Source organism: Streptomyces sp. NPDC048275 (assembly GCF_040652275.1).
GTDB lineage: Bacteria > Actinomycetota > Actinomycetes > Streptomycetales > Streptomycetaceae > Streptomyces.
In genome coordinates this window covers 1-94,757 of the sequence record NZ_JBEZLR010000031.1, presented here as the reverse complement: position 1 = coordinate 94,757, position 94,757 = coordinate 1, and the positions used below count along the sequence as shown (strand labels likewise).

Sequence of the window (94,757 nt, the reverse complement as noted above, 5' to 3'; positions counted from 1 at the left end):
CGTGGTGGGCATCGGACCGTCCAGGCCCGACCGGACACCCGACGGCGTGAGGAAACCCGCCCCCACCCGCCCGGACCACGCACACGATGCGCGCCACCGGACCGAGGAGCGAAAGCGGGGGACCAGCGTGCCCAACACCGTTCGGGGCACACGGCTGAGCAGGAGCCCTGGCAACAGGACACACTCCCACTCAGTCTTTAGGAACGGTAGTCATTCCCCGTTGCCCCTTCCCCCCGAGCTCTCCCCAGAGCTCGCTATGAAGTTGATGTGGTCAACATATGATGCTTCTGTGGTCAGTTGGACCGTAAGTGACAGATGGGTTTTCAGGGAAGGTTAATAATTCGGGCACTATGACCATTAGTCGGGCGAACGCTGGTCCGTCAGGAAGGTGACGTGTGCCATACCGACACACGGTGTAAACCCGAAGCGTAAAGAACCCGCCATTCTCGCCCGTTCCTGTCGCACCCTTACGCGCCCTCCGGTACTCACTACGCATTCAGCGGCGCCCTTTACGCATTCATACGCATTCATGGGTCCCCCTCCACCCACCCACAGCAAAGTCCCAGGTTCAGCACAGCTGGCGCCCACCCCCGTCGCGCAGGATCCACCCGTGACATCTGCCACCGACCCACACCCCCACGCCCCCGTGGTCCCCGACTCGCCCACTCCCACGCCGCCCGGACCGCCCGGGCCACCGGAGAAGGCGCCGCGATGGCCACTCCCCGCCCTGATCGCGATCATGCTGCTGGCCGCCGTGCTGTACTCCTGGAACCTCTCCTCGTCCGGTCTGAACAGCTTCTACAGCGCCGCGGTACTGAGCGGCACGCAGAGCTGGAAGGCCTGGTTCTTCGGGTCGCTGGACGCGGGCAACTTCATGACCGTCGACAAGCCACCCTTCGTCCTGATGGTGATGGGCCTGTCCTGCCGCGTCTTCGGCTACGGCACCTGGCAGATGATGGCGTCGCTGATCGCGTCCGCGCTGGGCACCATCTGGATCCTGCACTCCTCCGTGAAGCGGGTATTCGGACACGCGGCGGCCACCGTGGCCGCGCTGGTCCTCGCACTGACCCCGATCACGGTGGCCATCAATCGTGACAACAACCCCGACACGCTGCTCGTCTTCCTGATGGTGGCGGGCGCGGCGCTGGCGCTGCGCGCGACGCGGGACGGCAGGCTGCTGCCGCTCATCGGCTCGGCGGTGTGCTTCGGGCTCGCGTTCAACACGAAGATGCTGCAGGGCTACATCGCACTGCCCGCCGTCTTCGCCGTGTACCTGTACGCGTCCCGGCTCGGCCTCGTGAAGCGGATCGTGAACCTGCTGATCGCGGGCGTGGCCCTGGCGGTCGCCAGCTTCTGGTGGCCGGCGGCCGTGTCGCTGGTGCCCGCCTCCGAGCGGCCGTACATCGGCGGCTCGACGGACGGCACCGCCTGGAACCTGATCATGGGCTACAACGGCCTCGGCCGCGTCTTCGGCGGCGAGGGCAACGGCGGAGGCGGCGGGGGTGGCGGCGGAGGCTTCTCCGGGACCGCGGGCCTCGGCCGGATGTTCAACGACACGCTGGGTGGCCAGATCTCGTGGCTGCTGCCGTTCGCGGGCATCGCGCTGGTCGGCGGCCTGGTGCTGTGCGGGCGCGCGCCCCGCACGGACCTGACGCGCGCCGCGCTGGTGCTGTGGGGCGGCTGGACCGCGCTCCACTTTCTCACCTTCAGCATGGCCGAAGGCACGATGCACCCGTACTACACGACCGCCCTCGCGCCCGGCATCGCGGCGCTGTGCGGAGGCGGCGGCGTCATGCTGCTGCGTGCCTTCCGCGCCGACAAGCGGTGGGTGTGGGTGCTGCCCGTCGCCCTGGGCGTCACCGGCATCTGGTCGATCGTGCTGCTGCGCCGAGCCTCCGGCTGGAACACCTGGCTGTGGCCGACGATCGCGGTGGTCATGGCGCTGGCGATCGCGGGCCTGATCGTCTTCCGCTCCGGCCGACGTATCCAGTTGCTCGCCGCTTCCGTGGCCGCCGCGATCGTGGCGGCCCTGGCGGGCCCGACCGCGTACGCCGCCTCGGTGCCCGCGGGCTCGGGCGGCGGCATGGGCGGCACCAACCCGACGGCCGGTCCCACGACCGGCGGCGGCATGGGCTTCGGCGGTGGCGGCGGTGGCCGCACGGGCGGCTTCCCCGGTGGCAATGCCGGGGGCGGGATGCCCGGTGGCCAGCAGCAGGGCGGCCAGACCGGCCAGGACGGCCAGATGGGTACGCCGCCGGGTGGTGCCCCGAGCGGTGCCCCGAGCGGTGGGATGCCCGGCGGACAGCAGGGCGGAACCCAGCAGGAGGGCGCTCAGCAGGGCGGCGACATGGGTACGCCCCCGAGCGGCACCGGCACTACCGGCACCCCGGGCGGCGGCGCACAGGGCGGCGGCATGGGCGGCGGCGCCGACACCGAGCTGATCTCCTACCTGGAGAAGCACCAGGACGGCGCCAAGTGGCTGCTTGCGGTGTCCAGTTCACAGAGCGCCGCGCAGCTGATCGTGAGCACCGGGAAGCCCGTCATCTCCATGTGGGGCTGGTCCGGCACCGACAAGGCGATGACGCTCGCCAAACTCAAGGAGCTCGTGAAGAAGGGCGAGTTGCACTACATCCAGCTCGGTGGCGGGGGCATGGGCGGCGGCATGGGCCAAGGCAACTCCGACAGCGTCAGCTCGGAGGTCACGGCCTGGGTGCAGAAGAACGCCACGGCCGTGAAGGAGAGCGCGTACGGCAAGAGCGCGACCTCCGAGTCGAGTTCGAGCACGACCGACTCCAACCAGTCGACGCTCTACCGCCTGGACCCGTCCGATCTGAACTGACGTCCACGCACACACAGCACACGCACACACGCGTCGCGGCCCCTGACCACACTCCCGGTCAGGGGCCGCGACGCGTGTGGCAAGAGTTCCCAAAAACCGTCAAAAGCTGCGGACAACAAGCGACTTGCCGGTTCTCGACACACAACAGACACGTCACGTTCACTCAGTGATGCGCATGTTCATGTCACGCTCCGGGTTGTCCATTCATTCAACCCGCGTAGAACGGACGTCCCCACATGCCCGCCACGCAGATACGCCGCTGGAAGACGCTGGCGCTCGCCACGTCCGCCGTGCTCGTCGGCCTCACCCTGCCGACGGTGACCGCGAGCCCCGCCAGTGCCACGACGACCGCGTACGACACCACGTACTACAAGAACGCGATCGGCAAGACCGGCACCAGTCTGAAGTCCTCGCTGCACACGATCATCACCCCCCAGACCAAGCTCTCGTACTCCGCGGTCTGGGACGCGCTCAAGGTCACCGACCAGGACCCGAACAACAGCAACAACGTGATCCTGCTGTACGGGGGCATCTCACGGTCCAAGTCCCTGAACGGCGGCGCCGTGGGCAACTGGAACCGCGAGCATGTCTGGGCCCAGTCCCACGGCGACTTCGGCACCTCGGCCGGACCCGGCACCGACCTGCACCACCTGCGTCCCGAGGACGTGCAGGTCAACAGCACGCGTGGCAACAAGGACTTCGACAACGGCGGCAGCGCGGTCAGCGGCGCCCCCGGCAGCTACACGGACTCCAACTCCTTCGAGCCGCGCGACGCGGTCAAGGGCGATGTGGCTCGCATGATCCTCTACATGGCGGTCCGCTACGAGGGCGACGACGGCTTCGCCAACCTCGAGCCCAACGACCTGGTCACCAACGGCAGCGTCCCGCTTCACGGCCGTCTCTCGGTCCTGAAGCAGTGGAACGAGCAGGACCCGCCGAACGCCTTCGAGGAGCGCCGCAACCAGGTCATCTACGACACCTACCAGCACAACCGCAACCCGTTCATCGACCACCCGGAGTGGGTCGAGGCGATCTGGTAGGCGACGGACCGTTCCTGGCTGTCAGCTCCCGAGATGCGTAGGAGCGAACATCCGCAGTACCGCTGGGAGCAGCACCACCGAAGGCCCCGGTGTCGCCAGGGCCTTGGCCAGGTCCTCTTCGAGTGTCCCGGGGGTCGTACGGACCCCCGGGACACCGAAGGACTCCGCGAGGGCCACGTAGTCCGGACGCGACAGCTCCGTGGCCGTCGCCTGGCCGAAGGCGTCCGTCATGTACTCGCGCAGGATGCCGTAGCCGCCGTCGTCGACGATCAGCCAAGTGACGTTCAGGCCGGACTGCTTGGCAGTGGCCAGTTCGGCGATTGAATACAACGCGCCACCGTCGCCGGAGACGGCGAGGACCGGACGGGTGGGGTCGGCGGCCGCCGCGCCCAGCGCCGCCGGGAAGGCGTAGCCGAGGCCACCGGCGCCCTGGGCGGAGTGCATGAGGTTCGTCCCGCGCGGGTCGAAGGCCGACCAGGCCCAGTAGGCCAGGATCGTCATATCCCAGAAGGACGGGGAGGACGACGGGAGGGCTCGGCGGACGGACGCCAACACCTCCTGTTCCAGGGTGAGTTCCTGAGCGGCGATGCGGTCGGCGACCTTCGCCAGCACAGTGCGCACGCGGTCTGCCGCCGTGGGGTCGGGGCGCTCCTCCACCATCTCCAGAAGCGCGGAGAGCGCGAGCCGGGCGTCCGCGTGGATGCCCAGCGCCGGGTGGTTGGACTCCAGCTTGCCGAGGTCGGCCTCGATCTGGACGACCCGGCCGCGGGGCTTGAACGTGTGGTAGTTCGAGGAGAGTTCGCCGAGGCCCGAGCCGATCACCAGCAGGACGTCCGCGTCCTCCAGGAAGTCGGTCGTGTGGCGGTCCTCCAGCCAGGACTGGAGCGAGAGCGGGTGGTTCCAGGGGAAGGCGCCCTTGCCGCCGAAGGTGGTGACGACGGGTGCGTTCAGCCGTTCGGCGAGTTGGCGCAGTTTGCCGGACGCGTCCGCTCGTACGACTCCGCCGCCCGCGATGATGGCGGGGCGGGCGGCGTGGGACAGCAGGTCGGCCGCGACCGCTGTCAGTTCGGGGCGCGGGACGACTTCCTCCGGTGTCGCGTCCATCGGCGTCACCACCGGCAGGTGCGTTTCGGCGAGGAGTACGTCCTGCGGGATCTCCACCCAGACCGGGCCGTGCGGCGCCGTCAGTGCCGACTCCCAGGCGGCCGCGATGGCGGACGGGATCTGGGACTGGCTGCGGACCGTGTGGACGGACTTCACCACGCCTCGGAACGACGCCTGCTGGTCCGGGAGTTCATGCAGATAGCCGTGGCGTCCGCCGCCCAGTCCTGCGGTGGGGATCTGGCTGCTGATCGCCAGCACGGGGGCGCTGGCCGCCGCGGCTTCCTGGAGCGCGGCGAGCGAGGTGAGCGCCCCGGGGCCCGTCGAGAGGAGCAGCGGAGCCGCTTCACCCGTGATCCGGCCGTACGCGTCCGCCGCAAAGCCCGCGTTGTTCTCCACCCGCAGCCCCACGTACTGGAGGGACGAGCGGCGCAGGGCGTCGAACATGCCCAGCGCGTGCTGGCCGGGCAGACCGAAGACGGTGGTCGCGCCGAGACCGGAGAGGGTCTCCACGACCAGGTCTCCGCCGTTGCGGCCGGGGGGCGGGTTCAGCGCGGCCTCCGTCTGTGCGGCGGTGGGGCGGAGCACCAGGTCGTGGTCGTGAGTCACTTCGCTGCCTTCTCCTGCGCGATCTGGCGGGACATGATCGTGGTGAGCTCGTACGCCGTGTGGGACGCGGCCACCGCTGTGATCTCGGCGTGGTCGTACGCGGGGGCGACCTCGACGACGTCCGCGGAGACCAGGTTGCAGGAGGACAGTCCGCGCAGGATCTCCAGGAGTTCGCGCGAGGTCATGCCGCCGGCCTCCGGCGTCCCGGTGCCGGGCGCGTGCGCCGGGTCGAGGCAGTCGATGTCGATGGAGATGTACAGCGGGCGGTTGCCGATGCGCTGGCGCAGCTGGTCGGCGACCTCGTCGGCGCCACGGCGGTAGATGTCCGCCGAGGTGACGATGCCGAAGCCCATCTTCTCGTCGTCGGTCAGGTCCTGCTTGCCGTACAGCGGGCCGCGGGTGCCGACGTGGGAGAGGGCCTCCGTGTCCAGGATGCCTTCCTCGACGGCGCGGCGGAACGGGGTGCCGTGCGTGTACTCGGCGCCGAAGTAGGTGTCCCAGGTGTCGAGGTGGGCGTCGAAGTGGAGCAGGGCGACGGGGCCGTGCTTCTTCGCGACGGAGCGCAGAAGGGGCAGGGCGATGGTGTGGTCGCCGCCGAGGGTCATGAGGCGGGCCCCGGTGCCGAGCAGTTCGTCGGCGGCGGCCTCCACCGTCTCGACGGCCTCGTTGATGTTGAACGGGTTGGCCGCGATGTCACCGGCGTCGGCGACCTGGGCGAGGGCGAAGGGGGAGGCGTCCTGGGCCGGGTTGTACGGGCGCAGCAGCCGGGAGGCCTCGCGGATCGCGTTGCCGCCGAAGCGGGCGCCGGGCCGGTACGAGACGCCGGAGTCGAACGGCACGCCGACCACGGCGACATCGGCCGCGCCGACCTCGTCGAGGCGCGGCAGCCGGGCGAAGGTCGCGGGGCCCGCGTACCGCGGGATACGGGACGAGTCGACGGGGCCGCGTGGCTGGTCGCCGCCTGCTGCCGGGTACTCGGTGCTGCTCATCGTCGGACTCCTCCAGGTGGTGCGGGTACTGCGTCTTCCAGTGTCGCGGACCCCACGGACAGGGACCGCCCGGCCCGGCCGCCGTAGGGGTACGGACGGCAGGGCCGAAGTTGTTCGGGGCGCGGGGCGCAGACACGTACGGCTGCGCCGCGTCGGCGCGGCCTGCCGCGGACTACCCGCGGCAGGTTGTGCACCGCGCCTGAAGCGGAGCGTTCACGCGCGCACGGCCGCCGTCTCCACCTCGGCCTCGGCCTCGGCCTCGGCGCTCGCGCCGCGCCCGGCCAGCCGCTCGCGCCAGGCGACCAGCACGGCCTCCTCGGTCGGCTTGGTGGCCAGGGACACCACCACGTAGGCGACCAGCGAGGACACCAGCCCGTAGTAGACGGGTTCGTTCGCGAGGATGCCGTAGGTCGCCATGAGCCCGACGACCGCGAGCCCGCCGACGACGATGGAGGCGAGCGCTCCGGGCGCCGTGCCGCGCTTCCACAGCAGTCCGCCGAGGATCGGCACGAGCAGGCCGCCGACCAGCAGGTTGTATGCGACGGTCAGCGCCTCGACGACGTTGTTGAGCGCGATCGCCGTGCAGATCACCGCGATGCCCATGATGAGGATGAAGGCGCGGTTGCCCTTGACCTCGTCGTGGTCCTCGCCCTCGGGCTTCACTATGCCGCGCATCCGCGACCAGATGTCGTTGTTGGCGACGGTGGCGCACGCGATGAGGGCGCCGGAGGAGGTCGACATCACGGCGGCGAGCGCCGCGGCGAGGACCAGCCCCCGCACTCCGACCGGGAGTTCGTCCTTGACGATGGTCGCGAAGGCGGCGTCGGCGCTGGGCAGCGTCGGGTAGAGGACCTTGGCCGCCGTACCGATGACGGCGCCGGCGACGGCGTACACCAGGCAGTACGTGCCCGCGACCGTGCCGCCCCACTTCGCCGTGGTGTCGCTGCGAGCGGTGAACACGCGCTGCCAGATGTCCTGGCCGATGAGCATGCCGAACGTATAGATCAGGACGTACGTGAAGATCGTCTCGCCGCCGATGCCCAGCGGGTCGAAGTACTCGGTGGGCAGCTTGGCCTTCATCTCGCTGAACCCACCTGCCTTGACGACGGCGATGGGCAGGAGCAGGAGCAGCACACCGATGGTCTTCACGACGAACTGCACCATGTCGGTGATGGTGATCGACCACATGCCGCCGAGCGTGGAGTACGCGACGACGATCGAGCCGCCGAGGATGATCGCGAGCGTCCGGTTCATGTCGAAGAGGACGTCGAAGATCGTGGCGTACGCGATGGTCGAGGTGACCGCGAGCATCAGGGTGTACGCCCACATGACGACGCCGGAGATGACGCCGGCCCGTCCGCCGTAGCGGAGGTCGAGCATCTCGGAGACGGTGTAGACCTTCAGGCGGGCGATGCGGGCGGAGAAGAAGACGGAGAGGGCGAGGAGGCCGAGGCCGATGGTGAAGACCATCCAGGCCCCGGACAGTCCGTACTGATACCCGAGCCCGACGCCACCGATGGTGGACGCGCCGCCGAGGACGATCGCGGCCATGGTGCCGGAGTACATCGCGGGCCCGAGCCGTCGTCCCGCGACCAGGAACTCGCTCTTCGACTTGGCGCGGCGCATGCCCCACCAGCCCATGGCCAGCATGCCGAGCAAATAGACGACGATCACTGTGTAGTCGACGGCCATGGGTCTCCTCCGTGCGCTCGGTGGCGTGTCGTGCGGGTGGTGTGGGGGTGTCCGTGAGGACTGGCCGGTGGCTGATCGCGGGGACATCCGCCCGTACCCGCGGCTACCGGCGGTCACGACCTTAGGTGGCCGGAAGACGACTCTGAAGTGTACGTTTCATCCACTGTTGCTGAACCGGATGGAGGGAATGTCCACCATGCCGGACCCGTCCGCGCCTCCTGTCCCGCCCACTCCCCCGGTACTGCTCAGCGCCCTCCTGGCCCGGGAGGACCTGGCCCTGCGCCAGATCGCGGGCCCTTCCGCTCCGGACACGGTGATCCACTGGGCGCACACGTCCGAGATGGCGGACCCCTATCCGTACCTGCTGGGCGGCGAGCTGCTGCTGACCGCCGGGGTGCACATCCCGGAGGCGGCGGGCTCGGGCACGTACTTCGTCGACTACGTGTCCCGGATCGTGGCGGCGGGCGGCGCGGCGCTGGGCTTCGGCCTGGCGCCGGTGCACGACACGGTTCCGCGGGCGCTGGTGGCGGCCTGCGACGACTACGGCCTCCCTCTCCTCGAAGTCCCGCCCCAGACCACCTTCTCGGGCGTGGCCCGCGCCGTCTGGCAGTTGATGGCCCAGGCCCGACTGGCCGAGCTGCGGCGTGTCACGGAGGCCCAGCAGAGTTTGGCGGCGGCCGCGGCCCGCCCGGACCCGGTACCGGCGGTACTGCGACAGCTGGCCCAGCGGGTGGGGGGCTGGGCGGTGCTGTACGGGCCGGACGGGGCGGAACTGGCCGAGGCGGGGCGGATGCCGGAGGGGACGGCCGCACGGCCCCCGGCCGCCTCGCACGCGCCGGAAGCGACCGCCGTGCGCGGGCCGCTCGCGCCGGTCGTGGCCGTCGCGCGGGCGCCGGTCGCGGAGTCACTCGCCGAGCTGGCCGCCGTGGTGCGCCCCGGGGAGGCACAGGGCCCCACTCCCTCCTCCGCGACCGACACCGTCAAAGGCACCCACCTCGCCGCCTACGCACTCGGCGGCGGGCAGGGTTTCGTCCTCGGCGTCGCCGCGCCGCGCCGCGACCCCGGGGACCACACCATCGCTTCCGTCGCGGCCGTCCTGCTCGCGCTCCTCACCGGGGAGCAGCAGAGCGGGAGCGGCGCGGCGCGCTCGGCGGCGCTGGTGCGGCTGCTGCTGGGCGCCGCACCGGAGGCGGTCGCGCCGCTGCTGGGCGGCGAGCGGTGGTTCGTCGTGCACGCGCGGCCCCCCGGCGACGGCCCCGCGCCGGACGCCGTCACCGCGTCCGCGCTGGGTGCGGCGCTGGGCTCCGCGCTGGTCGACGCGGGCTGTGACGTCGTGCGTGTCCTCGTCCCCGGCGACCGCGAGCCCACCGCGCAGGCGGGCTGGACGTGCGGGGTCAGCGCGCCCGTCACCCCGCACGAGTGGGTGACCGCCGACACGCAGGCCGCCCGCGCGCTGGCCCGCGCCCGCGCGACCCGTACGCCCCTCGTACGCCACGGTGAGCGCCCCGCCCTGGCGGACCTCGTCCCGCCGGCCGACGCCGAGGCCCACGCCCGCGCCCTCCTCGGGCCCATCGCCGCCACCCCCGCCCTCGCCGAGACCCTCCGTACCTGGCTCTCCCTGCACGGCAGTTGGGACCGCACGGCGGTGGCCCTGTCCATCCACCGCAACACCGTCCGCCAACGCATCGCGCGGTGCGCGGCGTTGCTGGACGCGGACCTCGACGATGCCGATGTGCGGATGGAGTTGTGGTTCGCGCTGCGGGACGGGTGAACGCAGCTCCGGGCGGGGCGGCACCACGCGAGTGACCCGTGTCCCAGGGCTCGGGACACGGGCGCCCCGGGCGGAGCGCCCCGGCACAATGGGAGGCATGCCGATACCCGGGACTCCCAGCCGCGCCGAACTTGTCGACCATCTCGTACGGACCCGTATCGCGGGCGACGTCGCCACGCCCCGCGAGAACAACCTTTCCCACTACCGCAAGCTGGCGAACGGCGAGCGCAACTGGTGGCTCGGTCTGGAGCTCGGTGACCGCTGGACCGATGAGCAGGACGTGCTCGCGGTGATGGCGGAGCGGTGCGGCGTGAACGACGACCCGGAGCACCGCTACGGACAGGACACCATCGACCCGGAGCTGACGGTCGACGCCCTGCACCGGATGGCGGCCCGGCTGCGCAAGGCGGCGGCGGGCAAGGAGCGCGTGCTGTTCGCCACCGGCCACCCCGGCGGGCTCCTGGATGTGCACCGCGCGACCGCGGCCGCCCTGCGCACCGCCGGCTGCGAGATCGTCGTCATTCCGGACGGACTGCAGACGGACGAGGGGTACGTCATGCAGTTCTCGGACGTCGCGGTCCTCGAGCACGGGGCCACGCTGTGGCACACCCATTCGGGCGAGCCGATGCGCGCGATCCTCACCGGCCTGGAGCGCGAGGGCCGTCCGCTGCCCGACCTGGTCGTCGCCGACCACGGATGGGCGGGCTGCGCCGGTCAGCTCGGCATCGACTCCATGGGCTACGCCGACTGCAACGACCCGGCCCTGTTCATCGCCGAGGCCGAGGGCACCGTACAGGTGACGATCCCGCTCGACGACCACGTCACCAGCCCGCGGTTCTACGACCCGATGACCGCCTACCTGCTCTCCGAGGCGGGCCTGGTGTAGTCACGGCCAGGGGTTCAACCCCTCCTCCCGGCGCTGGGCATACCCCGGCGTCGGGTCGAGGTAGACCCGCCTCACCAGTGATCCGAGTCGTGCACTCTCCTACGGTGCACCCAGCGGCTCACCTCGGGACCCGGACCACGCCCTCCTGGATCACCGAAACGGCCAGTCGGCCGTCCTGGGTGTAGATGCGGGCCTGCCCGAGCCCGCGCCCGCCGGACGCCGACGGCGACTCCTGGTCGTACAGCAGCCATTCGTCGGCGCGGAACGGGCGGTGGAACCACATCGCGTGGTCCAGCGAGGCCCCGACGACGTCGCCGGTCACCCAGCCGCCGCGCCCGTGCGCGAGCAGGATGGAGTCGAGGAGCGTCATGTCGGAGACGTACGTGGCGAGAACGACGTGCAGAAGCGGGTCGTCGACCAGCTTGCCGTTGGTGCGGAACCACACCTGGGAGTGCGGTTCGCGGATCTCGCCGACGGTGCCGTAGGGCGGCGCGTCGACGTAGCGCAGGTCGACGGACTCGCGGGCTTCCAGGAGGCGCTCCACGACCTCCGGGTCGGCGATGACGTCGGCGTACCGCGGCAGCAGCTCGGCGGCCGTGGGCAGCGTCTCCGGGTCGGGCGCGGGCGGCATGTCGGCCTGGTGCTCCAGGCCCTCCTCGTACGTCTGGAAGGACGCGGAGAGATGGAAGATCGGCTGTCCGTGCTGGACCGCGACCACCCGGCGGGTGGTGAAGGAACGGCCGTCGCGGATGCGGTCCACCGAGTACACGATGGGTGCGCCGGCGTCCCCGGTGCGCAGGAAGTACGCGTGCAGGGAGTGTGCGAACCGGTCCTCGGGGACCGTGCGCCCCGCGGCGACCAGTGCCTGTGCCGCTACCTGCCCGCCGAAGACGCGCGGGATGACGGCGGCCCGGGACTGGCCGCGGAAGATGTCCTGCTCGATCTGCTCAAGGTCGAGGAGATCGAGCAGGGACTGAAGTGCCTGACTCATGCAGTCATTCTTACTGGCCAGTAATTTCGGGAACCTTACAGGCCCATGTCCTTCGCGATGATCGACTTCATGATCTCGCTGGTCCCGCCGTAGATCCTGTTCACGCGGTTGTCGGCGTACAGGCGGGCGATCGGGTACTCGTTCATGAAGCCGTAGCCGCCGTGCAGCTGGAGGCAGCGGTCGATGACGCGGTGCGCGACCTCGGTGCAGAACAGCTTGGCGCTGGCGGCCTCGGCGGGGGTCAGCTCGCCCGCGTCGAGGGCTTCGAGCGCGCGGTCGACGACGGCCTCGGCCGCGTCCACCTCGGCCTGGCAGGCGGCCAGCTCGAACTTGGTGTTCTGGAAGTGGGCGACCGGCTTGCCGAAGACCGTGCGCTCCTGCACGTACTCCTTGGCGAACCGGACGGCAGCCTTGGCCTGTGCGTACGCGCCGAACGCGATGCCCCAGCGCTCGGAGGGCAGGTTGCCGCCGAGGTAGTAGAAGCCCTTGTTCTCCTCGCCGAGCAGGTCCTCGACCGGCACCTTCACGTCGACGAACGCCAGCTCGGCGGTGTCGGAGGTCTTCAGGCCGAGCTTGTCCAGCTTGCGGCCGACGGAGTAGCCCTCGGACTTGGTGTCGACGGCGAACAGGGAGATCCCGAAGCGGCGGTCCTCGGCGGTCGGCGCGGAGGTGCGGGCGCAGACGATGACACGGTCGGCGTGCACGCCACCGGTGATGAAGGTCTTGGCGCCGTTGAGGACGTAGTGCGTGCCGTCCTCGGAGAGCTTCGCGGTGGTCTTCATGCCCGCGAGGTCGGAGCCGGTGCCCGGCTCGGTCATCGCGAGGGCCCACATCTCCTCACCGGAGACGAACTTCGGCAGGAAGCGCTTCTTCTGCTCGTCGGTGGCGAGCGCCTTGATGTAGGGCAGGCCGAGCAGCACGTGCACACCGGAGCCGCCGAAGGAGACACCCGCGCGGGCGGTCTCCTCGTACATCACGGCCTCGAACTTGTACGAGTCGATGCCCGCGCCGCCGAACTCCTCGTCCACGCGGATACCGAAGACGCCGAGCTCGGCGAGCTTGTAGTAGAAGTCGCGCGGCGCCTGGCCCGCGGCGAACCACTCGTCGTAGACAGGGACGACCTCGGCCTCTATGAAGGCCCGCAGGGTCTCCCGGAACGCCTCGTGATCCTCGTTGAACACCGTACGGCGCACGCCGACACCTCCCTGCGCCTAAGCCGGCGCCGCTCTCGCGTATGTGGTTGCTCGCCGTCGGGGTTCCTCAATTGGTGGTTGCGGTCACCAACGACTAAGCGCTTGCTCAGACCACCGTACCGGCGAGTACAGACGGGCGTCCAGGGGGGTGGAGCCGTAACGCTCGTCACGTCGGCTCCCGCAGATCCGCCGGATCCGGGGCGAGCGGCCTACTCCGTGCCGCCCGCCGCCGCGAAGGCCCCCCGGGCCATCCGGTGCAGCAGCGCCGCCGTCGCCCCGCGTCCCGGCACGGAACCCGGTCGTCCCAGGTGAGGCGTCGAATTCAGCAGCCCGAACACCGAGTGCACCGCCGAGCGGGCGGTGGGTTCGGCGAGCTCCGTGTACACCTCCCGGACCACCTCCACCCACAGCTCGACGTACTGCCGCTGGAGCTGCCGCACGAGCTTGCGGTCGCTGTCCCGGAGGCGGTCCAGCTCGCGGTCGTGCAGGGTGATCAGGGGGCGGTCGTCGAGCGCGAAGTCGATGTGCCCCTCGATGAGCGAGTCGAGGACCGCCTCGGGGTCACCGTCGGCCTCCGCCGCCCGACGCCTGCCGCCCGTGAGGAGCTGCCCGCTGATCCCCACCAGCAGCTCGGCGAGCATCGCGTCCTTGCCCGCGAAGTGCCGGTACAGACCGGGGCCGCTGATGCCGACGGCCGCCCCTATCTCGTCCACCCCGACGCCATGGAAGCCGCGCTCGGCGAACAGCCGGGCGGCCTCCTTGAGGATCTGCTCGCGTCGGGTGGGGGCGTCGGTTCTCGTGGCCATGGAAGCAATTCTAGACAGGGGGGTTAGCGGTCGTTAACCTGGAGGACATGCGTTAACGCTCATTAACTCGGTTCATCGACTGCGGACGAGACCGCTGACAAGACCGCGGGCAAGACCGCTGACCGGACTGCTGACGACTGGGTGAGGGGACCGCAGGATGCATGAGGCACCGGAGCTGACGAGCGCGGCCGATCCCGCGTCGGAGGCCTGGCGGGCCAACGAGGCGGCCCATCGCGCCCTCGGGGACGAACTGCGCGGCAAGCTGGCCACGGCCCGGGCGGGCGGTGGCGAGCGGGCGCGCGACCGGCACACCGCACGCGGGAAGCTGCTCCCGCGCGACCGGGTCGATGCACTGCTGGACCCGGGGTCGCCCTTTCTGGAGCTGGCTCCCCTCGCCGCCGACGGGATGTACGACGGTCAGGCACCGGCGGCGGGCGTCATCGCCGGCATCGGCCGGGTCAGCGGGCGCGAGTGCGTGATCGTCGCCAATGACGCGACCGTCAAGGGCGGCACGTACTACCCGATGACCGTGAAGAAGCACCTGCGCGCCCAGGAGGTGGCCCTCGAAAACCGCCTCCCCTGCATCTACCTCGTCGACTCCGGGGGCGCCTTCCTGCCCATGCAGGACGAGGTCTTCCCCGACCGCGAGCACTTCGGGCGGATCTTCTACAACCAGGCGCGGATGTCGGGGGCGGGGATTGCGCAGATCGCGGCGGTGCTCGGCTCGTGCACGGCGGGCGGAGCGTATGTGCCCGCCATGAGCGACGAAGCCGTGATCGTGCGCAATCAGGGCACGATCTTCCTCGGCGGCCCGCCCCTGGTGAAAGCCGCGACGGGAGAGGTCGTCACGGCCGAGGAACTCGGCGGCGGAGAGGTCCACGCGCGCGTGTCGGGCGTGACCGACCACCTCGCGGAGGACGACGCGCACGCGCTGCGGATCGTACGGAACATCGCGGCCACGCTTCCCGCGCGCGGACCCCTGCCGTGGGCCGTCTCCGAGACGGTCGAGCCCAAGGTCGACCCGTACGGGCTGTACGGCGCGGTGCCGGTCGACTCCCGCACCCCCTACGACGTGCGCGAGGTCATCGCGCGCGTGGTGGACGGCTCGCGTTTCTCGGAGTTCAAGGCGGAGTTCGGGCAGACCCTCGTCACCGGCTTCGCCCGTCTCCATGGCCACCCGGTCGGGATCGTCGCCAACAACGGCATCCTGTTCTCCGAATCCGCCCAGAAGGGCGCCCACTTCATCGAGCTGTGCGACCAGCGCGGCATCCCGCTGGTGTTCCTGCAGAACATCTCCGGGTTCATGGTGGGTCGTCAGTACGAGGCGGGGGGCATCGCCAAGCACGGCGCCAAGATGGTGACGGCGGTGGCGTGCACGAGAGTCCCGAAGCTCACGGTCGTGATCGGCGGCTCGTACGGCGCGGGCAACTACTCGATGTGCGGCCGGGCCTACTCGCCGCGCTTCCTGTGGATGTGGCCGGGCGCCAAGATCTCCGTGATGGGCGGCGAGCAGGCCGCGTCCGTCCTCGCGACCGTCAAGCGCGACCAGTTGGAGGCGCGCGGCGAGTCCTGGCCCGCCGAGGACGAGGACGCCTTCAAGGCCCCGATCCGCGCGCAGTACGAGCGGCAGGGCAGCGCCTACTACGCGACGGCCCGTCTCTGGGACGACGGCGTGATCGACCCGCTGGAGACCCGGCAGGTGCTGGGGCTGGCCTTGACCGCGTGCGCCAACGCGCCCCTGGGTGAACCAGGCTTCGGCGTCTTCCGGATGTGAGGGTGGGAATGTTCGAGACAGTCCTTGTCGCCAACCGGGGCGAGATCGCCGTCCGGATCATCCGTACGCTGCGGTCGCTCGGCGTGCGCTCCGTGGCCGTCTTCTCCGACGCCGACGCCGACGCCCGGCACGTACGCGAGGCGGATACGGCGGTACGGATCGGTCCGGCGCCGGCCGCAGAGAGCTATCTGTCCGTGGAGCGGCTCCTGGAGGCGGCGGCACGGACGGGCGCACAGGCGGTGCACCCGGGGTACGGCTTCCTCGCGGAGAACGCGCCCTTCGCGCGCGCGTGCGCCGAGGCGGGGCTGGTCTTCATCGGCCCGCCCGCCGAGGCGATCTCCCTGATGGGCGACAAGATCCGCGCGAAGGAGACGGTGCGGGCGGCCGGGGTCCCGGTCGTCCCCGGCTCCTTCGGCAGCGGGCTCACGGACGCGGAGTTGGCCGACGCCGCCCGGGAGATCGGCATGCCGGTGCTGCTGAAGCCGTCGGCGGGCGGCGGCGGCAAGGGCATGCGGCTGGTGAGAGCTCCGGAGGAGTTGCCCGACGAGCTCGCCGCCGCCCGCCGCGAGGCCCGCGCCTCCTTCGGCGACGACACCCTCCTCGTCGAACGCTGGATCGACCGCCCCCGGCACATCGAGATCCAGGTCCTGGCGGACGGCCACGGCAATGTCGTCCACCTGGGCGAGCGCGAATGCTCCCTCCAGCGGCGCCACCAGAAGATCATCGAGGAGGCGCCGAGCGTGCTCCTCGACACCGGCACGCGCGCCGCGATGGGCGAGGCGGCGGTCCAGGCGGCCCGCTCCTGCGGGTACGAGGGCGCGGGCACGGTCGAGTTCATCGTCCCCGGCCGCGACCCCTCCTCGTACTACTTCATGGAGATGAACACCCGCCTCCAGGTGGAGCACCCGGTCACCGAGCTGATCACCGGGCTCGACCTGGTGGAGTGGCAGCTGCGGGTGGCGGCGGGCGAGCGACTCCCGTACGGCCAGGAGGACATCACGCTCACGGGGCACGCGGTGGAGGCGCGCATCTGTGCGGAGGACCCCTCCCGAGGCTTCCTTCCGTCCGGCGGCACCGTGGTCTCCCTGCGCGAACCGCAGGGCGACGGCGTGCGCACCGACTCGGGGCTGAGTGAGGGCACGGAGGTCGGCAGCCTGTACGACCCGATGCTGTCCAAGGTCATCGCGTACGGCCCCGATCGCGCGACCGCGCTGCGCAGGCTCCGGGCCGCCCTCGCGGAGACGGTCACGCTGGGGGTGCAGACGAACGCGGGGTTCCTGCGCCGACTGCTGGCCCATCCGGCGGTGGTGGCGGGGGACTTGGACACGGGGTTGGTGGAGCGGGAGGCGGACGAACTCGCTGCGCAGGCGGTCCCGACGGAGGTGTACGCGGCGGCGGCGCTGCTGCGCCAGGCGGCCCTCGGCCCCCGGGCCACCGGCTGGGTCGATCCGTTCTCCGTGCCGGACGGCTGGCGCCTGGGCGGCGAGCGCGCCTGGACGGCTCACCACTTGCGGCTGCCGGGGCACGATCCCGTGACCGTCCGCGTGCGCGGCACGGCGGACGGCGGCGTCGAGCTGCTGCTCGACGGCGAAGAGCAGCCCCTCCGGGGGTCTCTCCCCACGCCCGCCGGCGGGCGCACCGCGTCCCGGTTCACTTTCCGGCTCGCCGGCGCCACCCACACCTTCGCCGCCCTGCCGGAAGGCACCTGGCTCGGCCGCGACGGCGATGCCTGGCATGTGCGCGACCACGACCCCGTGGCCGCCTCCCTCAGCGGCGCGGCGCACGCCGGTGCCGACTCGCTCACCGCGCCCATGCCCGGCACGGTGACCGTCGTGAAGGTGGCCGTCGGCGACGAGGTGACCGCCGGGCAGAGCCTGCTGGTGGTCGAGGCGATGAAGATGGAGCACGTCATCTCCGCCCCGCACGCCGGGACCGTCAGCGAACTGGACGTCACCCCGGGCACCACGGTCGCCATGGACCAGGTGCTGGCCGTGATCGCGCCGCACGAGGAGGCGGAATGACCGCGCAGAGGCTTCCCATGGTCGTACCGGCCCAGGATCTGCCCGCCCGGGTGCGCATCCACGAGGTCGGCCCGCGCGACGGCCTGCAGAACGAGAAGGGCGCGGTCCCCACGGAGGTGAAGGCGGAGTTCATCCGCCGCCTCGCCGACGCGGGCCTGACCACCATCGAGGCCACCAGCTTCGTCCACCCCGAGTGGGTGCCCCAGCTCGCGGACGCGGAGCAGCTGTTCCCGCTCGTGCGGGAGCTGCCGGGCGTGCACCTTCCCGTCCTCGTACCGAACGGACGCGGTCTGGATCGGGCGCTGGCCCTCGGCGCCCGCCGCGTGGCCGTGTTCGCCAGTGCGACCGAGTCCTTCGCGAAGGCCAACCTCAACCGCGGCCTCGACGAGGCCCTGGCCATGTTCGACCCGGTGGTGTCCCGGGCCAAGGCGGACAAGGTGCACGTCCGCGGCTATCTCTCGATGTGCTTCGGCGACCCCTGGGAGGGCGCCGTCCCCATCCACCAGGTCGTGCGCGTCTGCAAGTCCCTGAGGGACATGGGCTGCGACGAGCTGAGCCTCGGCGACACGATCGGCGTGGCGACGCCGGGCCACGTCCAGGACCTGCTGGCCGAACTGAACGAGGAGGGCGTGCCGACGAGTGTGATCGGCGTGCACTTCCACGACACGTACGGCCAGGCGCTCGCGAACACCTTCGCCGCGCTCCAGCACGGCGTGAACACGATCGACGCCTCCGCGGGCGGCCTCGGCGGCTGCCCCTATGCCAAGTCCGCCACCGGCAACCTCGCCACCGAAGACCTCGTGTGGATGCTCCAGGGCCTCGGCATCGACACCGGAGTCGACCTCGACCGCCTCACCGCCACCAGCGTGTGGATGGCCGAACAACTGGGCCGACCCAGCCCGTCCCGCACCGTCCGCGCCCTCTCCCACCAGGAGTGATCCCCATGCCCTTGGACCACCGCCTCTCCCCCGAACTCGAGGAACTCCGCCGCACGGTGGAGGAGTTCGCGCACGACGTCGTGGCGCCGAAGATCGGCGACCTCTACGAGCGGCACGAGTTCCCGTACGAGATCGTGCGGGAGATGGGCCGCATGGGACTGTTCGGGCTGCCGTTCCCGGAGGAGTACGGCGGCATGGGCGGCGACTACTTGGCGCTCGGCCTGGCGCTGGAGGAGCTCGCCCGCGTGGACTCCTCCGTGGCCATCACCCTGGAGGCGGGCGTCTCGCTCGGCGCGATGCCCATCCACCTCTTCGGCACGGAGGCGCAGAAGCAGGAGTGGCTCCCCCGCCTCTGTTCCGGCGAGATCCTCGGCGCGTTCGGCCTCACGGAACCGGACGGCGGCTCGGACGCGGGCGCGACGCGCACGACGGCCCGCCTCGACCCGGAGACCGACGAGTGGGTGATCAACGGCACCAAGTGCTTCATCACCAACTCCGGTACGGACGTGACGGGTCTGGTGACGGTCACCGCGGTGACGGACCGGACGCCCGACGGCAAGCCGCTGATCTCCGCGATCATCGTCCCGTCCGGCACGCCCGGCTTCACGGTCGCCGCGCCCTACTCCAAGGTGGGCTGGAACGCCTCGGACACCCGTGAACTCTCCTTCGCCGACGTCCGCGTCCCCGCCGCGAACCTGCTCGGCACCGAGGGCCGCGGCTACGCCCAGTTCCTCCGGATCCTGGACGAGGGCCGCATCGCGATCTCGGCCCTCGCGACCGGCCTCGCGCAGGGCTGCGTCGACGAGTCGGTGAAGTACGCCAAGGAACGCCACGCCTTCGGCCGCCCGATCGGCGCGAACCAGGCCATCCAGTTCAAGATCGCCGACATGGAGATGAAGGCCCACACCGCCCGCCTCGCCTGGCGCGACGCCGCGTCCCGTCTCGTCAGCGGCGAACCCTTCAAGAAGGAGGCGGCCCTGGCCAAGCTCTACTCCTCCACCATCGCCGTCGACAACGCCCGCGACGCCACCCAGATCCACGGCGGCTACGGCTTCATGAACGAGTACCCGGTCGCCCGCATGTGGCGCGACTCCAAGATCCTCGAAATCGGCGAGGGCACGAGCGAGGTGCAGCGGATGCTGATCGCGCGGGAGTTGGGGCTGGTGGGCTGACCCGGCCGGGCTCTCCACCGGGCTGGAGCAATTCGCGAAAGTCGCACTCTCCGGCATAGGACAGGGGCAAAGTCACCCAATCGGCTGAAGCCTGCACCGCCCGGCCACGGAAACGGATCCCAAGCTCAACAGCTGGACGTACTACCTCGCACATCTGTACGCCACGTACCACCTGCCACCGATCCTGCTCGTCGTGTGCCAGGACAAGGCCACGGCATCCTGGGCCGCGGAACCCATCCGCATCGGCCCGCCCATCCACACCAGCATGGCCGTCTACCCACTGCTCCTGGGCCCCGACAACCTCCCCGCGATCACCGACCCGGAGGAGGCCGCACAGGACATTCCCCTGGCCGTCTTCTCCGCGCTCACCCACGCCAAGGACACGGCCCTCCCGGTGATACCGGACGCACTGGCGACAGCGCTCGCCACCACGAGCGACAAGACCGTGGCGGGTCGGGCCGAATACACCGAGATCGGTCTGGGCGAGTCCCGGGCCCGCACACTCTGGTCGACGAACGGGCCCCCGCCCACGGCCTGGAAGGCCGTTGCGGGGGCCCGTCGGTCTGTCACCGGAGTCCGGTCACGTACCCATCAGGGCAGGACCGCTCAAGGGCGGACCACCTGAGGAGCGATGTCCTCGGTGAACCCCTCGGCCGCGGAGGGCGCGAACTTGCTCGTCTTGGCGACGGAGGTGCCGCAGAACGCCGCCTCCAGCGTGCCGCCGAGGATCGTGTTGACGGTTCCGTTGTTGGAGGTGTTGGCCATGGACGTCATGCTGCGCTTGCCGTCGGCCGTGGTGAAGGCGTACGTGTAGTAGCCCTGGACGGTGCCCGTGTGGCCGTACACCGTCACGCCACAGGACAGCTTGCGGGCGCGCAGGCCGAGTCCGTAGAACTGGGTGCCGTCCGCGTTGACCGGGACCATGCTCATCATCTCCTGCAGCTGGGCCGCAGGGACGAGCTTGCCGGAGACGAGGGAGGAGAAGAAGCGGTTGAGGTCGGCCGAGTTGGAGATGACCGCGCCGGCCGACTGCCCCCACGAGACGGTCTGCTCGGTGGAGTCCACCAGCGGCAGCGTGGTGTCGTCCTGGCGCAGGTAACCGCGTGCGTAGGAACCGGAGATGGTGGTCTGCGGGTGCACGTACGAGGTGTTCTTCAGCTTCAGCGGCCCGAAGATGCGCTGCTGGTAGTGGGTGGCCATCGGCGTACCCGTGACGTTCTCGATGAGCTGGCCCATCACCACGAAGTTGGTGTTGGAGTAGCTGTAGGCGGCTCCCGGCTCGTTGTTCACCTTGTGGGCCGTCGAGAGGTCAATCAGCTCCTGGTAGGTGAACACCTTGTTCCGTACGGCCTCGAAGCCCGGGACCGTGTAGTAGAACATGTCGTTGGTGTAGTCCCACAGACCACTGCGGTGGCTGAGCAGGTGCCGCACGGTGATGCGGTCGTCCGGCAGCGGCTTCGTGAGGTAGGTGTTCGCCGAGGCGTCGAGGTCGATACGCCCCTCGGCGACGAGCTGCATGAGCACCACCGTGGTGAAGCTCTTGCTGACGCTGCCGACCCGGAACCTGCGGTCGGCGTCCATCGCGGCGTGGGTGGCGGTGTCCGCCTGCCCCGTCGAGATGCGGTAGCTCGAGTTGCCCGAGTCGATGCGGGTGAGGGCACCGGGCGCCCCGTTGGCCAGGGCCTGCTTCTGCACGTTGAGGACACCGGTGACAGAAGGATTGGGCAGTGCGGAGGGAGCTGCGCCGGCCGGGGAAGCTGCCAGGGTGGCCAGCACGGCAGAGCCTGCGAGCACGAGGCTCACGTTCTTGATGCGCATCCGAGTCTTTCTGCTCTGAGATCGGTGGGCGCCGCCCGGTCCGATGGAATCGTCGGCGACCGTCACTCGACGACAACGGAGTGACCGTCATGCCGCGTCCCTGCATTCACGCGAGTAAGTGTGAGGACACCGCGTGCCGACTGCGGGGCGACGCTGGATGCATCGTAATACTGTGATCGTGTGGGCTGTGCAGTGAGTGGCACTCACGATGCGGTGTGCTCCGCCGAGTCGGATTCCCCTGCAGGTCAGGAGGCGCGGCTACGAGCATTTCGGCCTCCAACTTACGGACGGTCACCGGAAGTTGACATCGCGTACGGGAGTGCGACGTTCATGCTGGGCCGGTCGGCTCGGCGGGCCTCGTGGTCGGAATGCGCGGTGCGGGACACCTGCCGGAAAACAACATCGCGCGCACTGTTGTGACAATGTTGATCACACTGTTCTGGGTCGGCCCCTCGGCAGGGTGACCAACGCCACCTGTGGGCCCCCAACGCCCGTGCTGCGTCGCCCGCACACACGGAAGGCCCGGCAATGTCCGTCAGACGGGGGGGCAGGGGCGCTGGTTACACACCACACGCCCGAGGCGATATCGGCGGAGTCCACCCCAGATGGAGAACGGCCACGTCGTCTGCCAGCCCTCCGAAAAGAGCGGCCATGGGCAGCTCCCGAGTTCAAGATCGCCGACATGGAGATGAAGGCCCACACCGCCCGCCTCGCCTGGCGCGACGCCGCGTCCCGTCTCGTCAGCGGCGAACCCTTCAAGAAGGAAGCGGCCCTGGCCAAGCTCTACTCCTCCACCATCGCCGTCGACAACGCCGCGACGCCACCCAGATCCACGGCGGCTACGGCTTCATGAACGAGTACCCGGTCGCCCGCATGTGGCGCGACTCCAAGATCCTCGAAATCGGCGAGGGCACGAGCGAGGTGCAGCGGATGCTGATCGCGCGGGAGTTGGGGCTCGTGGGCTGATTCGTCCGGCCCGCAGGGGGTACGGCGACCCTCGTCGGGCCGCCCCGCATCAGTGTGCCTCCGCGTGATGCTCCCGCAGTTCGACGTTGCAATCGGACACCCCGCTGTAGTCGCTCTTGGAACGCGCGTTCTGCCTGGCGACCACGAGAGACAGGCAGAACGCGCAGCCCGGCACTGCGGCGGGTTCGACCGGCAGCTCGGTCAGGCGGTAGTCCTGCGGTTTCTGCGTCTCCATGGGGCCTCCTCGGCTGGTTCGCTCGGTGCAACGAACGTAGGAAGAGGGAGAGTTGCTGGTCCACGGTGTTGCATGGGATTGCACGGCAATCACCCGAGCGAGTCCATGGCCGCCGTGATCAGCGCACGAGCGTTCCCGCCGTAGACGGCCAGGTCGGCCAGCTCCGCGAAGGTGTCGGCGTACGCACTCACCTCGCTGGGCTGCGTGATCGTGAGATGGCCGGAGACCAACTCGACGTTGACCTGTTCCGTGTCGAAGATCCAGAAGCCCTCTACCGGCATCCTGGAACGATCCGGCCCCATGGGCACCACACCCAAGCTGACGTTGGGCATTGAGCCGACCGTCAGCAGGTGACCGAGCTGTCCGATCATCGCGTCCGCCCCGCAGAGTCCGTTACGCAGGACCGATTCCTCGACGAGGAATGCGAACCGTCGGTCCCCTCGTACAGCACACGCTGACGTTCCATGCGGACGGCCACCGCCTCGGACACGTCATCCACCTCGACCCTGCGGCGCTGAACAGCCCGCAACACGGCTTCGGTGTAGCCGTACGTCTGGATCAAGCCCGGCACGAGCCAGGACGAGTACGAACGAAAACGGTGGGTGCGCTCGAACAACGGCAAGCGTGCTGCCTGCGCCTGTCTGAGCCCGGCGCGCTCCATACGCCGCCAGCCAACCCACATGCCCTCGGCTGTCCGCAGCGAGGCAATCAGATCGGCGGCCTGATCCTCCGTCCCGCACGCTCGGCACCATGCCCGGATGTCGTCCGCCGATGGGGGCGTACGGCCGTTCATGATCCGGGACGACTTGGACGGATGCCAGCCGCATCGTTCCGCCACAGTACGCCCGGACAGTCCAGCATCCCGGCACAGCTCAGCGAGGCGATCAGCCAGGGCCTGCCGGGCCTGCTGAGCGCTTGAGGAAGGGGAGACAGCCATGGTCGCGACAGGTCAGCGGGGCCGGTACTCCTCATGAGGGATCGCTCGTTGCCACACTGCCTCGAAGGCATCGGCGCACAGCTTCACCCGCGTGGGATCGTCCGCGTACTCCCGGCCGTCCTCGTCCAACTGCCCATCCCCGGTGAAGTGGTGAAAGAGCGCTTGTGCGCCGTCGAACACCCAGAAGTCCGTACCGGGCAACGCAAGATCGGTCGCACCCCGCCTCGGCAGCCATCGCACCAGCTCACCCGCAGCGATGTTGGTGAACGTGCCGTCGTACTCGTACCGCACATAGTCACTGATCGGCTCAGAGATGATGCGGACACGCCGGACCACTACGCCGCGGGTGACCGCATCGCGCACCGCGTCATGCCAGCCGCCCCACCACGAGGAGCGGTCACCGGGATCAAGGCGCTTGCCCTGCTGCCACGCGATGAACTCGGGGTCGTCCAGCATGTAGCTGTCGCGCAACTCAAGGTGCACGGCTGAGCGTCGGGCCTTCGCCAGGGCGTTACGCGCTGGTGGTTGCACTTGCCGTCTCTCCGTTGCCGTCGTCCGAGCGGGGGATGTACTTCAGCATGACCGCCGGAAGCCTGACGATCGTCTCGTGGTCCGGTACGTCCGTGGAGTGACCGGGGATCGAACCAACCTCCTGGCACTCCTTCACCTCCTCCTCGGTCGCCTTGTACGACTGGATCAGAAGATCTCCCGTCTCCTTGTGAAGCCAGATCGTCGGGGACTCGTCCGTCGGCGTGTTGGGGATGATGCCGAGGAACTTCAGGGTCACGGTCGCTCCCGCCGTCGAGTGGGTTGCACGAGCGTGCACGAGCCTCAAGGTCAGGCTCATCGGCGTCAAGGGAGGTCGGCACGGCGCACGGAAGCACGGCGACCGAGGGGTTACGGAGACTGACAGGTCACGGGGACTGAGGGGTCACGGAGACTGACCCGCGGTTTTGAAGTGTCGTATCAGGGCCAGCAAGCCGCCGGCGGTCAGGGCAAGAACCTCGCCGGGGACGTCGCTCTCGCGGAGGAAGAGGTGGGGTTCGGCGCGGGCCAGCTCTACGCAGTTTTCGCCGCCGGCACCGGAGAAGGACGACTTCTGCCACTGCACAGACATGGTGTGGGCCTCACAGTTCTCGTGCGATGTCGTGGATGAATTGGCGAGAGGGCCCGGCTTCGAGCGCAGCTCGCTCCGCGAGGTCCAGCAGCGTGCCGTACCTCTTGAGCTGGGTGCCCATGCCGAGGAAGACACCCCCCACGGCACTGTCCACCTGGACGGTGTCCAGCTGGGGCACGATCCCCCCGGCGTAGAAGACCGGCTGTGTCGCCTCCACGAAGTCCTCGCTGGCGAAGGGGATCACCTTCAGAACGACGGCAGGCCACTCGGAGACCTCCAGCAGACGGCCGAGCTGCTCTCGTGTCACCCCACGTCCGCCGATGCGCATCCGCAGGGCCGCCTCATGGATGACCACCGTGAAGGACGGCGGCACCTCACGCTCGAAGAGCCGGCGGCGCTTCAGCCTGAACTCCACCCGAACATCCACCTCATTGGCGGGGAGCGGCGGGATGTGGCCACCGTACAGCGCCCGCGTGTACTCCTCCGTCTGGAAGACGCCGGGCAGCGTCATGGGCTGCAGCGCTCGCAAGTACGTTGCGTGGTGCTCCAGTTCGGCAACGTCCAGGAAGCCGGGGGACAGAATCCCGCGATACGCATCCCACCAACCCTGTCCCCGGGACTCCCGCGCGATGGCGCACAGCGCGTCGACCAGCGGCGCGTCGTCGCACGAGTAGAACACCGCCAGCCGCCGGATCCGCTCCTCGCTGACACCGAGGCGCCCCGCCTCGATGTGGCTGATCTTGGCCTGGTCGTTCGACAGCAAACCTGCCGCCTCGCGCGCGGTCTTCCCCGCAGCCTCTCTCAACTTCCGTAGCTCCGCGCCCAGTCGGACCTGACGGGCGGAGGGGCTGTCTCTCAGTGGCATGGGTTCCATTCCTCTCGGCGTCCGAGTCTGCCGTTTTGCGAGGAACCGGTCCACTCGCTCGGGTGAAACCAAAGAGACAACCTTGCCCCACTGCAAGGTTGCCCCTACCTTCAAAACGGTCAGAGCGCGACACGCCAGTGAACCCGCAGAGCAGTCACCCCCCGGTGCCCAAGCCACGGTGGCCAACCGCGCAACACCCATACACATCACAGGAGTTCAGGCCATGACGCATACCACCCTCAGCACTCCCCAGACCTACCACCTCACCACCCCCAACTCCCCCCTCACCCCAAAGATCTGCCGAGATACCGTCGCCCTACTCCTCGCCACGAACGGCCACACCCCCGACCTCGCCGACACAGCCCGCACCCTCGTCTCCGAGGTCGTCACCAACGCCCTACTCCACACCACCTCCCCCACCATCGACATGGAGACCGCAGTCCTCCCCGACGGCGTACGGGTCGCGGTCTACGACGACAACCCGGCCGTCCATCTCGCGCCGCTCGACACCGCGTGGGACGGGGAACACGGACGAGGGTTACTCCTGGTCCAAGCTCTGGCACAGGCGTGGGGCGTCACACCGGCCCATCCCTACGGCCGAAAGCACGTCTGGTTCGAGCTCCGCGGCCACCACACCAGTGGCTGCCCCCCGCCCCGCGCCCCCGAGCCTTCGTCGTCACAGCAGCAGCACTCATCCGCCACCGCCGCCCGAGCAGGTGAACAGCACCCGCCGCGGGGAACGCCGCACGAAGATGAGTCGCATGAACAAAGCCGCTGAGCACGAAGCCGCCGCAGCCCGCTTGTGGCAGGAACACCTGCACGCGCCTTTCCCCGCCGGACTGCACGGTGCGGATCGGGCAGGCATCGACATGATGCTGCTCGACGCCGACATCGCCGGGTGCGTGTCCACCTGGCTGAACCACGACGGCTCTCTCGACAGAGGGCGCCACAGGATCCTGCGCGCCTGCCTCGCAGACCTGGACCAGGTTCTGCCGTTCCTCAACGAAGCAGAGGACCTCGCCTACTACCAGCGTCTGCGTCAGCTGGCTCACCTCGTGTCGGAGACCGCTCCACAACACCCCAAGGCCGAAAAATGAACACCTCCATGGCGCACATCGCGGCGGCCGCCCTCGAACAGGGACCACACACCCCGTCCGACACAGCTTCCACCGCGCACCGGCACCCCCTCGATCTCCGCGTCGGCCCCGTCGCCGTCGATGTCTGGACCGACGGTCGCCTCGGATTCGTCCTTCTTCTGCACCGTAGGGACGACGGGTTCGCCGCGAGCGAGATCTACTACTCCCTCAAGGGTGAGGACCAGCGCTGGATGCTCCCGGAACACCTCTCCGGGGAGATCGTCGGGTTCGATCCGGAGGACCCTTCCGTCATGGCGGAAATCCTGTCCGGCGCAGCGCTGACCGTGCTGTCGGAGTCCGATTCCAGGGTCTTCACCGGCACAGGAGAGGACGATGACGAACTCGTCCGCGTGTACGAACTCCTGGTGAGCGAAAGGGTTGACCGCATCCGGATCGAGAACCGGTCCCGCACGGATCCCCAGGAGCGCGCGGCGCCCCCGATGGCCGTCGTCGTCGTACGACCCGGCGAACCACTGCGGGTCTCGCCCGTACTGCGAGACGGAGTGGAATCCGCACCAACGGACGGAAGCCTCACCCTGTTTCCAGCCAAGGAGTGATCCTCGCAAACAGGCCACCCACCCCTGGACAAGCTGTGAGGTTAGGCTAACCTACCTTCGAACTTGTCCCGCGGGCGGCGCTCCGCCCCGTGCCGAAAGCAGCCACACTCATGTCCAACGCCCGTGCCACCCACCTCACCCGTCGCGGCATCCTCGCCGCCGGCGGCGCCCTCGGCCTCGGCGCCGTGCTCGCTGCCTGCGGCGACGACACCGACTCGAAAAGCGGTGGCTCGGACTCGACGAAGGCCGCCAGCGCCAAGTCCGGCCCCTGGACCTTCAAGGACGACCGCGACACGACCGTGAAGCTGGACAAGACCCCGGCGAACATCGTCGCCTTCACCGGTGTCGCCGCCGCGTTGTACGACTACGGCATCGAGGTCAAGGGCGTTTTCGGCCCGACCACGACCGCCGACGGCAAGGCCGATGTCCAGGCCGGCGACATGGACGTCAGCAAGCTGACGGTCCTCGGCAACGCCTGGGGCCAGTTCAACATCGAGAAGTACGCGGCCCTCGCGCCCGACGTGCTGATCTCCACGATGTTCGACGACGCGGGCACCCTCTGGTACGTCCCCGAGGAGTCCAAGGACAAGATCCTCAAGCTCGCCCCGAGTGTCGGCATCTCCGTCTACGACCGCCAGATGCCCGAGTCGCTGCAGCGCATGCTCGCGCTCGCCGAGTCTCTCGGCGCCGACGTGAAGTCCGCCGAGATCGTCGAGGCGAAGAAGAAGTTCGAGACGGCCGCCGAGCGGCTCCGGGCGGCGGCCAAGGCCCGCCCGGAGATCAAGGTCCTCGCCGGTTCCGCCTCCGACGAGATCTTCTACGTCTCCGGTTCGAACTTCTCCATCGACCTGGAGTACTTCAAGGCGCTCGGCGTGAACATCGTCGAGCCCTCCGCCAAGGCCCTGAAGGCCAGCGGCGGCTGGTTCGAGAACCTGAGCTGGGAGAACGTCGACAAGTACCCGGCCGACATCATCATCATGGACGACCGCAGCTCGACCACCCAGCCGGCCGACATCACCGAGGCCACCTGGAAGAAGCTGCCCGCCGTGAAGGCCGGCCAGGTCATCGCCCGCTCCCCCGAGCCGATCGTGTCGTACGACAAGTGCACCCCGCTCCTCGACAACCTCGCCGAGGCCATCGAGAACGCGAAGAAGGTCGCCTGACCCGGTCCCTGCCGGGACTGCCGGGATCCCCTGACGCCACCTCAGGAGTACGCATGACGACGGCCGTAGCCGCCCCGTTCCGTTTCTTCTCTCTCCAGGTCGTACGGACGAGGCGGCTCGGTCCGTCGTTGGTCCGGATCACCTTCGCCGGTTCCGACCTGGCGGACTTCGCCTCCCACGGCCGGGACCAGAGCCTGTCCCTGTTCCTGCCGCACCCCGGCCAGACCGAACCCGCCGTCCCCTACGAACTGGGCGACGGCTGGTGGCAGGGCTGGCGCGAACTCCCGGACGACGTACGGGCGGTGATGCGCTCGTACACCTTGCGCGCCCTGCGCCGCGACCCCGACGAGATCGACATCGACTTCGTGCTGCACGGTGTGGAGCCGAGCACGGATTCCGAGGCCGAGACCGCCGCCGGTGCGAAGGCCGAGACCCACGCCGGTCCGGAGGCCGACACCCCCGCCGGCCCCGCGTCCCGGTGGGCCTCCCGCGCGGCGGCCGGCGACCGCGTCGTGCTGCTCGGCCCGGCGATCGCGGACAACCGGGCGATCCGCTTCCGCCCGCCCGCCGACACCGACCTGGTCGTCCTGTGGGCGGACGAGACCGCACTGCCCGCCGCCTCCGCGATCCTCGAGTCACTGCCGGCCGGTACCCGCGCCCGGGTCTGGCTGGAGGTCCAGCACGCCGGGGACGTCCAGGAACTGGTCACCGCGGCCGACGTGGACATCACGTGGCTCGTACGCGACGACATCCCCCACTGCCTTAAGGGCGTGGGAGGTGCCCCCACCCCCATGGCCGTCGACGCCGTACGAGCCGCCCAGCTGCCGCGCGCCGAGAACCCGTACGCCTGGATCGCGGGCGAATCCGGGTGTGTGAAGGAGATGCGCCGCCACCTGGTGCGCGAACGCGCCATCGACCGCCGCCGGGTCACCTTCGTCGGCTACTGGCGGCGCGGGCTGACGGAGGAACAGCTGCGGGAGCGGGGGGAGTAGTTCGAAGGGGCGGGGCGCCTCTCGCCGGCTCAAACAGAGGCGTACGTCACTGAAGAGATCAGAGGGACGAGGTCGCGAGATCGACTTAGGTTAGGCTAGCCTAAGTTGAAGATCGGGACCCCGTCCCTCTCCTCGTCCCGGCCGCCCCCCCTCTCTCCCGTCCCGCTCGGACTCTCCCGCACGGAGGACCCCCACATGCGCTCGCACCTGCTCAATGACACGACCGCGGATCGGTACCGCCGATCCGTGACCGAAGGAGTCGAGCGGGTGGCGGCAAAACTCGCCACCACCGAGCACCCGTTCACAGGTGTCACGGTCGACGCCCTCGCCCCCCGTATCGAGCAGATCGACCTGGACCGCCCGCTGCACGACACCACCGCGGCCCTCGACGAGCTGGAAGAGGTCTACCTCCGGGACGCGATCTACTTCCACCACCCGCGCTACCTCGCGCACCTCAACTGCCCGGTCGTCATCCCGGCCGTGCTCGGTGAGGCCATCCTCTCCGCCGTCAACTCCTCCCTGGACACCTGGGACCAGTCGGCCGGCGGCACCCTCATCGAGCGCAAGCTCATCGACTGGACCAACGAGCGCATCGGCCTCGGCCCCGCCGCCGACGGCGTGTTCACCAGCGGCGGCAGCCAGTCCAACCTCCAGGCACTGCTGCTCGCCCGCGAGGAGGCCAAGCCAGGGCGGGCAGGGTGGGAAAGCGGGGACAGCCTCGGCAAACTGCGGATCTTCGCCTCCGAGGTCAGCCACTTCAGCGTCAAGAAGTCGGCCAAACTCCTCGGCCTGAGCGCCGATGCGGTGGTCTCGATCCCGGTGGACCACGACAAGCGGATGCAGACACTCGCCCTCGCGCACGAGCTCGAGCGGTGCAAGCGTGAGGGCCTCGTCCCCATGGCCGTCGTCGCCACCGCCGGCACCACCGACTTCGGCTCCATCGACCCGCTGCCCGAAATAGCCGAACTGTGCGCCCAGTTCGACGCATGGATGCATGTGGACGCGGCCTACGGCTGCGGACTGCTCACCTCGCTGAAGAACCGGGACCGCATCGACGGCATCGAGCGCGCCGACTCGGTCACCGTCGACTATCACAAGTCCTTCTTCCAGCCCGTGAGCTCCTCCGCCGTGCTGGTCCGCGACGCCGCGACACTCCGCCACGCGACCTACCACGCGGAGTACCTCAACCCGGTCCGCGCGGTGCAGGAACGTATCCCCAACCAGGTCGACAAGTCCCTGCAGACCACCCGCCGCTTCGACGCGCTCAAGCTGTGGATGACGCTGCGCGTGATGGGCGCCGACGGCATCGGCGAACTCTTCGACGAGGTCTGCGACCTGGCGGAGCAGGGCTGGAAACTGCTCGCCGCCGACCCGCGCTTCGACGTGGTCGTGGAGCCGTCCCTGTCCACCCTCGTCTTCCGCTTCATCCCGGCCCATGTCACCGACCCGGCCGAGATCGACCGCGCCAACCTGTACGCCCGCAAGGCCCTGTTCGCCTCCGGTGACGCCGTCGTCGCGGGCACCAAGGTGGGCGGCCGCCACTACCTCAAGTTCACCCTGCTCAACCCCGAGACCACGGTCGACGACATCGCCGCCGTACTCGATCTGATCGCCGGCCACGCCGAGCAGTACCTGGGAGAGTCCCTTGACCGCGCTTCCTGAATCCACGAACAAGACCTACGACTTCGTGGGTATCGGGCTCGGCCCCTTCAACCTCGGCCTCGCCTGCCTCACCGAGCCGATCGCCGAACTGGACGGAGTCTTCCTCGACTCCAAGCCCCACTTCGAGTGGCACTCGGGGATGTTCCTGGAGGGCGCGCACCTCCAGACCCCGTTCATGTCGGACCTGGTGACCCTCGCCGACCCGACCTCCCCGTACTCCTTCCTCAACTACCTGAAGGAATCGGGCCGTCTGTACTCGTTCTACATCCGCGAGAACTTCTACCCGCTCCGGGTCGAGTACGACGACTACTGCCGCTGGGCCGCGTCGAAACTGAGCAGCGTCCGCTTCAGCACGACGGTCACCGAGGTGACGTACAAGGACGAGAACGAGGTGTACGTCGTACGGACGGACGCTGGTGACCTCTACCGCGCCCGCCACCTCGTCCTCGGCACCGGAACGCCGCCGTACATCCCCGAGGCCTGCGCCGGACTCGGCGGCGACTTCATCCACAACTCCCGCTATCTCCAGCACAAGCAGGAACTCCAGAGCAAGGAGTCGATCACCCTGGTCGGCAGCGGTCAGTCCGCCGCCGAGATCTACTACGACCTCCTGAGTGAGATCGACGTCCACGGCTACCGGCTGAACTGGGTCACGCGCTCCCCGCGCTTCTTCCCGCTCGAGTACACCAAGCTCACGCTGGAGATGACCTCCCCGGAGTACATCGACTACTTCCACGCGCTGCCCGAGAAGACCCGCTACCGCCTTCAGACGGAGCAGAAAAGCCTCTTCAAGGGCATCGACGGGGAGCTGATCGACGCCATCTTCGACCTGCTCTACCAGAAGAACATCGGCGGACCGGTCCCCACCCGGCTGCTCACCAACTCCGCCCTGAACAGCGCTCGGCACGAGAACGGCACCTACACCCTGGGCCTGCGCCAGGAGGAACAGGGCAAGGACTACGAGCTGCAGTCCGAGGGTCTGATCCTGGCCACCGGCTACAAGTACGCCGAGCCCGAGTTCCTCGAGCCGGTGCGCGACCGGCTGCGCTACGACTCCCACGGCAACTTCGACCTGGCCCGCAACTACGCCATCGACACGACGGGGCGCGGGATCTTCCTGCAGAACGCGGGCGTCCACACGCACTCGATCACGTCGCCGGACCTGGGCATGGGCGCGTACCGCAACGCGTCCATCATCCGTGAGCTGCTCGGCACCGAGTACTACCCGGTCGAGAAGACCATCGCGTTCCAGGAGTTCGCCGTATGAGCACCAGTTTCAGCATCCGCCCGCTCGATCCGCTCCGGGACGCCGAACTGCTGCACGGCTGGGTCACCCACCCGAAGGCCGCGTTCTGGATGATGCAGAACGCGAAACTCCAGGACGTCGAGCGCGAGTACATGGCCATCGCGGCCCATGAGCACCACCACGCGTTCCTCGGCCTGCTGGACGGCGAACCCGTCTTCCTGATGGAGCGGTACGACCCCCGGTACGTCGAGCTGGTCGGCCTGTACGAGCCCGAGCCCGGCGATGTCGGCATGCACTTCCTGGTCGCGCCGACGGACACGCCCGTGCACGGTTTCACCCGCGCCGTGATCACCGCGGTGATGGAGCACCTGTTCGCCGACCCGGCGACGCGGCGTGTCGTCGTGGAACCCGACGTGAGCAACGCGGCCGTGCACGCGCTCAACGAGGCCGTCGGCTTCGTGCCCGAGCGCGAGATCGAGAAGCCGGAGAAGCGCGCGCTGCTGAGCTTCTGTACCCGGGAGCAGTTCGCAGCAGCGGTACGAGGAGTAGCCGTATGACCCTGTCCGACACCGTGGCTCACCTCTCCCCCGAGCGCTGGGCGCAGGCCAACCGCCTCCTGGTCCGCAAGGCCCTCGCCGAGTTCGCCCACGAGCGCCTGATCACACCGGAGGCGCGGGAGGACGGCGAGTACGTCATCCGCAGCGACGACGGCCTCACCCGCTACCACTTCACCGCCGTCCGCCGCTCGCTCGACCACTGGCAGGTCGACGCCGAGTCGATCACCCGGCACCGCGACGGCGCCGAACTCCCGCTTGCCGCGCTGGATTTCTTCATCGAGCTGAAGAATGCGCTCGGCCTGAGCGACGAGGTGCTGCCCGTCTATCTGGAGGAGATCTCCTCCACTCTCTCGGGCACCTGCTTCAAACTCACCAAGCCGCAGATCCCGTCCGCCGAACTCGTGAAAAGCGGCTTCCAGGCCATCGAGACCGGTATGACCGAGGGCCATCCCTGCTTCGTCGCCAACAACGGGCGGCTCGGCTTCGGCGTCCACGAGTACCTGTCGTACGCGCCGGAGACCGCGAGCCCCATCCGGCTGGTGTGGCTGGCCGCGCACCGCTCCCGGGCTGCCTTCACGGCGGGCGTGGGCATCGAGTACGAGTCCTTCGTGAGCGCGGAGCTGGGTGCGGAGACGGTCGAGCGGTTCGCCGGGAAACTCACCGGCCAGGGCCTCGACCCCGACGACTACCTCCTGATCCCCGTCCACCCCTGGCAGTGGTGGAACAAGCTCTCCGTGACCTTCGCGGCCGAGGTCGCCGAACGCCGTCTGGTCTGCCTCGGCGAGGGCGACGACGAGTACCTGGCCCAGCAGTCGATCCGGACGTTCTTCAACAAGAGCGCCCCCGACAAGCACTACGTCAAAACGGCGCTGTCCGTCCTCAACATGGGCTTCATGCGGGGGCTTTCGGCCGCCTACATGGAGGCGACCCCGGCGATCAACGACTGGCTGGCCCAGCTCATCGAGAACGACCCGGTGCTCAAGTCCACCGGACTGTCGGTCATCCGTGAACGCGCGGCGGTCGGCTACCGCCACCTGGAGTACGAGGCCGCGACGGACCGCTACTCCCCGTACCGCAAAATGCTCGCCGCCCTGTGGCGCGAGAGCCCGGTCGCCATGCTCCAGGAGGGCGAGTCGCCGGCCACCATGGCCTCCCTCGTCCATGTCGACCACCAGGGCGCGTCCTTCGCCGGCGCACTGATCGAGCAGTCGGGACTGGCCCCGGTGGAGTGGCTGCGCCGCTACCTCCGCGCCTACTTCACGCCCCTGCTGCACAGCTTCTACGCCTACGACCTCGTCTACATGCCGCACGGCGAGAACGTCATCCTGGTCCTCAAGGACGGGGCGGTTCAGCGCGCGATCTACAAGGACATCGCCGAGGAGATCGCCGTCATGGACCCGCAGGCGATACTGCCGCCCGCGGTCGAGCGGATCCGCGTCGAGGTCCCCGAGGACAAAAAACTCCTGTCGCTCTTCACGGACGTCTTCGACTGCTTCTTCCGCTTCCTGGCGGCGAACCTCGCGGCCGAGGGCATCCTCGACGAGGACGACTTCTGGCGGACGGTCGCCGAGTCGGTGCGCGAGTACCAGGAGTCGACGCCCGAACTCGCCGACAAATTCCGGCAGTACGACATGTTCGCGCCCGAGTTCGCCCTGTCCTGCCTCAACCGCCTCCAGCTGCGCAACAACAAGCAGATGGTGGACCTGGCGGACCCGTCCGGCGCGCTCCAGCTCGTCGGCACACTGAAGAACCCCATCGCAGGGCTCTAGGACCGACCGGCCCTCCCCTCACGTGCGGGCGCCCTGGAGTACGGTCCCTCCAGGGTGCCCGTGCCGGATGCCAGAATCGCTGCATGGCGGAAATCATCCAGAAGGACGGAACCTGGACCTTCGACGGCGACGCGCTGCGGCTGACCCCCGGGCGCGACAAGAATGTGAGCCTGCTCCGCAAGACTTTGGGTGAACTGACCGTCCCACTCGGCGCGTTGGCGGGAATCTCCTTCGAGCAGGGCAAGAAGACCGGGCGGCTGCGGCTGAGGCTGCGCGACAGCGCCGATCCACTGCTCCAGGCCACCGGCGGCAAGCTCACCGAGCCGAACGACCCTTACCAGCTCTCCGTCGAGTCCAACCGCTACGGAGTCGCCGAGTACGTCGTGGACGAGGTCCGGGACGCGCTGCTCCTCGACCAGGTCCCGACCGGCCCCGCCGACGGCTATCTGCTCCCCGGTCCCTCCGTACCGCTGTCCGCCGCCGCCGGCGACGGCACCGCGAGCTTCGACGGGGAGCGCGTCCGCCTGGAGTGGAACTGGAAGACGGAGGACGCGAAGGCCGCCGCCGGCACCCGTGACCTCCCCCTCTCCGGCATCACGGCCGTCGAGTGGCACCCGGCGGTCGGCCTGGAGAACGGCTACCTCCGCTTCGTCGTCCGCGGCGCCGAGACCAAGGCCCCGCCGAAGTACGACCCCCACTCCGTGGAACTCTGGGGATTCAAGAAGGACCCGCTGATGGCACTGGTCGCGGCGGCGGTACAGGCACGCCTCCCCCACCCGGCCGCCCAGCCCCCGGTAGCGGACGAACCGCCGAAGGAGGAACTCCCCCCGACCGACCACGACGCCCTCCTGCGCCGCCTGCGCGAACTGGGCGACCTGCACCAGTCGGGCGTCCTGACGGACGAGGAGTTCGCCATGGCCAAGCAGGCGGTCCTCAAGCGGATGTAGAGACCGGCTTGAGAACCGCCCGCGCCCCCCACCGACCCGCAGCTAGCGAACCCACCGAGCCACCGTGAAGTGATCCACCGTCCCCCCGGCCTCGGCAATGCCCGTCACCTTCAACGTCGCCAACCGCCCCTTGGCCGCAGGCGTCACATCCACCCGCAGGAACGAGTAGTTCAGATACCGCACCCGCGACCAGGCAACCGTCTCGTTCTGCTTCGCCCCGTCCTTGAGGCACACATACGAGGACACCGCCTCGTCGTCCTTCTCGTGCCCCTCGTACGACTGGTCCGCACTGAACGCGTACAGACTCCGCCCCGCCGCCCCCGCCGTCACGTACACCACACCATCCGTCTCGGGGTACGCCGTCCCCCCGATCGGCAGCTTCTTGGCGACCTCACCCGCCTTGATGACGTCGGTGCGCTCGTAGACGTGGTTGTGACCGTTGATGACAAGGTCCACGGTGTACTTCTCGAACAGCGGCACCCACTCCTGCCGTACGCCCCCCTCCGAGGCGTGCGCGGTGGAGGTGCAGTACGAGCAGTGGTGGAAGAAGACGACGACGAAGTCGATGCCCTTGGCCGCCCGGTACTTCTTGAGCTGCGCCTCCAGCCATGTCGTCTGGGTGCCACCCGAAATACCGAGGTTCGCCGGAATCTCGAAGGACACGTCGTTGGCGTCCAACGAGATGATCGCAGTGTTGCCGTGCACGAAGGAGTAGACGCCGGGCAGGTTCGCCTTGTCGGGCCCGTTCTCCGGCAGCTGTCAGCGGGCCTCCTCGCCGCCGTAGCCGTTGGGCGAGTACCAGGCCTCCATGTCGTGGTTGCCGTACGAGACCATCCACGGCACCTGCTTGGCGACCGACTCGGTCTGCGCGAGGAACTGGTCCCAGACGCGCGAGTCGAAGCCGGTGTCGGCACTCTTGCCCTGGCCCGCCGGGTCCGCGTACGCGATGTCGCCGGCGTGCAGATGGAAGGCCGGGTTCTGGGCGAGGATCAGGCTGTCGTTGGCGAGGCCGTGATAGCTGACGCCCTGGTCGCCGAAGGCGGTGAAGGTGAACGGCTCGGCGCGGTCGGGCGCGGTGGTGAAGGTGCCGAGGGTGCCCGCGAGGTGGGCGGCCGCCGGGTCGAAGCCGTCGTGGCCGACGCCGTAGTAGTACGTCCTGCCGGGGCACAGGTGGGTGAGCCTGGCGTGCAGGTAGTACTGGGTGTGGTCGCCGCTCGCGCCGACGCCGGCCGGCGTGTACAGCGTCCGGACCTCGGCCTCGATCTTGCGCGAGAGGTCCCAGGGGTGGGCGCCGATGCGGATGTACGGCTTGCCGACCGCGACCGGGACCTGCCAGGAGACGGTCATCTCGGTGCGCGGGTCGGCGCCGTAGGCGAGGTGGCGGTCCATAGACGACGAGGGCGGCGCCTATCAAACGGGCGCCGCCTCCGTTCTTCGTTCACCGGGAAAGTCCGGCGTGTTCACATTCCAACCAACAACCCACCCCACCCATACGTGGAATGTCCGTGACTCCGCTCCCCACCCGAGGGAGGGTGCTTCCAACCCGAGGGTTGCGGTCCAGCCCGAACCGATCCATTGCGGGAAAGGCGCAAGCTAGCACAGCCCGGGAGCCCGGGGCAGACAGGCCACAAACAGTCCCCCCTAAGACTTTCAACAGGCACGTGCCCGAAATCGGGCAGGATTCTTGCGATTGCCGGCGCTTTACCTCAGGATCAACGCGTGCACGACGAACTTGTTGATCATCTGACGCGCTCCACGCCCCTGAACCGGGGCGAGGCGCTGCGGGTGGTCCAGGACGTGCTCGCCTACTTCGACGAGACGACCGAGGACTACGTCCGTCGCCGCCACCGCGAGCTCCAGGCGCAGGGCCTGGTCAACGCGACGATCTTCGAACGGATCGAGGCGGACCTGAAATACCGCGCGGTCGCGCCGCCGGAGCTCACGCTCAGGCAGTTGCGCCGCATCGTCTACGGCTGAGGAATCTCTCTGTATGTGTGGAATCGTCGGATACATCGGCAGGCGTGACGTGGCACCGCTGCTGCTCGAGGGCCTCCAGCGCCTGGAGTACCGCGGCTACGACTCGGCGGGCATCGTCGTGACGACCCCGAAGACGGCCGGCCTGAAGATGGTCAAGGCCAAGGGCCGGGTCCGTGACCTGGAGGCCAAGGTCCCCGCGCGCTTCAAGGGCACCACCGGCATCGCCCACACCCGCTGGGCCACCCACGGCGCCCCGTCCGACGTGAACGCCCACCCGCACATGTCGGCCGACAACAAGGTCGCGGTCGTCCACAACGGCATCATCGACAACGCCTCCGACCTGCGCAAGAAGCTCGAGGCCGACGGCGTCGAGTTCCTCTCCGAGACCGACACCGAGGTCCTCACCCACCTCATCGCCCGCTCCCAGCAGGAGAAGCTCGAGGACAAGGTCCGCGACGCGATCCGGGTGATCGAGGGCACGTACGGCATCGCCGTCCTGCACGCCGACTTCCCCGAGCGCATCGTGGTGGCCCGCAACGGCTCCCCGGTCGTCCTGGGCATCGGCGAGAAGGAGATGTTCGTCGCCTCGGACATCGCCGCGCTGGTCACCCACACGCGGCAGATAGTGACCCTGGACGACGGCGAGATGGCCACCCTCAAGGCCGACGACTTCCGTACGTACACCACCGAGGGCACCCGTACGACGTCCGAGCCGACCACCGTGGAGTGGGAGGCCGCCTCGTACGACATGGGCGGCCACGACACGTACATGCACAAGGAGATCCACGAGCAGGCCGACGCCGTGGACCGCGTCCTGCGCGGCCGCATCGACGACCGGTTCTCCACCGTGCACCTGGGCGGCCTGAACCTGGACGCCCGCGAGGCGCGCCAGATCCGCCGTGTGAAGATCCTCGGCTGCGGCACCTCCTACCACGCGGGCATGATCGGCGCCCAGATGATCGAGGAGCTGGCCCGCATCCCCGCGGACGCCGAGCCCGCCTCCGAGTTCCGCTACCGCAACGCCGTCGTCGACCCCGACACGCTGTACGTCGCGGTCTCCCAGTCCGGTGAGACGTACGACGTACTGGCCGCCGTCCAGGAGCTGAAGCGCAAGGGCGCGCGGGTGCTGGGCGTGGTCAACGTCGTCGGCTCGGCGATCGCCCGCGAGGCGGACGGCGGCATGTACGTCCACGCCGGTCCCGAGGTCTGCGTCGTCTCGACGAAGTGCTTCACCAACACGACCGTCGCCTTCGCGCTGCTCGCCCTGCACCTGGGCCGTACCCGCGACCTGTCGGTCCGCGACGGCAAGCGGATCATCGACGGCCTGCGCAAGCTGCCGGCGCAGATCTCCGAGATCCTCGAGCAGGAGGACGAGATCAAGAAGCTGGCCGCGGAGTACGCCGAGGCCCGCTCGATGCTCTTCATCGGCCGCGTCCGGGGCTACCCGGTGGCCCGTGAGGCCTCGCTGAAGCTCAAGGAGGTCTCGTACATCCACGCCGAGGCCTACCCCGCCTCCGAGCTCAAGCACGGCCCGCTGGCGCTCATCGAGCCCGCGCTGCCGACGGTCGCGATCGTCCCCGACGACGACCTCCTGGAGAAGAACCGCGCCGCCCTGGAGGAGATCAAGGCCCGCAGCGGCAAGATCCTCGCGGTGGCGCACCAGAAGCAGGAGAAGGCCGACCAGACGATCATCGTCCCGAAGAACGAGGACGAGCTGGACCCGATCCTGATGGGCATCCCGCTGCAACTTCTCGCCTACCACACGGCGTTGACCCTGGGCCGGGACATCGACAAGCCGAGGAATCTCGCGAAGTCGGTGACGGTCGAGTAGGTAGTGGAGTAAGTCCGGCCGTACGGGGCCCAGTTGCCCTTACGTGGACGTGAACGATCCCTGTGCGCGCCACCAGCGCACAGGGATCGTTCCTTCCAGCCGGGGCCGCCCATTACCCCGACCGCCCTAGAACCGTAGGGGTCACCCCCCTCAAGCTCGCGACTTCGCTTGAGCAGGGCCCCCGTCTTTGGCCCGCGGTTGACTCAACCGGTGGCCGTCACCGTTCCTGTGGACTGAGCCCGCTCAGCCGCACGCCCCGAACGGTCTTGGACGCACTGGTCCCCGGCGTACTCAACCCCGGGGCGGCAACACGCATCCTGTGCATGGTCCGGGCCCGGGAGGCCAGTTCCCTACGCGATCTGGCCATATGAGTACGGCCAGAGGCGACGGAGAGGCCCTGAACCATCACTCCGGTGGAGCAGGGGCCCCGCACGCTGGCGCCGTACCTGGCGCCCCAGATCGCACGATCACGTTAACCCGGACAGCCCAGCACGCCGCAAGCCTGGAAGCCGACCATCACACGATCGAACTAACCGGGCTCATGCGCCCTCCTCGGCGAACAGTTGCCCCTGCCGTCACGCCGTCGATCACTTCGGCGCGACCGAGGCCGAAGGCCAACAGGGTGAGTCCGAGCGCGAGTTGGCCGAGGGTCGAGGTGGTGCTTCCTGCGGAGACGTCATTGTCCACGGCGGGCTCCCTTCATGCATGTGCAGTTGTGCTGCGTGGTACCGGCCGTACGGTTGGTCCTGTGACCGGTTTGTACCCTTCACAAGGGCACAAACCACCTCTACGCACGAGTAGATTTATGCCGAGTCCGGCACCCGCCAAAGGGAGTTGACGAACCGCCAGGGATCCCGCCCCGCTCATCTCACCTGGGACAACGGCGAGTTACGGAATGACGACCACCGGGCGCCGCGCGCGCTTCGCCAGCCGTCCGGCGACCGAGCCGAAGATGCGGCCGACGATGCCGTGCGTGGAGCCGACGACGATCGCGTCCGCCTCGTACTCCCGCCCCACCTCTTCGAGTTCGTGGCAGATGTCGCCGCCGCGCTCGACAAGGATCCACGGCACCTCGGCGAGGTACTCCGCGCAGGCGAGTTCGAGTCCGAGCACCTCGGTGCGGTGGTCGGGCACGTCGACGAAGACCGGTGGCTCACAGCCCGCCCACACCGTGGTGGGCAGCCGGTTGGCGACGTGCACGATGATCAGGCCCGAGCCGGAGCGATGGGCCATCCCGATCGCGTACGCGAGGGCGCGCTCGCTGGACGTCGAGCCGTCGAAACCGACGACGACGCCATGCTTGAAGGCGGGATCGCAGGACTGGCGGAGTTCTTCCGCCGCCAAGGGCTCGGCCGCCGTGGGATCGACGAGCGGGCGCTTGCGGTCTGCGGGATCGAAGAATTCGTGACCGGCCATGGGTATCTCGGCGTTTAGATCCTCGTGGTGGGACGACAACGTGCGGCAGAGCTGTGTCCGGGAATCATCTTCCCAACCCCATACCCCCAAGGGTACGGCGGCACGCCTCCTCTGCCCAGATCCCGCGCGCTCCCCCAAGCTCTCGACTTGGCTCGAGCAGGGGGGACCCCCATCGCGGCGTTCCCCGGAGCATGCATGAGAGGCGCCCGTAACGCAATGGTTGCTGCGCCGTACAGGCGGTTTGCGCAGGGTTCACCCAGGAGCGATACCCACCGGGGCCGCCCGTGGCCGGACAGTGACCGAGCGGTGACCGGGCAGTGACCGGCGGGTCGAACACGCGTTGAACCGGTGAGCCACCGCCATGGGAGTACTGGAGTACTAGGGAGCAGACCGTGCCTGGACCAGAGACCGCGTCCCGCCCCTCCCCCGGAGCGCGCCCCGCCCCGCCCCCCGCGCCCGACACGGCGAGCGATGTGGTGCGCTGGGCGGCGTTCAGTTGTGTACTGGTCCCCGTCGTCCTCGTCTGGTTCGGCACCTCGCTCGCCGGGGCGGCCGGCACGGCGCTGGGCCTGGCGGCCGTGACCGGGGTCTGCCGGGTGCTGCTGAGGCAGTCCGAGCGGGGCGCGGCGCAGCTGCTCGCCGAGGAGCGGGCCCCGCAGCGGTCGCGGCACGGCACGCACGATGTGGCCGACTCGCACATCACGAGCGGCCTGCGGGGCAGAAGCGGCTCGGGGGCGCGCAGGGGCGGGCGTCACAGCGAGGGAAAGAAGCCGGTCGACTGACCGGTTTCCGCGCACGCCCCCGCTTCTTTTCAGCCAACTTCGGCCTACCGTGCATCCCTTGCTCGAACGACCCCCCAACCCGCGTCCGACCTGCACGGAAAGGGCCCTGGAGGGCGCGCGCACCCTACGGGGATTGGCCACTGACACGAGGCGCACTTCCCTGCACGGCCCGCGAGTGCAACGCTTCGTGATCGAATGCTTCACGCCAAGTTGCCATGTCGACATTCTGTCGAATGCCGAACTGGTCACCTTGGCGCCACGGGACACAGTAGATTCGATCTTGACTGTCTTACGGCGGGGGACTCGTGCAGGACCGAGGGGAAACGTGCAGGAGCGACACAACCGAGGAGCCGCGACCACCGAGGGGGGCTTAGCAGTATGAGCCACGACTCCACTGCCGCGCCGGAAGCCGCTGCCCGGAAACTTTCCGGGCGACGCCGCAAGGAGATCGTCGCGGTGCTGCTGTTCAGCGGCGGCCCCATCTTCGAGAGTTCCATACCGCTGTCGGTGTTCGGGATTGACCGCCAGGACGCCGGCGTGCCGCGCTACCGACTGCTGGTGTGCGGTGGCGAGGAAGGCCCACTGCGGACCACAGGGGGCCTGGAACTCACCACGCCGCATGGCCTGGAGGCGATCTCGCGGGCGGGCACCGTCGTGGTGCCGGCCTGGCGGTCGATCACCTCCCCGCCACCGGGAGACGCGCTCGACGCGCTGCGTCGGGCGCACGAGGAGGGTGCCCGCATAGTCGGACTGTGCACCGGCGCCTTTGTGCTGGCCGCCGCCGGACTGCTGGACGGCCGTCCCGCGACCACCCACTGGATGTACGCGCCGACGCTGGCCAAGCGCTATCCGTCGGTCCACGTCGATCCACGCGAGCTGTTCGTGGACGACGGCGATGTCCTCACCTCAGCGGGCACCGCGGCCGGAATCGATCTCTGTCTCCACATCGTGCGGACGGACCACGGCAACGAGGCGGCCGGCGCGCTGGCCCGCCGGCTTGTCGTGCCCCCGCGCCGAAGTGGCGGCCAGGAGCGCTATCTCGATCGGTCTTTACCTGAGGAGATCGGTGCCGACCCCCTCGCGGAGGTCGTCGCCTGGGCGCTGGAGCACCTCCACGAGCAGTTCGACGTCGAGACGCTGGCGGCACGCGCCTACATGAGCCGCCGCACCTTCGACCGCCGCTTCCGCTCGCTCACGGGGAGCGCTCCCCTGCAGTGGCTGATCACTCAGCGGGTGCTGCAGGCGCAGCGACTGCTCGAGACCTCCGACTACTCGGTCGACGAGGTCGCGGGCCGTTGCGGCTTCCGCTCGCCGGTCGCGCTGCGGGGTCACTTCCGGCGCCAGCTGGGCTCGTCCCCGGCCGCGTACCGGGCGGCGTACCGGGCGCGCAGGCCGCAGTCCGAGCGGTCGCCGGACGTGGACAGCGCGCCGGGCCCGGCCGGGCCACCGCCGCTGAGCCAGGAGAACCCGGTGCCGATGCAGACCCGCCGTACGGCGGCCGCCAGCGCCCTGGGCCCGTCCACGTCGCTGTCGACGGCGACGGATCATGGCAAGTCGGGCGCGGAACTGTACGCGGCGGGGCGGCCGAGCCTGCCGGGGCAGCGCAGCGCGCCGTAACTCGAGGTACCGCCCGGACGGCGGCCTGGGACTTTCGCGTCCCGGGCCGCCGTCCCGCATCTGCCCGTGCGCCGGAGTGCGCCGTAGGGTAAGGCTCATGAACGATCGCATGGTGTGGATCGACTGCGAGATGACCGGGCTCTCGCTGTCGGAGGACGCACTCATCGAGGTGGCCGCGCTGGTCACCGACTCGGAGCTGAACGTACTCGGTGAAGGGGTGGACATCGTGATCCGCCCGCCGGACGCCGCGCTGGAGACGATGCCGGACGTGGTGCGCCAGATGCACACGGCCTCCGGCCTCCTCTCCGAGCTGGCCGCGGGCACGACCTTGGCGGACGCCGAGGAGCAGGTCCTCTCCTACGTACGTGAGCACGTCAAGGAGCCCGGCAAGGCGCCGCTGTGCGGAAACTCGGTCGGTACGGACCGGGGCTTCCTGCTGCGCGACATGCCCACGCTGGAGGACTACCTCCACTACCGCATCGTGGACGTCTCCTCCGTCAAGGAGCTGGCCCGCCGCTGGTACCCCCGGGCGTATTTCAACAGCCCGGAGAAGAACGGCAACCATCGCGCCCTGGCCGACATCCGCGATTCCATCGTGGAGTTGCGCTACTACCGCGAGGCGATCTTCGTTCCGCAGCCCGGCCCCGACTCGGACACCGCCCGCACCATCGCCGCGAAGCACGTCCCGCCCACGGAATGAGCCGCGCGGAAGCCTTGCGACGAGCCGCGTCCGGGGCCCTGACGGACCCCTGACGGGCGCCGCGCAAAGGCGGGCGCGAGCACCCCTTCGGACCCTGTACACTTTTTCTCGGCCGGTCAGGGAAACCAAGACCGGTCGTGGTGGGTGTAGCTCAGCTGGTAGAGCACCTGGTTGTGGTCCAGGATGTCGCGGGTTCAAGTCCCGTCACTCACCCTGTGAGAGGAAGCCTCTCACCTGCGCGAATGCAGGTGAGGGGCTTTTTCGTGGCCCGGCTTGGCCGAAGGGCGGCCAGATGCGGCCGGATTTTCGATCTACGGTCCCGCCTCATGGCAACGATCAGGAAGCGGATCCGCAAGGACGGCACGGCGAGCTTCCAGGTTCGCTGACTCCAGGGAGGGCGCGGCGGGTCCTGGGAGTCCGAGAGGTTCGGCGAGTTCTCCGAGGCCGACGCCCGCCACCATCGGCAACATCACCACCGACGACGTACAGGACTGGATCCGTCTCCAGGAGACCGGCGAGAAGGACCCCGTCACGGGACGCTGGATCCGACGGCCGGCGGGGTTCGAAGCGTCGAAAAAGCTCTCGGAATCCCTGACGGACCCGCTGGACGTGGTCCCCGACGGGCAGGGCGCGGGGTGCGTGTTCTTCGGTGACTGCTCTGCGGTCAGCCCGATGGCCTGACCCCACCGGACCGCCTGCCAGAGACGCCACCGGCCGGGATGATTTCCCGGCCGGTGGCGCGGCATTGTCCAGCAAAATACGAAGGGGTACGGACATGCAAGGAATCCCCTCGGACGAATTGGTTATGCAGCTCGTGTGACTGCTCCCGGAGGTGGAGCCCTATACGTCTGTTGCTTCTCGGTCAGCTCGCCTCCGGCGGGCTTCTTGAAGGGGTGGCGGAAGCCGTCGCCGGCGTTCTCGTGGCCGAGGTCGACCAGGGTCGGCATGTCCGGCTCGGCCGCGATGCGGTTGAGTGCCTCGACCAGCCCGTGGTGGCGGGCGCAGGTGGTGTCGTGCTCCCGGCCCGGCCGTACTGGCGAAAGGGTAAGCCGGGCGGGTGAGCCCGGCCACCGCGCACCCGGGAACCGGGTCTGGCATCGCGCGCGACGGCCCAAACCGTGTTTGCCGGCCGGGAATCAGCAGTTGCGGGAACTGGTGGCAGAGAAGCTGGCGAAGGACCGGGCGCCGGAGCGGAGGAGACAAAGGGCGATCCGCCCACACCAAATATCCTCTCAGGCTCGTGACTTGGCATGATTGTGGTGCTCGACCGAGTCGCCGCGGGCGACGAACACATCGGCGACCAGCGTCGGAGGGAACAGTCCGTGCTCGACGACGCCGGGGGTGGCACCGAGCAACGCCGCCAGGCCCGCGGGGTCGTCGACGGCACCGTGGTAGTCCGCGATAACGCCGCCGTCGGGGCTGCGTGGCGCGTTGCGCAGGGAAACCGGGCGGAGCAGGCACATGGTCGCGGCCAGCCCGAACTCGAGCAGCTCGAGTGGGACCGGCGGTTGCAGCGCTGCCACTCGTTTGCTCGAGTCGGCGATCACGACGAAGCGGTCGGCGGCCGCCGCGACAATCTTCTCCCTGGTGTGCGCGGCGCCGCCGCCCTTGACGAGCCAGCCGTCCGGCGCTATCTGGTCCGCACCGTCAATCGTGACGTCGAAGCGGTCGATGCTGCCGAACGGTTCGACCCGCAGATCGAGCATCAGGGCCGCCTCCTCGGTCCGCGGCGACGTCGCGACACACCGCAGTGACAGACGGCGGCGGGCCAGCGCAGGCAAGAGGTAGGCGACGGTCGAGCCGGTGCCGAGGCCGACGGTCATGCCGTCCTCTATCAGCTCGGCCGCAGCCTCGGCGGCACGTTGCTTCTCCTGCTGGACGCTCACGGTCCTCCTCCTTGACCAGGCCAGGTCTCAGGCTCAGGGCGCCAGGCCCGGGCATGCGGTGACGCGGGTCAGAGGATGAACTGCTCGACCGCGTTCGCGAAGCCCTCCTCCTCGTTGCTCGTTGTAACCCGCCTCGCCGCGCGCTGGACCTCGTGACTGGCGTTGCCCATCGCGATGGACAGTCCCGAGTGGGCAAACATCAGTACGTCGTTGGGCATGTCGCCGATCGTGGCGATCTGTTCGGGGGAAATCTGGAGCTTGGCGGACCAGTACTTGACGACACCCCCCTTGTTCGCCTGCGGATGGGTCACATCGAGGTAGTAGGGCTGCGAGCGCGCGGCCGAGACATGCTCGCCGAACTGCGCGCGAGCTGCGACCGCGGCCGCCTCGACCACCTGGTGGTCATCGCTGACCCCGACGACCTTGGCGGTGTCCTGCTCGAGCCCGTCGAAGCCGGGAACGAGCGTGGGCGCGAACTGCACCGTCCAGCTCTCGCGATCCACGTGCGGCCCCTTCACGTCGCGGACGTACCAGTCGGCACCCCGGTAGATCCAGACGCTGAGGCCGAACGACTCCATCAGCGCGACGACCGGGGCCACCACCTCCGCGGGAATGACCTGCTGCTCGACAACGGTCAAATCCGGGTTGACGATGAGACCGCCATTGAAGGCGGCGAGTTCAGTGACCAGCGCCAGGGGCTCGATGATCATGGACATGCCGCGGGGTGGTCTCCCGCTGGTCACCGCGAAGAGGACGCCGGCGTCGTAGAGCTTGTGGACCGCACGGACGGCGCGGTCGGTGAGGGCCTTGTCGCTCGTGACCAGAGTGCCGTCGACGTCGGCAAGAAGCAGGCGGATCGGGCGGGTTGGCATCACGCCTCCGTAAGCTCTGGTCGCGGCCGGTCCGGGTGGGGAGAGGCAACGGCTCATGGATGCGGGGGGCCTGTGGGACGGGTTCCCAGTCGGCTTGATTTCCGAAAATTGCTGGAGGTTACCGTCGCGGCCGGCTTGAGTCCCAGTCACGTTCCTCTCGAACAGAGGGGAAGGTCAATGCCGTTGAGGGCGCGCAATGCTTAGATGTACCCCTTGCGCTTTGATATAACCCCATAAGGGCGATGTAGCGAACATAAGGTACATGTGCGAGTGTTAAGAATTGTATGACGAAGCTCATGCGGGGCCTGACGTCCAAAATTCACAGCACATTTTGGGCCAGCCCCTGAGGGGAGCGGGCAGTGGCGCAGGCAAGTCTGGACAAGACGGCCCACGTGCTGGGGGTCGACATCGGCGGGACCGGTATCAAGGGAGCGCCGGTCGACCTCGAGCTCGGCAGCCTCATCGGTGAGCGGGTCCGGATCCCGACCCCGCATCCGGCGACCCCGGGGGCAGTCGCGGACGTGGTCGTGCAGGTGCTCTCCCAGATCGGCGTCCCGGGACCGGTCGGGCTGACGCTCCCGGCAGTCATCCGGGGCGGCAAAGTCCAGACGACGTCCAATATCGACCCGGCCTGGATGGAGACGGACGCGGCCCAGCTCTTCGCACGAGCGACCGGCCGCGACGTGCGGGTAGTGAACGACGCCGACGCGGCCGGGATCGCCGAGATGCGCTTCGGCGCCGGCAAGGGACGCAAGGGCGTCGTCGTGATGGTGACGCTCGGCACCGGTATCGGCAGCGCCGTCTTCTCCGACGGGTTCCTGGTGCCCAACAGCGAGCTGGGGCACCTGCCGCTGCACCACGGGGATGCCGAGGACTGGGCCGCGGAGTCGGTGCGCGAGCACGACGACCTGTCCTGGAAGAAATGGGCGCACCGTCTGGAGACGTATCTCGAGCTCGTCCAGCGGCTGCTGTGGCCCGACCTGATTGTCATCGGCGGCGGCGTCAGCAAGAAGGCCGACAAGTTCCTGCCGTACATCGAGCTCAGGACCGAGATCGTGCCGGCGCAACTGTTGAACGATGCGGGCATTGTCGGCGCGGCGCTCTTCGCCCCGGCCGGGAAAGCTCAAACCTAGTCTGCCGCCCTCGATATGAGCGCAGGGGCAGCACCTTCAGGGAGGCTCGCATTGAGCAACAACGACCTGGAAACACTTTCCGTCAACACGATCCGCACTCTGTGCATGGACGCCATCCAGGCGGCCAACTCCGGCCATCCGGGGACACCGATGGGAATCGCCCCGGTCGCGTACACGCTCTGGCACCGCTTCCTGCGCTTCGACCCGACCGACCCGATCTGGCCCAACCGCGACCGCTTCGTGCTGTCGGAAGGACACGCCTCCGCGTTGCTGTGGTCACTGCTCCACCTCGCCGGCGTGCAGGCTGTCGACCCCGACTACGAGGTCCTCGGCCGACACGCCGTGGCCCTCGACGACCTCAGGACGTTCCGCCAGCTCGGCTCGCGCTGCCCCGGGCACCCGGAGTACCGGTGGACCAGCGGCGTGGAGACCACGACCGGCCCGCTCGGCCAGGGCGTTGCGACCTCAGTCGGGATGGCGATCGCCGGGCAGTGGCTCGCCGCCCGGTACAACCGCGACGATTTCACCGTCTTCGACTTCGACGTGTACGCGATGGCCGGCGACGGCTGCATGATGGAGGGGATCTCCTCGGAGGCTGCCTCGCTCGCGGCCCACCAGCGGCTGTCGAACCTTTGCTGGATCTACGACTCCAACCGGGTGACGATCGAGGGCCACACCGACATCACGTTCACCGAGGATGCGGCGGCCCGGTTCATCGGCTACGGCTGGAACGTCACCACCGTGGCCGACGCCAACGACCTCGACGCCGTGGCCCGCGCGCTGCACACCTTCAAGACCGAGAACGAGCGCCCGACGCTCATCGTGGTGCACAGCCACATCGGCTACGGGTCACCGGTCGAGGACACCCCGAAGGCGCACGGCGCTCCGTTCGGCATGGAGGGCGTCAAGTCGACCAAGCGATTCCTCGGGATGCCGGAGGACAAGGACTTCTTCGTTCCCGACGGCGTCTACGAGCACTTCGCCGCAGGCATCGGCGCGCGCGGTCGAGAAGCCCGGACGAGCTGGGAGGCTCGATTCGAGGCCTACCGAACCACCCATCCCGAGCTCGCCGACGAGCTGGAGCGCATCCAGCGGCGTGACCTGCCGGAGGGCTGGGAGGCGGCGCTGCCGACCTTCCCGGCCGACCCCAAGGGCGTCGCCGGCCGTGACTCCAGCGGCCAGGTCCTCAACGCGCTTGCCCAAGCCGTGCCGTGGGTGCTTGGCGGGTCGGCGGACCTTTCGCCGTCGACCAAGACCAACCTCACGTTCTTTGGCGCCGGTGACTTCCAGGCCGATGACCGCTCGGGGCGCAACCTGCACTTCGGGATCCGCGAGCACGCCGCCGCCGCGATCACGAACGGGATGGCGCTGACCAAGCTGCGCTCGTACTGGTCGGGGTTCCTGATCTTCTCGGACTACGCACGCGGCGCGATCCGGCTTTCAGCGCTGATGGAGATCCCGGTCGTGCACATCTTCACCCACGACTCGATCGGGGTCGGCGAGGACGGTCCCACCCATCAGCCGGTCGAGCAGCTCGCGTCGCTGCGCGCGATGCCGGGGCTGCTGGTCTTCCGCCCGGCCGACGCGAACGAGGTCGTCGAGACCTGGCGGGTCGTCGCCGCGCTCAGGCACGAGCCGGCGGTGCTGGTCCTTTCCCGTCAGGCACTGCCTACCCTCGACCGCTCCGAGATGGGGGCCGCATCCGGGGTGGCCAGGGGAGCCTATGTTCTGGTCGACGCGGCGGACGGCAAGCCCGACGTCATCCTGCTCGCCACGGGATCGGAGGTGCAACTCGCGCTCGCGGCCCGTGGCGAGCTCGCGGCAGAGGGCCTCGCGGCTCGCGTGGTGAGTATGCCCTGCTGGGAATTGTTCGACCGCCAGCCCAAGGAATACCGCGACTCGGTCATCCCGCCCGGGGTCAGGGCCCGGGTCGCCATCGAGCAGGCGGCGACCCTCGGCTGGGACCGTTACGTCGGCGACGGCGGCGCGGTCGTCGGCATGCACACGTTCGGGGCATCGGCGCCGCTCAAGATGCTGCTGACCAAATTCGGCTTCACTCCCGAGAAAGTCACCCAGGTTGCCCGCGAGTGCGTGGCCGCCGGTGGGGAGCAGGCGTGAACGTAACCCAGGCGCTCGATGAGCAGGGCCAGAGCATGAAAGCCTTCTTCGACCATGGCGCGATCGGAGAGACGCTGCCGTCGGACGGGGGCGAATCCGAGGCAATGCCGGCCCTTGCGGCTCCGCACCGGCCGGCCTCACCGACACCCTCGCCGTCGGCCTCGACGTGTACCGGGCGTACCGCGAAGTGATGGGCTCGCCGACGAACGTGCTGCCGGCCGAGGTGCTCACCCCGTACCGGCCAGGGCCTGTCCGGCGGATCAAGTCGGAGGGAAGCAGTGGTGCCTTGTCGGCGCAGGTGAGCGGGGTCTGGTGCGTCGAGCTGCAAGGCGGAGGAGGACGTCGACGCGAGGGCCTCGGCCCGGACGGGCACACCGCCTCGCTGGTGCCACGGGACCCGGTGCTCGACGTCTCGGACCGGCTGGTGGCCCTGACGGCGCCCTACATGGGCCACCAGCGCATGACGCTCACCTATCCTGCGCTCGCCCGCGCCCAGCAAGTGCTCTGGCTCATCACCGGAGCGGACAAGCGCGAACCGCTCTCAAGGCTCGTTGCGGGAGACCGGTCGATTCCCGCCGGCCGGGTCGAGGCGGCGGCGTCGCTCGTCCTCGCGGACGCGGCGGCCGGCCAGGGCCCGGCTCGCGCCGGCCCCCAGTCGCCAGCATGACCATGACGCCCGACCCTATTGCCGTACCGGCCCCGTAAGGGGGATCAGATGGCTCTGAACTCGTCGAACGTTCCCGCAGACGTGCTGGTCATTTTCGGGATCACTGGCGACCTCGCGCGAAAGATGACGTTTCGCTCGCTCTATCGGCTTGAGCGGCGCAAGCTGTTGACCTGCCCGATCGTCGGAGTGGCGCGCGACGGCTGGTCCGACGACGCGCTGCGTGACCACGCCCGCGCGGCGATCAAGGCAGCGGGCGAGCCGCTCGACGACAGCGTCTTTGCCCGGTTCGCCGCCCGACTCAGCTACGTGCAGGGCGATTACACCGACGAGGAGACGTTCCATCGCCTCGCCCGGGCGATCAACGGCAGGCGGCGCCCCGTCTTCTACCTGGAGATCCCGCCGTCGCTGTTTGCCCGGGTGGTCGGGGGCCTGGCAGGCGCCGGGCTGACCAAGGGCGCCCGGGTTGTCGTGGAGAAACCGTTCGGGCATGACCTCGCGTCGGCGCGCGCCCTCAACGCCGAGCTGCGTCAGCTCCTCGACGAGGATCAGCTGCTGAGGATCGACCACTTCCTCGGCAAAGAGCCGGCGATGGACATCCTGTTCCTGCGGTTCGCCAACTCCGTGTTCGAGCCGGTGTGGAACCGCGACCACGTCTCCTGCGTGCAGATCACCATGGCCGAGGACTTCGGGGTCGAGGACCGCGGCCACTTCTACGACCCGGTCGGCGCGCTCCGCGACGTCGTGCAGAACCATCTGCTGCAGCTGCTCGCCCTGGTGGCGTCCGAGCCGCCATCAGCCGCCGATGCGGACGCGCTCCGAGACCGGCGGGTTGATGTGTTCCGGGCGATCCCCGACGCCGACCCGGCCCACTACGTCCGCGGGCAGTACGAGGGGTACCTGCGGGTCCCCGGCGTGCGGCCGCGCTCGCGCACCGAGACCTTCGTCGGGTTGCGGCTGGAGGTCGAGAACTGGCGCTGGTCCGGGGTGCCGTTCTTCATCCGCGCCGGCAAGTCGCTCCCCGAGCGAGTGACCGAGATCCGGATCGTGTTCAAGCGCCCGCCGCGGCTTGCGTTCGCGGAGCGGTTCGCGCCCGAGCCCGACCAGTGGATCCTGCGGATCGATCCGAACCCTGGCATGGACTTCCGCATCCAGGCCAAGCAGCCGGGCAAGCAGGACACGCAACTGGTGGACCTTGACCTCCTCTTCGCGGCCGCGCTGGGTGAGGCACCCGAACCGTACGAGCGCCTGCTCAGTGATGCGATGCAAGGCAACGCGAGCCTGTTCACCCGGGAGGACTCGGTGGAGGAGACGTGGCGAATCGTTCAGCCACTGCTGGAGGCGCCCGGCGACCCCGAACACTACCGGCAGGGGACCTGGGGACCGGCGGGCGCGAGCAAGCTCGTCGCCGGATATCCGCGATGGCACGAACCATGGCTGCCGGCGAGATCTCCCGACTGACACAGCCGTACCCCGGACCCCCTGAACCGCCGGTTGCGCCCCTGGAGATGGTGGATCAACCACCGCAACGGATATCGCCCGCGCGAGTGAGACACCCGGGCGGGCAACAGGGGCGGGGGAACTCCAGAAGAGTCACCAGGTCCAGCGGGTCGTCCACGTGGCCGCTTTCGAAGGGGAACCAGGCTTCCCCATGCTTCGGCCCGGTTCCGACTGGGCACCGTCTGGTCTGGCCGTGAAGTGGAAGCTCCCTGTCGACAGGGAGCTTCCAGGCGTTTCAAGCCGTGCGCGTCGGCGATAAATGAGGCAAAGCATGTTGAAACGGTCAGCGCGAATCAACATCAAACGCCCAGTGAGAACCCCAAGCACTGCGAGCTCATCGCGGTTTGGACGTCCCCCTACCGAACGGCGGCCAGACGCGGCCAGGCCTCACGACGCTTGTGAGGCCCGGCGGGAGCCGCAGTTCGGTGCGGGGTCAGCCGCCGGTGGGCGGCTGGGGGAGGTCCTGGGTTTCGAGGGCCATGAGCTGGTCCGCGGTGGGGTCGGCCAGTTCCGCGACGCGCTGCGCCTGGCGTTCGGTCATCTCCTGGAAGATCTGCCGCGCCGAGCGGCCGTTGCCGAAGCCCTCGCCGCGCGGCATGTGCGTGAAGAGGAGGGACAGGTCGTCGCGGGCGGCGGAGGTGAGCGCGTACTGGTGCTCCTCGGCCTGGTGCTCGACGATCGACACCAACTCGGCGGCGTCGTAGTCCTCGAAGAGCAGGGTGCGGCCGAAGCGGGAGGCGAGGCCCGGGTTGGAGCTGATGAAGCGGTCCATGTCGCCGGGGTAGCCGGCGGCGATGACGACCACGTCGTCCCGGTGGTCCTCCATCAGCTTGACGAGGGTCGCCACGGCCTCCGTGCCGAAGTCGTTGCCCGCGGCGAGCGGGGCCAGGCTGTACGCCTCGTCGATGAAGAGCACGCCGCCCAAGGAGCGGTTGAACGCGGCGGTGGTCTTCGGGCCGGTGTGGCCCACGTACTCGCCGACGAGGGCCGTGCGGTCGACCTCGACCAGGTGGCCGTTGCGCAGCAGTCCCAGGGCCTTGAGGATCCTGCCGTACAGCCGGGCCACGGTGGTCTTGCCGGTTCCGGGGTTTCCCGCGAAGACCAGGTGGCGGCTGAGCGGCGGGGCGGGCAGACCTGCCTCCTCGCGGCGCCGGACCGTCTGCATCAGCTTCACCAGCGAACCGACGTCGTGCTTGACGCGGTCGAGACCGACGAGGGCGGTCAGCTCGCCGAGCAGGTCGTCCAGGTGTTCCTCCTCGGGCGCCTCCTGGTCGTCGGCGGCCCCGTCCGGGCGCGGCGCCGGGGCGTGGGCGCCCGGAGCCCCGGAGGCGGCGGCCGGGGCCGATGCGGGCGCGCCGAGCGTCAGGGGAGTGCCGTCGACCGTGCAGTCCTCGAGTTCCGGGACCGCGCCCTCGTCCAGCCCGAGCGCGTCCGCGCACTCCCTGATCCGGCAGTGCCGCAGCGCCGGGTCGGCGGACGCGCCGATGTGCAGCGCGGGAAAGCCGGAACCGGTCACCTCCAGCGAGGTGAAGGTGCCGCCCGCGCCCTCGGCGAGGAAGACCCCGTTCTTGGCCGGCTGGTGGATGCGCAGGCCGGTGACGGTGGGCCGGGCCTTGGTCCACACGACGACGCCGGATCCCGCGCAGTCCTCCACCGAGCCGCCCTCGACCGTGGCGTCCGCGCCCTGGTCGACGACCACGCCGGCCGCTCCCGCTCCGCTGATCCGTACGTCGGCGAGGACCGCGGTGCCGCCGGTGGCGACCTGGATCCCGATCTCCTTGGTTGCGGTCACGGTGGTGTGCTCGATGCGGCTGCCCGTTCCCGAGCCGACGCCGATCCCGGTCGTGACACCGTCGATCCGGCAGCCGGTGACCGTCGCCGCGGCCTGCTCGAGGACGGTGACCCCGGTCATGGCGGCGTTGCGCACCCCGCAGTCCGTGAGTTCGAGGCGGGCCCGGCCCACCGCGTGGACCCCGTGCTCGGCGCCGTCGCGCACCAGGCAGTCCGTGAGCCGGACCGTGGCGGTGTCGGACAGGTGCACGGCGCTGAAGGCGCTGCGGTCGATCCGGCAGTCCGCCAGCGTGGCCTGCCCGGCGCCGGTGACCAGGAGCCCGTTCGCCCCGGAACCGGTCACCGCGCAGCCGTCGGCGCTCAGCACGGCGTCGTCCTGGACGACGAGCCCGCTGGCGGTGGCGGCGCGGATCCGGCAGTCGGTGAACTCCGCCTGCGCCGTGCCGGTCAGGTGCACGCCCGCCGCACCGGACGAGTCGATGACCAGCTCACCCGCGGTGGCCTCGGTACGGTCCTCCAGCAGGAGTCCGGCCCGGCCGGTGCCGGTCAGTACGGAGTCGGCGAGCCGCAGCCGCGCGCCGCCGCGCAACCGCAGACCCGATCCCGTCGTACGGTCCAGCCGCAGGCGTACGGCGTTCAGGCGGGCCGTTCCCGACAGCACGATGCCCGTTCCGTCGACACCCTGGACGCTGGTGTCGTCGAGCTGGGCTCGGACCGCTCCGGCGAGGTGCAGACCGGCCAGCCGGGCACGCTCGACGTGGCAGCGCCGCAGGATGAGGGCGGTGGTCCCGCTCTCCTCGTCCTCCGGGCCGCGGGCCTGGATCCGGCCGCCCTCGACGGTGCAGTCCTCCAGGACCAGTCCGGCGCCGGGTGAGACCGCGACCACCGGGGCACCGTCGTCGGCGCCGTGCAGGGTGACGCCGTGCACGGCGCAGTCCGGGCCGTCCACGGTGAGCGCCGGGCGGTCGCCGGACGGCGCGGCCAGGACGACGCCACCCCCTCCGTGCTCGGTCGCCAGCACGACGGGGCGGTCCAGCACCACGGCCTCGGTCCAGGTTCCGGGGGCGATCACCACCAGGTCGCCGGGCGCGGCGGCACGTACCGCGTCGGCGATGCGGTGGAAGGCGCCCCGGCCGCCCTGTCCTTTGGGAGCCACGGTGTGACGGGTCATGTCCGGATCCTTCGCTGACTCTGCTTCCGGTGCCGCTGGGTGCGTCCGGCTCTTGCGCGTACTGCTGCCACTACTGCCCGCCGACGGCCGACGGCGGGGGCGGGGGTGCCTGGTAGTAGGACGGGTTGATACTCGCCCGGTACGCGTTGGTCAGGAAAACCGTCTGGATCGACTTCTCGAAGATCTTGAACGGTAGCTGGATCCAGAACTCCGCGAAACCCTGCCGGTGGAAGAGCCGACCGCCACCGCCCATCACGAGGAGGTTCTTCGCCAGGCCGGTGGAGACCGACGTCGTCATACCGGCGAGGGCATTGATACCACCGTCCATGACGGCGTCCGCACCGCTGAGCTTGACCGTCTGCCCCTGAGCGTTCGAGACGCCCCACACGGCCGCGTTCATGCTGCCGTTCACGAAGGCGGAGATCGTGGCGGCGGCGGCGTTGAACGAGAAGTCGTAGACGCCCCCCTGCCAGCGGGTCGGGACCTCGTTGCCGGCCCACTCGTTGGCCCAGGTCTTGTCGTGGTTGTTGGGCCGGCGGTTCCAGTGCTTGCCGCCGTCGACGTTGGCCAAGCCGGCCTTGAGGCTGCCGGCGTTGCGGAAGCCCTTCATCGGGAGCTCGTGGATCGCTGTGCTCAAGCCGGTCTTGACGGTGGCGCCGACGGCGGCGTTGGCGAACGCCTTCAGCGCGTCCTGGCCGGTGAAGGGCTTGTTCTGGGCGGCGGCGACGATGCCGTTCACCGCGAGGTTGGCGCCGAACTCCAGGATGAACTCCTGGCCGAACTCCACCAGCACCTTCTTCGCCAGTGTCTGCCCGTACGGCGCGTACTTCGCCTCGCGCAGCGCCGCCGAACCCGCGCCCGCGCCGGCGGGCAGGACGGTTCCGTCCCAGGGCATGTGCTGCGCCTCGCGGACCTGGCGGCCCCAGCCGCGGACCTCGGTGAGGTACCCGCGGAAGTCGTACTCGTTGCCGACCGGCTTCATCTGGTTGAACGTGTTCTTCTCGAAGACCAGGCCGCTCACGGTGCGTTGGGCGACCACGTCGCCGTCCTTGTTGTAGCGCTTCCACTGACCGCGCCAGGCATCGGTCTCCAGGAAGCCGTCGCCCACGGCGACGCGCTGCCGGACCACCGTGCCGTGGTCGAACTCCTTCCACTCGGAGTACCGCGTCTCAGCGCCGGTGACGTACTCGCGCACCCGCTGTGGGCCGTGGGTGGAGTACAGCAGGGTCTCCCGCAGCGGGCTGTCGGTGGAGGGGGGCGGGGTCTCCCGCAGCACGACGGGGGCGGTCGGGGCGGCGCCGGTCTCGCCGCTGGGGCCGGGGGATGTCCGCTGCTCGTCGCGGAAGTAGCGGCTCTGCCTGGTCCAGGTGTTCTGCCAGTCGTTGCTCTTCTCGTTCCACCAGGTGCGGACCTCCGGCTCCCGTCCGGGGTCCGTTCGCGTCCCGTTGCGCTCGAACTTGGCACTCAGCCAGCCGTCGCCATCACGCCAGGCGTCCACGTAACGGCCCGAGTCGAGCATCCGGCGCTCCCGGACCAGGTTCTTGCCCGCGTCGACGTCACGGTAGGAGTCGTCCCAGGGCAGCCGGGGGTCGTCGGCGACGCGGAAGAACTCCCGCTTCCCGGAGGCGTGCACGGTGCCCTCGGCGTCCACCTGCCGCCAGGTCCAGTCGGCCTTCCAGGTCGACTTCGTGCCGGCCGGCCCGGTGCCCTGCACGAAGAGGTCGCGGTTTGCGGGGTCCCGGTGCTGGATCCCGGTCAGGTTGCCGTGCGGGTCCCGGGCGACCCAGGTCCTCCCGTGCACCAGTGACTCCTCATGGGCGGCGGGGAGGGCCGGCGGGTCCGCGTACTCGCGTACGACGCCCCCGGGCAGGCCCTCGCGGGCGACCTTCGTGTTCCCCTGCGGATCGCGGAAGACATCCCGCCAGACCACGTGCTCGGGGGAGTTCCGCACCGGGACGCGGTAACCGCTCGTGGTGCCGTCGTGCCAGGGCTGGTGGTCAGGGTTTCCGGGGGTGTGGTCGGGCCGTGGGGCGTGGTCACCGACCTTCAGGGTCCTGCCGTCGTGCAGCTTGGTGGTCGAACGGGCGAACGAGCCGTTCGCCCGCAGGTCCAGGGTGCCGCCGTCGTGGCCGACGTAGCGGACGCCGGACGAGGGGGCGGTCGGCGACTCCTTGGTCCACGCGAACATTTGGTAGGCGTTGTCGCCGAGCACGTGGGCGTACGGGGGCTGCGCCGTGCCCGCGTCCGCCATCCAGCGGGTGCGGACCCAGGTCGGCGGGCGTTGCTCCCGCCACCGCTCGGTGGTCAGGTGGCCGTTGCCGAACACCTCGCGCTTGCCGACCTCCTTGCCCTGCGGTGACTGGCGCTCCCAGGAGCCCGGCAGCGAGCGGTCCCGCCCCAGCGTCCACTCCTGGTACTGCCCGGCACGTTCGGGCAGACGGCCCATGCCCCATTGCCGCTGGACGATGTCGCCGTCCTGGTTGCGGTCGGTCCAGCCTGAGTCGTGCCGGTCCCGGGTGCGGGGGCCGGAGTCCAGTTCCCTGGCGGCGCCGTCGTAGCGGTGCCAGGTCCACGAGCCGTCGGTCTGCTTCACCGCCAGGGTGTGGCCGGCCCGCCCGTCGTACTTCTGCAGGCCGTCCCGGTACTCGCGCACCGGAACGTGCCCCTCCTTGTCCTGCCAACCCGTGCCCGCGGTGTCGTAGTGCCGGTTTCCGGAGCCTCGGAGCTCGCCGTCCTGCCCCCAACGCGCCCAGGTGCTACGGGGGTTGGACCTGTCGAACTGAACGGTGTCGGTGCGGCGGAAGGCGTCGAGCACCTCTCCGCCGGAGAGCAGTCGCCGCTCGAAGACCGGGACCGGCGCATGGGTCGAGCTGAGCAGACGCAGCCTGCCGTTCGCCTCCCCTGCCCGATCGACAACCCCATGGTGGAAGAGGCCCTGGCCCTTGGGTGTGCCCTGGGTGTCCGTGCGTTGCCAGGTACCGCCGGCGTGGTCGACCTCGTAGCGGAAGGAGGTGGGCCGGCCCTTGTCCAGCACGTTGAAGGCCTGCCGGGCCAGGGAGCCATCGGGGTTGAGTTCGAGGAACTCGCCGTGCCGGGGCGAATCCGGGAGGTTGCGCTCGATCCGCACCGTGCCGTTGTCGATGACGGTGACGTCCCAGTTCCGGAGGTGCTCGCCCCTACCGTTCTCCAGCCATCGGGTGCCTTGCAGGGCGTCGGCGGTGGGCTGCTGCGTGACGAGGACGCGACCGCCGGGCTCGTTGGGCAGAGGGGCACCGTCGGCGGTCTGGACGCCGTTCCCGTCGAACCGGCGGAACCTGCTGTCGGCCGCGGTGACCTGGTGGCCGCCGTCGGGCAGCGGGGTCCGCTGTTCAAGGAACTTCCCGTTCGCCGCGTCGAAGACCTCGTGCCGGCCGTCCGGGTGCGCGATCTCGAAGCGGCCGGCCTGATGGTGCGTGACCGCACGGGCGGGATCGGCGCTGAAGGCGTCGTCCAGCCACTGCGGCGCGCCGCCTGCCGGACGGTCGATGTACCCGGCCGGGTCGCCGTGCCGTCCGGTGAGGCGCAGACCGTCGCCGGTGGCCGCACCGTCGCGTCCGAATGTGTCGTAACCCTTGGGGTTCTCGATCCGGAAGCCCTGGCCGTCGCCGAGGCTGGTGACCGTGTCGGGAAGGCTGTTGCCGTCCAGGTCCGTGACATGGCGGGCGCCGCCGTCCTCGGTCACGAGGATCCGGTCGAGGTCCGATGTCCTGCCGTTCGTGCCGGTCAGCCGGAGCCCCTGGTCGATGAGGTGGCTCTCGGCGGTGAAGTACGCCGTGGATATGGAGTCGCTGTCGCCGGCGTGCGCGGTTCCGTCGGGCAGGAGGTCGTCCCTGTCGCGGAACGCGCCCGCGACAGGGCGGCCCGCGTCACCGTTCGTCGGAGATTCCCCTCGCGAGGGCCCGGCAGTCGGGTGACCCATCGCCGGTTCGTCGACGAGGGCGGCGTGCGGCACGCCTCCGAGCATCCTGGGAGGCTTTTTGTTCAGCAGGATCGCGGTCACGTCCTCGGCCAGGGCGCGCGTGGAGCTGCCCGGCACGATGCCGCCCTCTTGATTCTGCAGCGACTGGTACGCCTGTTGGAACTCCGCACGGGTGACGCTGTCCCGCTTCAGTTCCTGGAGCTTCAGGTTCACCGTGTGGAAGAGGTCGACCTCGATGGACAAGGGCTCAGCGGCCGGGCGTGCGCGGAAGGCTCCGGTGTCCTGGTCCTGGATCACGCGCGGAACATTGAGCAGGTCGTCCACACCGGGCAACTCCTCACCCGGCGCGAACTTGTGCCCGTACACATCGACTTCCTGCTGTGGGCCTCGGTGCGCCCCTGTGTGCGCGACACCGAGCTCCATGAGGTAGCGGTGCTCTCCCGACAACCCCTGCCGGTCAAGGCGCACCACTCCCGCCGCGTACGTGTTCATGGCTGCGGCCCGGTGGTACAGGGGGTCGGCGCTCAGCGCGGGCCGACGGGCCGGACGTCCGTCCAGGCCCACCACCCGGACCCCGTGCTTTTGGGCTTCCTCAAGCAGAAGCCGCATCCCTCGGCCCTTGAGGCTCATGTTGGCGTCGTAGCGGGTGACGAACGCGTCAAGCTCGGAGGACATCGTCCCGGTCTTCAGATACGCGTCCACATGGGCTTGATAGCTGTCCCCGCGGATGCTCTCCAGGTAGAGCGTCCGCACGCCCATGGCCTTGAGCTCCGGCATGTTGTCGGCCAGGGACCGCCATACCGGCGCTCCCGCATGCGCTCCGCCGATCGCCACGCCCTCGTTCTGCCTCAGCAGCTGCCGCAGGACCTCGACCTGGTCCGGGGCACTGCTGTTGATCGCGTCGGCCACTTGCTCTTCACGTGCCCGGCGGGTGTCCGGCCTGCCCTTGTACGCGTCCAGTTCCGCGCGCGCGGCCTGACCCATCAGCCCGTCACGCGCGTCCTGTCCCGCCCAGTAACCGCGCGTCCGGGGGTCCCTCCTGCCGAGAGCCTCCAGTACCTCGTTTCTGCCGGCTTCCCACCTCGTACCCGATGCGGGCCGCCCGCCTTCGGCGACCGCCCGGTGGAGCCGACTGTCGGTATCCGCAAGCATCTGCGGGTCCACCGCGATGTCCAGACGTTCCTTGTGAAGGTTCCGCCGGATCTCTTCCGGCAGCTGGCTCCACTCCGCATTCATCAACTGGTTCGGCGTCCGATCTGCCAGGCCGGACTTGCGAGGACCACGGACTCTGATCGCTGCCCCTTCCGGATGGGAGTACAACCCGCTGTGTGCGGTCACCGGCGGCGTTGGGGGGGCGCCGCCGAGGAGGCCACCGCCGCGGGACGCGACACCGTCGCCCAGGATCGTCCTGATCTGCCGTTCCACCGCCTCGGGATGGTCGACGCCCAGCTGCCTCAGCCTGCCGACCGCATCGTCCAGCAGCGCCTCGGCACGCCCCAGCCTCGACAACGGGCTGCTGGACGACACCGGACCGCCATGCTCCGCGAATTCATCACGCAGCCGGTTCAACGCATGCCGCGCATCCAGCATCTCCCCCCACGCCTGGACACGCGCCGGCAGCAGCGGATCGTCCTCCGCGCCGAACAACTTCCGTACCCGACCGGCCTCGTCGGCCCAGGACTCCTCGATCAGCGAGCCGCGCCCCTGCGGTGCCGCGCCGGTGGACGGCTCGTCGGCCGTCCCATGACCGTTCACATCCGTACGGACCGTCGCAGCGTGCATGCCGTCCCCCGCGCCGTTCCGGCCGGGAACGCCGTCGAAGGCGTGGTTGTCGGCGGTGGGGCGCGCGCCCGCGCCGGTTTCGGGGGCAGCTCCCGGCCGGGACGATCCCGGGCGTTCGATGAGGTCGTCGAGGTTCACTCCGACCCGATGTGCCGTGTAAGCATCGCCGGTCCGCTCCGCGTCGACTTTTCCGGCGCTCCCGGGGACAGGGCTGTCAGGCACGCCACGCCCACCGGTCGCGACCGGGTCGAACGCCGAACCGGCCGAAGCGCCGCCATGCCGCGCCGAAGAAACACCGGTGGCCGACGGGTGCGCTCCCGCCCTCCCACCCGCCGGGGCGGGGCCGGCGACCGACAGGTCATGAACACCCGCGGTGCCCGCATGCGGCGCCTGAGTGCCGGTGAGCACGGTGTGCGCACCCGCACCCGCACCCGCACCCGCACCCGCACCCGCGCCAGGGACCCGGGGGCCAGGGGTCAGCAGGTCACCGGTGGCCGAGGCGCCCGGGGTCGGCGCCGGCGTGCCGTTCAGGTGGAAGAGGTCGCTCTCAGGGGGTAGACCGTGGTGGACGGGGCCTCTCGCCGCCCGAGCGTCGACGGACGCGGCGGCGTCGTCCATGACGCGCGGCTGCGGAACGCCGTGCTCGTCCAGGAGGCTTGCGGTGAAGTGGAGGTCGTCGAAGCTCTCGTGGACGCCCGAGCCGGTCGCCGCGGCCGGGCCCTTGGACGCCCACGTCTTGGTGGGCATCGGGAGCGTGTCCACGGTGAACGAGAAACCGTTCCTGTCGGCGAAATCCTCAAGCAGCTTCTTCTGGTGCAGCGCCTGCTCGGCATACATCGCGATATGCCCGTCGTAGAACAGGGCCACGCGGTCCAGATCACGCCAGGTGACCTTGCCGTGGATCTGCGCCTCGAAGTAGGCCTTCAGCCGGGAAGGAAGGTCCCCGGCCTGACGAAGAGCCCGGTACTCGGCGTCGAATGCGAAGTCGGTCGCCTCGGCGAACGCCAGTCGGACCAGTGACTCGTCACCGTGCCTGAGCAAGGGCACCAGATTGCCCAGGCCCGTCACGCCCTCGGCACCTCTGGCCCCTTCGAGGAAACTGTCCGTCGGCGTGTAGGTGGACCTCTGCATCACCTCGGGCTTCAGGTGGAGGACGGCGTTGCCGTAGGACTTCAGGCCCTGGGGCCGGTGGGACGAGGTCAGGGCCGCGTAGCTGGGCAGGTACGAGCGGTCCAGGTCGCTCGGCGCGAAGTGCTCGTCGGCCTCGCCTGTCCGGGCCGGGTAGTTCCCGGATCCCTGCACGGTCCGCTTCACAGTTGCCGGATACCCCAGAGCCTCCTCAGCCGGCCCACGGAGTGGGAACAAGTAACCGTTGTTGTCGGGCGTGGCCTCCCAGGCGTTGCGCAACAGAACCTTGTTGTCCTGCAGCATTGCACCGAGCACCTTGCCCGCGCCGTCCGTGACATCCCCCAGACGCACGTTCACCGTCAGGGTGAGATCACTGCGCAGATGCAGGAGCACACGGTCCACCAGGGAATCCAGTACCCCGTCGATTCCGCCACCGAGCAGGTACCCCTTGGCCCATGGCCACTCGTCGCCGCGCAGCTTGGAGATCAGCGCGGCACGGTCGAGGGCCAGGGACCTCAGACCACGCCGCTCCGCCATGACCAGCGCAGCGACCTGCGGCATCCGCAACTCGTCCCAGACCGTACGGTCCTGAAGGCTGCGGAAGAGGTTCAGATCGTCGGTGAGGGAAGCGACGCGGACGTCCAAGGCCTGGATCAGCTTGTCGTCGGTCGCCGTGCCGCGTGCCTTGCTCAGCGCGTCCATATCCGCCTTGAACGCGCCTTCGGCCCGGTCGGGATGCTGCAGCCAGTGCGCCACCGTCAGGTCGCGGCTCGTCGGAATCAGCACATGGACGTCGCGGCCCGCGGCCTGACCGGCCTTGGCGCCGTCGATCACCACATGGCTGGCCGAGGGCACCGGGCTCGCCGACAGCACGAGCCCCTCGGGGGCCGCGCCCGGCGTCGCATGCTGCTGACGAAGCAGCCTTCGCAGCCCGTCGGACACCGGGGACCCGCCGGGTAGTACCCCGTAGCGCGCCTCCGCTTCCCTCACCTCGGGAAGCGGAGCACCACCGGAGACTTCAGACCACTGCTTCTCCGCGACGGCCTGCTCCATGTCCGCCCGCACGAAACGGTTCCACGCCTGCGCGAGGCTCGACCCGTCGGCATGAGCGGAGCCACCGATCCCGTCGAGATGCCGCTGCTCCGCACCCGCGAAGTCCGACAGCGCGTCATCCCAGGCACGCCTGGTGTCCGTCAGCGCCACACCCGCATCGACCACGGCATGCCCTTGGTCGCGACCCGGGGCAGTGGGCACGAACTGCGCATCAGCACGTTCCTTGCCCTTCACGGACACGCCGGGCGCCTCAGCGCCCTGGTGCACAGCCGCCTTCCCGGCGCCGCCGGCAGCCGGAGCCGGATCCGCTGCGGTGTGCGGTACATCCACCTGCCCGACCCCGCCGGCGTCAGGCGTACCGCGACCGGTGACCACCAGGTCGGAGACCGCGGGGGGCCGCTGGGACGACGTGTGCGCCTGGTCGACGGGGCGGCCCTCTGCCGAGATGCGCGCAGGGGACCCGGTGTGCGGGTCGGTGACCCGCACGGTGCCGTCGGGCAGGTGCCCCTCACCCGAAACCGCACCACGCCCGGGCAGATGGCCACCACCCGAAACCGCACCACGCTCCACACCGGCCCGCGCGTTGATCTCCGCCAGACCCGCGTCAATCCGCTCCGGATCCACACGCAACTCGTCAAGCCGCCTCTGAGCAGTCTCATGAGCCTGACGGAGGACCTGCTCCTGAGAGGACAACTCAACGCGACCGCGCGACGCCCCCGCACCGGCGAGATCACCGTGAGTCTGCTGGAACCGGCCCAGGTCGTAACGCGCCTGTACGAAATCGGCCCAGGCGTCACGACGCGCCCCGTGCAACGCGTGATCCACGCCACCGAACAGGGCATCGACCTGCTCCGTTTCCCGCGCCCACAACCTCTCGATCTGCCCGGGAGTGAGCGTGCCGGTGTGGACCGGCGTCGTGGTGGAACCCGCCGCGGCACGTGCGCCCGCTGCGGATCCGGCGGGTGCGGGAACCGCGGTGGGAGAAGCCAGCCGGGACGCCTCGCTCCGCATTCCGGCGATCCAATCGCCAAGCGGATTCCGCACGAAGTCGTCCAACAGCGTGGTCACCATCGGGCGGGCAGCGTTTATCTCCCCGGCCCGTACACCGGCGAGACGCCCACCGAATTCGGCGGGAAGGGTGAACTGCAAATCGGCACGCTGAATCTGGAACTCATCGGCAAGCCGTGCGAGCGACTGGAAATCGGTGACGCCCTCGAGAGCTTCGATTTCCGCGGCGCGCTGTGCCTCCACTCTCTGGATTACCGAATTATTCACGGCGTCTCTGACGGCCGGCTGGAAATTCGCTTCCCTGATCCGCGCTATGTCCGAGTTCACCATCGAATACGGATTGCGGACATCGTCGATCGCCATCGCCCGGTAGATCGAGGCCGAGGTCAGCGGGTGGGGAGCGGCGCCCTCTTCCCGTAGCAGGAAGATCCAGTTGCTGGCCGGCCGGTTGATGAAGTCCTCAGCCACGCCCTGCGCCATGGCTTGCCGCTCCTGGATGATCCGCAGACGCGGGTCGTTCGGCCGAAGATGCGCACCGACCGTCACAGCCCTGCCGATGTCGCCTTCAAGATCCGCCCTCATGCCGGCACGATTCTTCGCGAAGGAATCCGCCAGGGAACGCAACGTGTCGAAATCACCGACCTCGTCCAGCTTCTTGGCCTCCTGCTCGAAGCGCCGCTCGATCCTCTGGAACATGTCGTCGTAGGCGGCCCGCTCGACAGGCGACAGATCAGTGAAGCTCTGGAATCTCCTGACTGCCTGCTGGAAGTACAGATTCTGCTGGCTTCGCTCGCCTTGCGCCACATCCTTGTAGAACCTGGCGACGTGCCCGGCGCCCTCGTCCTGAGGGTTCAGCTCCAGCGGACGACTGCGGTAATCAGCGAAGTTGATCGTGTTCCCGGCCGATATGCTCGTGCGGTTCTCCTGGCTCAGAATTCGCCAGCCGTTACCGTCGTGCCACAGCATGTTCGCGGCTTCGAAGAGCTGCCCGTCCGGAACATTACCCCGGTAGTACTCACCCGACCCGAACCAGTCGGAGGGCCGCATCTGTCGCCGGAAGTCCGCCGCATGACGCATGTTGGAGACGGGCGACTGGTAATGCCACACCCTGAAACGATCCGCAGTCGAACCCACCGTCACCGTGAACGCGCACCCGTTCATGGCGGGCGTCACCACAAGACGAGGATCGGACGCGCCGGGATTGCGCAGGGCCTCCGCGTGCCCGACCGACCGAAGAGGGTCAGCCGACCCACCCGGCAGATACGGAACGAAAACAGCATCCACATAGTGGCCTTCGCCGCGGAAAGCAGGGAGCTTCACATCGTTCGCAAATCCCAGAAGCGCCGGATCGTAATTTCGCGCGTACCACTCCACGGCAGGAGTCAGCGTATACACCGGCTTGCCCCCGGCATCGACCCGGCCGTCCGACACCAACACAAACCTGTGCTCGGAAATCTCCGGGGAATTCATCGCCTGAAGGAACCGCCGCCGCGTATCCCGACTCAATCCGGGAGCATGAAGAGTCAACCCGTGGTCCATATCCGTGGACAACACATTCGAGCGCAGGAAATCCTCAGGCCCGTGGACCAACTCCCGCTCGGCGCCCACCAACCGCGGCCCGGCCCCACCGACATCAGGCATCCCGCGACCCGAAGACACCAGACCCGAGACCGCGACAGACGGCTGCGAGCTCACGTGCGTCGGATCGATGAGACGACCCTCGGCCGAGAAGGTCAAGGCGGGCCCGGACTCCAACTCGACGCGCACGGTGCCGTCGGGCAGGACATCGGCACGGTACTGGCGTCCGTCCGCGCCGACGGCACTGGCCTCCTCCGGACGCCCACGTCCGTTCAACCGCGTGTGCAGACGAACACCGTTGTCCACACCGACACCACCACGAAGCGGGCCGTCGACCGCGATCCTGATCCCACTCTCGTTGTAGGTGGTCACCACACCCGACGGGGTGTGCCGCACATCGAACCCGCCATCACCACGAGGAGTCACCGAACGCCGCGGATCCGGACGCCCGAACGACTCCAGCACACGGTGACCAAAGGTGTTGTCCGCGTTCCTGGTCACCTCGATGGCCAGACCGTTCGGAGCCGAAACGCCGGACTCGTGCAACTCCACCACACCGGCCACCGGAGCACGCTCGGGTAGGTGCCCCTCACCCGAAACCGCACCACGCCCGGGCAGATGGCCACCACCCGAAACCGCACCACGCTCCACACCGGCCCGCGCGTTGATCTCCGCCAGACCCGCGTCAATCCGCTCCGGATCCACACGCAACTCGTCAAGCCGCCTCTGAGCAGTCTCATGAGCCTGACGGAGGACCTGCTCCTGAGAGGACAACTCAACGCGACCGCGCGACGCCCCCGCACCGGCGAGATCACCGTGAGTCTGCTGGAACCGGCCCAGCTCGTAACGCGCCTGTACGAAATCGGCCCAGGCGTCCCGACGCGCCCCATACAAGCTGTGATCCGCACCACCGAACAGAGCATCAACCTGCTCCGCGTCCCGCGCCCACAACCTCTCGATCTGCCCAGGCGTCAGTGGACGACCCTCGCCGGGACGGACCGGCAGACTCTGCCTGGCCGAGGCTCCCGCGAAACCGTCTCCCGTGCCCTCGGTAACTGCCCGCCCGGAAGCAGGGACAGCGCTCCCGCCCGCATCGCCCCTGACAGGGGCGCCGGCGAAGGCACGGCTGCCACCAGCAGAGCGCCCCGCGGCGCCGGTGTCGACCAGGTCGAAGGCGCCGCGGACGCCGGCCTGCGAGGGAAGGGCGTCTTCCGTCAGATGGGTGGAAGTGGTGGGAGCCGAGGTGCCCGGGGTGGCGCGGTCGGGAACTGCGCCGGGCGGGGGGGAGCCCGGACGGTGGACGAGTTCGTCGAGGTGCAGACGGGTCTGGTTCGCCTTCAGGGCGTTGGTGGTGTGGTCGGCGATGGCCGCTCCGGTGTTCGCGGGGACGGGACTGTCCGGCATCGCGCGGCTGCCGGTCGCGAGCAGGTCGAACGCCGAGGTGGCCGGACCGCCGCCGGCGTGGACCTGGACGACCCCGGTGACCGGTGGGCGGGCTCCCGCCGTCGTACCGGCCGGGGCGGGGCCGGCGACCGACAGGTCGCGGACGCCCGCGGTGCCCGCGTGCGGCGCCTGAGTGCCGGTGAGCACGGTGTGCGCGCCGACGCCGGGGGCCTGGGGGCCCGGGGTCAGCAGGTTACCGGTGCCCGGGGTCGGCGCCGGTGTGCCGGTGAGCACGGTGTTCCCGGGGTGTGCCGCGCCGGCGGGGTTGCCCGGCGCCAGCAGGTCGCCGACGTGTACGGCCCCCGGGGGTGGTGCCTGCAGGGCGGAGAACGCGGAGTGCGTGCCCCCCGCGACGGGCGTGCCGACGGCCAGGTTGAGTCCGTGGGCGGCGGCGGGGGCGCCGGCTGACGCGGGCACGTACAAGCCGGAGGAGTGGAGGGTGGGGGCGGAGCCGGCGCTGATGCCGAGGTTGCCGTCGACGCGTCCTGGCACGGCGCCGAAGCCCTCCATCCGCAGCCCGCTCAACTGGCTTCGCGGGATGTCGACGAGGGCGTCGACCTGTCGGCCGGCGTTAAAGCCGAATCCGGAACGGTCGCCGATCGCACCGACGCCGTTCAGGTTCAGATCGGGCGTCCGCAGCGCGGCAGCGAGGTCCACCGGGCCGACGTCCAGCGAGAACGGCCGCAGGCCCGCGTTGGCGCCGGCCCAGTCGCCCAGGCGCACCTGGTCCAGCTGCATGCGGGGCAGGTCGACGAGTCCGTCGATTCCGCGGGCGCCGAGGACCCCGGCGCCGACACCGTGGCCGACGCCTTGGAAGGCGCCGCTGAAGGCCGAACCGTAGATGTGGTGGTGCATGATGCCGCGTTCGAAGAAGCCGATCCGCAGGGCCTTGACCAGCCCGAACCGGCCGATCTCGGCGGCGTCCACGGGGAGCAGGAGCCGTAGCGACTTCCAGCCGCCGAGCTGCTGCACGGCGAAGTTCCACGTGGCCTTCGCGCCGGTCCACGTCGCGCTCAGGCCGCGTCCGACGTTCGCGGGAAGACCGCGCACGATGCCCGGGATGGCACGCAGGCCCTGCACGACGGAGAGTCCACCCCGCTGGAAGACACCCGGCAGGCCGTGGAGTGCCTGCGGCACCCACAGAGCTCCTTGGCGTACCCAGGTCAGGGAGAGCCGCGCGAAATCGCGCATGCCCGGCAGGATCGTGGTGAGCCAGTAGCCCTTGCTGAAGAGGTTGCGCCACCCTTCCATGGCAGCGCGGGAGCCTACGACGAGCCCTCTCATCGCGCCGTGCCAACCGGCCTTGATGAGCCCGAAGACGGGCAGGCCCCTGGTGGTCGGCGCGATGATGCCGAGCCCGGCGAGGAACACGTCGAGCCAGCCGCCCTTGCCGTGGGAGACGTCGATGGCGGTCTTGATGAAGAGCGCCATGTTCACGCCCATGGCGATCAGGCCCCAGACGCCGCCGAGCACGATGGCTGGAATGATCAGAACGATCGCCAGCCACTTGAACGCCTCCCAGAACACCTCGCACTTCGAGATGGGCAGTCGGATGTTGGACACTGCCTTGATGGCGCCGGCCGCGGTGGCGGCCCCAGCCGCATGATCGGCGGCCACCTGCTCGACCTCCGCGCGGAGGACCAGCAGTTGCGGGTCGTCCTCGGCCAGTCCCTCGGCGGCGTAGTAGGCGCTGTCGGCCCGCTGCTGGAGTCCGGGGAGCGCCTCCGCCCACCCGTTGAGGGTGGCGGCGGCGGTCTCGAACGCCCTGGCCACGTCCTCGATGTGGTTTCGCAGCCGGTTGTCGACCTTCGACCGCAGGGCGTCGGCGGCGGCACCGACGAAGAAGCCGTCGTCGGCGGTGTTCATCACCGCGTCGATCTGGTCCCTGATGGCCCGGGTCCTGTCGCCGAACTTCTTCAGCTCGCCGGCCAGCTCCCTGATCAGCTCGATTTGCCCCTTGGCCGGATCGCCCGCCTTACTCCCCCGGACCTTCTCCCAATCGTACGGACGTGGCATGTCGGGGTTCCTCCCGGGAGCGACAGGACTGGGGCGTATCCACGAAGACCACGCACGAGCTGCCGGTACGGTTCACACGGTCTTCCCAGCGCCCAGGTGCCTGCCGTCAGCGGCGGTTCCCCACCCCCGCGGGCAATGAACCGGCACGCCCCCTGGTGCGTGGTCTCTGCGAACGGAACACCGACGGAGTGCCGGGAGGCTGTCCCTTGCCCGATAAACTCAAGATCGACTACGACCTCCTCCACAAGTCCAAGGCGGACCTCGAGGCCCTGGCAGGGGAGATCGGGCCTTTGCTGAGCACCGGCGTCTTCAGCGACGAGCGCGACGATTACTTCTATTTCGTACTCGGCGACCACGGACTGGCCGACGCGATGAGCGGGTTTCGCGGGAACGCCTTCAACACCTTGCACTCGGCTGACAAGGGTCTCAAGGAGCTGGCCGCCGCCTTCGGGTCGGTCGGCGAGGCGTTCTTGTCCTTCGACGCCGACCTCACCCAGAACATGGGGGTCATGGGCCAGAACCTGGGCCTGCAGAACTGGCGTCGCGACAAGGACCGATGGGACTACAAGCAGTCCCACCTCGATCAGTGCACGCCCGGCAAGGACGGCACGGTACCCGACTTCTGCTCCGCCACGGACCCGGGCGCGCCACCGCTGGAGCAGACGATCCAGACCGAGCACGGCAGCATCCAGACGAAGCTCACGCTCGACGAGAACGGCAACGTGATCAGGGAGGAGTCGACCGTCGTCTACGACGGCAAGGAGCACAAAACCGTCACGAACTACACCGACGGCAACGGCAGCTACACGGCGGACACGACCTACCCCGACAAGAGCACGACCCACATGGAGGTCCACGTCAACGACGACGGTAGCGGCACCATGGTCGTCACCGGCTCCGACGGCAAGCGCGAAGAGTTCACCCGCGGCCCCAAGGACGGCTCCGGCGAACAGCAAAAGTGGCAACCCTTCGAGAAGGACGACCCTTCGGGCGGCAACGGCGGCGGGTCCCGCCCGCCGAAAGAACCGTACGTCTTCGAGGGCAAGTTGTAGCGGCCGCACGCAGGTCGACGCGCCCCAGCCACCCCTTCCACCAAGCAGAGGAAAAACATGCCTTATCAGGGAATCAATCTTGACTACGCCAAGATCGAGGAGGTCACGGGACTACTCCATGACGCCCACGAGAACATCCTCCCCGTGCTGACGAACCTGCGTAACAGGGTGAACGCGCTCGTCGAGGACGGAATGGTCTTCCAGCACTCCAGCGAGGTCATCCGCAACACCTACAACCAGTTCGACACCAGCCTGCTGGCCGCCGTCAAGGGCATCAACGACTTCGCGGAGATGTTCAAGGGCATCATGGAGAACGCCCAGCAGTTCGACCAGGGCATCGCCAACAGCCTCAACAAGTAGCAGCACGCCGAAGAGGCCGGCACAAAGGGCGCCCCCGCCATGCTGGGGGCGCCCTTCATACCGTCAGCCCGGATCACGCTTCCGGGCCGTCACCCCGTCCGCAGCGTCGTCAGCGGCACCTGGACGGCCATCACGTTGCCGTCGCCGGCGGCGGTCCAGCCACGGCCCGGGTGCGGTACCGCCCGGGTGACGCTGTGCGGCAGGCGGACACCGATCAGTTCGCCCTCCCCCATGGTCTTGGGCGCCAGCAGCAGCCCGCGCCGGGCCCGGCGCGCGCTCACCGCCCAGCCGCTCATGCCGCCCTGGATTCCCTCCGCGGACGAGGCGAAGAGCAGGCCGGCGCCCTGGTCGCGGCCCGATACGGCGATGTCCTTCAGGAGCTTGTCCGCGGCGGGATTCGTCAGCAGGTCGGCGTCGTCGATGACGACCACGCGCGGGCCCGGCAGCGCGTCGAGCGCGGCCCGCAGTTCGTCCGCCGACGGATCGGTGTCCGCGAGCACCCGGGCCGTGGCGTGCCGGTCCAGCGCCCGCAGCGGCGACTCGCGCGGGGTGATGAGGACGAGTGAGGCGCCGCCGGCCAGCAGGGACACCGCGAGTGAGGCGAGCGTGTTGCTGCGCCCGGACCCGGCGGGCCCGATCACACCGAAGACGGACGAGGAACCGGCGAGGTCCACACCGACCGGCTCGCCCGCGTCGCCGCCGACCCCGAGCAGTCCCCACATGGGGCGCCGGGAGCCGGCCGGAACACGGTCGTAGACCTCGGCGAACTCCACCGACCGCGGCAGCGGTGCGACCGGGAAGGGCCGCTGTGCCTGAGGCACCTTCAGGTCCCGCTTGCGGGCGGCGGTGCCGATCGCGCGCAGCGCCTCGACCTGCTCGGTGCCGCCGCCCGGGGTGAGCAGCGCGACCTGGGTCTCGGTGCCGCTCAGCACGTGCCAGCCGCGACCGGGCGGGATCGTCGACGGGATCTTGCCGGGCATCAGGCCGACGGCCTGGTAGTCGGTGCGGTCTCCCTGGCGCAGGAGCAGCTTGTGGTCGTTGTGGGCGGCCATGCGGCCGCCCAGGAGGGAGCGTTCCGAGGTGGCGATGACGTGGATGCCCGCGCCGGCGCCTTCGCGCACCAGCCGGATCACCTCGGCCACGAGTTGGCCGTGGTCGTGGTCGTCCAGAATGGCGGAGAGCGAGTCCCAGCCGTCGATGAGCAGCAGGATGTGCGCGGGACGTTCGGACTTCGGCAGCAGTTTGCGCAGTTCGGAGATGCCCGTGGCGTTGTGCTGCTGCGCCAGGTCCTGGCGGTCCGTCAGTTCCTGGTTGAGGCGGCGCAGCAGTCGGCCCAGCCGTTCCATGTCCTGCCGGGACACCACGGCCCCGCAGTGCGGCAGCACGGTGAGGGCGGCCAGGCCGCCGCCGCCGGCGTCGATGCCGTAGAGGTGCACGTCGGCCGAGCTCAGCTTGCGGGCCGCGGAACCGGCCAGCGTACGCAGTACCTGGGTACGGCCCGACCGGGGGGAGCCGATGACGTACAGGTGGCCGAAGGAGGCGAGGTCGGCGACGGCGACCCGGCGCTGCTGGAGCTGTGGCACGTCCTCCATGGCGTACGGGATGAGCAGCCGCTGCCCGCTCACGGAGCCCAGCGCGTCGAGGTCGTCGAGGAGCAGTTCGTCCTGCAGCGGCGGCAGCCAGGGACTGGGCTGGGGGGTGAAGTCCTCCAGCCGGTCCGCGCCGGCGCGGATCTCGGCGACGAGCGCCTGCAGGTCGGTGGGGGCCGGCGCCTGGGGGGCCGAGGCGGCGACCGGGGCCTCGGCGGGCAGCGCGGCGGGGCGTCCCAGGCCTTCCCAGGACAGGGCGGCCGTCCGGACGGGGGCGGTCCGCCCGGGCTCGGGCGCTGCGGTCTGCTGCGCCTTCGGACCGGGACGTTCGGCGCCGACCCAGGCGGTCTGGAACGGCTCGGCCGTCTTCGGGCCGCGCCGTACCAGGGCGCGGCCGGGGGTGCTGGGCGCGATGTCCGCCGCTTCCCTGACGTCGATGACGTCCTGGCTCTCGGTCTGGTCGGTCACCCGGAGCGCGATACGCAGGTTGGTGTTCGCCCGGATGTCGCCGGTGACCACGCCGGCCGGGCGTTGGGTGGCCAGGATCAGGTGGATGCCGAGCGAGCGGCCGCGCTGGGCGATGTTGATGAGTCCGGCGACGAATTCGGGCACTTCGCGTACGAGTGTGGCGAACTCGTCGATGACCAGGAGCAGCCGGGGCAGTGGCGCGAGGCTCGGGTCGGCGGCGCGTTTGGCCTGGTACTCGGGGTGGTCCTTGGCGTCGGTGTCCGCCAGCATGTGCTCGCGGCGCCGCAGTTCGGCACCGAGGGATTCCAGCGCGCGTTCCACCAGGTGCGCGTCGAGGTCGGTGACCATGCCCAGGGTGTGCGGCAGTTGCGCACACTCCTTGAACGCGCTGCCGCCCTTGTAGTCGACGAGGACGAAGGTCAGCTCGTCGGGCCGGTTGACGGCGGCGAGAGAGGCGACGAAGGTCTGCAGGAGCTCGGACTTGCCGGAGCCGGTGGTGCCGGCCACCAGGCCGTGCGGGCCGTCCTGGACCAGGTCCAGGGAGAGCGGACCGTCGAAGCCGGTGCCGAGTACGAAGGACGTGGAGGCGGGGCGTTCACGCCACCCCTCGACGATCCGGTCGGCGCTGGGCGGCTCCTGGCGGAGCAGGTCGAGCAGGCGTACCCGCCCGGGCAGCCCCGCGTCGTGCTCGGGGCTGACGTCCCGCAGCGGCGCCAGGGCGCGGGCCACCTGCTCGCACCACTCGGGCGCCACGTCGTCGGCGCGGACCTTCAGAAGGTCGGGGGCCCCGGGCCGCTTGACGGTCAGCCGGCCCGCCTCGGCGAGCACCACACCGGTGCTCTCCTCGGGCAGCAGCCGCTCCTGTTCGTCGAGGCACAGGCTGAAGACGCGCATGGCCGGCCCGTCGGTCAGCACCTGGACCATGCCCGGCACGTCGCGCAGCCGCCGCGCCCCGTCGGCGATCACCAGGACGTCGGGGTCGGAGAACACGGCGTTGCTGTTGGAGCCGACCGTGCGCTTGCGTGCCTGGATCTGCGAGACCAGTTCCGAGATGCGGGCCGTCGTGGACTCGGGGTCGTTCCCGATCAGGATGAGCGGCCCGTCCGGCGTGGTGCTGCGCATGTGTGGCAGCCATCGCACCCAGGCCCAGTCCGCGGCGCGCTCGGGCTCGGTGAGGACCACGATCCGCAGGTCGCGCGGGCTGTGCAGGACGGCCGCCTGGATGACCAGCCAGCGGGCGAGCGGCTGGACGTCGGCTGCCGGGCCCGCGACGCCGACCACTCCGTGGCTGGGCAGGTCGACGCCGATGGGCGCGTCGGGGATGTTCCAGCGGATCGAGCGGTGGTTCTCGTCCCGGGCGGGGTCCTCCAACTCGCGTACCGAGGGCTGGTCGGCGGTGCCCAGCCGCAGCACCAGGTGGTCGCCGTCGTGGCGGCGCCGCTCCCACAGGCGGCTGCCGGGCCCGGTGGCCATCAGGGCGACGGCGGCGGGATCGGGCCCTGTGACGTGCCGCACCACGCGTTCACGGACGACGGCCTCGCGCAGGCCGTCCTCCAGCGCGGCACGACGCTGGGCGTACTGACGGTCCGCCGTCTCATAGTCCTTGCGGGCGGTGCGGCGGCCGGTGACCCAGTTCGAGACCATCATCAGCGGACCGAGCAGGATGAAGACGAGGAAGTAGTACGACTTGAAGATGCTGATCATGAAGAAGCCCAGGATGATCGGGGCAACCATCATCATCGCGGGGAAGGGCCGCTTGGTCGGCGGCGAGGGCGGCGAGGGCAGCCGGACCCGCTCGGCGTCCAGGTGCGGGGCGAGCCGCGGCGGACGGTTGTAGTCGATTCCCAAGCCGTCCGCGGACGGCGTCACGGCGGCGTCCGCCTCGACGGGCGCGCTCAGCCTGAGCAGCGCGGGCCCGACCGTCAGGTCCTCCCCCTCCGGCCACGGGATCAACTGCCCAGGTGCGCCGGTGCGTTCGGTGGCCACCCGCTCCGGGCGCGTCCGGCGCAGCGCGGTGACGGCGTCGTCCGGCGGAGGCGCGGCGACCCGGCCGCGCACCACGTCGTCGGCCGCTGTGCGGGTCCGGTGCCAGTGGGCGGTGCCGTCGGCGCCGACCGTGACCCACAGGCCGCCCTCGGGTACGCCGTCGCCCTCCAGGCGTATCGCGCACAGCCGCCCGGAGCCGATCTCGTGGCTGCCGAACCCGAGCCGCCAGGTGCGCCCGGCCTGCGGTCCGGAGACCATGTGCACTTCGGCGAGGACCGGCCCGGGGACGGGCCCGGACCCGACGCGGACCCGGTCGGGCTCCGTGCCGGGGGCGCCGAGGCCCAGCATGCCGCCCTCCCGAAGCCCCGCCCCGGCCACGGGGGCGGCGGCGTCGAGCGGCCGGTCGTCCAGGTACAGCTCGCGGGGGCCGCGTTCGTCGACGGCCTTCGCGAGGTCCGCGAAAGTGCTGCCCTCGGGCAGTCGTACGAGATGGTCGCGGCGGACGCCGCCCGCGCCGTCCACGGTGGTGATGGTGAGGTTCACTGTCTTCCCGGTTCGCGCGTCACGATGACGAGGGCCGTGCGGTGGATGCGGAGACGCCTGCCGGGCCTTGCGAGGCCGGCTCGGCGAGATCGCCGTCCCGCGGGGTGAGGGCATCGGGGCCGGCAGCGGTGGACGCGCCGGATGGGGTACGGGGGGCGGGCGCGGCTGCGGACACGGCCTCCGCGGTGCCTCCCAGGGGGCCGTTTTCGACGAGGTCGTCGTCGGACGACGGGACGCCGGCGGCGGGCGCCGTGGTCGTCGTGCCGCCGCCTCCCCCGTCCCCGGGGACCGGAGGCAGCGTGCTGACCAGTCGTGCGACGGCACGGCCCAGCGGCAGCGCGTCGACCGTCAGGGAGGCGGGTGCGCCGTACGGCCGCAGGTATCCCTCCCCGTCCGCTTCGAGGATGCGCGTGCTGCCGTGCGCGACACCCAGAGTGAGCAGGCGTGCGCCTGCCGGCAGCGCGCGCTCGGGGGGTTCCCCGCACACGGCGTAGTCGCCCGCGCCCAGCCGGTCGAGCACGTCGGCGGAACCGGTGTACCGGGGGTGCACCCCGGGGCCCACCCGGACCCTGCCCGCCGGAAGGCGGACGTCGGCCTGGGCCGCCAGGGCCTGGAGGACCGCGCGGGCCGTGCGCGGGGCCCCCGTGACGGACACCGCGGACGGGCCGGCCGTGAGGTCCAGCAGCACCGCGTCCTGGCCCGCGGTGCCGACGCAGACGAGCACGGGGGCCCGGCCGGCAGCCGCGGGGCCGGAGCCGAGGTCGGCGCGACTGATCCACCACAGGCGCGCTTCGACCGGGTCCCCCACCCAGGGGGCGGGCAGCGCACCGTCCGCCTGTCCGTGGGCGACGTACACGCCGACCACGTCACTGCCGAGCAAGGCGGCGTACGGCAGCGTTCCGGGCTGCTCGGCGGCCGCCCACCCAACGGCCCGCTCGGCATCGGCCCAGCCGGACGGATCCCGCAACAGGCGGCGCAGCAGCCGCAGTCCGCGCCGGTAGCGCAGTTCGGTGCGTACCGGCTTGGCAAAGCCACGGGCGGCCGCGGCCACTTCACGGACGACGCGTCGGCGCAGCGCACCCCAGCCGCCCTTGCGGCGGACGAGCCAGTGCGCCACCACGATGACCAGGAGGACGACGCCGATGAGTCCGATCAGCCGGGACCAGTCGGCGGCGGGGCTCACGCGGCGGCTCCGACGACTCCGTGCCGTTCCAGCTCCGCACGCAGTACCCGTACGCCGTGGTGGGTACGGGACTTGACCGTCCCCCGCGGCACGCCCATCTCGGCGGCGGCGTCCGCGCCGCTCTGGTCCAGCAGGTGCACCCGGACCACCGCCTCGCGGTGCGCGGGCGGGAGAGCGCTCAGGGCTGCCCCCAGAATCGAGCGGTCCTCGACGACCCCGGCGTGGTCGCGTACGTGCGCGATCGGTGTGCCCGCGAAGTCGGCGGGGGTGACACCGACGGGCACCATGCGGTCGCGGCGGCGGTGGTCGACGACGAGGTTGCGGGCGACGCGGAAGAGCCACATGCGGATCGGACGCTCGTGCACGTCCAGCAGCTCGGCGCGCGACAGGGCGCGTAGCAGGGTCTCCTGCAGCACGTCCTCGGCGGCATGGACGTCACGCCCCATGAGGCCGATGATGAAACGTCTCAGACTGTCCCGTTCGGCGACTATGAGATAGGCGACCGTGCGTTCATCGGGACAGCCGGTCGCATGGCTCGCGGAAGTTCCCGGCTCGCCCTCACGACTCTCGGGCTCGTTCACACACATGACGCACACATTAGAGTGTCGAGTGACATGCTGTGATGGCAGCCTTGACACGGTTGATGTTTTCAAGTCGTTTACGGTCAGACTTGCCGAGCTCTTCAACCATTGTTCACATCTTGGACAGTGGAGAGCGGACCCGGACCCTACACCGCCGGGCATACCCCCCCGAACCGACAGGAGACCATGTGCCTCCCCATCCCGAAATACGGGACCCTGATGTCCCCGACGGAGCGCCACCGCGCTTCGCCGACGCGTTCGCCCGACGTCCCGCCCTGCCCCGGCGGAAGCTGCTGCCGGACCGGCGGGCCTGGCGCGTACTCGCGACGGCGTCAGCCGTCGTAGGGTGCGCGGCACTCGTCGTGCCCTTGATGGCACAGATCGACCTGCTGCCCGACAAGGACGGCAAGAGTGACACCGTGGCGGTTGCCGCCCCCGACGCCTCCGCGACCGCCATGCCGCTGGCATCGCCCGGGACGATCCGCGCCGGCGGTGGTTCAGGCGGTTCCGGCAGCAACATTCCTCCTGCCACGGGGTCCAGGAGCCTGTTGACCGGCAGCGGCACGACGGGCGGTATCGGCACCGACGCGAGCGGCGGTGCGCCCCTCGGTGGCGTAGGCGGAAGTGGCAGCGGCAGCGGCAGCGGTGCGGACAATCCCAGCGGTGACCCGACCCGGTCCGGGACGCAGTCCGGTTCCGGGTCGGCCGACGCGCCCGCGCAGCCTACGGCCACGCCCGCGGCCCCGCTCGCGGCCACGCCCTCCGCCTCAACTCCGGTCGTCGCCCCGGGCGTGCGCATCCGCAGTTACGACAGCGGCCGTTGCATCGCGGTGAGCGGCGCCCAGAGCAGCACCGGCCGCGACGGCGCACGGCTGGAGATCCGGGACTGCGACAACGGGGCCTGGCAGAAGTGGGACATGCGCTCCGACGGTACGATGCGCGCGTTCGGCATGTGCATGGACCTGGCGGGGGCCTCGACCGGGAACGGCACGGCGATCCAGCTGGCCAGGTGCAACGGCGGCTGGGCCCAGAAGTTCGTGCTCAACAAAGCCCATGACCTGGTGAACTCGCAGGCGGACAAGTGCGTCGACGTCCTCGATAAGAAGACCGCGAACGGCACCAAGCTCCAGTTGTGGAGCTGCAACGGGACCAGCAACCAGAAGTGGTACACCTCCTGACCATTGCGCAGTGCGGGCGGCTCCCCGCCCCGTTACAGGGTCGGGGAGTCGACAGCACCCTGGCCGGCGCGTCCGTCAGCCCCCTCCGGTGAACACCCAGGGCCATCTCACACTTTTTGACACCGTATCAGTGTGACCGGATGCACCGTATGGTCTGTGTCGTCGAACCAGGCCGCGAACCCGCCCCGCACCGCGTCCATCACCGCCGGACCGACCGGCTCCCGCACCCGCCGCGTCATCGAGCGTCACCCCTGTGCAAAGGCCAGCCCTTCGTCGTACTCCCACCCTGACGGTCTCTCAGTGAAGCCGCGGCGTTACTCCGTACGAGTGGCACAACCCCTGGCACGGTCGTAGCGTCGAAAGCAGGGACCGGAGACAGGCGGCCGGGAGCGAAGATGCGCAGACAAAGGGTAAGGACAGCGGTCACGCTCTGTGCGGCCGCGACGCTCGTAGCGGCCATGGGAACGGCTTCCGCCGCCCCGGTGGCGTCGCCGTCGGCCGCGCACACCGTGCAGCAGCAGCTCGGACGGCCCGTGATCGTCGACTGCTTCTGGGACCCGCAAGTGCTCCCCGACGAGTTCATACTCGCCTGCGGTGACGGCAACAGCCTCCTCGTCTCGCTCGACTGGTCGCACTGGGGCCGGACCTCGGCGACGGCCGAGGGCCTCAACGTGGTGAACGACTGCGAGCCGTACTGCGCGGCGGGCAGGTTCCACGCCTACCCCGTCGTCGTGCGGCTCGACCATCCGGAGCCCTGGAAGAAGCAGCCACGGCTGGAGCACTACACCCGGATGAGCCTCATCTACACGGACGACAGGCCGGACGGGTACTCGCGCGTGGAGACGTATCAGCTGTGGAACTGACCTCGCCGATTCGTTAGACGCGCCGCCTCGGTTCTCGAGACGGACCGCCTCAGTTCTGGAGACGCGCCGCCTCAGTTCTCGCATATACCACCATAAACCGTGTGTTATTCGGTCATGCATATCCTTACGCGACGCACCTTGCTCGGTGCCTCGATCGTGGCCGCCGGCTCGGGAGTCCTGGCCGCCTGTTCCCGGTCCGGCTCCCCCTCCGAGCCCGTCTCCCACTCGGTGGCCGACTCGAACCCGGTGAACGGCCCGCGTCCGGGGTCCGGCGCGCACTCGGCAGCCGGCTCGCGCTCGGGGTCCGCGTCGGGCTCCGGAGGCTCCGCCGGCCATGGTTACGGCCACGGCGGCGGGGGCTTCGTCCCCAAGGGACCCAAGGGATACGTGAACCCGTCCGATCCCGAGGTCCTCGCCGTCGAGAAGGAACGCGGGCCCGGCCCTCTCCGCAGGTTCAGGTTCACCGCCACCGAGACGTCCCTCGACCTGGGCGGGCGGACCGTCAGGTCATGGGCGTACGGCGACACGCTGCCCGGCAAGGAGGTCCGGATCACCGCGGGCGACATCCTCGATCTCACGGTGGCCAACCACCTGCCCGTGGCGACGACGCTGCACACGCACGGTGTTCGCATGCGCTGCGACATGGACGGCGTACCGGACCTGACCCAGTACTCCATCAAGCCCGGCGCGGAGTTCGGCTACCGCTTCGCGGTGACGCACCCGGGCACGTACTGGTTCCATTCGCACTCGGGTCTGCAGGTCGACCGCGGCCTGTACGCACCGCTGATCGTGGAGGACCCCAACGAGCCCCTGTCCTACGACAAGGAGTGGGTCGTCGTCCTGGACGACTGGGTGGACGGCGTGAACGGCTCCACCCCGGACGGCGTGCTCGCGCAGTTGCTCGACGGCAAGGAATCGCCGATGAGCAGGGGGATGGAGGGGATGGAGCCGGGAGGGGAGCACGCCGATCCGTCCGTCGGCCCCTCCCGCGTCCTGCACCACTCCCACAGCCGCATGCTGCGCAGCGAGGGCGGCAGTGTCGCCTACCCGCACTACCTCGTCAACGGCCGCCTCCCGCACGCTCCTTCGGTGTTCCGGGCCCGCCCCGGGGACCGCATCCGGCTGCGGATCATCAACGCCGGGAGCGACACGGCGTTCCGGGTGGCGCTGGGCGGCCACGAGATGACCATCACGCACACGGACGGCTACCCGGTCGAGCACGCGAAGACGGACGCGCTGCTGATCGGCATGTCCGAGCGCTACGACGTGCTGGTCACCGTCAAGGACGGGGTGTTCCCGCTGGTCGCGCTGGCCGAGGGGAAGAAGGGCAGGGCGCTGGCGGTACTGCGCACCAGCCGTGGCACCGGCGGTCGCAGAACCGTTCCCTCGCCCTCCGCGCATCCACGGGAGCTGAACGGGATGGTCGTGCCGGCCAGACGTCTCGTGCCGCACGAGTCCGTGGCCCTCTGCGATCGCAAGCCGGACCGCGAGATCCGCATCCGGTTGACCGGCGGCATGCGGAAGTTCGACTGGGGCTTCGACCACCGGCCCTACTCCCTCGAACAGCGCCACCCGGTCCGTCAGGGTGAACGGGTCCGGCTGACCCTCATCAACGGCACGGACATGTTTCACCCCCTGCACCTGCACGGCCACACCTTCGCCATGACCGGCATCGACGCGGTCGGGCCTCGCAAGGACACGGCCCTGGTACTGCCGCACCGCAAACTGGTGGTCGACTTCAACGCCGACAACCCGGGCCTGTGGATGCTCCACTGCCACAACCAGTACCACTCGGAGTCCGGCATGATGACCGTCCTCGGCTACCGCAAGTGACGCCCGCCAGGGCCTCTCGGCGAGTGGGCGTCGCGCAGTCGGCCGAGCACCGGGAGGCCCTGTTGTCGCGGGTTCACGAACGCATACCGTGACGTCATGTCCGCCGACCGCCCCCGCGTCATCCACACCATGCGTCCCATCCGCACCACCCGCCTCGATCTCCTCCCCCTGCGCGTAGAGCACGCCGAGGAGATGGCCGAGGTGTTGTCGGACCCGGCGCTGCACACGTACATCGGTGGTGCGCCCGCCACGGCCGAGGCCCTGCGCGCCCGCTACGAACGCCTCGTCGCGGGCTCCCCCGACCCCGCCGTCAGCTGGTGCAACTGGGTCGTGCGGCTGCGCGAGGGCGGGTGTCTGGTGGGTACGGTCCAGGCGACGGTCACCGAAGAGACCGCGGAGATCGCCTGGGTGGTGGGCACTCCTTGGCAGGGGCGCGGATTCGCGACGGAGGCCGCCAGGGGGCTGGTCGACCGGCTCGGGCGGCAGCACCCCGCGCACACCGTCGTCGCCCACATCCACCCGGACCACCGGGCCTCCGCCGCCGTGGCCACCGCGGCCGGACTCACGCCGACCGGCCAGGAGCAGGACGGCGAGGTCAGGTGGCAGCGGTCGGCCGGCCAGGGCCTGTCGTTCGGATCAGGTCGCGGGGAATCGACGATGCCTTGTCGGCGCCGGTGAGCGGGGTCTGGTGCGTGCAGCTGCAAGGCGGAGGAGGGAGGCGACGCGATGGGGGTCCCCCCGCTCGAGCGAAGTCGAGAGTGGGGGAGTCGTTGACCGACGACAACGCCGCAGATGGGCGTGCCAAGCCCCGCGTCCGCGGCATGATCCGCCGGACAGGCCCTAGACCGCGGTAGCGCTCCGCCACGCGGCGGCGAAGTCGTGGACGTGTCCGAAGCGGTCCTCCGGGTCGGCGCGGGTGGCCCGGATGATGACCGCCTGCTGGGCCGGGGTGCCGCGCCAGGCCTGCTCCTCGTCACCGGCGTCCAGCAGCAGCCGGGCGGTGCGGCCCAGGGTGAACACGGTGGTCCGCGTGTCGATCACCGAGCCTTGTACGAACTCCTCGGGGGCCATGAACCGGCGGGAACCCGGCAGCCGCTCCTCCTCGACCACGAACGGACCCGGCCGGTACTCATCGAGGTCGACCAGGTGTACGACGTCGGCCGTGAAGTCGTACAGCAGTGCGCCGTCGTAGAAGTCGACCGCGACCTGGCCGGCCACCTCCACCGCGAGATGGGCGTCGAGGATCCGGTCGATGGCGTCGAGGACACGGGCGGTCGGCAGGGCGCGGAAGCGGGCCAGGGGGCTGTCGGGGGCGGTGCGGTCGCGCGGGCCGCCCACCGTGGCGGGGTACAGCACCTCGCCGTTCCGCCAGGGCATCACCACCGCCCAGCGGTCCTCCACGGCGATCCGGTGGACCTGCGGGACGATCGCCCGGTGCCGTACGGAGCGGTGGAAGGTCCAGCCGCGGTCGAGGGAGAGCCGCCCGCGGTCGGTGACCGCCTCCTTGACGAACCACCGTGCCCCGTCGAGCAGCCGCACCCCGTACGACACACACCCCGAGTCCTGCTCCCGGAACACCCGGAACACTTCGCCCACCCGGCCCAGGTAGGGCTCGACGGCGGGTACTTCATCGACTCCGAGCAAGGGATGGAGGACCATGGTCGCCAGCCTGCCCTACCGAGCTCCTCCCGTGCGTCAGGACGAGGCCCGCGCCACCAGTTCGGTGGGCAGCACGACCTGTCGTTTCTCCAGCCCGCGCGAGACCGCCGGGCGCCGGTCCGCGATCTCCTCCAACAGGAGGTCGATCATGGCGCGGCCCATCTCCACGATCGGCTGGCGGACGCTGGTCAGGGGCGGGTCCATGTGGCGGGCGATGGCGGAGTCGTCGTAACCGACGAGGGCCACGTCGTCGGGGATACGGCGGCCCTCCTCGCGCAGGACCTGGCGGGCGCCCGCCGCCATCACGTCCGAACCCGCGAAGACCGCGTCCAGGTCCGGGCAGCGGGCCAGCAGCTCGGTCATGGCGCGGCGGCCGCCCTCCTCCGTGAAGTCGCCGGGGACGATGAGGTCCTCGTCCACCTCGCGGCCCGCGGCGCGCAGGCCCTCGCGGTAGCCGTCGACGCGGCGCTGGGCGCCGAAGACGTCGAGGCGGCCCGCCAGATGGACGATGCGCCGACGCCCCTGTGCGATCAGGTGTTCGACGGCCATGCGACCGCCGCCGAAGTTGTCGGAGTCCACCGACGGAAGGCTCTCGTCCGGCGAGCGCCGACCACTGATCACCGCCGGGATCTCGAGCTGGGAGAGGAGGTCGGGCAGCGGGTCGTCCGCGTGGACCGAGACCAGGAGTACGCCGTCCACGCGGTGCGCGGCCAGGTACTGGGCGAGGCGCTGCCGCTCCCGGTCGCTGCCCGCGAAGATCAGCAGCAGCTGCATCTCGGTCTCGGAGAGCTCGGCGCCCACGCCCCGCAGCATGTCGGAGAAGTACGGTTCCGCGAAGAAGCGGGTCTCCGGCTCGGGGACGACCAGGGCGATCGCGTCCGTGCGGTTGGCGGCGAGGGCGCGCGCCGCCGTGTTGGGGACGTAGCCCAGCTCCGCGACCGCCGCCTCGACGGCGGCGCGGGTCGCGTCGCTGACCCGCGGCGAACCGTTGATCACCCGGGACACCGTGCCGCGGCCCACCCCGGCACGCGCGGCGACCTCCTCGAGGGTGGGCCGCCCACCGCTCCGGCCCCGCGTTCCGTGGCCTGCCATTGGCTCCGCCCTTCCGCCGTCATCACCCTGGCCTGGAATCTAACAGTCCCCCGTTGGGGGCTGCGGCCGCCCGCGGGGGCCGCCACCCCACACCTCCGCTCCAGCCCGAACGGCCTCACGCTCAGGCTCCGGACGGGCCGAAGGCGCCTGGGCGGCTCCAAGAACGCGCCTGGGCGGCTCCAAGAAGTGGAAGCCTCCGAGTTAGTTAACAGGCCGATAACTCAAGACATCTCTCCGCGTCTGCTCCCTTGACACCCCCGCGCCGAGCGACGAACCTTCAACACATCACCTGTGGGAGCGCTCCCACGGTACCTGACACATACACATCCCGCACGTTCCCCGCCCGAGCCGCAGCGTGAACCAACGGGCCCAACAATGCAGTTGGCCGGGGGGTCGGCACGTCAGGGCAACAGGAGGACGCAATGCGAGCACGTACCCTCCCCCACTCTCGACTTCGCTCGAGCGGGGGGACCCCCATCGCCCGCCGGGCGGTGGTCATCGCGGCCGTCGCGTCGCTGGGCGCCGGCCTGCTGGCCGGCTGTGCCGACGACGGCAAGGACGAGGACTCGAACTCGTCGTCAGGCGGTGGCGGCGGCAAGACCAAGATCACGCTCGGCCTCTTCGGCACCGCCGGCTTCGAGGAGTCCGGCCTGTACAAGGAGTACGAGAAGCTCCACCCGGACATCGACATCCAGCAGACCGTCGTGGAGCGCAACGAGAACTACTACCCGGCGCTCATCAACCACCTCACCACCAGCAGCGGCCTCCAGGACATCCAGATGGTCGAAGTCGGCAACATCGCCGAGATCGTCGAGACCCAGGCGTCCAAACTGCTCGACCTGTCGAAGTACGGCAAGGAGAGCGACTACCTCGACTGGAAGTGGAAGCAGGCCACCACCAAGGACGGGCAGACGATCGCGGTCGGCACCGACATCGGTCCGATGGCCATCTGCTACCGCACGGACCTGTTCAAGGCGGCCGGTCTGCCCACCGACCGCGAAGAGGTCGGCAAGCTGTGGGCGGGCAGCTGGGACAAGTTCGTGGACGTCGGCAAGCAGTTCCAGAAGAAGGCGCCCAAGGGCACCACCTTCCTGGACTCCCCCGGCGGTCTGCTCCAGGCGATCCTCAGCGGTGAGACCGAGCGGTTCTACGACTCCGCCGGCGAGGTCATCTACAAGACGAACCCGGCCGTGAAGTCCGCGTTCGACCTCACCGCGCAGGCCGCCGAGGACGGACTGATCGGCAACCAGACGCAGTTCCAGCCCGCCTGGGACACGACGATCGCCAACAGCAAGTTCGCCGCGATGTCCTGCCCGCCGTGGATGCTCGGCTACATCAAGGGCAAGTCGAAGCCCGACGCCGCCGGCAAGTGGGAGATCGCTCAGGCGCCCAAGTCCGGTAACTGGGGCGGCTCCTTCCTGACCGTGCCCAACTCCGGCAAGAACACCGAGGAGGCCGCGAAGCTGGCCGCCTGGCTGACCGCGCCCGAGCAGCAGGCCAAGCTGTTCGCCGTGCAGGGCAGCTTCCCGAGCACCCCGGCGGCGTACGACTCGGCCGCGGTGAAGGACGCGAAGAACGACATGACCGGTACGGCGCCGATCGGCCCGATCTTCGCCGAGGCCGCCGAGAACATCCCGGTCCAGACGATCGGCCCGAAGGACCAGATCATCCAGCAGGGACTGACCGACAACGGCGTCGTCTTGGTGACCCAGGGCAAGTCTCCTGAGGAGGCTTGGGCCAACGCCACCAAGACGATCGACAACAACTTGGAGAATTGAACCCTCCCCCAGCCGGAGCAAAGGGATTCCTGGCTCACCCTGCTCGGCCGCTCAACGAGCGATCGAGTCCTACGCGATCAACACCAGCCGGGTTGGAACCAGCCCGGTACAACGACTCCAAGGATCCAGTCTCATGCTTGGTTCTCGCAACGCATCAAGCACCGTTCACCCGATCATGTGGACGGCACCCGGTCTCCGGTCTGAAGGCCGCCGCCCCCTCGGAGACATGAGGTGACCGGAATTTCACCCCGGCACGACACCGCCGCGCCCCCCGCCAAGGAGGGGGGCGCGGCCCCGGTCGGCCCGCCCGCCGACCCCGTACCCGCGGCGGGCGACGCGCGACGCCGGGCCCGGCTTTCCCGCCGATGGCAGCGGGACATGCGCTGGAGCCCGTACGTCTTCGTCTCCCCGTTCTTCCTGCTCTTCCTCGCCTTCGGCCTCTTCCCGCTGATCTACACCGGCTGGGCCTCGCTGCACGCGGTGGAGCTGACGGCGCCCACCGACATGGAGTGGGTGGGCCTGCGCAACTACACCCGGATCTTCGACGACGACTTCTTCTGGAACGCGGCGAAGAACACCCTGACCATCGGCATCATCTCCACCGTCCCGCAGCTGCTGATGGCGATGGGGCTCGCCCACATCCTCAACTACAAGCTGCGCGGCTCGACTTTCTACCGGGTCGCGATGCTCGCGCCGTACGCCACGTCGATCGCCGCGGCCTCGCTCGTGTTCGTGCTGCTCTTCGGCCGCGACTACGGCATGATCAACTGGGTTCTGAACGCCGTCGGGTTCGACCACATCGACTGGCAGAACGACAAGTGGCCCTCGCAGATCGCCGTTTCGACGATCATCATCTGGCGCTGGACCGGCTACAACGCGCTGATCTACCTGGCGGCCATGCAGGCCATCCCGCAGGACCTGTACGAGTCGGCGGCCCTCGACGGCGCCTCGCGCTGGAAGCAGTTCCTCCACGTCACCCTGCCGTCGCTGCGTCCGACGATCCTGTTCACCGTCGTCGTCTCGACGATCGGCGCCAGCCAGGTGTTCGGCGAGCCGCTCCTCTTCGACGCCAACAAGGGTGCGTCCGGCGGCGCCCAGCACCAGTTCCAGACGCTCGGCCTCTATCTGTACGAGCAGGGCTGGGTGAACCAGCACCTGGGCCGGGCCTCCGCCATCGCCTGGACCATGTTCTTGATCCTCATCGTGATCGGGATCGTCAACTACGTCATCTCGCGCCGGCTGCGCGCCAGTAGCTGAGCCAGCAGATAGGAGAACCGGCCGTGACGACGACCCTGACGCCCCCGTCCGACCCCGTGAAGGAACCGCTCAAGCGCGTCCGGCGCCCCAAGTCGGCCCGTGCGGGCGGGCAGTTGCACGGCGGACCGATCGCCTACACCGTGCTCGTCCTGTTCACCATCGGCTCGCTCTTCCCGCTGGTGTGGACGGCGATCGCCGCCTCGCGCGACAACAACCGGCTGGCGCAGACTCCGCCGCCGTTCTGGTTCGGCTCGGGTCTGTTCGACAAGCTCGAACTCGCCTGGAAGGACGCCAACCTGGGCGAGGCGATGCTCAACACCACGATCGTGTCCGGGATTTCGGCGGTCACCGTCGTCGTCCTGTCCACGATCGCCGGGTTCGCCTTCGCCAAGCTGCGCTTCAAGGGCCGTAACGCCATGATGCTGATCATCATCGGCACCATGATGATTCCGCCCCAACTCAGCGTGATCCCGCTGTACATGATGGTCGCCAAGCTCGACTGGACCGACCAACTGCAGGCAGTGATCTTTCCGTCCCTTGTGAGCGCCTTCGGTGTCTTCTTCATGCGGCAGTACCTGATCCAGGCGCTGCCGAACGAGCTGATCGAGGCGGCCCGGGTGGACGGCGCGAGCAGCTGGCGGGTGATCTGGCACGTGGTGTTCCCGGCGGCGCGCCCCGCGATGGCCGTGCTCGGCATGCTCATCTTCGTGCAGACCTGGAACGACTTCCTGTGGCCGTTCCTCGTTCTCACCCAGACCGGCAATCCGACCGTGCAGGTCGCGGTCGCGGGTCTCGGCCGCGGCTTCACCCCCGACCAGTCCCTGATCATGGCGGGCGCACTGCTCGGCACGCTGCCGCTGCTGCTGGTCTTCGCGATCTTCGGCAAACAGATCGTGGGCGGCATCATGCAGGGCGCCGTCAAGGGCTGACGCCCGTGTGGGGCCGAGTCACCGCCGCCTCGGCCCCTTCTCTCTTCCCCCATCCCCCTTCCTTCTTTTCGTCGGCCTCCACGACCCCCTATGGGAGCGCTTCCATGCCTGAGTCCGCATCGCCCGTGACCTTCCCTCCCGCCTTCCTCTGGGGCGCGGCCACCTCCGCGTACCAGATAGAGGGGGCGGTACGGGAGGACGGCCGTACGCCCTCGATCTGGGACACCTTCAGTCATACGCCCGGAAAGACGGCCGGCGGCGAAACCGGTGACGTGGCCGTCGACCACTACCACCGCTACCGCGACGACGTAGCGCTGATGGCGGAGCTGGGCCTGACCGCGTACCGCTTCTCGATCTCCTGGTCCCGGGTGCAGCCCACGGGCCGGGGCCCGGCGGTGCAGCGGGGCCTGGACTTCTACCGCCGCCTGGTCGATGAACTGCTGGCCCACGACATCAAACCGGCCGTCACGCTCTACCACTGGGACCTCCCGCAGGAGCTGGAGGACACGGGCGGCTGGCCGGAGCGCGACACGGCGCTGCGTTTCGCCGAGTACGCGCAGATCGTGGGCGAGGCGCTGGGCGACCGCGTCGAGCAGTGGATCACGCTCAACGAGCCCTGGTGCAGCGCGTTCCTGGGCTACGGCTCCGGAGTCCACGCCCCCGGCCGCACGGACGCGGAGGCCTCACTCAAGGCCGCCCATCACCTGAACCTGGCTCACGGCCTGGGCACTTCGGCGTTGCGGGCCGCGATGCCGGCCCGCAACACGGTCGCCGTCAGCCTCAACTCCTCCGTGGTCAGGCCGCTTTCACAGGCTCCCGCCGATCTGGCGGCGGCCCGGCGCATCGACGACCTCGCCAACGGCGTCTTCCACGGCCCGATGCTGCACGGCGCGTACCCGGAGAGCCTGATCGCGGCGACGTCGTCGGTCACGGACTGGTCGTACGTCCTGGACGGCGACCTGGCGGCGATCAACCAGCCGCTCGACGCGCTCGGCCTCAACTACTACACCCCCACGCTGGTGTCGGCCGCGGAGTCCACGCCGGACACCCCGCGCGCGGACGGCCACGGCGCAAGCTCCTACTCCCCCTGGCCGAGCGCGGACGACATCGCCTTCCACCAGACTCCCGGCGAGCGCACCGAGATGGGCTGGACGATCGACCCGACGGGCCTGCACGACCTGATCATGCGCTACACGAGGGAGGCGCCGGGTCTGCCGTTGTACGTGACCGAGAACGGAGCGGCGTACGACGACAAGCCGGACCCGGAGGGCCGCGTCCACGACCCGGAGCGCATCGCCTACCTCCACGGCCATCTGCGCGCGGTCCGCCGCGCGATCGCGGACGGCGCGGACGTCCGCGGCTACTACCTCTGGTCCCTCATGGACAACTTCGAGTGGGGCTACGGCTACGGCAAACGCTTCGGCGCGGTGTACGTCGACTACGCGACCCTGTCCCGCACACCGAAGTCGAGCGCCCACTGGTACAGCCAGGCGGCGCGCACGGGCACACTGCCGCCGCTGTCACCCGCGGTCGAGTAAGCCACCGCCCAGGGGGAGCGGGGGACGGGGCGCGGCACCTGAGGGGGGTGCCGCGCCCCGACGCGTCATGCTTCGCACGGCCCGAGCTCGAACCAGGTCGCCTTTCCTGGCCCCGGGCCGTGCGTGCACACGCCCCACGCGTCGGCCGTACGCCACCACCACACCCCACGCCCTCGCACACCTCTTCCGCACCCTCAAGTTTGGTCTCCGCAGCGGAAGTTGAGGGGGGGGTCAGCCGGGCGGGGCGGAGCCCGGCGTGATCAGTCCCGTCTCGTACGCGGTGATCACTGCCTGGGCGCGGTCGCGGAGCTGGAGTTTGGACAGGATGCGGGCCACGTGGGTCTTCACCGTGGCCTCGCTGAGATGGAAGCGGCGGGCCAGCTCCGCGTTGGTGTGGCCGCGGGCCAGGGCGGCGAGTACTTCCAGCTCTCTCGGGGTGAGCGCGGACAGGTCGCGGTGCAGGGAAGCCGTACGGGCGTCGGTCGTGGCGAAGCGCTCCACCAGGCGGCGGGTGATCGCGGGGGCGAGCAGCGCGTCGCCGGAGCGGACCAGGCGGACGGCGGCGGCAAGGTGCTCGGGGGTCACGTCCTTGAGGAGGAAGCCGCTGGCGCCGGCGGTCAGCGCGGCGTAGACGTACTGGTCGAGGTCGTACGTGGTGAGGATGATGACGCGGGGCGGGTCCTGGCTGCCGTCGAGGATGCGGCGGGTCGCCTCCAGGCCGTCGGTGCCCGGCATCCGGACGTCCATCAGGACGACGTCCGGGAGTGTGCGCCGTACCACCGCGACCGCCTGCTCGCCGTCGGAGGCCTCCCCGACCACCTCGATGCCGTCCGCCGCGAGGATCATCCGGAAGCCGGTGCGGACCAGGGCCTGGTCGTCGACGATCACCACACGCGGCGCCTCGGTCACAGGTCCTCCACTGGGATCACGGCACCGACCCGGTAACCCCCGCGCGGGCGTGTGCCGTTGTGCAGCGTACCGCCGTACACCGCGAGCCGTTCTCGCAGGCCGATGAGGCCGCGGCCGTTGCCCTCGGCGGACGTCGGCACGCCGCCGGAGTCCTGTACGTCCACCCGCAGCTCGCCGGGCGCGTACTCGACGGCGACGGTCACGCTCGCCCCCGCCGCGTGCTTCACGGCGTTCGTGAGTGCTTCCTGTACGACGCGGTAGGCGGCCAGGTCCACTCCGGCGGGGAGTTCGCGCGGGGTGCCGGTGACGGTGAGCTCGATCGGCACGCCCGTGCCACGCACCCGGGACACCAGTTCGCCCAGCCGGTCCAGGCCCGGCTGCGGCGCCAGGTCCACGTTCCCCGGTGAGCCGTCGGAGGCCATGGTGAGCAGGCCCATCACCTGCCGCAGCTCCGACATCGCGGTCCGCCCGGCCGCCTCCACCGCGAGCATCGCCTCGCGGGCCTGGTCCGGGGACGCGTCCAGCACCTTGCGGGCCGCGCCGGCCTGGATCGTCATCATGCTCACGTTGTGGGTGACCACGTCGTGCAACTCGCGGGCGATGCGCTGCCGTTCCTCGTCCACGGCACGCCGGGTGGCGGCCTCCTGCTGCGCCTGCATGGCCCGTACCCGCTGGCGCCAGGCGTGGAGGCCATTGGCGGCCAGCGCGATCGGCACCAGCACCAGCAGCGGGATGAGACTGCGGTCGACTTCCGGGACCAGCCCGTCGGCGGCGAGCAGGACGGCGCCGGCCGCCAGGTTCGCCCCCGCGGCCTTGCGGTGCGGGCTGTACATCGCCGCGCTGTACGCCGCGATCAGCACCGAGGCGAACGTGACCGCCGTGGCGTCCCTGTTGACCTCGCTCAGATGGAAGAGCGCATTCGCCCCGAGCACCGCCCAGAACGCCGCCAGCGGATACCGCCTGCGCCACGCCAGCGGCAGCGCGGTCAGCACCGCCAGCACCATCGCCCACCAGGTGAGGGGGCCCAGGGTGTGCTCGATGGCCGGGACGATGACGCGGGCTCCGAGCCGAGGGACGGGCGGCACCGGCGGCACCGGCGGGTCCAGCGGGTCCGGCGGGTCCGGCGGGTCCGGTACGGGCATCTTGATGCCGTCCCCGTCCTGGGACACATCGTCCACGTACGCCCGGTCCAGGTCGGCGCTGACCGTGCCGACGGCCAGCACCAGGGCGAGTACCGCGTCCGCGGCCCAGGCCCAGCGGGACAGCCGCGGCGGCACACCGGCGAGGGGCAGCGCACGTTTCACCGGGCCAGTGTGCCAAGCCCTCCGGGACCTGGGGATCCGTCGTACGGCGCAGGCGCGTACCTCTCCGGCGTACATCGCGGGGATGACGCGGCCCCGGCTCCGCCCACCACGGTACGGACCTTCCCCACCGCGGCCGACGTGCCCGCCCGGCGCCCGCGCCTAGCTTCGGGGCCCGATGACGCCGAGCCGTGGAGGAACCATGACCGAGCCCCTGATCGACCTGCGCGAGGTGCGCAAGGCGTACGACGAGGGCCCACCGGCGCTCGCCGGGCTGACGCTGAGGGTGCGGGCCGGGGAGGCGCTCGCCGTACTGGGTCCGTCCGGCAGCGGCAAGTCGACCCTGCTCAACCTGATCGCCGGTCTCGACCGGCCGAGCGAGGGCAGCGTCACCGTCGACGGGCTGCGGATCGACGAGTTGAGCGAGAGCGCCTCGGCCCGCTACCGGCGCTCCCGGATCGGGATGGTGTTCCAGTTCTTCAACCTCCTCGACGATCTGACGGTCGCCGACAACGTGCTGCTGCCGGCCCAGCTCTCCGGCATGCACCGGGCGAAGGCGGCCGCCCGAGCCGCCGAACTGCTGGCCTACCTCGGCATCGACCGGCACGCCCGCGCCTACCCCGGCCGGCTCTCCGGCGGCGAACGGCAACGCGTCGCCGTCGCCCGCGCACTGATGAACCGTCCGCCGCTGTTGCTCGCCGACGAGCCGACGGGGGCGCTGGACACGGCCTCCGGAGCGGAGGTACGGGAACTGCTGCGCGAGCTCAACGCGGACGGGCAGACGATCGTGCTGGTCACGCACGATCTGGCGCTGGCCCGGTCCTGTGCGACGCGCACCATCGAGCTGGTCGACGGACGGATCGCGAGCGATGTGCCGGCGGTGGCGTTGTGAGCGGGCGGGGCCTGGAAGGCGGTCGGCTGGGCGCGCTCGGGAAGGTGGTGCGCGCCGGGGTCGGCAGGCGGCGGGTGCAAACGGCGGTCATCGTGCTGACGACGCTGCTGTCGGTGGCGGCGTCCGTGCTCGCGGTCGGGCTGCTGGTCGCGTCGCACGCACCGTTCGACAAGGCCTTCGCACGGCAGCACGGGGCGCATCTGACGGCGGAGTTCAAGGGGGTCCTGGCGTCGCAGCTCACGAAGACCGCGTCCGTGAAGGGAGTCGAGACGGCCTCGGGCCCCTTCGCCGTGACCTCCGCCCGGCTGCACGCGACCGAGGGCGAACCGCCCGGCGTCGCGCCCACGCCGCTCACCGTGGCCGGGCGGGCGTCGGCCGACGCCGCCGTGGACGACGTCAGCCTCGTCAAGGGCCGCTGGGTGAGGGCGCCGGGCGAAATCGTCGTGGAGGCGGGTTCCGTCAACCCGGCCATGCAGGCGGGCACCACGGTGAGCGCCGGGGACGTGGAGCTCACCGTGGTCGGGATCGCCGAGTCGGTGGGGGAGAGCGCCGACGCGTGGGTCGTACCGGCGCAGTTGACGGCGCTGGACGCGAAGCCCTCGTACCAGATGCTCTACCGCCTCACCGACGCGGACAGCCGCGCCGATGTCGCCGCCGGCCTCAAGGCGGTCACCGCCGCCGTGCCGGATCGCACGCTCATCGGTTCCCAGTCCTATCTCGACGTCAAGCAGGCCGCCGACGCGGTCACGGGCGCGTACATCCCCTTCGTCACCGCCTTCGCGCTGCTGGGGCTCGCCATGTCGGTGCTGGTGATCGGCATCGTGGTGAGCGGTGCGGTGAGCGCCGCGACCCGGCGCATCGGGATCCTGAAGTCCCTCGGGCTCACCCCGTTCCAGGTGGGTCGGGCCTATGTGGCGCAGGCGCTGATCCCGGCGGTGGTGGGTGCGGTACTGGGCGTGTTCCTGGGCGAACTGCTCGCCGTGCCGCTGATGGCGGACGTGGCCACGTCCTACGGGACGGGCAAGCTGCCGATCCCGCTGTGGGTGAACCTCGTGGTGCCCCTCGCCGTCCTCGCGGTCGTCGCCGTGACCGCGCTGGCCCCCGCGCTGCGGGCGGCCCGGCTGCGTACCGCGTCGGTGCTAGGCGTCGGCCGCGCGGCGACCGCCGCCCGGGGGCGTGGCGTACGGCATCTGCTGGGCCGGCTGCCGCTGCCCCGTGCGGTGAGCCTGGGGCTGGCGGGCCCGTTCGCGCGGCCCGCCCGTTCGGCGACGACGGCCGGGGCGGTGGCGTTCGGGGCGCTGGCGGTGACGTTCGCGATGGGCCTCGGAAGCACGCTGCTCGCGATCCAGAGCAACGGCGAACCGGACCGGGCGGCGGGAGCGGTGACGGTACGGACGATGGTGCGCGTGGAATTCGGTTCCGGGGCCGCCGGGCCGGCCGATGCGGCGGCGGTCGAGGCGGTCATCGAGTCCCGCCCGGAGACGGCCTCGTCCTACCGCACCGCCCGTGCCGAGGTACGCGTGCCGGGCCTCAAGGGTGCGGTGCCGGTGCGGGCGTACGACGGGGACTTCGCGCACAGCCGCCGCACCATGATGGAGGGCCGCTGGTTCGCCGCGCGCGGAGAGGCGGTGGCGGCCTCGCGCTTCCTCCAGGTGACGGGCAAGCGGATCGGCGACACGGTGACTCTGTCCGAGCAGGGCCGCACGGTTCGGCTGAAGATCGTGGGAGAGGTCTTCGACCTGAGCGAGGAGGGGCTGACCCTCCGCACTTCCACCTCGTCACTGGAAGCACTCCACATCGGCTACCTGCCCAGCGAGTTCAGCGTGACGCTCGACTCGGGAGCGGACACGAGGAGCTACGTCGAGGCGCTCAACGCGGACCTGAAGGCGCTCGGCGCGGAGGCGTTCCGCACCGGGGCGGGCGAGTCGAGTGTCATCCTGGCCATGCAGGCACTGATCGCGACGCTCACCCTCATGCTGGTGGCGGTGGCCTGCCTGGGCGTCCTCAACACGGTGGTGCTCGACACCCGCGACCGCGTCCGTGACCTGGGCATCCTCAAGGCCCTCGGCATGTCACCACGCCAGACGGTCGCCCAGGTCCTCACTTCCGTGGCGGCCATCGGCCTGGTGGCCGGCGTGATCGGCGTCCCGCTGGGCGTGATCCTGCACGGGTATGTCATGCCCGCGATGGGAAACGCGGTCGGCACCCGGATCCCGGCGAGCCTCATCGACGTGTACGACGTCCTCACCCTGACCCTGCTGGCCCTGGCCGGCGTGGTGATCGCCGTGGCCGGTGCGCTGCTGCCGGCGGGGTGGGCCGCGCGGACCCGGGTGGCGCGGGCGCTGCGGGCGGAGTGAGGGCCTGGCGCCTCGGGGAGCGGCCGGCTGAACGGCGACAAGGCGCGCCCTACCGGCAGTGTCGAGCGGCTGGTCCGAACGTTCTCCCGTCGTGGTGCGCTGACGTCGGCGTGGCGCTGACGAGCCAGTCCGCAGTCGGGCAGCTCGGTCATGGCTCGACCGTAGCGACCGGGGGAGACCGGGGCCACGAGATCAC

General features: G+C 69.9%; 65 protein-coding genes, 1 tRNA gene and 5 pseudogenes. 43 read left to right on the top strand and 28 right to left on the bottom strand.

The features are described from left to right. The 3 genes and pseudogenes from AB0D57_RS20305 to AB0D57_RS20295 all read left to right on the top strand — a co-directional run. Nucleotides 1–201 (top strand): annotated as a pseudogene (locus tag AB0D57_RS20305) (IS200/IS605 family accessory protein TnpB-related protein); the annotation flags it as partial. A gap of 538 nt (nt 202–739) precedes the next feature. After that, nucleotides 740–2,839, top strand: a complete 2,100-nt coding sequence (locus tag AB0D57_RS20300) for a glycosyltransferase family 39 protein (RefSeq protein WP_362074338.1) — start codon at nt 740–742, stop codon at nt 2,837–2,839. A 236-nt stretch (nt 2,840–3,075) separates the two neighbouring features. Beyond that, nucleotides 3,076–3,879, top strand: coding sequence for an endonuclease (locus AB0D57_RS20295; RefSeq protein ID WP_362074323.1), 804 nt, complete (start codon nt 3,076–3,078; stop codon nt 3,877–3,879). A gap of 21 nt (nt 3,880–3,900) precedes the next feature. Here AB0D57_RS20295 and AB0D57_RS20290 read toward each other — a convergent pair whose 3' ends face one another. The 3 genes from AB0D57_RS20290 to AB0D57_RS20280 form a co-directional block, all read right to left on the bottom strand. After that, entirely contained in the window at nt 3,901–5,589 is a 1,689-nt protein-coding gene (locus tag AB0D57_RS20290; protein ID WP_362074320.1) for a thiamine pyrophosphate-binding protein, read from the bottom strand. Beyond that, nucleotides 5,586–6,578, bottom strand: coding sequence for an agmatinase (speB, locus tag AB0D57_RS20285; protein ID WP_362074317.1), 993 nt, complete (start codon nt 6,576–6,578; stop codon nt 5,586–5,588). The genes AB0D57_RS20290 and speB overlap by 4 nt, the downstream gene beginning before the upstream one ends. 213 nt (nt 6,579–6,791) lie before the next feature. Beyond that, a complete protein-coding gene (locus AB0D57_RS20280) occupies nt 6,792–8,270 on the bottom strand; it encodes a sodium:solute symporter (protein ID WP_362074314.1) in 1,479 nt (492 codons plus the stop codon). A gap of 196 nt (nt 8,271–8,466) precedes the next feature. Here AB0D57_RS20280 and AB0D57_RS20275 point away from each other — a divergent pair, with 196 nt between their 5' ends. Both AB0D57_RS20275 and AB0D57_RS20270 read left to right on the top strand, forming a co-directional pair. After that, nucleotides 8,467–10,041, top strand: a complete 1,575-nt coding sequence (locus AB0D57_RS20275; protein WP_362074335.1) for a PucR family transcriptional regulator ligand-binding domain-containing protein — start codon at nt 8,467–8,469, stop codon at nt 10,039–10,041. Nucleotides 10,042–10,138: 97 nt separating this feature from the next. Next, nucleotides 10,139–10,927, top strand: a complete 789-nt coding sequence (locus AB0D57_RS20270; protein WP_362074311.1) for a phosphatase — start codon at nt 10,139–10,141, stop codon at nt 10,925–10,927. 118 nt (nt 10,928–11,045) lie between these two features. Here the strand turns inward: AB0D57_RS20270 and tesB are convergent, their stop codons facing one another. The 3 genes from tesB to AB0D57_RS20255 form a co-directional block, all read right to left on the bottom strand. After that, nucleotides 11,046–11,918 (bottom strand): acyl-CoA thioesterase II, encoded by an 873-nt coding sequence (gene tesB, locus AB0D57_RS20265; protein WP_362074308.1) that lies wholly within the window; start codon nt 11,916–11,918, stop codon nt 11,046–11,048. Between the two features lie 35 nt (nt 11,919–11,953). Beyond that, on the bottom strand, nt 11,954–13,111 hold the full coding sequence (locus AB0D57_RS20260; protein WP_362074305.1) for an acyl-CoA dehydrogenase family protein: 1,158 nt from the start codon (nt 13,109–13,111) through the stop codon (nt 11,954–11,956). A 209-nt stretch (nt 13,112–13,320) separates the two neighbouring features. Beyond that, a complete protein-coding gene (locus tag AB0D57_RS20255; RefSeq protein ID WP_362074302.1) occupies nt 13,321–13,917 on the bottom strand; it encodes a TetR/AcrR family transcriptional regulator in 597 nt (198 codons plus the stop codon). A gap of 157 nt (nt 13,918–14,074) precedes the next feature. On the opposite strand from AB0D57_RS20255, the gene AB0D57_RS20250 reads away from it, so the two are divergent. The 5 genes from AB0D57_RS20250 to AB0D57_RS20230 all read left to right on the top strand — a co-directional run bounded on the left by AB0D57_RS20250 (nt 14,075) and on the right by AB0D57_RS20230 (nt 20,447). Next, nucleotides 14,075–15,691: a carboxyl transferase domain-containing protein gene (locus AB0D57_RS20250; protein WP_362074299.1), complete on the top strand. Its 1,617-nt coding sequence runs from the start codon at nt 14,075–14,077 to the stop codon at nt 15,689–15,691. An 8-nt stretch (nt 15,692–15,699) separates the two neighbouring features. Then, nucleotides 15,700–17,712 (top strand): acetyl-CoA carboxylase biotin carboxylase subunit, encoded by a 2,013-nt coding sequence (locus AB0D57_RS20245; RefSeq protein ID WP_362074296.1) that lies wholly within the window; start codon nt 15,700–15,702, stop codon nt 17,710–17,712. Next, nucleotides 17,709–18,650 (top strand): hydroxymethylglutaryl-CoA lyase, encoded by a 942-nt coding sequence (locus AB0D57_RS20240; protein ID WP_362074293.1) that lies wholly within the window; start codon nt 17,709–17,711, stop codon nt 18,648–18,650. The genes AB0D57_RS20245 and AB0D57_RS20240 overlap by 4 nt, the downstream gene beginning before the upstream one ends. An 11-nt stretch (nt 18,651–18,661) precedes the next feature. Continuing rightward, on the top strand, nt 18,662–19,822 hold the full coding sequence (locus tag AB0D57_RS20235; RefSeq protein WP_362074332.1) for an acyl-CoA dehydrogenase family protein: 1,161 nt from the start codon (nt 18,662–18,664) through the stop codon (nt 19,820–19,822). A 193-nt stretch (nt 19,823–20,015) separates the two neighbouring features. Next, nucleotides 20,016–20,447, top strand: coding sequence for a hypothetical protein (locus tag AB0D57_RS20230; RefSeq protein WP_362074290.1), 432 nt, complete (start codon nt 20,016–20,018; stop codon nt 20,445–20,447). On the opposite strand, the gene AB0D57_RS20225 is transcribed toward AB0D57_RS20230, so the two are convergent. Then, nucleotides 20,429–21,640 carry a serine hydrolase domain-containing protein gene (locus AB0D57_RS20225; protein WP_362074287.1) on the bottom strand — a complete coding sequence of 404 codons (1,212 nt, stop codon included), beginning with the start codon at nt 21,638–21,640 and terminating at the stop codon, nt 20,429–20,431. The genes AB0D57_RS20230 and AB0D57_RS20225 overlap by 19 nt on opposite strands. 664 nt (nt 21,641–22,304) lie before the next feature. On the opposite strand from AB0D57_RS20225, the pseudogene AB0D57_RS20220 reads away from it, so the two are divergent. Next, nucleotides 22,305–22,606: pseudogene (locus AB0D57_RS20220) on the top strand (acyl-CoA dehydrogenase family protein); the annotation flags it as partial. A gap of 49 nt (nt 22,607–22,655) precedes the next feature. Here AB0D57_RS20220 and AB0D57_RS20215 read toward each other — a convergent pair. The 6 genes and pseudogenes from AB0D57_RS20215 to AB0D57_RS20190 form a co-directional block, all read right to left on the bottom strand. Then, entirely contained in the window at nt 22,656–22,841 is a 186-nt protein-coding gene (locus AB0D57_RS20215) for a hypothetical protein (protein ID WP_362074284.1), read from the bottom strand. Between the two features lie 89 nt (nt 22,842–22,930). After that, a pseudogene (locus AB0D57_RS20210) lies at nt 22,931–23,778 on the bottom strand (helix-turn-helix transcriptional regulator). A 12-nt stretch (nt 23,779–23,790) separates the two neighbouring features. Continuing rightward, the gene (locus AB0D57_RS20205) at nt 23,791–24,309 is read right to left on the bottom strand and encodes a DUF6879 family protein (protein ID WP_362074281.1); all 519 of its coding nucleotides are present in this window, start codon (nt 24,307–24,309) and stop codon (nt 23,791–23,793) included. Further along, nucleotides 24,290–24,565 (bottom strand): hypothetical protein, encoded by a 276-nt coding sequence (locus tag AB0D57_RS20200; RefSeq protein ID WP_362074329.1) that lies wholly within the window; start codon nt 24,563–24,565, stop codon nt 24,290–24,292. Before AB0D57_RS20200 ends, AB0D57_RS20205 begins: the two co-directional genes overlap by 20 nt. Before the next feature lie 144 nt (nt 24,566–24,709). Continuing rightward, the gene (locus tag AB0D57_RS20195) at nt 24,710–24,895 is read right to left on the bottom strand and encodes a DUF397 domain-containing protein (protein WP_362074278.1); all 186 of its coding nucleotides are present in this window, start codon (nt 24,893–24,895) and stop codon (nt 24,710–24,712) included. Between the two features lie 10 nt (nt 24,896–24,905). Continuing rightward, nucleotides 24,906–25,760 carry a helix-turn-helix transcriptional regulator gene (locus AB0D57_RS20190; protein WP_362074275.1) on the bottom strand — a complete coding sequence of 285 codons (855 nt, stop codon included), beginning with the start codon at nt 25,758–25,760 and terminating at the stop codon, nt 24,906–24,908. Nucleotides 25,761–25,983: 223 nt separating this feature from the next. On the opposite strand from AB0D57_RS20190, the gene AB0D57_RS20185 reads away from it, so the two are divergent. From AB0D57_RS20185 to AB0D57_RS20140, 10 genes are all read left to right on the top strand, one after another. After that, a complete protein-coding gene (locus AB0D57_RS20185; RefSeq protein WP_362074271.1) occupies nt 25,984–26,538 on the top strand; it encodes an ATP-binding protein in 555 nt (184 codons plus the stop codon). Beyond that, on the top strand, nt 26,522–26,857 hold the full coding sequence (locus AB0D57_RS20180; protein WP_362074268.1) for a hypothetical protein: 336 nt from the start codon (nt 26,522–26,524) through the stop codon (nt 26,855–26,857). Before AB0D57_RS20185 ends, AB0D57_RS20180 begins: the two co-directional genes overlap by 17 nt. Continuing rightward, nucleotides 26,854–27,453, top strand: coding sequence for a hypothetical protein (locus tag AB0D57_RS20175; RefSeq protein ID WP_362074265.1), 600 nt, complete (start codon nt 26,854–26,856; stop codon nt 27,451–27,453). Before AB0D57_RS20180 ends, AB0D57_RS20175 begins: the two co-directional genes overlap by 4 nt. A gap of 110 nt (nt 27,454–27,563) precedes the next feature. Further along, nucleotides 27,564–28,616 carry an ABC transporter substrate-binding protein gene (locus tag AB0D57_RS20170; RefSeq protein WP_362074262.1) on the top strand — a complete coding sequence of 351 codons (1,053 nt, stop codon included), beginning with the start codon at nt 27,564–27,566 and terminating at the stop codon, nt 28,614–28,616. Between the two features lie 53 nt (nt 28,617–28,669). Then, complete coding sequence (locus AB0D57_RS20165) at nt 28,670–29,608, top strand: siderophore-interacting protein (RefSeq protein WP_362074259.1); 939 nt, start codon at nt 28,670–28,672, stop codon at nt 29,606–29,608. A 195-nt stretch (nt 29,609–29,803) separates the two neighbouring features. After that, entirely contained in the window at nt 29,804–31,270 is a 1,467-nt protein-coding gene (gene desA, locus AB0D57_RS20160) for a lysine decarboxylase DesA (RefSeq protein ID WP_362074256.1), read from the top strand. Beyond that, the gene (locus tag AB0D57_RS20155) at nt 31,254–32,537 is read left to right on the top strand and encodes a lysine N(6)-hydroxylase/L-ornithine N(5)-oxygenase family protein (RefSeq protein ID WP_362074253.1); all 1,284 of its coding nucleotides are present in this window, start codon (nt 31,254–31,256) and stop codon (nt 32,535–32,537) included. Before desA ends, AB0D57_RS20155 begins: the two co-directional genes overlap by 17 nt. Next, nucleotides 32,534–33,073 (top strand): GNAT family N-acetyltransferase, encoded by a 540-nt coding sequence (locus AB0D57_RS20150; protein ID WP_362074250.1) that lies wholly within the window; start codon nt 32,534–32,536, stop codon nt 33,071–33,073. The genes AB0D57_RS20155 and AB0D57_RS20150 overlap by 4 nt, the downstream gene beginning before the upstream one ends. Then, entirely contained in the window at nt 33,070–34,842 is a 1,773-nt protein-coding gene (locus tag AB0D57_RS20145) for an IucA/IucC family siderophore biosynthesis protein (protein ID WP_362074247.1), read from the top strand. Before AB0D57_RS20150 ends, AB0D57_RS20145 begins: the two co-directional genes overlap by 4 nt. Nucleotides 34,843–34,925: 83 nt before the next feature. After that, nucleotides 34,926–35,789, top strand: a complete 864-nt coding sequence (locus AB0D57_RS20140; protein WP_362074244.1) for a DUF4429 domain-containing protein — start codon at nt 34,926–34,928, stop codon at nt 35,787–35,789. 42 nt (nt 35,790–35,831) lie between these two features. Here the strand turns inward: AB0D57_RS20140 and AB0D57_RS20135 are convergent. Beyond that, a pseudogene (locus tag AB0D57_RS20135) lies at nt 35,832–37,172 on the bottom strand (metallophosphoesterase family protein); the annotation flags it as partial. Between the two features lie 336 nt (nt 37,173–37,508). Between AB0D57_RS20135 and AB0D57_RS20130 the strand changes: the two are divergent. After that, nucleotides 37,509–37,766, top strand: coding sequence for a hypothetical protein (locus AB0D57_RS20130; RefSeq protein ID WP_075029205.1), 258 nt, complete (start codon nt 37,509–37,511; stop codon nt 37,764–37,766). A gap of 13 nt (nt 37,767–37,779) precedes the next feature. After that, nucleotides 37,780–39,597 (top strand): glutamine--fructose-6-phosphate transaminase (isomerizing), encoded by a 1,818-nt coding sequence (gene glmS / locus AB0D57_RS20125; RefSeq protein WP_362074240.1) that lies wholly within the window; start codon nt 37,780–37,782, stop codon nt 39,595–39,597. 516 nt (nt 39,598–40,113) lie between these two features. Here the strand turns inward: glmS and AB0D57_RS20120 are convergent. Together AB0D57_RS20120 and AB0D57_RS20115 are read right to left on the bottom strand one after the other, a co-directional pair. Further along, nucleotides 40,114–40,284, bottom strand: coding sequence for a hypothetical protein (locus AB0D57_RS20120; protein ID WP_362074341.1), 171 nt, complete (start codon nt 40,282–40,284; stop codon nt 40,114–40,116). 201 nt (nt 40,285–40,485) lie between these two features. Next, nucleotides 40,486–41,013, bottom strand: coding sequence for a universal stress protein (locus AB0D57_RS20115; protein ID WP_362074237.1), 528 nt, complete (start codon nt 41,011–41,013; stop codon nt 40,486–40,488). Between the two features lie 392 nt (nt 41,014–41,405). Here AB0D57_RS20115 and AB0D57_RS20110 point away from each other — a divergent pair, with 392 nt between their 5' ends. The 4 genes from AB0D57_RS20110 (at nt 41,406) to AB0D57_RS20095 (ending at nt 44,325) form a co-directional block, all read left to right on the top strand. Then, nucleotides 41,406–41,795, top strand: coding sequence for a hypothetical protein (locus tag AB0D57_RS20110; RefSeq protein WP_362074234.1), 390 nt, complete (start codon nt 41,406–41,408; stop codon nt 41,793–41,795). 378 nt (nt 41,796–42,173) lie between these two features. Beyond that, a complete protein-coding gene (locus AB0D57_RS20105; protein ID WP_362074231.1) occupies nt 42,174–43,412 on the top strand; it encodes a helix-turn-helix domain-containing protein in 1,239 nt (412 codons plus the stop codon). A 97-nt stretch (nt 43,413–43,509) separates the two neighbouring features. Continuing rightward, entirely contained in the window at nt 43,510–44,112 is a 603-nt protein-coding gene (orn, locus tag AB0D57_RS20100) for an oligoribonuclease (RefSeq protein WP_362074228.1), read from the top strand. A gap of 140 nt (nt 44,113–44,252) precedes the next feature. Beyond that, a tRNA-His gene (locus AB0D57_RS20095) sits at nt 44,253–44,325 on the top strand. Between the two features lie 629 nt (nt 44,326–44,954). Here the strand turns inward: AB0D57_RS20095 and AB0D57_RS20090 are convergent. From AB0D57_RS20090 to AB0D57_RS20080, 3 genes and pseudogenes are all read right to left on the bottom strand, one after another. Then, nucleotides 44,955–45,155: pseudogene (locus AB0D57_RS20090) on the bottom strand (transposase family protein); the annotation flags it as partial. A 189-nt stretch (nt 45,156–45,344) separates the two neighbouring features. Continuing rightward, nucleotides 45,345–45,998, bottom strand: coding sequence for a ribose 5-phosphate isomerase A (gene rpiA / locus AB0D57_RS20085; RefSeq protein ID WP_362074225.1), 654 nt, complete (start codon nt 45,996–45,998; stop codon nt 45,345–45,347). A gap of 68 nt (nt 45,999–46,066) precedes the next feature. Continuing rightward, the gene (locus AB0D57_RS20080) at nt 46,067–46,870 is read right to left on the bottom strand and encodes a Cof-type HAD-IIB family hydrolase (RefSeq protein ID WP_362074222.1); all 804 of its coding nucleotides are present in this window, start codon (nt 46,868–46,870) and stop codon (nt 46,067–46,069) included. 359 nt (nt 46,871–47,229) lie between these two features. On the opposite strand from AB0D57_RS20080, the gene ppgK reads away from it, so the two are divergent. From ppgK to zwf, 4 genes are all read left to right on the top strand, one after another. Then, on the top strand, nt 47,230–48,003 hold the full coding sequence (gene ppgK / locus AB0D57_RS20075; RefSeq protein WP_362074218.1) for a polyphosphate--glucose phosphotransferase: 774 nt from the start codon (nt 47,230–47,232) through the stop codon (nt 48,001–48,003). A 51-nt stretch (nt 48,004–48,054) separates the two neighbouring features. Next, on the top strand, nt 48,055–50,121 hold the full coding sequence (tkt, locus tag AB0D57_RS20070) for a transketolase (protein WP_362074215.1): 2,067 nt from the start codon (nt 48,055–48,057) through the stop codon (nt 50,119–50,121). 190 nt (nt 50,122–50,311) lie between these two features. Next, on the top strand, nt 50,312–50,788 hold the full coding sequence (locus AB0D57_RS20065; protein WP_362074212.1) for a 6-phosphogluconolactonase: 477 nt from the start codon (nt 50,312–50,314) through the stop codon (nt 50,786–50,788). A 48-nt stretch (nt 50,789–50,836) separates the two neighbouring features. Then, nucleotides 50,837–52,246, top strand: a complete 1,410-nt coding sequence (gene zwf, locus AB0D57_RS20060) for a glucose-6-phosphate dehydrogenase (RefSeq protein ID WP_362074209.1) — start codon at nt 50,837–50,839, stop codon at nt 52,244–52,246. A 472-nt stretch (nt 52,247–52,718) separates the two neighbouring features. Here the strand turns inward: zwf and AB0D57_RS20055 are convergent, their stop codons facing one another. Together AB0D57_RS20055 and AB0D57_RS20050 are read right to left on the bottom strand one after the other, a co-directional pair. Further along, nucleotides 52,719–55,247, bottom strand: coding sequence for a right-handed parallel beta-helix repeat-containing protein (locus AB0D57_RS20055; RefSeq protein ID WP_362074206.1), 2,529 nt, complete (start codon nt 55,245–55,247; stop codon nt 52,719–52,721). A gap of 70 nt (nt 55,248–55,317) precedes the next feature. After that, nucleotides 55,318–69,213, bottom strand: coding sequence for a hypothetical protein (locus AB0D57_RS20050; RefSeq protein ID WP_362074203.1), 13,896 nt, complete (start codon nt 69,211–69,213; stop codon nt 55,318–55,320). A 206-nt stretch (nt 69,214–69,419) separates the two neighbouring features. On the opposite strand from AB0D57_RS20050, the gene AB0D57_RS20045 reads away from it, so the two are divergent. After that, complete coding sequence (locus tag AB0D57_RS20045) at nt 69,420–70,265, top strand: hypothetical protein (RefSeq protein ID WP_362074200.1); 846 nt, start codon at nt 69,420–69,422, stop codon at nt 70,263–70,265. A 57-nt stretch (nt 70,266–70,322) separates the two neighbouring features. Beyond that, nucleotides 70,323–70,625, top strand: coding sequence for a hypothetical protein (locus AB0D57_RS20040; protein ID WP_362074197.1), 303 nt, complete (start codon nt 70,323–70,325; stop codon nt 70,623–70,625). A gap of 89 nt (nt 70,626–70,714) precedes the next feature. On the opposite strand, the gene AB0D57_RS20035 is transcribed toward AB0D57_RS20040, so the two are convergent. From AB0D57_RS20035 to AB0D57_RS20025, 3 genes are read right to left on the bottom strand one after another with little or no spacing between them, the layout of a single operon-like run. Next, on the bottom strand, nt 70,715–75,211 hold the full coding sequence (locus tag AB0D57_RS20035) for an FtsK/SpoIIIE domain-containing protein (RefSeq protein WP_362074194.1): 4,497 nt from the start codon (nt 75,209–75,211) through the stop codon (nt 70,715–70,717). 19 nt (nt 75,212–75,230) lie between these two features. Continuing rightward, complete coding sequence (locus AB0D57_RS20030) at nt 75,231–76,394, bottom strand: hypothetical protein (RefSeq protein ID WP_362074191.1); 1,164 nt, start codon at nt 76,392–76,394, stop codon at nt 75,231–75,233. Continuing rightward, nucleotides 76,391–76,981 (bottom strand): sigma-70 family RNA polymerase sigma factor, encoded by a 591-nt coding sequence (locus AB0D57_RS20025; RefSeq protein ID WP_362074188.1) that lies wholly within the window; start codon nt 76,979–76,981, stop codon nt 76,391–76,393. Before AB0D57_RS20025 ends, AB0D57_RS20030 begins: the two co-directional genes overlap by 4 nt. A gap of 182 nt (nt 76,982–77,163) precedes the next feature. Between AB0D57_RS20025 and AB0D57_RS20020 the strand changes: the two genes are divergently transcribed. The 4 genes from AB0D57_RS20020 to AB0D57_RS20005 all read left to right on the top strand — a co-directional run bounded on the left by AB0D57_RS20020 (nt 77,164) and on the right by AB0D57_RS20005 (nt 81,527). Then, nucleotides 77,164–78,153, top strand: a complete 990-nt coding sequence (locus AB0D57_RS20020) for a ricin-type beta-trefoil lectin domain protein (protein ID WP_362074185.1) — start codon at nt 77,164–77,166, stop codon at nt 78,151–78,153. Nucleotides 78,154–78,548: 395 nt separating this feature from the next. Beyond that, nucleotides 78,549–79,016, top strand: coding sequence for a hypothetical protein (locus AB0D57_RS20015; protein WP_362074182.1), 468 nt, complete (start codon nt 78,549–78,551; stop codon nt 79,014–79,016). Between the two features lie 114 nt (nt 79,017–79,130). Continuing rightward, complete coding sequence (locus AB0D57_RS20010) at nt 79,131–80,849, top strand: multicopper oxidase family protein (protein ID WP_362074179.1); 1,719 nt, start codon at nt 79,131–79,133, stop codon at nt 80,847–80,849. A gap of 96 nt (nt 80,850–80,945) precedes the next feature. Next, nucleotides 80,946–81,527, top strand: coding sequence for a GNAT family N-acetyltransferase (locus tag AB0D57_RS20005; protein ID WP_362074176.1), 582 nt, complete (start codon nt 80,946–80,948; stop codon nt 81,525–81,527). A gap of 162 nt (nt 81,528–81,689) precedes the next feature. Here the strand turns inward: AB0D57_RS20005 and AB0D57_RS20000 are convergent, their stop codons facing one another. Both AB0D57_RS20000 and AB0D57_RS19995 read right to left on the bottom strand, forming a co-directional pair. Further along, on the bottom strand, nt 81,690–82,508 hold the full coding sequence (locus AB0D57_RS20000; RefSeq protein ID WP_362074173.1) for a serine/threonine protein kinase: 819 nt from the start codon (nt 82,506–82,508) through the stop codon (nt 81,690–81,692). A 36-nt stretch (nt 82,509–82,544) separates the two neighbouring features. Further along, on the bottom strand, nt 82,545–83,600 hold the full coding sequence (locus tag AB0D57_RS19995) for a LacI family DNA-binding transcriptional regulator (protein ID WP_362074170.1): 1,056 nt from the start codon (nt 83,598–83,600) through the stop codon (nt 82,545–82,547). 422 nt (nt 83,601–84,022) lie between these two features. Between AB0D57_RS19995 and AB0D57_RS19990 the strand changes: the two genes are divergently transcribed. The 4 genes from AB0D57_RS19990 (at nt 84,023) to AB0D57_RS19975 (ending at nt 89,102) form a co-directional block, all read left to right on the top strand. After that, nucleotides 84,023–85,378 (top strand): extracellular solute-binding protein, encoded by a 1,356-nt coding sequence (locus AB0D57_RS19990; protein ID WP_362074167.1) that lies wholly within the window; start codon nt 84,023–84,025, stop codon nt 85,376–85,378. A 240-nt stretch (nt 85,379–85,618) separates the two neighbouring features. After that, nucleotides 85,619–86,635 (top strand): sugar ABC transporter permease, encoded by a 1,017-nt coding sequence (locus AB0D57_RS19985; protein WP_362074326.1) that lies wholly within the window; start codon nt 85,619–85,621, stop codon nt 86,633–86,635. 23 nt (nt 86,636–86,658) lie between these two features. Beyond that, on the top strand, nt 86,659–87,564 hold the full coding sequence (locus tag AB0D57_RS19980; protein WP_362074164.1) for a carbohydrate ABC transporter permease: 906 nt from the start codon (nt 86,659–86,661) through the stop codon (nt 87,562–87,564). 104 nt (nt 87,565–87,668) lie between these two features. Continuing rightward, nucleotides 87,669–89,102 (top strand): GH1 family beta-glucosidase, encoded by a 1,434-nt coding sequence (locus AB0D57_RS19975; protein WP_362074161.1) that lies wholly within the window; start codon nt 87,669–87,671, stop codon nt 89,100–89,102. 231 nt (nt 89,103–89,333) lie between these two features. Here AB0D57_RS19975 and AB0D57_RS19970 read toward each other — a convergent pair whose 3' ends face one another. Continuing rightward, on the bottom strand, nt 89,334–90,011 hold the full coding sequence (locus tag AB0D57_RS19970; RefSeq protein WP_362074158.1) for a response regulator transcription factor: 678 nt from the start codon (nt 90,009–90,011) through the stop codon (nt 89,334–89,336). Further along, nucleotides 90,008–91,315: a sensor histidine kinase gene (locus tag AB0D57_RS19965; RefSeq protein WP_362074155.1), complete on the bottom strand. Its 1,308-nt coding sequence runs from the start codon at nt 91,313–91,315 to the stop codon at nt 90,008–90,010. Before AB0D57_RS19965 ends, AB0D57_RS19970 begins: the two co-directional genes overlap by 4 nt. A gap of 199 nt (nt 91,316–91,514) precedes the next feature. On the opposite strand from AB0D57_RS19965, the gene AB0D57_RS19960 reads away from it, so the two are divergent. Continuing rightward, the gene (locus AB0D57_RS19960) at nt 91,515–92,204 is read left to right on the top strand and encodes an ABC transporter ATP-binding protein (RefSeq protein WP_362074152.1); all 690 of its coding nucleotides are present in this window, start codon (nt 91,515–91,517) and stop codon (nt 92,202–92,204) included. Next, a complete protein-coding gene (locus tag AB0D57_RS19955) occupies nt 92,201–94,561 on the top strand; it encodes an FtsX-like permease family protein (protein ID WP_362074149.1) in 2,361 nt (786 codons plus the stop codon). Before AB0D57_RS19960 ends, AB0D57_RS19955 begins: the two co-directional genes overlap by 4 nt. Nucleotides 94,562–94,757: the final 196 nt, after the last annotated feature.

What these genes read in the sequence shown, in the direction of transcription:
- AB0D57_RS20190 (WP_362074275.1), bottom strand. Translation starts at nt 25,760, where the DNA reads ATGCCACTGAGAGACAGCCCCTCCGCCCGTCAGGTCCGACTGGGCGCG.
- AB0D57_RS19960 (WP_362074152.1), top strand. Translation starts at nt 91,515, where the DNA reads ATGACCGAGCCCCTGATCGACCTGCGCGAGGTGCGCAAGGCGTACGAC.
- AB0D57_RS19975 (WP_362074161.1), top strand. Translation starts at nt 87,669, where the DNA reads ATGCCTGAGTCCGCATCGCCCGTGACCTTCCCTCCCGCCTTCCTCTGG.
- AB0D57_RS20080 (WP_362074222.1), bottom strand. Translation starts at nt 46,870, where the DNA reads ATGCCAACCCGCCCGATCCGCCTGCTTCTTGCCGACGTCGACGGCACT.
- zwf (WP_362074209.1), top strand. Translation starts at nt 50,837, where the DNA reads ATGGCTCTGAACTCGTCGAACGTTCCCGCAGACGTGCTGGTCATTTTC.
- AB0D57_RS20000 (WP_362074173.1), bottom strand. Translation starts at nt 82,508, where the DNA reads ATGGTCCTCCATCCCTTGCTCGGAGTCGATGAAGTACCCGCCGTCGAG.
- AB0D57_RS20050 (WP_362074203.1), bottom strand. Translation starts at nt 69,213, where the DNA reads ATGCCACGTCCGTACGATTGGGAGAAGGTCCGGGGGAGTAAGGCGGGC.
- AB0D57_RS19990 (WP_362074167.1), top strand. Translation starts at nt 84,023, where the DNA reads ATGCGAGCACGTACCCTCCCCCACTCTCGACTTCGCTCGAGCGGGGGG.
- speB (WP_362074317.1), bottom strand. Translation starts at nt 6,578, where the DNA reads ATGAGCAGCACCGAGTACCCGGCAGCAGGCGGCGACCAGCCACGCGGC.
- AB0D57_RS20105 (WP_362074231.1), top strand. Translation starts at nt 42,174, where the DNA reads ATGAGCCACGACTCCACTGCCGCGCCGGAAGCCGCTGCCCGGAAACTT.
- AB0D57_RS20185 (WP_362074271.1), top strand. Translation starts at nt 25,984, where the DNA reads ATGACGCATACCACCCTCAGCACTCCCCAGACCTACCACCTCACCACC.
- AB0D57_RS20300 (WP_362074338.1), top strand. Translation starts at nt 740, where the DNA reads ATGCTGCTGGCCGCCGTGCTGTACTCCTGGAACCTCTCCTCGTCCGGT.
- AB0D57_RS20005 (WP_362074176.1), top strand. Translation starts at nt 80,946, where the DNA reads ATGTCCGCCGACCGCCCCCGCGTCATCCACACCATGCGTCCCATCCGC.
- AB0D57_RS20270 (WP_362074311.1), top strand. Translation starts at nt 10,139, where the DNA reads ATGCCGATACCCGGGACTCCCAGCCGCGCCGAACTTGTCGACCATCTC.
- AB0D57_RS20225 (WP_362074287.1), bottom strand. Translation starts at nt 21,640, where the DNA reads ATGCGCATCAAGAACGTGAGCCTCGTGCTCGCAGGCTCTGCCGTGCTG.
- AB0D57_RS20065 (WP_362074212.1), top strand. Translation starts at nt 50,312, where the DNA reads ATGGGCTCGCCGACGAACGTGCTGCCGGCCGAGGTGCTCACCCCGTAC.
- tesB (WP_362074308.1), bottom strand. Translation starts at nt 11,918, where the DNA reads ATGAGTCAGGCACTTCAGTCCCTGCTCGATCTCCTCGACCTTGAGCAG.
- AB0D57_RS20150 (WP_362074250.1), top strand. Translation starts at nt 32,534, where the DNA reads ATGAGCACCAGTTTCAGCATCCGCCCGCTCGATCCGCTCCGGGACGCC.
- AB0D57_RS20180 (WP_362074268.1), top strand. Translation starts at nt 26,522, where the DNA reads ATGAACAAAGCCGCTGAGCACGAAGCCGCCGCAGCCCGCTTGTGGCAG.
- AB0D57_RS20215 (WP_362074284.1), bottom strand. Translation starts at nt 22,841, where the DNA reads ATGGAGACGCAGAAACCGCAGGACTACCGCCTGACCGAGCTGCCGGTC.
- AB0D57_RS20280 (WP_362074314.1), bottom strand. Translation starts at nt 8,270, where the DNA reads ATGGCCGTCGACTACACAGTGATCGTCGTCTATTTGCTCGGCATGCTG.
- AB0D57_RS20040 (WP_362074197.1), top strand. Translation starts at nt 70,323, where the DNA reads ATGCCTTATCAGGGAATCAATCTTGACTACGCCAAGATCGAGGAGGTC.
- AB0D57_RS20015 (WP_362074182.1), top strand. Translation starts at nt 78,549, where the DNA reads ATGCGCAGACAAAGGGTAAGGACAGCGGTCACGCTCTGTGCGGCCGCG.
- glmS (WP_362074240.1), top strand. Translation starts at nt 37,780, where the DNA reads ATGTGTGGAATCGTCGGATACATCGGCAGGCGTGACGTGGCACCGCTG.
- AB0D57_RS20165 (WP_362074259.1), top strand. Translation starts at nt 28,670, where the DNA reads ATGACGACGGCCGTAGCCGCCCCGTTCCGTTTCTTCTCTCTCCAGGTC.
- AB0D57_RS20240 (WP_362074293.1), top strand. Translation starts at nt 17,709, where the DNA reads ATGACCGCGCAGAGGCTTCCCATGGTCGTACCGGCCCAGGATCTGCCC.
- AB0D57_RS20140 (WP_362074244.1), top strand. Translation starts at nt 34,926, where the DNA reads ATGGCGGAAATCATCCAGAAGGACGGAACCTGGACCTTCGACGGCGAC.
- AB0D57_RS20255 (WP_362074302.1), bottom strand. Translation starts at nt 13,917, where the DNA reads ATGGCCACGAGAACCGACGCCCCCACCCGACGCGAGCAGATCCTCAAG.
- desA (WP_362074256.1), top strand. Translation starts at nt 29,804, where the DNA reads ATGCGCTCGCACCTGCTCAATGACACGACCGCGGATCGGTACCGCCGA.
- AB0D57_RS20175 (WP_362074265.1), top strand. Translation starts at nt 26,854, where the DNA reads ATGAACACCTCCATGGCGCACATCGCGGCGGCCGCCCTCGAACAGGGA.
- AB0D57_RS20250 (WP_362074299.1), top strand. Translation starts at nt 14,075, where the DNA reads ATGCATGAGGCACCGGAGCTGACGAGCGCGGCCGATCCCGCGTCGGAG.
- AB0D57_RS20295 (WP_362074323.1), top strand. Translation starts at nt 3,076, where the DNA reads ATGCCCGCCACGCAGATACGCCGCTGGAAGACGCTGGCGCTCGCCACG.
- AB0D57_RS20170 (WP_362074262.1), top strand. Translation starts at nt 27,564, where the DNA reads ATGTCCAACGCCCGTGCCACCCACCTCACCCGTCGCGGCATCCTCGCC.
- AB0D57_RS20245 (WP_362074296.1), top strand. Translation starts at nt 15,700, where the DNA reads ATGTTCGAGACAGTCCTTGTCGCCAACCGGGGCGAGATCGCCGTCCGG.
- AB0D57_RS20275 (WP_362074335.1), top strand. Translation starts at nt 8,467, where the DNA reads ATGCCGGACCCGTCCGCGCCTCCTGTCCCGCCCACTCCCCCGGTACTG.
- AB0D57_RS20010 (WP_362074179.1), top strand. Translation starts at nt 79,131, where the DNA reads ATGCATATCCTTACGCGACGCACCTTGCTCGGTGCCTCGATCGTGGCC.
- AB0D57_RS20055 (WP_362074206.1), bottom strand. Translation starts at nt 55,247, where the DNA reads ATGACCCGTCACACCGTGGCTCCCAAAGGACAGGGCGGCCGGGGCGCC.
- AB0D57_RS20195 (WP_362074278.1), bottom strand. Translation starts at nt 24,895, where the DNA reads ATGTCTGTGCAGTGGCAGAAGTCGTCCTTCTCCGGTGCCGGCGGCGAA.
- orn (WP_362074228.1), top strand. Translation starts at nt 43,510, where the DNA reads ATGAACGATCGCATGGTGTGGATCGACTGCGAGATGACCGGGCTCTCG.
- AB0D57_RS20025 (WP_362074188.1), bottom strand. Translation starts at nt 76,981, where the DNA reads ATGTGTGTGAACGAGCCCGAGAGTCGTGAGGGCGAGCCGGGAACTTCC.
- AB0D57_RS20115 (WP_362074237.1), bottom strand. Translation starts at nt 41,013, where the DNA reads ATGGCCGGTCACGAATTCTTCGATCCCGCAGACCGCAAGCGCCCGCTC.
- AB0D57_RS20145 (WP_362074247.1), top strand. Translation starts at nt 33,070, where the DNA reads ATGACCCTGTCCGACACCGTGGCTCACCTCTCCCCCGAGCGCTGGGCG.
- AB0D57_RS19995 (WP_362074170.1), bottom strand. Translation starts at nt 83,600, where the DNA reads ATGGCAGGCCACGGAACGCGGGGCCGGAGCGGTGGGCGGCCCACCCTC.